The 115343-nt window shown below is 47.4% G+C and carries 72 protein-coding genes and 2 pseudogenes (1 of these 74 running past the window's edge); 53 read left to right on the forward strand and 21 right to left on the reverse strand.

The features are described 5' to 3' along the window. The 4 genes from BC792_RS18440 to BC792_RS00015 all read left to right on the forward strand — a co-directional run. The coding region (locus BC792_RS18440; RefSeq protein WP_211357423.1) for a hypothetical protein at positions 1-203 on the forward strand (203 nt) is incomplete at its 5' end. A 212-nt stretch (positions 204-415) separates the two neighbouring features. Beyond that, the gene (gene dnaG, locus BC792_RS00005; RefSeq protein WP_148906937.1) at positions 416-2407 is read left to right on the forward strand and encodes a DNA primase; all 1992 of its coding nucleotides are present in this window, start codon (positions 416-418) and stop codon (positions 2405-2407) included. Positions 2408-2411: 4 nt separating this feature from the next. After that, the gene (locus BC792_RS00010; protein WP_148906938.1) at positions 2412-2765 is read left to right on the forward strand and encodes a YraN family protein; all 354 of its coding nucleotides are present in this window, start codon (positions 2412-2414) and stop codon (positions 2763-2765) included. A 7-nt stretch (positions 2766-2772) separates the two neighbouring features. After that, on the forward strand, positions 2773-3834 hold the full coding sequence (locus BC792_RS00015; protein WP_148906939.1) for a glutaminyl-peptide cyclotransferase: 1062 nt from the start codon (positions 2773-2775) through the stop codon (positions 3832-3834). Between the two features lie 133 nt (positions 3835-3967). Here BC792_RS00015 and def read toward each other — a convergent pair whose 3' ends face one another. Beyond that, positions 3968-5194 carry a peptide deformylase gene (gene def, locus BC792_RS00020; protein ID WP_148906940.1) on the reverse strand — a complete coding sequence of 409 codons (1227 nt, stop codon included), beginning with the start codon at positions 5192-5194 and terminating at the stop codon, positions 3968-3970. A gap of 184 nt (positions 5195-5378) precedes the next feature. Here def and ruvX point away from each other — a divergent pair, with 184 nt between their 5' ends. From ruvX to BC792_RS00035, 3 genes are all read left to right on the forward strand, one after another. Beyond that, complete coding sequence (gene ruvX / locus BC792_RS00025) at positions 5379-5792, forward strand: Holliday junction resolvase RuvX (RefSeq protein ID WP_148906941.1); 414 nt, start codon at positions 5379-5381, stop codon at positions 5790-5792. A gap of 5 nt (positions 5793-5797) precedes the next feature. Continuing rightward, positions 5798-6232, forward strand: a complete 435-nt coding sequence (gene ybeY / locus BC792_RS00030) for an rRNA maturation RNase YbeY (RefSeq protein ID WP_148906942.1) — start codon at positions 5798-5800, stop codon at positions 6230-6232. Positions 6233-6341: 109 nt separating this feature from the next. After that, a complete protein-coding gene (locus BC792_RS00035; RefSeq protein WP_148906943.1) occupies positions 6342-7016 on the forward strand; it encodes a DUF2490 domain-containing protein in 675 nt (224 codons plus the stop codon). A gap of 48 nt (positions 7017-7064) precedes the next feature. On the opposite strand, the gene BC792_RS00040 is transcribed toward BC792_RS00035, so the two are convergent. Further along, positions 7065-7484 carry a nucleoside-diphosphate kinase gene (locus BC792_RS00040; RefSeq protein WP_148906944.1) on the reverse strand — a complete coding sequence of 140 codons (420 nt, stop codon included), beginning with the start codon at positions 7482-7484 and terminating at the stop codon, positions 7065-7067. Between the two features lie 157 nt (positions 7485-7641). Between BC792_RS00040 and BC792_RS00045 the strand changes: the two genes are divergently transcribed. The 6 genes from BC792_RS00045 (at position 7642) to BC792_RS00070 (ending at position 14659) form a co-directional block, all read left to right on the forward strand. Continuing rightward, on the forward strand, positions 7642-8490 hold the full coding sequence (locus BC792_RS00045; RefSeq protein ID WP_148906945.1) for a 4-hydroxy-3-methylbut-2-enyl diphosphate reductase: 849 nt from the start codon (positions 7642-7644) through the stop codon (positions 8488-8490). 71 nt (positions 8491-8561) lie between these two features. Further along, complete coding sequence (gene hemH / locus BC792_RS00050) at positions 8562-9587, forward strand: ferrochelatase (protein WP_148906946.1); 1026 nt, start codon at positions 8562-8564, stop codon at positions 9585-9587. A gap of 134 nt (positions 9588-9721) precedes the next feature. Beyond that, positions 9722-10996, forward strand: a complete 1275-nt coding sequence (locus BC792_RS00055) for a metallophosphoesterase (RefSeq protein WP_148906947.1) — start codon at positions 9722-9724, stop codon at positions 10994-10996. Positions 10997-11286: 290 nt separating this feature from the next. Continuing rightward, complete coding sequence (locus tag BC792_RS00060) at positions 11287-12333, forward strand: UDP-glucose--hexose-1-phosphate uridylyltransferase (RefSeq protein WP_148906948.1); 1047 nt, start codon at positions 11287-11289, stop codon at positions 12331-12333. After that, entirely contained in the window at positions 12330-13484 is a 1155-nt protein-coding gene (galK, locus tag BC792_RS00065) for a galactokinase (RefSeq protein WP_148906949.1), read from the forward strand. Before BC792_RS00060 ends, galK begins: the two co-directional genes overlap by 4 nt. Before the next feature lie 20 nt (positions 13485-13504). Beyond that, the gene (locus BC792_RS00070) at positions 13505-14659 is read left to right on the forward strand and encodes an aldose epimerase family protein (protein ID WP_148906950.1); all 1155 of its coding nucleotides are present in this window, start codon (positions 13505-13507) and stop codon (positions 14657-14659) included. A gap of 93 nt (positions 14660-14752) precedes the next feature. Here the strand turns inward: BC792_RS00070 and BC792_RS00075 are convergent, their stop codons facing one another. The 3 genes from BC792_RS00075 to BC792_RS00085 form a co-directional block, all read right to left on the reverse strand. Continuing rightward, positions 14753-15940, reverse strand: coding sequence for a trans-sulfuration enzyme family protein (locus BC792_RS00075; protein WP_148906951.1), 1188 nt, complete (start codon positions 15938-15940; stop codon positions 14753-14755). 61 nt (positions 15941-16001) lie between these two features. After that, on the reverse strand, positions 16002-19340 hold the full coding sequence (gene mfd, locus BC792_RS00080) for a transcription-repair coupling factor (protein ID WP_148906952.1): 3339 nt from the start codon (positions 19338-19340) through the stop codon (positions 16002-16004). Positions 19341-19453: 113 nt separating this feature from the next. Next, positions 19454-19999 carry a hypothetical protein gene (locus BC792_RS00085; RefSeq protein ID WP_148906953.1) on the reverse strand — a complete coding sequence of 182 codons (546 nt, stop codon included), beginning with the start codon at positions 19997-19999 and terminating at the stop codon, positions 19454-19456. 100 nt (positions 20000-20099) lie between these two features. On the opposite strand from BC792_RS00085, the gene BC792_RS00090 reads away from it, so the two are divergent. Both BC792_RS00090 and BC792_RS00095 read left to right on the forward strand, forming a co-directional pair. Further along, positions 20100-20963, forward strand: coding sequence for a helix-turn-helix domain-containing protein (locus BC792_RS00090; protein WP_148906954.1), 864 nt, complete (start codon positions 20100-20102; stop codon positions 20961-20963). Next, positions 20953-21381, forward strand: coding sequence for a DUF983 domain-containing protein (locus BC792_RS00095; protein WP_148906955.1), 429 nt, complete (start codon positions 20953-20955; stop codon positions 21379-21381). Before BC792_RS00090 ends, BC792_RS00095 begins: the two co-directional genes overlap by 11 nt. A gap of 47 nt (positions 21382-21428) precedes the next feature. Here BC792_RS00095 and galE read toward each other — a convergent pair whose 3' ends face one another. Together galE and BC792_RS00105 are read right to left on the reverse strand one after the other, a co-directional pair. After that, positions 21429-22457, reverse strand: a complete 1029-nt coding sequence (gene galE, locus BC792_RS00100) for a UDP-glucose 4-epimerase GalE (protein ID WP_148906956.1) — start codon at positions 22455-22457, stop codon at positions 21429-21431. Continuing rightward, positions 22457-23449, reverse strand: coding sequence for a UDP-glucuronic acid decarboxylase family protein (locus tag BC792_RS00105; RefSeq protein ID WP_148906957.1), 993 nt, complete (start codon positions 23447-23449; stop codon positions 22457-22459). Before BC792_RS00105 ends, galE begins: the two co-directional genes overlap by 1 nt. Before the next feature lie 153 nt (positions 23450-23602). Here BC792_RS00105 and BC792_RS00110 point away from each other — a divergent pair, with 153 nt between their 5' ends. Both BC792_RS00110 and BC792_RS00115 read left to right on the forward strand, forming a co-directional pair. Then, positions 23603-24850: a 3-deoxy-D-manno-octulosonic acid transferase gene (locus BC792_RS00110; protein ID WP_148906958.1), complete on the forward strand. Its 1248-nt coding sequence runs from the start codon at positions 23603-23605 to the stop codon at positions 24848-24850. Positions 24851-25351: 501 nt separating this feature from the next. After that, positions 25352-27823 (forward strand): glutaminase family protein, encoded by a 2472-nt coding sequence (locus BC792_RS00115; protein ID WP_211357424.1) that lies wholly within the window; start codon positions 25352-25354, stop codon positions 27821-27823. Positions 27824-27960: 137 nt separating this feature from the next. On the opposite strand, the gene BC792_RS00120 is transcribed toward BC792_RS00115, so the two are convergent. After that, on the reverse strand, positions 27961-29409 hold the full coding sequence (locus tag BC792_RS00120; RefSeq protein ID WP_148906959.1) for a glyceraldehyde-3-phosphate dehydrogenase: 1449 nt from the start codon (positions 29407-29409) through the stop codon (positions 27961-27963). A 399-nt stretch (positions 29410-29808) separates the two neighbouring features. Between BC792_RS00120 and rhaT the strand changes: the two genes are divergently transcribed. The 4 genes from rhaT to BC792_RS00140 all read left to right on the forward strand — a co-directional run bounded on the left by rhaT (position 29809) and on the right by BC792_RS00140 (position 35973). After that, a complete protein-coding gene (gene rhaT / locus BC792_RS00125) occupies positions 29809-30882 on the forward strand; it encodes an L-rhamnose/proton symporter RhaT (protein ID WP_148906960.1) in 1074 nt (357 codons plus the stop codon). Positions 30883-30901: 19 nt separating this feature from the next. Further along, positions 30902-33010 (forward strand): bifunctional aldolase/short-chain dehydrogenase, encoded by a 2109-nt coding sequence (locus BC792_RS00130; RefSeq protein WP_148906961.1) that lies wholly within the window; start codon positions 30902-30904, stop codon positions 33008-33010. A gap of 327 nt (positions 33011-33337) precedes the next feature. Continuing rightward, the gene (locus BC792_RS00135) at positions 33338-34612 is read left to right on the forward strand and encodes a sugar isomerase (RefSeq protein WP_148906962.1); all 1275 of its coding nucleotides are present in this window, start codon (positions 33338-33340) and stop codon (positions 34610-34612) included. A 5-nt stretch (positions 34613-34617) separates the two neighbouring features. After that, positions 34618-35973: an FGGY-family carbohydrate kinase gene (locus BC792_RS00140; RefSeq protein WP_148906963.1), complete on the forward strand. Its 1356-nt coding sequence runs from the start codon at positions 34618-34620 to the stop codon at positions 35971-35973. Positions 35974-36101: 128 nt separating this feature from the next. Here the strand turns inward: BC792_RS00140 and BC792_RS18235 are convergent, their stop codons facing one another. Next, positions 36102-36266 carry a hypothetical protein gene (locus BC792_RS18235; RefSeq protein WP_170249920.1) on the reverse strand — a complete coding sequence of 55 codons (165 nt, stop codon included), beginning with the start codon at positions 36264-36266 and terminating at the stop codon, positions 36102-36104. Positions 36267-36531: 265 nt separating this feature from the next. Here BC792_RS18235 and BC792_RS00145 point away from each other — a divergent pair, with 265 nt between their 5' ends. Beyond that, positions 36532-37848, forward strand: coding sequence for a rhamnogalacturonan acetylesterase (locus BC792_RS00145; RefSeq protein ID WP_148906964.1), 1317 nt, complete (start codon positions 36532-36534; stop codon positions 37846-37848). Here the strand turns inward: BC792_RS00145 and BC792_RS18775 are convergent. After that, positions 37847-37981: pseudogene (locus BC792_RS18775) on the reverse strand (IS982 family transposase); the annotation flags it as partial. The gene BC792_RS00145 and the pseudogene BC792_RS18775 sit on opposite strands and share 2 nt — an antisense overlap. Before the next feature lie 745 nt (positions 37982-38726). On the opposite strand from BC792_RS18775, the gene BC792_RS00155 reads away from it, so the two are divergent. From BC792_RS00155 to BC792_RS00200, 10 genes are all read left to right on the forward strand, one after another. Next, positions 38727-40955, forward strand: a complete 2229-nt coding sequence (locus BC792_RS00155; protein ID WP_148906965.1) for a fasciclin domain-containing protein — start codon at positions 38727-38729, stop codon at positions 40953-40955. 9 nt (positions 40956-40964) lie between these two features. Continuing rightward, positions 40965-44237: a SusC/RagA family TonB-linked outer membrane protein gene (locus BC792_RS00160; protein WP_148906966.1), complete on the forward strand. Its 3273-nt coding sequence runs from the start codon at positions 40965-40967 to the stop codon at positions 44235-44237. A 17-nt stretch (positions 44238-44254) separates the two neighbouring features. Beyond that, positions 44255-45757: a RagB/SusD family nutrient uptake outer membrane protein gene (locus BC792_RS00165; protein WP_148906967.1), complete on the forward strand. Its 1503-nt coding sequence runs from the start codon at positions 44255-44257 to the stop codon at positions 45755-45757. Continuing rightward, positions 45747-47420 carry a fasciclin domain-containing protein gene (locus tag BC792_RS00170; protein WP_148906968.1) on the forward strand — a complete coding sequence of 558 codons (1674 nt, stop codon included), beginning with the start codon at positions 45747-45749 and terminating at the stop codon, positions 47418-47420. The genes BC792_RS00165 and BC792_RS00170 overlap by 11 nt, the downstream gene beginning before the upstream one ends. 19 nt (positions 47421-47439) lie before the next feature. After that, entirely contained in the window at positions 47440-48885 is a 1446-nt protein-coding gene (locus tag BC792_RS00175; protein ID WP_170249921.1) for a fasciclin domain-containing protein, read from the forward strand. Between the two features lie 9 nt (positions 48886-48894). Continuing rightward, entirely contained in the window at positions 48895-52095 is a 3201-nt protein-coding gene (locus BC792_RS00180; RefSeq protein WP_148906970.1) for a SusC/RagA family TonB-linked outer membrane protein, read from the forward strand. Between the two features lie 16 nt (positions 52096-52111). Continuing rightward, positions 52112-53866: a RagB/SusD family nutrient uptake outer membrane protein gene (locus BC792_RS00185; protein ID WP_148906971.1), complete on the forward strand. Its 1755-nt coding sequence runs from the start codon at positions 52112-52114 to the stop codon at positions 53864-53866. Positions 53867-53877: 11 nt separating this feature from the next. Next, on the forward strand, positions 53878-55227 hold the full coding sequence (locus BC792_RS00190; protein ID WP_148906972.1) for a glycoside hydrolase family 88/105 protein: 1350 nt from the start codon (positions 53878-53880) through the stop codon (positions 55225-55227). A 320-nt stretch (positions 55228-55547) separates the two neighbouring features. Further along, on the forward strand, positions 55548-58487 hold the full coding sequence (locus BC792_RS00195) for a M16 family metallopeptidase (RefSeq protein ID WP_148906973.1): 2940 nt from the start codon (positions 55548-55550) through the stop codon (positions 58485-58487). A 340-nt stretch (positions 58488-58827) separates the two neighbouring features. After that, positions 58828-59280 carry a protein-disulfide reductase DsbD domain-containing protein gene (locus BC792_RS00200; RefSeq protein WP_148906974.1) on the forward strand — a complete coding sequence of 151 codons (453 nt, stop codon included), beginning with the start codon at positions 58828-58830 and terminating at the stop codon, positions 59278-59280. 161 nt (positions 59281-59441) lie between these two features. Here BC792_RS00200 and BC792_RS00205 read toward each other — a convergent pair whose 3' ends face one another. From BC792_RS00205 to BC792_RS00215, 4 genes and pseudogenes are all read right to left on the reverse strand, one after another. Continuing rightward, positions 59442-59825, reverse strand: coding sequence for a DUF1634 domain-containing protein (locus BC792_RS00205; protein WP_148906975.1), 384 nt, complete (start codon positions 59823-59825; stop codon positions 59442-59444). Then, positions 59822-60658 (reverse strand): sulfite exporter TauE/SafE family protein, encoded by an 837-nt coding sequence (locus BC792_RS00210; RefSeq protein WP_148906976.1) that lies wholly within the window; start codon positions 60656-60658, stop codon positions 59822-59824. The genes BC792_RS00205 and BC792_RS00210 overlap by 4 nt, the downstream gene beginning before the upstream one ends. A gap of 184 nt (positions 60659-60842) precedes the next feature. Further along, positions 60843-61019 (reverse strand): hypothetical protein, encoded by a 177-nt coding sequence (locus BC792_RS18240; RefSeq protein ID WP_170249922.1) that lies wholly within the window; start codon positions 61017-61019, stop codon positions 60843-60845. Positions 61020-61175: 156 nt separating this feature from the next. Continuing rightward, positions 61176-61964, reverse strand: a pseudogene (locus BC792_RS00215) (undecaprenyl-diphosphate phosphatase). A gap of 300 nt (positions 61965-62264) precedes the next feature. Between BC792_RS00215 and BC792_RS00220 the strand changes: the two are divergent. Next, positions 62265-62639, forward strand: a complete 375-nt coding sequence (locus tag BC792_RS00220) for an SPW repeat domain-containing protein (protein ID WP_211357427.1) — start codon at positions 62265-62267, stop codon at positions 62637-62639. Between the two features lie 36 nt (positions 62640-62675). Here BC792_RS00220 and BC792_RS00225 read toward each other — a convergent pair whose 3' ends face one another. The 7 genes from BC792_RS00225 to BC792_RS00255 form a co-directional block, all read right to left on the reverse strand. Continuing rightward, complete coding sequence (locus BC792_RS00225; protein ID WP_148906977.1) at positions 62676-63284, reverse strand: RNA polymerase sigma factor; 609 nt, start codon at positions 63282-63284, stop codon at positions 62676-62678. A gap of 160 nt (positions 63285-63444) precedes the next feature. Next, positions 63445-64266, reverse strand: coding sequence for a hypothetical protein (locus BC792_RS00230; protein WP_148906978.1), 822 nt, complete (start codon positions 64264-64266; stop codon positions 63445-63447). 92 nt (positions 64267-64358) lie between these two features. After that, the gene (locus BC792_RS00235) at positions 64359-66047 is read right to left on the reverse strand and encodes a RagB/SusD family nutrient uptake outer membrane protein (protein WP_148906979.1); all 1689 of its coding nucleotides are present in this window, start codon (positions 66045-66047) and stop codon (positions 64359-64361) included. Between the two features lie 66 nt (positions 66048-66113). Further along, positions 66114-69521, reverse strand: a complete 3408-nt coding sequence (locus BC792_RS00240; RefSeq protein WP_148906980.1) for a SusC/RagA family TonB-linked outer membrane protein — start codon at positions 69519-69521, stop codon at positions 66114-66116. A gap of 246 nt (positions 69522-69767) precedes the next feature. Further along, the gene (locus BC792_RS00245) at positions 69768-70955 is read right to left on the reverse strand and encodes a FecR family protein (RefSeq protein ID WP_148906981.1); all 1188 of its coding nucleotides are present in this window, start codon (positions 70953-70955) and stop codon (positions 69768-69770) included. Between the two features lie 147 nt (positions 70956-71102). Beyond that, the gene (locus tag BC792_RS00250; RefSeq protein WP_148906982.1) at positions 71103-71897 is read right to left on the reverse strand and encodes a beta propeller repeat protein; all 795 of its coding nucleotides are present in this window, start codon (positions 71895-71897) and stop codon (positions 71103-71105) included. 743 nt (positions 71898-72640) lie between these two features. After that, positions 72641-76324 (reverse strand): hybrid sensor histidine kinase/response regulator transcription factor, encoded by a 3684-nt coding sequence (locus BC792_RS00255; protein ID WP_148906983.1) that lies wholly within the window; start codon positions 76322-76324, stop codon positions 72641-72643. Positions 76325-76766: 442 nt separating this feature from the next. Between BC792_RS00255 and BC792_RS00260 the strand changes: the two genes are divergently transcribed. The 20 genes from BC792_RS00260 to BC792_RS00355 form a co-directional block, all read left to right on the forward strand. Next, the gene (locus tag BC792_RS00260) at positions 76767-77831 is read left to right on the forward strand and encodes a GntR family transcriptional regulator (protein ID WP_148906984.1); all 1065 of its coding nucleotides are present in this window, start codon (positions 76767-76769) and stop codon (positions 77829-77831) included. Between the two features lie 105 nt (positions 77832-77936). Next, a complete protein-coding gene (locus BC792_RS00265) occupies positions 77937-80798 on the forward strand; it encodes a glycoside hydrolase family 2 TIM barrel-domain containing protein (RefSeq protein ID WP_148906985.1) in 2862 nt (953 codons plus the stop codon). A 287-nt stretch (positions 80799-81085) separates the two neighbouring features. Next, positions 81086-82423 carry a rhamnogalacturonidase gene (locus BC792_RS00270; protein WP_246154722.1) on the forward strand — a complete coding sequence of 446 codons (1338 nt, stop codon included), beginning with the start codon at positions 81086-81088 and terminating at the stop codon, positions 82421-82423. 7 nt (positions 82424-82430) lie between these two features. Continuing rightward, on the forward strand, positions 82431-84353 hold the full coding sequence (locus tag BC792_RS00275; protein WP_317131700.1) for a rhamnogalacturonan lyase: 1923 nt from the start codon (positions 82431-82433) through the stop codon (positions 84351-84353). Between the two features lie 18 nt (positions 84354-84371). Further along, positions 84372-85136 (forward strand): rhamnogalacturonan acetylesterase, encoded by a 765-nt coding sequence (locus tag BC792_RS00280; protein WP_148906986.1) that lies wholly within the window; start codon positions 84372-84374, stop codon positions 85134-85136. Between the two features lie 79 nt (positions 85137-85215). Beyond that, positions 85216-86013: a rhamnogalacturonan acetylesterase gene (locus BC792_RS00285; protein WP_148906987.1), complete on the forward strand. Its 798-nt coding sequence runs from the start codon at positions 85216-85218 to the stop codon at positions 86011-86013. Between the two features lie 17 nt (positions 86014-86030). Next, complete coding sequence (locus BC792_RS00290) at positions 86031-87629, forward strand: arylsulfatase (protein WP_148906988.1); 1599 nt, start codon at positions 86031-86033, stop codon at positions 87627-87629. Between the two features lie 292 nt (positions 87630-87921). Beyond that, positions 87922-89070: a glycoside hydrolase family 88/105 protein gene (locus BC792_RS00295; RefSeq protein WP_148906989.1), complete on the forward strand. Its 1149-nt coding sequence runs from the start codon at positions 87922-87924 to the stop codon at positions 89068-89070. Positions 89071-89139: 69 nt separating this feature from the next. Next, positions 89140-92106: a DUF4982 domain-containing protein gene (locus BC792_RS00300; protein WP_148906990.1), complete on the forward strand. Its 2967-nt coding sequence runs from the start codon at positions 89140-89142 to the stop codon at positions 92104-92106. Positions 92107-92132: 26 nt separating this feature from the next. After that, a complete protein-coding gene (rhaM, locus tag BC792_RS00305) occupies positions 92133-92444 on the forward strand; it encodes an L-rhamnose mutarotase (RefSeq protein ID WP_148906991.1) in 312 nt (103 codons plus the stop codon). Positions 92445-92461: 17 nt separating this feature from the next. Further along, the gene (locus BC792_RS00310; protein WP_148906992.1) at positions 92462-95215 is read left to right on the forward strand and encodes a glycosyl hydrolase; all 2754 of its coding nucleotides are present in this window, start codon (positions 92462-92464) and stop codon (positions 95213-95215) included. Between the two features lie 246 nt (positions 95216-95461). Further along, entirely contained in the window at positions 95462-98641 is a 3180-nt protein-coding gene (locus BC792_RS00315; protein WP_148906993.1) for a SusC/RagA family TonB-linked outer membrane protein, read from the forward strand. Between the two features lie 137 nt (positions 98642-98778). Next, the gene (locus BC792_RS00320; RefSeq protein WP_148906994.1) at positions 98779-100287 is read left to right on the forward strand and encodes a RagB/SusD family nutrient uptake outer membrane protein; all 1509 of its coding nucleotides are present in this window, start codon (positions 98779-98781) and stop codon (positions 100285-100287) included. Between the two features lie 252 nt (positions 100288-100539). Continuing rightward, a complete protein-coding gene (locus BC792_RS00325; protein ID WP_148906995.1) occupies positions 100540-101571 on the forward strand; it encodes a GntR family transcriptional regulator in 1032 nt (343 codons plus the stop codon). A 453-nt stretch (positions 101572-102024) separates the two neighbouring features. Continuing rightward, entirely contained in the window at positions 102025-105153 is a 3129-nt protein-coding gene (locus BC792_RS00330; RefSeq protein ID WP_148906996.1) for a SusC/RagA family TonB-linked outer membrane protein, read from the forward strand. Between the two features lie 88 nt (positions 105154-105241). Continuing rightward, positions 105242-107314, forward strand: a complete 2073-nt coding sequence (locus BC792_RS00335) for a RagB/SusD family nutrient uptake outer membrane protein (protein WP_211357428.1) — start codon at positions 105242-105244, stop codon at positions 107312-107314. Between the two features lie 896 nt (positions 107315-108210). Then, a complete protein-coding gene (locus tag BC792_RS00340; RefSeq protein ID WP_246154724.1) occupies positions 108211-109323 on the forward strand; it encodes a glycoside hydrolase family protein in 1113 nt (370 codons plus the stop codon). 25 nt (positions 109324-109348) lie between these two features. Then, on the forward strand, positions 109349-110749 hold the full coding sequence (locus BC792_RS00345) for a glycoside hydrolase family 28 protein (protein WP_148906998.1): 1401 nt from the start codon (positions 109349-109351) through the stop codon (positions 110747-110749). Between the two features lie 2 nt (positions 110750-110751). Next, positions 110752-114351 carry a DUF4450 domain-containing protein gene (locus tag BC792_RS00350; RefSeq protein WP_148906999.1) on the forward strand — a complete coding sequence of 1200 codons (3600 nt, stop codon included), beginning with the start codon at positions 110752-110754 and terminating at the stop codon, positions 114349-114351. Positions 114352-114422: 71 nt separating this feature from the next. Further along, positions 114423-115343 carry the start of a hypothetical protein gene (locus BC792_RS00355; protein WP_148907000.1) on the forward strand. The gene runs 1230 nt beyond the window's last position, so only the first 921 of its 2151 coding nucleotides appear in the window; the start codon lies at positions 114423-114425; its stop codon lies off the right edge, out of view.

Consider the following 115343-nt stretch of genomic DNA (forward strand, 5'->3'; position numbering starts at 1 on the left):
GCCAGAGCCGATGGTATTGCCGTAACAGGTGGGAGAGTAGGTCGGTGCCTAATTTTACAGGAAAGCCCCTTCAGGAAACTGCAAGGGGCTTTTTTATGTTAAGAGATGTGAGATGGGAGACATCAGATGTGGGACCCCTGTCTGATATTCCCAATCCCACTGCTCCATTTGACCGTTCAGCTTATTCCAATCCCGCTACGTGATACCGGCTGCCCTATGGCACTGATAATAAACAGATAACAGACACGGCACCCGCCCGTGGCCGATATCTCCGATCCCAATACTAGCTACTCAATACTATTTCCTATCTTTTGCGATTTCACTCTGGATATTGGATATTATAGTGTATCTGCGTAACTTGGCAGAAATCTCAAGTGTTAAAGGTGACAAAGGCCGGATAGGAAAAAGAGAATATATGATTACGAAGGAAACCATCGAAAAAGTGTTAGATGCTGCCCGGATTGAGGAGGTAGTCGGTGACTTTGTCGACCTAAAAAAGCGCGGTACGTCTTTAATAGGCAATTGTCCTTTTCATAACGAGAAAACTCCATCTTTCCACGTTTCTGTAGCTAAGGGCATATATAAATGTTTTGGTTGCGGAGCGGGGGGGGATTCCCTCAAGTTTGTCATGGAGCTTGAGAAGTATTCTTACCCTGAGGCGATACGATATTTAGCGGATAAATATAGCATACCGATAGAGGAAGTGCAGCGCTCGCCTGCGCAGCTCGCTGCGCAAGATAAGCGGGAGAGTCTGTATGTCTTAAGTAGTTGGGCAGGGAAGTACTTTAAAGATCAGCTGTGGACAACCGAAAACGGGCAAGCTATCGGTCTTTCTTATTTTAAAGAGCGCGGATATCGCGAAGATATTATTAAGAAGTTTGATTTGGGATATTCTCCCGAGCAGTGGACGGCATTGTCGGACGCAGCTATTGGGTACGGATTCCATAAGGACTATCTGAAAGAAATAGGCTTATCTATCGAACGGGACGACGGAAGCGTTTACGATCGTTTTAGGGGACGGGTGATCTTTCCCATCCACAACCTTACCGGCCGGATTATTGGATTTGGCGGGCGTACATTAAAGACGGAGAAGTCGGTACCCAAATACGTTAACTCTCCCGAGAGCGACATTTATCATAAGTCTGATGTTCTATACGGACTGAACTTCGCCAAGAAGTCTATAATGGACCATGACTGCTGTTATCTGGTAGAAGGATACGCAGATGTGTTGTCTATGCACCAGGCGGGCGTCGAAAATGTGGTGTCTTCTTCTGGAACTTCGCTCACCACGGGCCAAATCCGGCTAATCTCCCGTTTTACAAAGAACGTTGTTATCTTATATGACGGCGACGCGGCGGGCATCAAGGCATCTCTTCGAGGGACAGACATGTTGTTAGAAGAGGGGCTTAACGTAAAGGTTTTGCTGTTTCCGGATGGTAACGACCCCGACTCTTATGTACAGACATACGGTGCGACGGCGTTTAAGGAGTATATTGCCCGCCACCAGGAGGATTTTATTTTCTATAAGACCAATATCCTACTTAAAGATACGGGGGGAGACCCCATAAAACGTGCAGAAGTTATCAGAGAGGTGGTGCAAAGCATTTCTTTAATTCCCGATGAGATTAAAGTGTCCGTTTTCATTCAACAATGTTCACAGCTATTGGATATTGAGGAGCGCGTGCTGTTGACAGAGCTAAATAAGATGAGGCTGCAGAAAGGAAAGGCGCAAGAGAAAAAGGACCTTCCGTCAGGATCGAAAGCGAGGTACCCCGCCTCTCCTCCTACGGATATGCCTCCCGCCGACTTCTTTTTGAACGATGAGGAACGGACACAGATCGGATTGCCGACCTTATCCGAAGCTCCTAGGGTAATCACTCCAGAAATTATGCAAGAGCGGGAGATCGTGCGTATCCTTTTAAACTATGGTGCCGAGTTGGCGACATGGGAAGGGGACGGAGACATTCCGGTGGCGCCCCTGCTGTTGAGCGCCTTGGATGATATAACGTTTGAAGATAAAGCTAGTGCTTATATTGTCGATGTCTTCAGGAAGAAAGCCGAAGAATATGAGATTCCGGATACCAGGTTCTTTTTCTCTCACGAGGACAAAGATGTTCAGGATCTAGCCATCACCTGCGTATCAACACCATATGAGCTGAGCCCTAACTGGAACGACGATAAGCGCAAGATCTATGTGAGCCAGGAAAGGGAGCACCTGAAAGAATTAACGATTCAAGCCGTTTATCGCATAAAAAAGAGGAAAATAGAACGGGAGATGATTAAGATACGCGAAGAGCTAAAAGTAAGTTCCGCGGAAGACATGGAAATTCTGTTGGCCAAGTATCAAAAGCTGAAAGAAGCGGAAAAGCTCCTTGGCACATTTTTGGGAAATACGGTAGTCAAATAGTACTATGGCCAGACACCTTGAATCAGGTAAATGGGGCGAACAGCAGGCCCTGCGCTATCTCAAGGAGCAGGGGTATCAAATTATTTCCCTAAATTGGCGTTCGAAACATACTGAAATTGATATCGTAGCTAAAGATGCGGACACACTCGTTTTTGTCGAGGTAAAAGCAAGGAGATCGACGTCGTTCGGAACACCGGAGTCGTTTGTAGATCATAAAAAACAACGTTTCCTGATACAGGCTGCCGACGCGTATCTGGCGCAGTCAGCGCATCGTGGAGAAATCAGATTTGATATCGTTTCGGTTTACCTGCAAACGGGAGAAATAGAATTAATTAAAGATGCTTTTTGGAGTAATTGAAACACGTATGAAACTAAACAAACTGGCTGTTTTTTTAATTAGTATTGCAGCTTTGGCTGTGGCGGGCTGTAAGTCCCAAAAGGGCAAGTTCGAATTTTTGTCTCCAAAATCGGGCGAGACTATTGTCGTCGGTCAACAGGTCGCCATCCGACTGCAGTTCCCCGATACCACTATAGATTCAGTAATTTATTCCGTAGATGGGGAGATTATCGAACGGCGGCAGGATACGGGGACGGTAGCGTTGGATACGGAAGCCATTGGCCTGGGCACACGGAATCTGGTTGCGAAGGTGTACGCCATGGGTAAAGAGGAAGTCGCCTATAGCAGCGTCACCATTGTGCCGGAGTCACCAAAGCAGTACGCTTTCGAAAAGCTGGCCGTTTTTCCACACGACACGCGGGCTTTCACGCAGGGCCTGGCATTTGAAAACGGATTTCTTTACGAATCTACCGGCTCTGGCAATCAGCTGACATCGTCGCTACGTAAGGTCGAGTTGGCTACCGGAAAGGTGTTGCAGAACAAGGAGATTACGGGCAAAAGCGAAAATGGACAAGATTATTTCGGCGAGGGTATGACCATCCTGGGCGATAAGATCATTATGCTAACCTGGCTAAACAACGAAGGATTTGTGTTTCAAAAATCCACTTTTGAGAAGTTGTCTACTTTTAATTACCAAAATAGCAAAGAAGGTTGGGGCATTTGTTTCGACGGAACATCCTTAATCAAGTCGGATGGTTCGAATAAGCTGTATTTCCTGGATCCCATAACCTTTCAGGAGAAGCATGTCATCTCGGTGTATGATAATCAGGGGCCGGTCGATGCATTGAATGAACTGGAGTTTGTGGAGGGGAAGGTCTACGCTAATGTGTATGGAAAAGATATAATTGTGGTGATTAATCCGAAGACGGGCGCTGTTGAGGGACAAATTAACCTGCTTGGCTTGCATGATCATCCTTCCCAGACAGATAAAGAGTTGAACGGAATAGCGTACGATTCTTCTTCTAAGAGACTCTTCGTTACCGGTAAACAGTGGGACAAGTTGTATGAGATTAAGATCGTGGAGCGCTAAAAACCAGTGTAGAATTTAAAGCTGCAAGACGTGTATGGTGCGTGCAAGCCGTTTGTCCGTATAACGGCAACCCGCGCCAGTCGTAGCTCCTGGCAACGGCCGCCAACGACGTGCGTAAGAACAATGAACCTAGTTACGGCAGGACAGTCCCTTTCTTGAGATAAAACTCTAAACGGTCGTTAAGCATGATGATATCGTTTTCGGATTGCTCTTCAAGTCTATCGGGGTATAAAATGCCATAGAGATGGTCGACTTCATGCTGAAAGATCACGGCGGTGAACCCTTCTATCAGCTCTTCCTGGCTCTTTCCAGTTGTTTGGTCCGTGTACTGCAACTTGATGCTATAATTTCTTATCACGTCCTCTTTACGATCGGGAATAGATAGGCATCCTTCGCTCCCCTTACGGAGCAGTTTGGAACGCCAGATAATCCTGGGATTAATGTAAAATTCGAATGGCTGTCCTTCCTTGTCGAATCGCTGTACCCAAATAACGTTCTTATTGATTCCAACCTGGGGGGCAGCTATGCCCACGCCTGGGTGCTCAGGATCGCGCACAGTTGCGAGCATGCGCCCGGATAAGACTTGCAGCAGCGGGTCATTGTGCTTGATATCGTCAGATTGGGTGCGAAGGATAATGGAATCCTCTTCATTTGTGATTTGTAACACATACATCTTCTCCTCGGCATGTCCTGCTAAAATGAGATTTTTCTCTTTTTCTGTGAAATTTTTGGCCATGTTGCTGTCTTGTTCTCGTTGATGTTTTGGTCCGGTATATTTCCGTTCGCCTGCTTCTATAGCGATGTCCAGAAAGTTTTCTTTTGGAGGTTGGGGGCATCTGTACCCGCTACTGTAGGCACAGTAGGGATTGTACGCTTTATTGAAATCGATGGTCACCTTGCCGTGGACAAAATCCTGTCGCCGGATGTCGATGTAGCGACCACTTTCGTAGGTGCTTTCTCCGCTTGTATTATCGAGGAAGGGGAGAAACAGATAGGATGATTGTATCGCGTTTTGAAATAGACTAACGTTCTCATAGACGGGCAGCGTGAACATCTCGCCCTCCAATGTAAAATGTAGCAACGCAAATCGCCGGAATTCCTTGCTTGTACCGTCGGAGGTAGGCATGCGGAACTTGGGCTCATTCTCGAGGAATTCGGCTGTCGCTACCACCCGGAATTTTTCGTTAGGAGGAAAATAGCTTACGAAGCGTAGGTTTTCCGCCAAAATTGGGCCCCCGGCGCTATGTTCCAATGAATGCCGTTGTTTGTCCCTATGTTCGTTAATTTCGCTGACATAGTCCTGCGCGAGTCCTAACCATGGGGAGCCGAGTAATAGGGCGATAAAAACAAGGTATTTCATTTCTGTCCTTTTATGAGTCAAACATAAATAAAGATCAGTGGATATGCAATACGGAAGTTTTGCCGGTGATCAATAGATCCGAAAAAGTGACGAAGTTGCGCTTTTCGCTGCGAAAATATTTAATTTTTTTGATTGCGGTCTTTTGGCGACGATTGGAATCGTATTTTTGTGCAAACAACGTATTATGCGAATCATGGCCTTTGACTACGGGACGAAACGTATCGGCGTAGCGGTAACAGACCCGATGCAGATTATTGCGACGTCGTTAACGACAGTCCACCCGTTAGAGATCTGGGACTTCCTGGCTAAATATACCGCGCGGGAAGATGTGTCGACTTTTGTGGTGGGCAAACCCCTCCAGATGGATGGCACGGCATCGGCTTCTGCTTCGCATGTCATCGGTTTCATCCGCAAGTTAAAACAAGTTTACCCCTCCATTGCGGTAGAAGAGGTAGACGAGCGTTTTACATCGAAGATGGCTTCTCAGGTTATCGCCCAAAGTGGAAAAAAAAAGGGAAAGCGGCAGGAGAAAGGGCTGGTTGATACGGTATCGGCGACCATCATTTTACAAACTTACCTGGATTCTAAAGCGCGTTAGCAGTTATGGCATTAAAAGACATTTTATTTTTTACCGAAGACGTATCGTATTCATTAAAGGAAAAGCAGAAACTACGGGTCTGGATTATGCAAACGATCAAGGCCGAAGGATTTAAACGTATTGGCGAACTGAATTTTATTTTGTGCTCAGATGCTTACCTGTTACAGATCAACAAGCAATACCTAAACCACGACACGTACACGGATATCGTCACGTTCGATTCATCGGAGCGTGAGGATACAATTGCCGGCGATATTTTTATTTCGGTCGAGCGGACGGAGGAAAATGCTGAAAGGTTTGGCGTCAGCGCACGGGACGAGCTTCATCGTGTTATCATTCATGGCGTTTTACATCTTTGCGGCTATCATGATAAGCGCAAGGAAGATAAGTTGCAGATGACCGAGAAGGAAAACGAGTATCTCAACAGACGGGATTTCTAGTACTTTCCTAGGAATTTGTTACATAGGTTACTAGTATATTGTTACACAGAATGATGTAGTCTAGAGCGTGTTATGGCATATATTTGCTTCATCAATTAACGCTAAATCTATGTGGCAGAACTATGTTTTTTTAACGCTGTTGTTTTTAGTAGCATCTCCGTTTATTGTGAGTGCGCAGCATGTACAAGGCTGGGGCATATATTTCGGGAACACTGCCTTGGGGAAGAGTAAGTTCTCCGTTCATCATGAGCTGCAGTTGCGGGACTACAAGATGGTGGGCGATCATCAGCAGACACTGCTGCGGGTAGGCTTGCAATATCAGGCGCTACCATCCACAAGTTTTACGTTCGGGTATGGCTATATATACACTGAGGCGGAAGGCACACCCAATCTCCCTTTTTCGGAAAACAGAATTTATCAGGAGGCCCTGATGAAACATCGGATTGACATCGTGCGTCTACGGCACCGGTTTCGGGCCGAGGAACGGTTTATGCCGCAGGGCAAGTTCCGTGGACGGGGACGTTACTGCCTGTTTATTGATGTCCCTTTCACACAGCGGCAGATGGGAGAGGGAGAAATATATGCAGCGTTCTACGACGAAATCTTTTTGAACGCTTTCGACGATAAACTGGACGTGTTTGATCGAAATCGCCTTTACGGAGGACTCGGATATAAGCTTAAGGATAATCTAGGCTTACAGCTGGGCTATATGAGACAACATGTCGGGAAACTTCCGGGTACTGATCACATTCTGTTCTCTGTGCACCATCAGCTACGGTTTTAGCTTCCCAGGTATAAAAAAAGGCCCAATCGGGCCTTTTTTATGTATACGTTAGAAACGTTCGAATTGGGAGAAAAAGAAGTTTCCTTCGATTTCCGCATTTTCGTCCGAGTCTGATCCGTGAATGGCGTTTGCTTCGATAGACTTCGCATATTTATTACGGATAGTGCCCTCCTCTGCTTTAGAAGGATCGGTAGCACCGATTAATTTACGGAAATCTTCCACGGCATTTTCTTTTTCTAAGATCGCCGCGACGATAGGACCGGAAGTCATAAAGCCAACCAGCTCGCCATAGAATGGTCTTTCTTTATGTACAGCGTAGAAATTTCCAGCAGACTCCTGTGTCAGTTGGATATACTTCATAGCTACAATTTTAAATCCGCCGGCGATAATGTCATTTAAGATCGCTCCGATGTGACCATTTGCTACCGCGTCAGGCTTAATCATTGTAAAGGTTCTATTTGTTGCCATTTTTAATAAAAAGTTTTTGCAAAGTTAATAAATTCATGTCGGTAAGTTGTTATACCGTTCCAGGAAATAATGGACGGTTAGACAGGTGTAGCGGTAAAAAATCGGCGGCAATCGCCTAACATGGTTAAAGTTTGTTTAAAGTTGTTTAACTTTGTATATGGCTAAAAATCTTCAAGTAACGATAGACAAAGATTCAGGGTTTTGTTTTGGCGTAGTCTATGCGATAGATATGGCGGAGGAAATCTTAGAAGAGGACGGTTATCTATATTGCTTAGGAGATATTGTGCATAACGACGAGGAAGTAGCTCGTTTAAAGGCGAAGGGACTGCGCATTATCGGCCATCAAGACCTGGAGGGGTTAAGGAACGAAAAAGTGCTCATCCGTGCTCACGGCGAGGCGCCGGAAACCTATCGTATAGCTTTGGAGAATAATATCACCTTGATAGACGCATCCTGCCCGGTCGTGCTGAAATTACAAAATCGCATCAAAACGTCTTACGACGAAAACGAAAAGATTCTGATTTTCGGAAAGCATGGACATGCAGAAGTAATAGGATTGCAGGGACAAACCAACAACGAAGCGCTTGTCTTCCAGGATCTAGAGGAATTAGATGCTGTCGAGCTTCCGCCTGCTTTCACGCTATACAGCCAAACGACGAAAAGCGTTGATAAATTTTATGCTATTAAAGAGGAGTTGCTCAGGAGGGGATACGAAGTAAAGGCGAACGACACTATTTGCAGGCAGGTATCCAATCGGTATGAAGATCTTGGAGATTTTGCGAGGCAATATGATAAAATTGTTTTTGTCTCGGGCAAGAAGTCTTCTAATGGCAAAGTTTTGTACGACGTCTGCCGGCAAGCAAACGAAAACAGTTATTTTATTTCGGGCGCAGAGGAGCTTGATCCGACTTTGTTCCTTGAGGGCGAAACGGTAGGGATCTGTGGTGCCACTTCGACACCGATGTGGCTTATGAAGGACGTTAAAAGAGCGCTGGAGCAACTTTAAAAAGCGTCATGTCATTCTCATTTTCCGGCAGCCGCCCGATCTTCCTGTAAATTATAGTTATTTTTGTTTCAATGAGTAAGAGTGCGACTAAAGGGGTTTTGCTGGTGCAGCTCGGTACACCGGATACGCCCACTACGGCCGACGTGCGAAAGTATTTGACGGAGTTTTTGATGGATCCCCGGGTGATGGATATCCCTTATTTAGGGCGCACCCTGCTAGTGAAAGGAGCCATCGTACCGAAGAGGGCACCGTTGTCAGCGGCCACTTATAGAACTATCTGGGATGAGAAGACGGGTTCTCCGTTGATGTATTATAGCGAGTTACAGCGAGATCTATTACAAAAAGAGCTGGGAGAAGATTATCATGTGGAGCTGGCCATGCGCTATCAGAATCCATCCATCGCTTCTGCTTTGGCTAAAATGGAACGGATGAAGCTCGACTCTGTTCGTGTGATTTCCCTTTTTCCGCAGTATGCGTCGGCAACCACAGGATCGGTCATCGATAAGGTAATGGAGATCATGCGTTCATGGCAATACTTTCCGCAGATATCTTTCGTTAGTAGTTATTGCGACGATGAGGAGATGTGTGAGGTGTTTGCCGATCACGGTCGGAAATTTGACATCGACACGTACGATCATATCTTGTTTAGCTATCACGGACTGCCGGTCCGTCAGCTGGGAAAAGTGGATCCAACGGGGGAGCTGAAATGTCCCCAGTCGGGTTGCGACTCGTGCCGCATCCAGAAGAATGCCTTTTGTTACCTGTCGCAATGTTATGCGACCTCGCGAGCAATCGCAGCAAAGCTACAGCTGTCGGAGGAGCGTTATACCGTGTGTTTTCAGTCGCGGCTTGGTAAGACGCCGTGGATCCAACCTTATACGTCGGATACACTGCACCAGCTGGCGGAGAAAGGAGTAAAAAGGCTCCTTGTTTTTAGTCCTGCTTTCGTTTCTGACTGTATAGAGACGCTGGACGAGATACAGGTAGAATATGCAAACGAATTTAAGTCGTTAGGCGGAGAGGAAGTGGCTATGGTGGAAAGTTTGAACGACGATCCAAGATGGATCAGTGTGCTCAAGCGTTTAGCTCAAAATTAAGTGGGCGTTGTTCATCATCAAGTGAAGCGACCTGCGTCGTCGCGTTGGCTCTCTGACTATAGTGAGGGCGAGAGCGCGGCTACACCGATGCGGGTCTGAGCGCTTGTAATGGGCACGGAATAAAAAAGAACGTTATGTTATTATTTAATGCGATATTACTTCTGTTATTTGATTTCTATATTTTCTTCGCATTGCGCGCTACGAAAATAAAGATCGTAAATAAGAGGTGGTTCCCGTTTATATGGTGGGGCTATTCTATTGGCCTATTGTTGGGGCTGTACATAGCCGCTAAGTTCAACATCCCGTTGATGTACCGTTCTATTATTTTAGTCGCCTTTTTTATGACTGCGGTAAGCAAATTTATTTTTATCATCATCTTGTTGATAGATGATGTGCGTAGGGGGGGCGTATGGATCGCGCGGCTTTTTTCAAGACGTAAAAAGGAAGAAAGTTTGCCGGAACGGCTGGAGGACCTCTCCGAGCCATTGCCCGAGGAGCCCCGTAACGGTATTACGCGATCGGAGTTCTTGACCAAGTCGGGTATTCTCGTCGCTTCGTTGCCGATCTTTCCGCTGTCGTGGGGGGTAATTTCGGGAGGTTATGACTATAAAGTGCGTAGACAGAAGCTATACTTGCCCAACCTGCCCGCGTCCTTTCACGGTATGCGTATAGCGCAGATCTCCGATGTACACTCTGGATCCTTTTATAACAGAAAAGCGGTACTGGGGGGAGTAGAAATGTTGTTGGGTGAGAAGCCCGACGCTGTATTTTTTACGGGGGATCTCGTAAATAACGTGGCGTCGGAAATGCGCGACTACCAAGATATTTTTACGAAGATAAAAGCAGACCTGGGCGTTTTCTCGGTACTCGGTAACCACGATTACGGAGACTATTATTTCGGTAAAGAAGACTCGCCGGCAAAGCGGAAGAACTTGCAGGATTTGATAGATACGCATCGGGTGATGGGATGGGACTTGCTGATGGATGAAAACCGCAAGCTTCAGGTGAATAATGAGGAAATAGCGATTGTCGGTGTTCAGAATTGGGGAACCGGCCGGTTTCCGAAAAAAGGCGACTTAAAAAAAGCTTTGAACGGTACAGAGGACGCTCCTGTGAAGCTGCTATTGTCTCATGACCCTTCGCATTGGCGTGCACAAGTGCTGGATACTGACGTGGATGTTATGTTTGCAGGACACACCCACGGGATGCAGTTCGGCGTGAGGGGAGAGCACTTTCAGTGGAGCCCGGCGAAGTATATCTATAAAGAATGGGCAGGTCTTTATGAAGAAAAGGACCAGCGTCTATATGTTAATGTGGGGTACGGCTTTTTGGGTTATCCCGGCCGTGTAGGTATCTTACCGGAAATTACGATTTTTGAGTTGATCAAAGGAGAATCCGTGAACTCATAAAATCATGAAGCTGTTGCGCGGTAATGTGGTGGCCCCACAATCCTAACCGCTAACGGTATCTAACCGTTTTAACTTCTTCTTTCCAATCCTTTCTCCCCTTCTTATTCTGCATTGGGGGTCTAAATCCTTCGTCAAGCGGTTGATCTGTAAGGGGCTAGCCTTTAGTTCTACCGGGCTGTTCGAAGTCTCCTCCGCATCACAAATCAGACCACGGGAATCCCAGGTCACCGCGATTCAAAAGTTTTTTTTGAAATTAATCTGAAAAAGATGATATTTATAAAAATCTAGCCATGCTTAATTTTTCAGAACAACCACATAAACGTAAAAACCTATTGACAGGGGAGTATATCTTGGTTTCGCCGCATCGTAGTAAGCGTCCGTGGCAAGGCCAGGTAGAGGATTTAGCGCCGGATGATAGGCCTCAGTATGACCCGAAGTGTTATTTATGTCCGGGGAACGCGCGTGCGGATGGCACGAGAAATCCGGAATATAAAGATAGTTTTGTTTTCATCAATGATTTTTCCGCTCTCCTCGCGGATACGGCTCTTGACTCTTTTGACGAGGAAAATTTACTGATTGCCGAGACCGAGCGAGGTATCTGTAAGGTAATTTCTTTTTCGCCCCGACACGATCTTACGCTGCCTGAAATGGAGGTTGGAGAAATCGCTGCCGTTGTCGATTTATGGCAGCGGGAGTTTGGGGATCTTTCGAAACATGAATGGATAAAATATATTCAGATTTTTGAGAACAAGGGAAGTATTATGGGGTGCAGCAACCCTCACCCCCATGGCCAGATCTGGGCACAAAGCTCCATCCCTGTAGAGATAAATAAAGAAGAGGCACAACAGCTCTCTTATTTTAAGAAGAACAACCGTACCTTGTTGCAGGATTATATTTCGCTCGAGCTAAAAAAGGATGAGCGCATCATTGTCGACAATGCGCATTTTGTTGTTGTGGTCCCTTTCTGGGCAGCGTGGCCATATGAGACAATGATCGTCAGCAAAAGGGCGGTACCTTCTATTCTTGAATTTACCGAAGAAGAAAAAGTAGATCTTGCAAAAACTTTGCAGGAGTTAACCATCCGGTACGACAATATTTTTGCTACCTCTTTTCCCTATTCGGCAGGTATGCATCAGGCCCCCGTCAACAGTGGAGATCAAGCAGGGTGGCACTGGCATATGCATTTTTATCCGCCGTTACTACGTTCGGCCACCGTGAAAAAGTTTATGGTAGGCTATGAAATGTTGGCGAATCCTCAGCGTGATATTACGCCGGAGCAGGCCGCCGCCACGCTAAAGCAGCAAGAAACGGTACATTACAAAAGCAAAAAAAGATGATTTCTAAAGAGCAGGTAGAACACAGATATAAAACCCTTTTCGGAACGGAGCCGTCGCACATTGTCCGCTCTCCGGGCCGGATCAATATTATCGGTGAACATACCGATTATAACGAAGGCTTCGTGCTACCCACGGCTATTGATAAAGCGATCTACGTAGCGGTGGGCAGGCGTGAGGATAACCAGATACGTTTGTATGCGGAAGACTTCCGCGCTTATTTTGATGTTGCTATAGACGATATACAACCGGTAGATTTGGGCTGGCCCAACTATATTCTGGGGGTGGTCCACCAACTTCGGCTCCGCGGAGCCCAATTGGGAGGTTTCAATCTGTATGTTGATGGCGACGTACCGCTCGGTGCGGGACTGTCTTCTTCTGCCGCATTAGAGTGTGCCGCGGGGTATGCCTTGAACGTGCTTTTCGACCTGCAGCTGGGCCGCGTCGACATTGCTAAGATCGGTCAGCTGGCGGAGCACACCTATGCAGGCGTAAACTGCGGTATCATGGATCAGTTTGCATCGGTGATGAGTAAGGCTGGTCATGTGGTGAAGTTGGACTGCAGGGATCTCTCTTTTTCTTACAAGCCGCTGGCACTAGGGGACTACGCCATCCTGCTGTTGAACACCAACGTTAAGCATTCATTAGCTTCGTCTGCATATAACGATAGGCGGGCGGCCTGCGAGGCAGGCGTGAAGCTGGTTCAGCAGCACAATGCTGCAGTAAACAGCCTACGCGACGTCACTGTCGAAATGTTGGACAACTGGGTTAAGCCGATAGATACAGACATCTATACGAAATGCCGGTTCGTGGTCGAGGAAAATGAACGCTTGGACAGAGCTTGTAAAGCCTTGGAGGAGGGAGACCTGGATGAGCTCGGCGAGCAGATGTTCCAGGCACACGAAGGTCTAAGTAAAGCGTATGAGGTAAGCTGTGCTGAACTGGATTTTCTCGTCGACTATGTTAAGCAATTTCCTGAAGTATTGGGCGCGCGGATGATGGGAGGCGGATTCGGCGGCTGTACGATTAATCTCGTGAAGACATCTTTTCAGGATTTACTGATAGAGCGGATAACACCCGTTTATAAAGAGAAGTTTGGTTTAGAACTAACAGCTATTAAGGTAATTCCGTCCGATGGTACGGCGTTGCTGTGATAACAAAATCTATATATGTAATGAAAAAGACGATTTTAATGTTCGGCGTTGCTACGGCGCTCATTTGTTTGTCCTGCCAAAATACGGGACGAAACCGTACGACGGATGCAACCACTAGCGCTGACTCTTCCGCAAACACTTTTGATGGAGAGATCGATGGACACACTATCAAGCTCTATACGTTAACAAACAAGACAGGAGCAAAGGCCACATTCACTAACTTTGGGGCGCGCATTGTTTCATTGTCGGTTCCCGACAAAGCCGGCAAATTGACGGATGTCGTGCTTGGATTTAATAAGGCTTCCGACTACAATAATCCTGAGGAGCCTTATTATGGAACAATTGTGGGGCCTTTCGGTAACCGTATAGCGAATGGAAAGTTTACATTGGACGGTGAAACATATACGCTGCCAACAAATAACGGCCCTAATACGTTGCATGGGGGCTATAAAGGAGTGCACTTTGCTGCTTGGGAAGCACAGACAAATGGAGATAATACGATCACTTTCTCTTATACCCTGCCCGACAAGCATGAAGGGTTTCCTGGCAACATCGCTATGACGGTGACGTACACACTGACCGATGATAATGCCTTGGAAATTGCATACAAAGCAACAACCGATAAGAAAACAGTTGTCAACCTGACGAATCATGCCTACTTCAATCTAAATGGAGAAGGAAGCGGGACTATTTTAGACCACAGATTGCAGATCTTCGCCGACCGATTTACGCCCGTAGATAGCACATTGATTCCAACCGGAGAGTTAACACCGGTCAAAGGAACGCCTTTTGACTTTACTACGGCAAAAGCGATTGGCAGAGATATTGAAGTTGAGGATACCCAACTGGCTTATGGGGAAGGTTACGACCATAATTTTGTGCTTAGCGGCAATAAGGTTGATGGGCTAACACATGCTGCCACCCTTGTAGGAGACAAGTCAGGCATCAAAATGGATATCTATACAGAAGAGCCCGGTCTCCAGTTTTATAGTGGAAACTTCATGTCAGAAAAGGTTACTCTGAAAAACGGAAAGAAAGATAGTTTCCGAACCGGACTTTGTTTAGAAACGCAACATTTTCCGGATTCTCCAAATCAGGCGGCGTTTCCTTCCACCGTATTAGCACCCGGAGAAACTTACCAAACGAAATCAGTGTATAAGTTTACAGTGGAATAAGCAAAATTGATACTGTATTAAAAAGGGAAAGCCATTCAATGTTTAGAATGGCTTTCCCTTTTTAAGAAGAGGCATCCGCGGACCGTTTTCTGTTTAAGTAAGTTGGGCCAGCGCTTGTTCTACATCGGCGATTAAATCATCCACATGTTCGATACCGACAGACAGCCGCAACATACCGCCCGATAGCCCTGATAGCTTTTTCTGTTCTTCGGTGTGGTGCGATCCCCACATACTGGCCGGATGGACAATTAGCGATTCGACGCCGCCAAGGCTTGCGGCGTTGGTAAAGATTTTCAGGTTATTTAGCAGCTGTTGGGCCCTGTGATAGGCTTCATTTCCGTCTTTGCCCTTTATTTCTACGCACAGCATGCCGGTGAAACCGCGCATTTGTTTTTGTATCAATGTCCATTGGGGATGAGAAGGTAAGCCCGCGTAGGCTACCTTTTCTATGAGCGGGTGGCTCTCCAGCCATTGGGCCAATGCCAGCGCGTTTGTGTTGATCTGCCGTACGCGTAGCGCAAGGGTTTTTAGGCCGCGGAGCAATAACCAGGAATCGAAAGGGCTGAGCGAGCAACCTAATACCAGGGAGCGCCTCCACACACGTTCGATATACTCTTTAGTCCCACAGACCACGCCGGCCGTAAGGTCGCTATGTCCGCCCAGGTATTTTGTGGCACTGTGGATTATCACATCTATGCCGAAGTCCGCCGGTGTCTGGTTGATGGGCGAAGCGAAGGTGTTATCAGCCATTGTCCATATCCCGCGCTCCCGGCCCAGCGTGGCTACGAACGCGAGATCGGTCACGTCCAGGTTGGGATTAGATGGCGTTTCTACATAGATGAGCTTCGTGTTCGGCTGTATTGCATCCACAAAGGCGCTATTGTCCGTTTGATCTATGTGTGTAATCTGAACCCCATATTGCGATAGAAATTCTTTGAGAAAAAGGGTGGTGCCCGAATAGTGCGCCTGCTGAGCAACGATATGATCGCCTTGTTGCACAATGGCCAGTATTGCTGTGCTTATAGCAGCCATGCCCGTCGCTAAAACGAGGGCGTCCTCGGTTTTCTCCAGGCCAGCGATGATTTCTGCAACCTGACTGCTTGTCGGGTTGCCATGTCGGTGGTAAAATTCAGGGTACTTCGGAGATGCTGCCGCATGTATATAAGAAGACAGATCTGCATCTGCAAGATATGTAGACGTTTGGTAGATCGGAGAAACCACCGCGTTGGTCGTGTTAAAATGGTCTCCCCGGTGGATTAGTGTGGTTTCGAGCTTTGCCATAAATCATGTTTTCTCAAAGCTACAAAATAATCTACTATTTTAGTAGTGTATGCGCGACCGATTATTCCGTCATTTCTTTCAACAGCGATAATGCGTAGTCGATGCTGGTGACGTTCGTTAACGCAACGCGTAGTTGTCCTTTTATCTCTTTCAGATTGGATGTGGTAGGATGGCGTTGTACGAAGCTGAGTACTTTTCCAAACTGGTCCGATTCAAAATAACTGGATTTCGGGTTGTTGATGAAGTAGCCCTTTAATGTATTTTTTTTAAAGGATATTTTTTCGAACCCAATTTCTTTACCAAACCATTGTAGGCGTAGTGTGTTGAACAACTCGAATACAGGCTGGGGGATGGGGCCAAACCGATCTTCCAATGCCTTTTGGAACGCAGTCAGCTGCTGCTCATTCTCAAGCTTTGCGATTTCGTTGTATAAGTTATAACGTTCACCGATGTTTGTGACATATTCGTCGGGGATCATAACCTCCAGATCCGTGTCGATCTGCGTAAAGTTGACGTATCTTCTATTCTGGTCATCCTTAAAGAGGTCTCCAAACTCGTCCTCTTTGAGTTCCTGTACTGCTTCGTCCAGTATCTTGTTGTACATTTCAAAGCCGATCTCTGCAATAAAGCCTGACTGCTCGGCACCAAGTAAGTTACCGGAGCCCCGGATATCGAGGTCGCGCATAGCTACGTTAAAACCGGAGCCTAATTCGGAGAACTCCTCAAGGGCCGACAGGCGTTTGTATGCTTCGTTGGTAAGGGTGGACAACGGCGGGCTTAAGAGGTAGCAGAAAGCCTTTTTATTTGAGCGCCCTACGCGGCCCCGCATCTGGTGTAAATCGCTCAGACCAAACATGTGCGCATGGTTGATGATGATGGTATTTGCGTTCGGAATGTCTAGCCCCGCTTCGATGATCGTTGTAGCGACAAGCACGTCGAAGTCGTGGTTGATAAACTTTAACATGACGTCTTCCAGGTCATCGCCTTCCAGCTGTCCATGCGCAATTCCTACCCGGGCGTGAGGCACTAACTTTTGGACCATTGCGCCAAGCTGCTTTAGATCTGCAACGCGGTTGTGAATAAAGAAAACCTGTCCACCCCGATCGAGTTCAAAAGACACGGCTTCCTGGATAAGCGTCTCGTTGAATACGTGCAGTTCTGTCTGTACCGGCTGGCGGTTAGGCGGAGGGGTAGAGATGATGCTGAGATCCCGGGCACCCATGAGCGAAAAGTGCAGTGTACGGGGAATCGGAGTTGCCGTAAGCGTAAGTGAGTCCACGTTGGCGCGCATTACTTTAAGTTTCTCTTTGACCGTCACACCGAACTTTTGTTCTTCGTCAATGATCATCAGACCTAAATCCTTAAATTTTACGTCCTTGCTTACCAACCGGTGTGTCCCGATAATGATATCTATTTCTCCTTCTTCTAATTTTCTGAGCGTTTCCTTGATCTGTTTTGACGATTTAAACCGGTTGATGTAGTCAATATTAGCAGGAAAGCCTTTTAGGCGTTCGCTAAATGTGCGGTAATGCTGAAGCGCCAGAATTGTCGTGGGAACAAGTACAGCAACCTGTTTGCTGTCGGCGACAGCCTTAAACGCCGCCCGTATGGCAACCTCAGTTTTTCCGAATCCAACGTCGCCGCAGACAAGCCGATCCATCGGATGGGGCGATTCCATGTCTTTTTTAACATCGTTGGTAGCCTTTTCCTGGTCGGGAGTATCTTCATATAGAAAGGAAGCTTCCAGCTCATTTTGTAAGTATGTATCCGGACTAAAAGCATTTCCTGTCTGTGCCTTCCGCTTCGCATACAGTTTGATCAGGTCGCGGGCGATATCCTTAACTTTCTTCTTGGTGGTCTTCTTAAGTTTCTCCCAGGTATCTGTTCCCAACTTGTTCATTTTGGGGAGCGTACCTTCTTTGCCCGAATATTTGGAGATGCGGTTGAGCGAGTTGATATTGACATACAGCAGATCGTTGTCGGCGTATACCAGCCTGATCATCTCCTGCGTCTTTCCATTTACCTCCACTTTTTCCAGGCCAGCATATTTCCCGACGCCATGGTCGATATGGGTGATGTAATCGCCGGGTTTTAGATCGCGGAGTTCTTTTAGCGTAATGGCCTGCGAGCGCTCATATCCTTTTTTACGTTTGTACTTGTAGTACCGGTCAAAAATCTGATGGTCCGTGTAGCAGGCTAGCTTTAGGGCGTCGTCGCGAAAGCCCTCGCGTAGCGCGCGGTGTACCGGGATGAAGGAGACAGATTTGTCGATGTCTTCCAATATGCTGAAGATACGTTCTATCTGCTTGTTGGAGTCGGAGAAAATGAGGTTTTGTACGGCTTGCCGCTCATTTTCTTTGAAGTTGTGAATAAGGAGGTTAAAGTCTTTGTTGAACGAAGGCTGAGGGTGTATGTCGAACTGAAGGATCTGGTCTGCTTTATAATAAAACTGCTTTCCAAACTCGATATTCGGAAAGTCAAACAGCATTTCGGCAAAAGCGCGGTCGGTGGTAAACGTCACCCTTGGGTCGACCCATTCCGAGTTGGCTTTAATATCCTTTTCAGGAAGCGCTTTCCAGAACTCCGACGCCTGCTTGTAGCCGTCGCGCAATATGTCCAATGTAAACTGTACGTCTTTATGCCAGATTACGCTGTCCCGGCTAACGTATTCCAGTAGAGATATGTGGTTGTTACTCAGGAATTTTGCTTGTACATTCGGCACAATCGTAACGGTATGGATCTTATTGACTGAAAGTTGGGTTTCCGTGTCGAAGGTACGTATGCTTTCAATTTCGTCTCCGAAAAACTCTATGCGGTATGGCAGATCATTGGAGAAGGAAAAGATGTCGACGATACCGCCGCGGATCGCAAACTGCCCCGGTTTGTAAACGAAGTCTACCCGTTCAAAGTCGTATTCGTAAAGAAACTCATTGATAAATTCAATACTTAGCTTGCTATGTTGCGTAATCGGTAAGGTATTCTTATCCAGGTCCTCCCTATTGATTACTTTTTCCGCTATGGCTTCCGGATAGGTGACGACCATTTTGGGAAGTTCCGACGCGTGGTTTAAAGCACTAAGTGTTTCGGCCCGCTGAAGGACATGTGTGGCATCCGTCTGGGTAAATTCAAAAGGTTTCCGAAAAGACGAGGGGAAGAACAGGATCTGTTTGTCGAGCAGGCTTTCTAAATCACTTAAAAAATACGAGGCATCCTCGTGGGTAGGTAAGATGAATACGAACGGGCGTTCCTGCAATTTATATGCGGCAGCTGCGACGACAGCATCCGACGAACCGATGAGCCCTTTTAGTTGGATTTTTGGATTTTTTGGCTGAATGGCTTTAACCAATGAAGCTACATGCCCGCTCTTCGTATATTTTTCTAGAATTTCTTGTATACCCACGTGCCAGTTTATTTTTTGCGAAGTTACTAAAATTATTACAGCGGCCCGACGATGATCTAAAGTTCGCGCATATTCCCCCGACCCAAGCCTCCGAGGTGGAGGGCGGACAGCCGTTACGCCAACTGTTTTTCCTCGGCAAATTCCCGTACGGCGTCTGCTAGCTCGCGGAGGTCAAATTGTAGATCCTCGTGCAGTTTTTCGTATTTGTTGATCGTAGTTTTTACACGTCCTTTTGTGTATTCTTTTAGCTTTTGGGCGCTATACAAAGCTGATCCTTCGAACAGGCGGGGGTACCGCTCGAAGGCCTCTTTCAAAATCAAGAGCCGACACTCCACCTCGCTAAACCGATCCTTCGTGATTTTCTCGTGTTCGTTGATGAGACCGCTCGCTTGCCTGAGCACCGCATGCAATTCTTTGTAGCTGCTAAAAACCGGAAGGTTCTTAACGCGGTTGCGGCTATCGGAAAGCAGGGTGCTCAGCTGTTGCTTAAGCCCCTCTATGCGATCTGCTAGATCCACTTGGTCTTCCAACAGCTGGAAGTGAAGCTGTTTCATAAGCATCTTGTCTTTTCCTATGAGACGCACCAACAGCTTGTCTTTCTCCTTTTGCGGTAGACGGAGTACCGCTTCTTTTAGTTCGGGATGTTTATGTAGTGACATACGGATAAAAATAAAAGGTAAAATTTACTTATCCATAAAAATTACCATGAATGAACGTAATAGTACCACTATTTGTTGATATATCGATGTACCTTTGTATATGGTAGCAAGGGTTCCGATTATCGAACAATGTGCGGTGTCAAGTAGACACGAGGGAGACATTATGGTAGAAGATCTGGCCACATACCTGCAGAGGAATAAAAACCTTGTTTTTCCCCACCGCCATAATTTTTACCATTTTTTATTGTTTACCAAGGGAGGCGGTAAGCACAGTATCGATTTTGAGTCGTATGAGGTTGTGCCGTGGCAGATCTATTTTATGTCGCCTGGTCAGATACATACGTGGTCGTTTGAGGGGGCGATTGAGGGGTTCGTCGTGAATTTTGATAGTGACTTTTTTAAAACATTTCTCCTGCGGCCCGATCACATCCACCAATTCTCCTTTTTTTCGGGCCTCGTACGCGACAGCGTATTTGTCGTAAAGGAGGAACTACGTGAGGCGATTATCGACGTTTTCTCCAGGCTTCAGCAAAATGTTCAGGATTTAGCATTCGTCCGCGTTGCCCTTCTCTATCTTTTTCATCTTTTAGAAGGGAGTCGCGATCACGTGCAGACGTTCGGTCAAAACATATACAACAATACGTTGCTGCGTAATTTTCTGCATTTGATCGAACTGAATTATAAGAAACTCCGTTTGCCGAAGGAATATGCAGCGCTATTATACATCACGCCGAACCATCTTAACGCCCTTTGTAAAGAGACGTTAGGCGTGTCGGCAGGAGAGATGATACGGGGCCGGATATTGTTGGAAGCCAAACGGCTATTGGTTATAAGAGACTACTCGGTAGCGGAGATTGCTTACGCACTGAACTTTAGTGATAACTCATATTTTACAAAGTTTTTCAAAAAGGGAGAAGGTGTTACTCCCGAAGAATTCAGAAAACAAATAAACGATGGAAAATAACGCAACGAACAAAACTGAAAGTGCCGCGCCGGGAGAATTTAAAAGCGCGGTAGATGGAAAATGTCCTAGGTGTAGAACGGGTAACATGTTCGAGGGGCCGCTGCTGAGCTTCAAATCGAAAAAGATGTATACACATTGTCCGCATTGTGGATTGAAATTCGAAAAAGAGCCCGGATATTTTTATGTGGCGATGTATGTCAGTTATGTCTTCGTTGTCGCTGAACTTGTTACGGCCTGTGTGGCGACATACATTTTGACACGCAATATGGAATCACCTTGGTTATACTTGACAGTAGCGATTACGGCTGCAGTTGTCATGGCTCCATTTAACTATCGTTACTCCCGGGTAGTGTTGATGTATTGGTTGACGCCGCAATTCAGATATCGCCCCGACCTATACGGGAAACCAAAAAAGTAGGTGTTACGCACACCTACTTTTTTGCCTTGTCAGCTTTTTTGGATCTTTCAGGAAAGAGGGTGTTCGCTGAGGTACTGTTCCCAAGCCCAGGCAGAGGACATCATTTCGTCTATGCCGAGCTCTGCCTTCCAGCCCAGTTCGGCTGCTGATTTCGTTACGTCCCCCCACACTTTGATAATGTCACCTTCACGGCGGGGGCCGATAACGTAATTCAGTTTTTGTCCAGAGGCTCTTTCAAATGCCGCAATTGCTTCAAGCACGGAGTACCCGTTGCCCGTACCGACGTTAAATACATCGTAGTTTCCACGTGGATTTCCCTTTTCCAGTAGCCGGATGGCAGCGACGTGCGCTTTAGCAAGATCGACGACGTGGATATAGTCTCTAATACAGGAACCGTCCGGTGTGTCATAATCCCCTCCGAATACCGTCAGTTTCTCACGTTTACCGATAGCAGTTTGTGTGATGAACGGTAACAGGTTCTGCGGCACGCCTAACGGAAGCTCGCCGATGAGCGCGCTCTCATGTGCGCCCACGGGATTGAAATACCGGAGGGCGATGACATGATAGTTGCCATGAGCGTTCGCCGTCTCTTCCAGAATTTCTTCCGCAATTTGCTTAGTGTTGCCGTACGGTGATGTTGCTTTTTTGACCGGAGCAGCCTCTGTCACGGGTAGTTCATCGGGCTCTCCATAAACTGTACAGCTAGATGAAAATACAAAATTAATAGGCTTGTCTTGGTAAGCCCGCAAAAGATTAACCAGCGAGAAGAAGTTGTTGTGGTAGTATTTTAATGGCTGCTCAACGGATTCTCCCACAGCTTTCGACGCGGCGAAGTGGATGATCCCGGCGATGTCTGGATGTTGCTGAACAAAAGCAAAGACCTTTGCTTCGTCGCATAAATCAAATTGATGAAACTCCGGCCTTTTTCCGGTAATTTTTTCGAGTTGATCCAGGATCCGGATATTAGAGTTGGACAGATTGTCGACGATGACCGGGGTGTAGCCCGCATTGTAGAGCTCGACCACCGTATGGGATCCGATGTATCCCGTTCCTCCTGTTACTAGTATTTTACTCATTATTGTTGATTATAATATGTGAAATCTCCTTTTTTCAAAGTGTCAGAAGATAGTTGTTTAAAGTAAGAAATGGTTCGTTCGAGTCCTTCTTCACGGCTAATTGTAGGCTGCCAGCCCAGTATCTGCCTGGCTTTGCTTATATCCGGCCGACGCTGTTTGGGATCGTCGACAGGCAACGATTCATAGCGTATGCCAGACTTATTTCCGGTTAAAGTAATAATTTCTTCTGCAATTTGACGAATGGTCAATTCGTCTGGGTTTCCTATATTCATCGGTAGTGTATAGTCGGACAATAACAACCTAAAGATGCCCTCCACCTGGTCGGAAACGTAGCAGAATGAGCGTGTTTGCGAGCCATCGCCGAACACTGTAAGCTCTTCTCCCCGAAGAGCTTGGGCTATGAAGGTGGGGAGTGCGCGTCCGTCGTTTAACCGCATTCGCGGCCCATACGTGTTAAATATGCGGACGATGCGGGTTTCTAATCCATGAAAATTGTGATAGGCCATAGTCATTGCCTCTTGGAATCTTTTGGCTTCGTCATAAACTCCGCGCGGCCCGACGGGATTGACGTTTCCCCAATACTCTTCTGACTGGGGAGATACCAATGGGTCTCCATACACTTCTGAAGTAGACGCTACTAATATGCGCGCTCCTTTGGTTTTCGCGAGGCCGAGCAGATTGTGCGTGCCCAGGGAACCGACTTTGAGTGTCTGTATTGGGATTCGGAGATAGTCTATTGGGCTCGCTGGTGATGCAAAATGTAGAATGTAATCGAGTTTTCCAGGCACATGTACGAATTTTGAAACATCATGTTGATAGAATTCGAAGTTCGGCAACTTGAATAAGTGCTCGATATGCCGAAGATCGCCGGTAATAAGGTTGTCCATACCGATAACGAAAAAGCCTTCCGTGATAAAACGGTCGCAGAGGTGCGATCCCAGGAATCCTGCCGCCCCAGTGATCAAAATTCGTTTCTGCTTTTGTCTACTCACCAGTGTTTTTTCTATTGAACAATTTACCGCATTTCCCCTCTACATAACGTACGGTGGGGGGGAAAGCTACATGCGCATTCTATGTGTACCGCATTATGTTGCACATAAAAATGAATTTATGTAGGTTTGACGAATATAAGGATATTTTTCAACATGCGGCTTCTCTACGACTTAGGAATTAGCGCTTACACCCTGTTATTACGGGGGGTATCTCCCTGTCATGTCAAAGCAAAGAAATGGGTCGACGGGCGTAGGCATCTATTTTCTGAGATCGAGCGGGCAGTGGGGAAAGGCATGCGTCCTATATGGTTTCACTTTGCTTCATTAGGCGAGTTTGAGCAGGGTAGGTCGGTGATGGAAGCCATTAAGAGGAAATATCCCCATGAAAAGATTCTTATCACATTCTTTTCGCCTTCGGGCTATGAGATCCGAAAGAACACGCCCCTGGCTGACTACGTGTTTTACCTGCCTACGGATACAGGGCAGCATGCGCGCCGGTTTTTAGATCTGGTTGATCCGAAGCTTGCCATTTTTACCAAGTACGAGTATTGGTACCATTACTTTCGCGAGTTACGGCGGAGAAAGATACGGCTCCTGATGATCTCTGCCATCTTTCGCGAGGAGCAGATTTTTTTCAAATGGTACGGTGGATTTTTCCGGAAGATCCTCCGGCAGGTCTCTTTCTTTTTTACACAAAACATAGATTCGGTATATTGGCTGAAATCCATCCACATTACGCAGGCTGGGCTCGCAGGCGATACGCGTTTCGACCGCGTAGTCGATATTCCGAAGCATGGAAAGCCTGTCCCGGAGGTTGAGCGATTTATAACGGGTGCGGCGCACGTTGTTGTTGCAGGAAGTACCTGGCCGCAGGACGAAGTTCTGCTGGAGGCTCTACTGTCGGAAAGGCAGACGTGGAAAGCAGTTGTCGCCCCGCATGAGGTCGATGAGGCCCATATCCGACAGATAAAGGAACGGTTCCCCACAGCGTTATTGTTTTCTCAGTTCCGGCATTACACTCCAGATGATATTTCCGAAGCTCAGGTTTTGATCATCGATAATATTGGCATGCTTTCCTCCTTGTACGGCTATGGGAGTGTCGCTTACATCGGTGGTGGATTTGGGGCGGGAATCCACAACACCTTAGAGGCGGCCACATATGGCATTCCCGTGGTTTTCGGTCCTAAATACGGGAAGTTTCAAGAGGCGGTAGACCTTATTGAACATGGAGCAGCCTTTTGCATTCAAAACAGGAAAGAGTTAAACGACATATTTTCAGCCTTGGAAAATCCGGAGCAAAGAAACGTCGCAGGTACCAGAGCGAGGGGCTACGTCGAAGAAAAGGCGGGTGCTACACCGATCATCATGAAATATCTGGAAACCGAACGGTTGCTGTCCTGACGAGTCCCCGTCACGTTTCTCTGTTTGTCTTCCGGCGGGGGGACTCGTCTGATCTCTTTTCAAAACCTCGGTCCTCGGAATGTCCGGATTACAAAGTTATGGAATAACCGATATTTTTGCTAACTTGCTAATTCGTATTAGCTAATTGTAAAAACTAATCAAAGTGTGGCAAATTCTGTTCAAAATGAACGTTTTGCGGTACACGGGGACGTAATATATATAAGGAAATTCTACTTTTATATGAAATCTTCACCGTGCTACGCCCAACGGAGTGAGCTCATGAATGCCATTGAAGATAGACACGAATAGATTAGTTGGATATCAATCAATATGAACCGCCTCCCCACGCCGTGGAGGAAAAACCGGTGGACGTGTGAACGGGGGGCGACCTTTCGCTATACGTTAAGAAGCTTATGGGGCCAGCATCCATTGATGGAATGTATGCCGTATTGCTTAGGCCGGTTGTATAATAATAAAATTAACGCATCAATTAATAAACATATGGAAATCAAAAAAATGAAGGGTATTTTACTTTTACTGGGACTGGCTGTCGCGGGCCTGTCGTCATCCTTTGCACAAGGGACGCAGAATGGGCTAAGGGCGCCTGCGTATCCCTTGATTACTATCGACCCGAACATGAGCGCATGGTCGCCGGTGGACAATTTGTATGAAGGAGCTGTAACACATTGGTCGGATAACCGCCCGCTGCCGCTGATTGGCGTCATTAAGGTCGGTAAAACCTACTATCGTTTCCTTGGAACGGAAGAAACGGAGTTGTTATCGCTTGTTTCTAATGGGGAAGACAAACCTTGGGCCGCGAAATATACAACAAAGCAACCAGGAGGCGACTGGACCGCACCTAATTATGACGACAAAAATTGGCTGGCCGGAGAGGGGGCTTTCGGCACCTTCGAGAATGAACCGTTAAGTAAAACCAATTGGACGACAGACAGAATATGGGTGAGAAGAGAAATTGTCCTTAACGAGCAGGTAGCAAACAGAGACGTGTTCCTGGAGTATGCGCACGATGATGATGCAGAGTTTTATGTTAACGGCGTAAAGGTTGTTTCAACGGGACAGGCGACCGGTAAGAATAGAAAGATTAAACTAAACGAACGTGCTTTAAAGTCGTTGAAGAAAGGAAAAAACGTGCTCGCGGCCTATTGCCATAACGGCGGAGGTAACGGCTTTCTTGATATGGGGCTGCAGATTGAACGCGCTGACAAAAAATATTTTATGACAGAGGCAAAGCAACTGTCGGCCGATGTTCAGCCCATGCGGACTAACTACCTGTTTCAGTGTGGCGATGCTCAGCTGAAGGTGAGTTTTACAGCTCCGTTGTTTCTGGACGACTTGATGCTGTTGGCACGCCCAATCAACTATTTAAGCTATGAAGTTACTTCTCCGAAGACTCAGGACGTTGAGCTGTATTTCGAGGCGGCACCAAATTGGGCGTTGAATCTGCCTTCTCAGGAATCTGTTAGCGAACATTTTGAGAGTAACGGGCTTGTTTACGTAAAGACGGGAAGCGTTGCGCAAAAGCTGTTGGGCAGAAAAGGGGATCATGTCCGTAATGACTGGGGATATTTTTATATGGCTGGAGAAAAGTCTGCTACCCAGGCTTTGGTGGGGAGTCCCAGCGCAATCCGGGCGTCTTTTACGGGCGGAAAGGCGCAGGACAATGCCAGCGGAAGACAGCTGGCGCTGATTCAAAAGGGCCGTGTGTCCGGGAAGCTCTCGGGAAAAATTGCCATCGGATATGATGACATTTACGCTATTCAATACTTCGGACAGAACCTAAGACCATATTGGAATAAGACGGGACAAGAAAATATCGAAGGACAATTCGAGCGCGCTTTTGAAGAATATGGAGCCATTATGAAAAGGGTAGACGAATTCGATACCGGGTTTATGCAGAAGTATGCTCGCTTTGGCCGGGAATATGCGGAGCTGTGTGCGCTAGCCTACCGTCAGTCAATTGCAGCGCACAAGCTCGTTGAAGCACCGAACGGCGATCTGCTCCTGCTTTCCAAAGAAAACGACAGTAACGGTTCTATCGGTACCGTCGATGTTACATATCCGTCGGCGCCACTATTCCTTTACTATAACCCCGAGTTAGCAAAAGGGCTACTCAACTTTATTTTTTACTACTCCGAATCCGGTAAATGGCAGAAGCCATTTGCGGCGCATGATGTCGGTACATATCCGATAGCCAATGGTCAGACATATGGCGGCGACATGCCGGTAGAGGAAAGCGGAAACATGCTGATTTTGACATACGCCATAGCGCGGGCTGAAGGTGACGCGGCCTATGCGCAGCAGCATTGGAACGTGCTGACGACGTGGGCAGATTACCTTGTGGAAAAAGGTTTGGATCCTGAAAATCAGCTGTGTACAGATGATTTTGCGGGTCACTTCGCTCATAATGCCAACCTTTCTATAAAAGCGATTCTCGGCATTGCCTCTTATGGCTATTTAGCCAAAATGCTGGGGCGGGACCAGGTCGCTGACCGCTACCTGGCTATTGCCAAAGAAATGGGGCAGCAGTGGGAAAAGATGGCAAACGATGGGGATCATTATCGTTTGACCTTTGATAAACCGGGGACATGGAGTCAAAAATATAATCTGGTCTGGGACAAACTTTTAGGAATGAATGTGTTCGATGATCAGATCCGGAAAAAGGAAGTGGCCTACTACCTGACCAAGCAAAATAAGTACGGACTGCCACTGGACAGCCGGGAAACCTATACAAAAAGCGACTGGGTGTTATGGACAGCTGTTTTAGCGGACGACTTACCGTCCTTCCAGTCGTTCGTTAAACCTATTCATGCCTTCATGGACGAGACGGTACATCGCGTGCCTATGTCGGATTGGATATTCACGGATAAACCTGACCGAAGAGGCTTTAAGGCCCGTTCGGTAGTTGGAGGGTATTTCATGAAAATGCTGGAGGAAAAATATGGCAGTCAATAGGCCATGCATGCCATGCTCTGCCCGATAGCGCGTGGCTATCTCCTAAATGGTAATCTTGCCGTGCTTCGACTACACTTAGTAATCGACGCACGGCAAAAAAGTGAAATCGGTCTTCTGTTGCTCCTTCCTGAAAGTTGTTAGTAGTAGGTGAACCGCTTGATGCCGGATAAATAATTGGCGAGCCGGAGTACCTGATGTGTATATCCGTACTCGTTGTCGTACCAGACATATAAAATAATGTTTTTGCCATCTGATGAGACGATCGTCGCCGATATGTCCACAACTGATGCGGCAGTCGTCCCCACAATATCGGAGGAGACCAGTTCGACGTTGTTTTCATATTTTATCTGTTCAACAAGGTGTCCCGTTAATGCGGCGCTTTTTAGTGTGCTAAGGAGGTTGGACATTTCGGTTGGCTTCTGTATCGCTAACTGCAGTATAGCTAAAGACCCGTTTGGGACGGGTACACGGATGGCATTTGACGTAAGCCTGCCGGCTAAGGAGGGTAGGATCTTTGCGACGGCTTCGCCGGCGCCCGTTTCCGTGATGACCATGTTTAACGCTGCTGCCCGGCCTCTTCTGTTTTTCTTGTGCATGTTGTCTACCAGGTTCTGATCGTTGGTATAGGCGTGTACCGTCTCTATATGTCCTTTGACGATTCCATACTCCCGTTCGATCACCGCCAGCACCGGACAGATGGCGTTCGTTGTACAGGATGCAGCAGAACACAGCTGTGTTGCCGCGGGTGCAACCTGACCTTCGTTTACTCCAAATACCACGTTGGGGATGTCCTTTCCCGGAGCGGTAAGCAGCACCTGACCGACACCTTTCGACTGCAGGTGGCGGGCGAGCTCTTGCTCGTTCCGATAGGCGCCAGTGTTGTCTATGATGAGCGCACCCCTGATTCCGTACCGCGTATAATCGAGCCCCTCGGGCGTCTGGGTCGACAGTACGTATACCGTTGCGCCGTTGATGATGAGTGCCTGTTTTTCTACATCAACGTCTATCGTTCCTTCAAAGTCGCCGTGAATAGAGTCTTTTCGCAGCAACCCTGCCCGCTTTTCCAGTGTTTTCTTATCCACCCGGTCGCGGGTCACGATGGCACGTAAACATAGTCCTTTCCCGCTGCCGGCCTTGTTAGCGAGTTCCCGTGCAAGGAGCCGTCCAATCCTGCCGAATCCGTAGAGCACGACATCCTTTGCTTCCGATGTTGCATGGCGTACTACGGGTGCCATGCGCCGCTTTACGAAGAAACTTAAGGATTGCTCATCCATCACGGATTCTCTGGCTTCAATTGCCAATGTGCCGATGTCAATGCGCGATGGCGGAAGGTGAAGCTCCCGGATGATCTCCGCAATCCTGACCGTTTCAAAAATCGTTAAACTGTGATCTGCTAAGGCTGACGTGTGCTGGTGGAGCTGAAGGATCGAGCTCACACGTCGGTCAATAAGTTGGTTGCGGAGCAACACCAGCTCAACCTCTTGATTAAACCAAAGATCGCTCACAATTTCGACTAGTCTGACTGCAGCATTTTGTTTGATGGTGTGATGTCTAACTTCTTCCTCGAAAGTAGATGTGTGGGTCATAATTTATTATAAATGATTATCGGTACAAACATATCGAATTAGGCGATGAAAAATGGGTGTTTTTGAAAAATTGATAATATATTGATGCTTAAACGTTTTCCAGTTTTTGTTTTAATAAAAAAACACAGGGTTTTTTATTTTTTTTAAAAACACGTTCCGCATAAATATAGTGTGTTGTTACGGCGGGCAGATTCGAAGTGGTAAAATCGTCAAATAAGCCAACCCGTAAATTGTGGACCCGAAGCACGCGATTCGTGAACGTATTTTCCGTGATGCGAGGTAGCGCGCGGAACGCCGGGAATGTCGGTCTGCACTGCCATGACAGTCCATAACAGTTTTTATCATTTTTCGCTTTATCTTGGAGCCTGATTATGAATCTAGTTATCTAAAGTAAATTTTATGAACGCATTAGCAGGGGTTATATTTCACTTCATAGGAGGATTTGCATCGGGGAGCTTCTATGTGCCCTATAAAAAAGTGAAAGGATGGTCGTGGGAAGCTATGTGGATTTTGGGCGGTTTATTTTCTTGGATCATCGTTCCCCCTATAGCTGCATGGATCACCATTCCGAACTTTGGAGATATTATCCGTGAAACGGGGACATCTACAGTAGGATATACCTATTTGTTTGGCTTATTATGGGGGATTGGGGGCCTGACCTATGGGTTGGGGGTTCGCTATCTGGGCGTTTCGTTAGGGAGCAGTGTGATTTTAGGATTAAGTATGGTATTCGGCTCCTTGATGCCTGCCATTTATTATTTTTTCAACCAAGCACCAGGTAAGCACGGAATAGACTATTTTTTTACGACGAACGCGGGGATCTGTGTCATGATCGGACTGTTGGTGTGCATACTTGGAATCTACCTATGTGGCCGGGCGGGAATGCTTAAGGAAAGAAGCTTGTCGACCTTGTCGGCGGAGACCAAGTCTGATTACAACTTCGGGCTCGGAATTGTTGTTGCAATAGTCTCCGGTGTGCTAAGCGCCTGTTTCAATTTTGGGATAGAGGCCGGAAAGCCCATGGCGGATGTAGCCAATGGACTTTGGAAAGCGGCGAATCCCAATCAAGGAGAGTTTCTTTATCAGAACAACGTAACTTATGTTGTCATTTTGTGGGGAGGCTTTACAACCAACGTTGTTTGGTGCATATATCTACTGACGAAGAATAAGACGTTTACTGATTATGGAAAAGTTTCCGCGCCACTTGGAAAGAACCTTTTACTATGTGCCTTAGGCGGCACTACCTGGTATCTTCAGTTCTTTTTCTATGGCATGGGGGAAAGCCGTTTGGGAAATGGAGCAAGCTCATGGATTTTACATATGGCTTTTATCATTTTGATCTCCAACGCGTGGGGCGTCATCCTTAAAGAATGGAAGGGTGTAAACCGGCCGACATATCGTGCTATCATCGGTGGGATCGTCATTATCATTCTGTCAATCTGCATTGTGGGATTTGCGAAAACTTTAGAATAATAACATAAATTTTATAGCCGTGAAAGTATATAAACACGTTAACTACTTATGGGACGATGCAAAAGCAAAATCGCTGGAGGGCGATGAAGTTGCTTTACTGTTGTATCGTTCTAACTTATTAGGATCAGACTTGAGGATCACGAACTATGGTGGAGGAAATACATCGTGTAAATTAATAGATAAAGATCCCCTGACAGGAGAACCGGTCGAAGTGATGTGGATCAAGGGGTCAGGCGGAGATATTGGCACCCTGAAAAAGTCAGGTCTGGCAGCTCTATACGTCGAGCGGTTGCGTAACCTTGAAAAGGTTTATCGGGGTATCGCGCATGAGGATGAGATGGTAGAACTGTTTAACCATTGTATTTTTGACTTAAATTCGAAAGCGCCTTCCATCGACACGCCGTTGCATGGTTTCCTTCCTTTTAAACATATAGACCATTTGCACCCGGACGCGGCGATCGCGATTGCGGCGGCTAAAGATGGGAAAAAGATTACGGAGGAGCTATTTAACGGGAGCATCGGCTGGGTAGACTGGCAAAAGCCGGGCTTTGATCTGGGTTTGCAGCTGCGGGCATGTTTGGAAGAAAATCCCGGAATACGCGGGATCATGCTGGGCTCGCACGGATTATTCACCTGGGGAGATACGGCATACGAAAGTTATGTAAATTCGCTCGATGTTATCGAAACGTGTGCAGCGTATCTTGCTCAAAACTACGGAAAAGCGAGGCCTGTATTTGGCGGACACAAGATAACGAGCCTCGACGCTGAAGCACGTAAGGAGCAAGCTGCCAAACTGGCCCCTATTTTAAGGGGATTTTGTTCCAGCGAGCGCCATATGATCGGCCATTTTACGGACGACGAGAAGGTGCTGGAGTATATCAATTCCAATGACCTGGAGCGTTTAGCTCCTTTGGGAACCAGTTGTCCGGATCACTTTCTGCGTACAAAGATTCAACCGCTGATCTTGAATCTGGATAAAGAAGCCGACCTAAACAACGTGGAAGAAGTGAAAGCGCAGCTGCAGCCATTGTTCGAGGAGTATAGAGCGATGTATACAGACTACTATGAGACCTGTAAGCACGCCAATAGTCCGGCAATTAGAGATAGAAATCCTGTCATTATTCTATATCCGGGTGTTGGGATGTTTGCGTTTGCGAAAGACAAACAGACGGCTCGGGTGGCCGCAGAATTCTACATCAATGCGATCAATGTGATGAAAGGTTCCGAAGCGGTGAGCGAATACACGTCATTACCGCGTCAGGAGGCGTTTAATATTGAGTACTGGTTGTTGGAAGAAGCCAAGCTGCAACGTATGCCCAAGCCTAAGGCTCTGTCTGGAAAAATAGCTTTAGTAACCGGAAGTGCGGGAGGCATCGGCAAGGCGATAGCCAAGAAGTTTGCCAACGAAGGGGCGGTCGTCGTCCTGAACGACGTGAATGCTGAACGTCTGGCGGGCGCTGAAGAGGAGTTTGTAGGCTTATTCGGAAAAGATGCAGTGGCGACAGCTATCCTGGATGTAACAAATCAAGAGCAGATAGAGATAGCGTTGAAAGAAGCGGCGTTGGCATTCGGCGGAATAGACATTGTCGTGAATAATGCCGGGCTGTCCATTTCCAAAACGATAGAAGATCACACACAAAAGGACTGGAATCTACTATATGACGTACTAGTAAAAGGACAATTCCTCGTGACACAGGCGGCAACCAAGGTCTTAAAAGCGCAGGATATCGGTGGCGACATCGTTAATATTGTCAGCAAAAACGCGTTGGTAAGCGGGCCCAACAATGCCGGATATGGCAGTGCTAAGGCTGCACAGCTCCACCTGAGCCGCCTGAACGCGGCCGAACTCGGAGCCGCAAAAATCCGCGTGAACGTAGTGAATCCGGATGCAGTAATATCGGATAGCAACATCTGGGCCGGAGGATGGGCCGAAGGAAGAGCTAAAGCTTACGGAATAACTGTAGAGGAGTTGCCCGCATACTATGCTAAACGTACATTGCTCAACGAGATCATCCTGCCGGACGATATAGCCAACGCGTGTTTTACTTTTGTCGGAGGAAACCTCAATAAATCGACGGGAAATGTTCTCAATGTTGACGGTGGGGTGGCCATGGCCTTCGTAAGATAGCCCGAGAGGGGATCCGCCGGACGGCGGATCTGCTTTTCAATTAACCGGTATTTTCTCTTTAAAATAGTTCTTCGGGCAGAGGACATCGAAATAACTTGGTTTTATACGCGGATACCATTATTTTGTACATATAAGTGAATTTATTTAGGTTTTATTATTTTAAATGCAATAGCTATACCAGTCAAGACAGTTTGTGAACTTCTTTGGACCGCGTAAAACCTGCTGATTAATTGCAGTGCTTCGGACAAGTAGGTAAGCCGCTATCCATGAGAGAAACAGCAGCAATATGATCTTGATATTATAGCCTTTAAAAAAACGCAAATACATATGAAATTAGATAAACAATCGCTAGAACAGCATAACGAGAAACTTGCAGCAAAACATCGGCGTGCACTGACGTATGTTGCCGAAGATATCGCGCATGCAGAGGACGTTATTAGCAAACTGGAGCGGTTCCAGATTGCGATTCCAAGCTGGGCGCTCGGTACGGGGGGGACCCGCTTTGGCCGCTTCTCGGGAAAGGGCGAGCCGGGCAGCCTGGAACAAAAAATTGAAGATGTTGGCTTGCTCCATGCGCTTAACCGCTCCAGCGGAGCAATTTCTTTACATATTCCATGGGACATCCCGCAGGATGCAGCGAAAATTAAAACATTGGCGGCGTCCTATGGCCTTGTTTTCGACGCTGTCAATTCGAATACATTTCAAGATCAGCCGGGACAGGCGCATAGTTACAAGTTCGGATCGCTACACCACGTCGATCCTAATGTACGGCGGCAGGCGGTGGCCCATAATATCGAGGTGATCAACCACGGGGTGGCTTTAGGCTCGAAGGCCCTTACGGTATGGTTGGCAGACGGGTCTTCTTTTCCGGGACAGCTTAACTTCCGCGAGGCCTTTCAGAATACATTGGAAAGTCTGAAAGAAATTTATGCGCACTTACCGGAGGACTGGAAACTCTTTGTAGAGTACAAAGCATTCGAACCGTTCTTCTATTCGACAACGATTGGAGACTGGGGGCAGTCGCTGCTGCTGGCCAATAAGCTTGGCCCCCAGGCGTACACGTTGGTAGATCTGGGGCATCATCTGCCTAATGCAAATATCGAGCAGATTGTTTCGCTGCTGCTGATGGAAGGCAAGCTCGGCGGCTTTCATTTTAACGACAGTAAGTACGCCGATGATGATCTGACTGCCGGTAGTATCAAGCCATATCAGTTGTTTCTGATTTTTAACGAACTGGTTGAAGGAATGGATGCCCGGGGTCTGGACCATGCAACGGGTTTGGGTTGGATGATTGACGCTTCGCACAACTTAAAAGATCCCTTGGTAGATCTTTTACAGTCTGTCGAGGCAATAAAAATAGCATATGCCCAGGCGCTGTTGGTCGACAGGGTAGCACTGAAAGAAGCGCAGCGGAACAACGATGTGGTGCGGGCGCAGGAGATTCTACAGCACGCGTTCCGTACAGATGTCCGTCCTTTGGTTGCGGAAGCACGTTTGCGCCAGGGGGCAGCGTTGGATCCTGTAGGTTTGTTTCGTGCGTTGGATATGAGGGCTAAATTGATAGACGAGCGGGGCAGCGCATCGGTAGCAACAGGATTATAGCATTTATGGGGAAGTCACGTATACCGGTTGTTGCTGTATTCGATGTGGGGAAGACGAACAAAAAGCTATTTTTGTTTGACGAACGCTACCAGATCGTGTTTGAGCGGTCAGCACGGTTTCTTGAAACAGAAGACGAAGATGGAGACCCTTGTGAAAACCTGGAAAGTCTGCGCCTTTCTGTTTTCGATTCACTGCATGAGGTGTTCCGGCGCGATGAGTTTGATATCAAAGCGATCAACTTTACCTCCTATGGTGCCAGCTTTGTCTATCTAACGGATAGTGGCCGGCCGCTCACGCCGCTATACAATTATCTGAAGGCGTATCCGGAAGAGCTACAGGAGCGCCTGTATCAGCGGTATGGCGGTGTGGAGCAGTTTTCGCTGGATACCGCTTCGCCGGCACTAGGCAGCTTGAACGCGGGACTACAGGTGTTCCGTATCAAAGAACAAAAACCCGATATATTTGAACATGTCAAATATGCGGTCCACCTGCCACAATACCTTAGCTTTTTGGTATCGGGACAGATGTACTCCGATATGACTAGTATTGGTTGTCACACCGCCTTATGGGATTTCGGGAAAAAGGACTACCATCAATGGGTGAAAGACGCGGGGATTGATAAAAAGCTGGCCCCAATTGTCGGGGGGGATGAAGTGTTCTCCGCGGCATTTCCGGGCAGCACGTATAAGGTAGGTGTCGGATTACACGATAGTTCGTCGGCACTAATACCCTACCTTATTAATTTCCATGAACCGTTTATTCTCATCTCGACAGGCACATGGTGTATTTCTTTGAACCCTTTTAACGAAGAGGGCCTGACGAAAGAGCAATTGGAAAAAGACTGTTTGTTCTATATGACTTACGCCGGGACGCCTGTGAAAGCTTCCCGCTTATTTGCGGGGTATGAGCATGAATTGCAGGCCAAACGTATCGCTGACCACTTTCAGGTGACCACAGCGCGGTTTAAGCACGTACAGATCGACTGGGCCATTATTGAGAAACTGACCAAGGGCCGGATTATCCCGGAAAGCCTCGATGCTTTTAGCAAGGTAGACTTAAGCGGGTTTGACAATTTTGAAGAGGCGTACCATGCGCTGATTATCTACTTGGTACAGGCTCAGGTCGCGTCGACAAATCTGGTTTTTTCCGGACGAAGGATAAAGCGGATTTTCGTTGATGGAGGTTTTAGTAAGAATAGCATCTTTATGAATCTATTGGCCAAAGCCTTCGGCGATATCGAAATATATGCGGCGTCGATGGCACAAGCAACCGCAATTGGCGCAGCACTGGTTATCCACGACCATTGGAACAGCCTGCCTATTCCCAATAATATCATTGAACTCAGGTATTATAGGGCGTAGGATGTTCTCTGTTTTGAACATGGTGTTTAGCAGAAGGACCTATTCAGCCAACGGAGCCGGCTATACGTTACCGTAGCCGGCCCTTCCTTACTGTGGGTTTTCAGGAATTACAGAAATCTTCACCAGCATTATTTTTTTGCAACGACTTTATTGGTCAACCATATGGTGATTGCTGAACCGACGAGGGAAACGAGCGCTATACGGCTAATTCCGTAGCTTGAATCCAAAAAGTACAGCAGGCCTGCCGTCGTAATAAAGCATATAATAAGTGCCGCGATATTTGGAAACTTCATAATTCTATATTCATGTTCTTGATGTAACTGCTGTAACTAACTAAAGTTAATATAATTTATACAGAAGTTACAACCTTTTGCACCTTTAATTGCGAGATATGTACTTACTTTGCCTGGTAGCCTAGGATCAAACGTCTGATTGCAGCAGATGCGGAATAACACGCGAAGACCCTACATCCCGAAACTGGAGCAGGTGACGTCAGGTTGCCGGACCGATACCAAAAGCCTATCTTCGATAAGCCACGTATAGATCTATTTTTTACATATGGGTAAGTACCGCTTTATTGTTGTTATCGTCCTATGGTTAAGCAACCATTCCTTCCTTTTCGCGGCACAAATTAGTATGGAGTTCGTATTCGGTAATACAGGGAAAGAAGGGGCGATTGTGCTGGATAAATTGCCCTCGTACACAGAAAACGAACAGTTCGGTTTTGAGTTCGGGAGCGAGCACAACGTCGAGATATCAAGGTCCGAAAACAAACACCTCTTGTCGGCCAATCTTCCATTTTATTTTTCGGTTAAAGTTCCTGAAGGGAATTACCGTATTACAATTGGCTATCAGGGGCTCACGGACAGCGTGTACCATAGTACAGTTCGTTCGGAGTCTAGGCGTTTGCAGATCGAGCAGCTGCGCATTCCACCGGGACAGTTTGTTGAAAGAAGTTTCGTAGTACATTTAAAAAGTCCTAGGATAGGTGAAAACGTGCGGGTAAAGCTAAAAGGACCTAGAGAGGAAGGCAAGCTCGACTGGGATGATAAGCTTACATTGGAATTCCTGCAGACGAACCATATTGCTTACATCCGTATACAGCAGGTGGACAATATACGAACGCTCTTTTTGGCGGGAAACTCCACGGTCGTGAACCAGGAAGATGAGCCGTGGGCTTCTTGGGGGCAGATGATACCGCGTTTCTTTGATGAGCACGTGGTTGTTGCTAACCACGCAGAATCGGGGCTATCGTTGCGGTCTTTTCTGTCGTCCAATAGACTGTTAAAAATACTAAATTTAGTGAAGCCGGGCGACTATCTGTTTATTGAATTCGGGCACAACGATCAAAAAGAGATGGGGGCGGACGCTGGAGCATTCAATGGGTACACAAAACGCCTGCGTTTCTTTGTGCGGGAATTCCGTGCTAAAGGTGGTATACCTGTTATTGTTACATCCACCGCACGTCGGGCATTTGGGAGAGACGGACAGTTGCTGTATACGTTGGGCGATTATCCGGGAGCGGCGCGTAGGGTTGCTAAGGAACTTCGTGTTCCGCTGATTGATCTAAATAAAATGACGCGAATGTTCTATGAAACGCTGGGGGTCGAAAGGTCTAAGAAGGCTTTTGTGCACTATCCGGCAGGTACATTCCCTGATCAGCACCAGCCACTAGAGGACAATACACATTTTAACACATATGGAGCGTATCAAATCGCTAAGATGGTATTGCAGGGGATTAAAGGGTGTCGGCTTGAGATCGAAGAACATGTTATCGATCTACAGGCCTATCGTGCCGACTTTCCTGATTCCCCAGACACATGGTATTGGCCCTCCAGTATCAGAACTAGCTTACATCAACCTGAAGGAAACTAAGGTTACTCCGCTTGATTTTTTTGTTGTTGCATACTTTTATCGGTGTGGAGCCGACGAAAGATATTCCGCAGCAGCGGCCCAGACGGCATGTTTTTAGAAAGATTGTTATGGGCATCACGACTTTTTGATTAAGCTAAATGCAAAACAGTTTGTGCCATTTGAAAAACAGTTTGTCCTATCTGTATATACGTTTGTTGCAAACGAATGAACGTTTGCGACAAACGTGCTGCAGTTTGCCCCAAATGTAGGGCTGTTGGTCGCAATCTCTTATGACTTTATCACGAACAGATGATAGTATACGGTAAAGGCGTAGGTAAATGCTATATCCGCACATGTGTTTATGCTATATGCACATGCGTTTGTCGCCTACGTGTATTCAGTTGTTCCGAACGGAAAGCTATTTGCTTTAAAAGTATACCAATTCGGAGCAAACGCATAGCTGTTTAACCTCGTTTTTCTTTGTGCTTTATAAAAAAAGGATGTTGGACCCTCGCAGAGGTCTCATATTTATAGCAAGCATATATTTCTATAACGGTGTAAACCCTTTGGGTTTATCTTTCGTATAACGATTATGTACCTGTCGGATCATAGTTGAATTCTCCCACACTGTCCGTAGAGACGCTCCGCCTCACACGAAGGATAGGGTTGTTTCGAAGCTCATAAAGAATAGTCGAACGCAGGTAATAGTTGGCAGGATGCCACAGGTTGCAAACCGTCGACTTCCCAGATATATTTGATGTACAATTATAAGAACCGAAACGCCGGAGAAGGAAATAGATCTGTTTGATACAGATTTTTAAAATAAAAAGGGCTACTAACCTTTGTTAAAGATAAACTTAAGTAAGATTACATTTTTATAAACCTATTAAAACGAATATATGCGTATTTACAAGCTAACCTTTCACTGGGTGGTGTTCGCCGTTTTATGTATAAGCTGTCGGAAGGAAGCTTTCGATGACTACTACAGCCGCCCGGACGATCTGGAATCGCCGATATATACCCGGCTAGAGGAAGAAGGGAGATTTTCCCATTTTCGTCGGTTAATCGAAAAAGCGGGCTATATGCAGACGCTCAACCAAGCCGGATATTGGACATTGTTTGCGCCAAACGACGATGCGGTCCACCGCTTTCTGCAAGAGCACAACTATGCAACAGTAGAAGAAGTACCGGATGCTGTTGCCGAACAAATCGTCCGATACGCTTTAGTTTATAATGCTTTTCAGACCAACCGTATTGCTGATTACCAGTCCAATTTGGGATGGCAAGAGGGGATGGGATTCCGGAGGCGTACAGCTTATTATGATGGTTTCCGAAAAGAGAAAGTGAAGATTAATGGAACGGAAAGAGAAATCATTGTGGGAGCGTCGAATCGAAATAATGTGACAGTGAACTTCGGAACACCTTACTATGTAGATGGTGACAATAACAATAAATATGTAACCTATTTCCACGAAAAGTATAGACAGTTTAATAGTCTCTCTGCCGATGATTATAGTTTTTTTCATCCATCCATATCAACTTCAAATTTTCACTTCATGGGCGGTTCCGTCGCTAAAGCCGATATTATTGCGGAAAACGGGGTAATACATGAAGTGGATGTAGTGACCTTGCCCCGTCCGAGTTTAGATCAGTATCTGCGCGAAAATGAGGAATATAGCTTTTTCCGCGATTCAGTTTTAAACCAGTTTTTCGTAACATACGAATACAGCCCTACAGCGAGTAAAACCTACGAATATCGGACCGGACAGGTGGCGGAGGTATACATCAAAGTGTATGACCCACTGTTGGCCTTTTCGCCTAACAATGAGAACTTCCTCAAGGAGGAGGATAATGATGGACAGCGGGACGGGTATAGCATGTTTATTCCAACAAATGATGTTATAGTGCCTTGGATACGAAATGTATTTTTGGAGCATTACAAAACGCTGAACCGGGTTCCGAAAGGAGTTTTGGCAGACTTTGTCAACACGATGTTATGGCAGAGCGCTGTATGGCCCAGCCAGTTCTCCACAAAAACCAATCTACACGAAGAACCCGCCCGTTTTACCAAAGCAGATATCATTGATAAGCAAATTGTAAGCAACGGATTCTTTTATGGAACCAACAAGATACAGGAATCTGATTTGTTCAATACGGTCTATAGACATGTGATTTTGGATCCCGAATATTCGCTCATGCTAATGCTGTTGGAGCGCGAGCACAAACGGCTTGTTATCAATCCAGGAACGAAATTTACACTGTTTTTATTTTCCAATAGTCTACTGAATAGATTAGGTTATTCCTACAACGAACGGTTGAACGAGTGGTCGTGGATCGACCGTAATGGGAATACCATGGGACATGGGCAGACACAGACCCGTCTGGCGCGCTTGCTATATTCACATATCATCGAAACTCCAAATGATGAACTGGCAAATATCAATAATACACAAGGCTTTATCCAAACGGGGGATCGGGCATTGCCAGGAGAATTTATCAAATGGAAAAACGGCAATATTTATGCAGCAGGCAACGAACGTTTACAGGAGCCGGTACGCATTATCGGAACAGCGAAGTTTGGGAACAACGGACGTGTTTATTATGTAGACAATCTTTTGGAATTCTCGAATGAAACGGCCGGGGAAGCAATGGCGCGTATAGCGGCAGAAAACCCGAATGTTAGCCGATTCTGGGAATATGTTTCCAAATCGCCGCTCTACGTAGCAAACGACCGGGTGATTACCGGGGTGGCGGGCGGGAGCTTATATACCCTACTCATGCCAAATAACGAAGCTGTGCAACAGGCTATAGATGATGGTGTCTTACCTCCAGACCCAGCGACGGGAGATATCGTCGGTAAATTCCAGATAGAGAGCTTTATTAGATACCATATCCTGACGAATGTCAATGTTGCGCCTGATGGTAATCAGGATATCCTATCCGCCGTTACTTTAGCAAAAAATGTCGACGATGAATCGTTGACAGTGAATGTTTCCAACGCCGTCGGGAACCTACGCTTTGTAGATAGAAAGGGGAGAACGGTGTCGACCGTTTATACGCCCGATCTATACCTGAGCGATCGCATCGTGTTACATGAGCTGAACGGATACTTAAACTACAACAATTAAATCCAAATTATGAGACAATTAACATATAGTTTTTCGCTTTTGTTGTTTTGGATATGCTGTGTAGGGCAGACAGCGGTCGCGCAACACATTGTGCGCGGCAAGGTAATTGATGCCACATCCAAACAGCCCTTGGCGGGGGTTACAGTTTCCGAACTGAGTGCCGACAATCGAACGGTGGCTGCAACAACTACGGATATAGAAGGTAATTATGCCTTAGCAGTCACTACGGCATTGAACCGGTTGAACTTTTCATTTATCAGTTACAACGCACAAGTGGTGCGCATCAATAGCAGAAACCAGATCAACCTGGAACTGCGCTCCAGTGATAGCCAAATTGAAGAAATCGTCGTTACGGGTGCCGGCGGAGCCAAGCCTAATACTGGGTTATTGAATATTTCCGCCCGGGATTTAACGACGGCTACGGCAACTATTAATGCGAGTGTATTACAGGATATGCAATCGGCGTCTATTGACGAGGCCCTGCAGGGGCGCTTGCCAGGCGTTGATATAGCCGCCAACTCCGGTGATCCGGGTTCGGGGATGTCGATTCGTATACGAGGTACCTCGTCCTTAAGTGGTAGCGCGGAACCCCTGATTGTAGTTGACGGCATGCCTTACGAAACGGAGATTCCGGGCGACTTTAACTTCGGAGCAGCCGACGAAGATGCCTATGCCCAGTTACTGAATGTGGCTCCGGCAGATATAGAGACGATTTCTGTTTTAAAAGATGCTGCAGCGACGGCCATGTGGGGGGCAAGAGGTTCCAACGGCGTCCTGTTGATTACAACAAAGCGCGGAACGATGTCAAAGCCTCGGGTGGGATATTCCTTCCGCGGAGCGCTTTCCACTGTGCCAAGTGCTATTCCGTTGCTCAGCGGCGACCAATACTCTTCGCTGATTCCGGAAATGTATATGAACCGCACTGGCCAGCCTTTGAATACGCTGACCAGTAAAGAATTTCAATACGATCCGGGGGATGTATACTATTACCATAATTATAGCCAAAATACGGATTGGATTAAGGCGATTAACCAAACGGGTCTGTCCAACGACCATACCTTTTCGATACAAGGTGGTGGAGAAAAAGCAAGGTATTACTCTTCGGTTAGCTATCTGGGACAGCGCGGCGTAACGGTTGGAACGGGTTTAAACCGGATTGCCGCACGATTAAATTTAGATTACGACATATCAGAACGCATTAAATTCCGTACGGATATTGCCTATACCCATACGGTGACCGATCGAAATTACGTCAATTCCGGAGATAATCAGGATAACATCCGTGGAGCGGCGTACATTAAGATGCCAAATATGAGCTTGTATGAATACGATCCCTACGGAAACTTGATGCCGGTTTATTTCTCGCCGGGTCAAAACATTCAAGGGGCCTATCCTCGTACGTATAATCCGGCGGCAATGGCCGAATATGCCTACAATAAGCACATGGGCGAACGGATTACACCGACTTTTAATTTACGTTATGAACTGATTAAGGGAATACTGTTTTCGGATTTTAGTGTGATGTTCGATATGAACAACACGCGGGTGAATAATTTCTTACCACAGTTAGCAACGGGTAGGCCGTATACGGAGACGGTCGTGAACCGTGCGGGGGAATCCGATCGCGATGATTTTAGAATTCAGACAAAGTCCAACCTGATTTATACGCCGAATCTCGGCGATAAGATGAAGCATGATCTGCAGATGCTGTTTTCTTGGCAGACCGATGATTTTCGCGGGTTGAGTTATGAATCAATGATATCGAATACAGCCTCTACCTTATTGACCGACCCATCCAATCCAGGCCGGACACAGAACAACGAACTAGCATTGCGGGGCGGAGAAGGACAATCGCGATCAATTGGCGGTGTGTTTAGTACCCAATATAAATTCTTGGACCGCTATATCGTGAATGTGGGTGTCCGTGGCGATGGAAACTCCAAATTCGGAGCGAATTATCGTTACGGCTATTTTCCTTCTATTTCTACCCGCTGGCGTGTCTCGGGTGAACGCTTCATGGAGGACCTGTCGTTTATTGACGAGCTGAGTTTCCGTGCAAGTTACGGGCATTCTGGGAAAGCACCTCGTTACGATTACCTCTTTTACAGCAACATCGTGAGCTACGAGCAGACGTATCTGGGTGAAGCAGGAACAGTCCCGGCGAATATGGCGTATAGAAATCTCAAATTCGAACGGGTGAAAGGGGCCAATGTAGGATTGAATCTGGAAATGTGGAAACGACGTTTCCGTTTGGATTTAGAGTTGTATCGCAATCGTACCACCGACATGCTGTTCGATGACTTAGGTGTACCCAATACCTCGGGATTCGAAAGCATCTGGCTGAACTACGGTGTGATGGACAACCAAGGATGGGAATTGAATCTTCATGCGACCCCGTACCGTTCGAAAAACTTAATGATCGATTTTGCCTTTAATATTGCGCGGAACCTGAACGTGGTGCGCGACGTACCGGAGTTCTTTGTAAACGAATCGGGAACCGGAACGGTCAATGGCGATTATAAACGATTCCTACAGATTAATAACCCCATTGGTTCCTTCTTTGGTTACCGTTACGAGGGCGTGTACTCGACCCTCGAAGAGACGATCGCGAAAGATATCAATGGTCAGCCAATTTATGGCCCGGACGGCGAGCCCGTGTATATGCGGTTTAACTACCCCTATACCGATTACGTGTTTCAGCCAGGAGACGCAAAATATGCGGATATCAACAACGATGGCAGTATAGACGAGCGGGACATCGTATATCTCGGCAATTCTAATCCGAGGTTTACGGGGGGATTCGGACCATCGATTACGATTAAGAATAGTTTGCGGATAAACCTGTTTTTCAATTTCCGGTTAGGATATGAAGTCATTAACGATGCATTGATGCATACCACAAAGATGACCAACTATGATAACCAGTCGACTGCCGTATTACGCCGCTGGAGGAAAGAGGGCGACGTGACCGACATGCCGCGGGCACTGATGGGTATGGGGTATAACTGGTTGGGGTCCGATCGTTATGTGCAGGATGCATCGTTTCTTCGTTTCCGTTCGGCGACGGTCAGTTATACCTTTAATCGAGGCAGTATGATTGATCGTATAGGCATGAGTAATCTGCGCTTGTACGTAACGGGCGAAAATTTCTATACCTGGACGAGGTATCTGGGGCAGGATCCGGAAGTCAACATGCAGAGCGGCATTTTCGGTTTGGCACGGGACAATTCGCGCACACCACCAACGATGCGCTTTACATTCGGTTTATCGACAAATTTTTAACCTAGAAGGAGATAGTGATGATACATATATTCAAAAAATCAATTCCCGTCCTTGCAATTGTGTTGCTAAGTTTCAGTTCCTGTAATAAATGGTTGGAGCTCAAACCACAGGAAGGGGTAGTTGCCGAGGATTATTGGAAAACGAAGGAGCAGGTGCGGGCCGCAGTCAATGGGCTGTACATATCCTTGATAACACCGATCTATGGCAACCGGCACCTGAGTCAGGAGCTTTTTATGCATGCTGAGATCCGTACCGATATGGTCGATATCAGTACATTCGCTCCACAGACGTATACCGAATACCGTTTTGCCGATATGCTGCCGACCAATTTGTTCAGCGATTGGGGCATGTTCTATAAGATTATTAATTACTGCAATAACGTTATCGACAATGCGCCGGCCGTCCGAGAACTTGATCCGACGTTTACACAAGCAGATCTAGATGCCTATGTAGGCGAGGCCTTGGCAATTCGGGCCTGGATGTATCTTAATCTAGCGCGTATTTGGGGTGATGTGCCAATTAAATTAACATATACCGCTTCAGACGAGGATTTAGTGTCCATCGCGAAATCACCGCAGGCAACAGTGCTGCAGGCAGTAGTAGACGATCTGCTCCGTGCCGAGCCGATGGTACGTGAAACGTTTGGGAGCACGGCTGCAGATAAAGGCAAAATTACGCGCTATACCGTAAACGCCATGCTGGCAGACGCCTATCTCTGGCAAAACGACTTTCAAAAAGCCGCAGATGCCTGTGATGAAATTATCAATGCCGGCATATTTGAACTGGTACCGGGAGATCCATCCACTTGGTTGAACCAGCTTTTCGGACAGGGGAATTCTGTCGAAGGCATTTTTGAATTGCAGTATGACCGGCAACAACTGAATCCTTTTTATGCTTTGTTTCGGCAGAATGCCCTTTATACAGCCGGACAGCATGTATATGAAGATTTATTTCAATTTGACGCTATGGATCCAGAAAACTTTGACGTACGTGGCGATCGGGGTGCATTGTCGACTGCGACCAACATGATTTACAAGTACCATGGCCTAAACCGGACGCAGACCAAGTCGCTGGAAGAATCCTATACACATTGGATGGTTTACCGCTACGCGGATGTACTCCTGATGAAAGCCGAGGCGCTAAATGGTCTGAACCGTGGACAGGAGGCTCTCGATTTACTTTACACGATTCGGGAGCGTGGAAATGCCATGCAAGGTACTGATTTAGATCCTGCACCGGATGACCAGCAGGGCATCACCACGTTTATTGTCGAGGAACGTGCCCGGGAATTTGCGTACGAAGGAAAGCGTTGGTTTGATGTGTTGCGCAATGCCCGCCGGAACAATTACCAACGGATCGATTTGATTACCAATATGGTCGTAAACTATGCGCCGGCGGATCGGCAGCAAGCCATGCTCGGCAAATACCGCGATGTAAACAGCCATTACCTTCCGATTTATTTTATCGAGATCCAACGTAGCGGAGGTGTATTGCAACAAAATCCTTTTTATGGAAACTAAAGATATAACAGTGATGAAAGCGAAAAAGATATACCACATGACAGGTCTGCTGTTACTGGCAGCGGTACTCTGGTTGCCATTTTCCTGCACAAAAGAGAATTTTACGGAAACAACGGATACCCGTCCGAATATCAACCGCTTTCTAGCGGAACATGAAGATTATAGCCTTTTCGCCGAAGCCATTAAGCTGGCGGGTGCATCTTCGTATTTAGATGCTTGGGGGGCGTATACGGTGTTTGCACCCAATAACAGTGCCATGCAGACCTTTCTGCAAAGTGAAGGTAAAAGCAGCATAAGCGATCTCGCCGAGGCGGATGTGAAAGACTTGGTCAACCTTCATATTGTACAGGATACGGTTTCTACGGGGCAGTTTCGGGATGGCAAGATCCAGCGTAACTCGGTTTTCGGAATGTTTATCACGACTGCTGTACAAAATATAGAGGGGGAGTCGTATTTCGTCTTAAACAAAGAATCGAAGATTATTATGCCGAATATCCGGACGGGAAACGGGTTGATCCATGGGATCGATAAGGTATTTACGAAGGTGACGAATACGGTGATGCAGGAAATTGAAGCCGACCCAAATTTAAGTCTATTTGCCGAGGCCTTGCAACTAACCGGTTTGGATGCGGTGCTCAATCAACGGGTAGCCGAACAGTATTTCTCCGTGCTTGCGGTGAGCAATGCGACTTTTGCCCAACGAGGGTTCAACACGATACAGGATTTAGTAGAAAAGTACAATCATACCGGAAACCCAAAAAATCCAGAAGATAGCTTGTATATGCATATAGCCTACCACATTTTACCAGACTTGAAATATGTCTCCGATCTGGCCTTTTCCAGTTCGCACACCACGAAAGTACCACGTGAGGTACTTTTGGTCAAGGTGGATCGGGAGCGGATCTTGCTGAATGAAGAAGTCTGGCTTGGCGAACTGGAAGAAGGTGCCGAAGTAGATCGCCAGGCCAGCGATAATACGACGGTTAATGGTGTCTTGCACTATATTAAAGACGACATCTACATTAAACAACGGCAACCTTTCCGCGTGGATTGGGATCCGGCGGATCAACCGGAACTGCGTGTGGCGGGGGTGTACCGAAGAGGAACTTTAAGTATTCCAAAAGGTTATTTCCGAGATATGTCGTGGGGAGGCGGGGACGGCGAGCAATTGTGGTATAATGGCACGGCAAGCGGAAATATGGCGGGAGCTGCTTTTGGTGATGTCCTAGAAGTTCGGATGAGGACCGCTTGGATTCCTTGGATTGAGTTTAAGACACCTGTTGTGGTGAGGGGAAGATACAAGGTCTGGGTAGGCTGGCGGACGATCTCTAACAATGGACGGGGGAATACCATTGACACATATATCAATGGAGTGAAACTATCGAGATCCATAGCTAATCAAGAATATAGAATACGAGACTTGCCAGAGCGTGAATTGGAAAGTTTGGGTTATAAAAAACATTTGACACATAACAGTAACAACTATAATTGTAAAATGGTAGGTGTCGTCGATATCGAGATTACCGATCGGCAGACGTTACGTTTTGAAACTAGTACCAATCAGAACGCGAATTTTTTAATTGATTTCATTCAATTTATCCCGATAGACCAAGAACAAATCTATCCGCAGTTCGATACCGAGGGCAATGCTGTTTATCCGTAAACCTTTAAAGATGAATATAATGAAGAAACACCATATACTAACACCCCTGATCGGACTGATCTGTATCCTGTTACTACAAGTCAGTTGCTCCGATCCCTGGGATGAACACGCCCGGGATAATGAAGGGCTGACGAACGAACCTTTGTTGGAGCGGCTCGAAAAAGAACCGGAGTCTAACGAATTTATGAAATTGCTACGTGCCTCGGGCGTAGACAAAGTGTTGGATGGAAACAATGCCTACACCGTCTTTGTCCCCGAGAATAGCCGTATACAGGCTGTAGCCTCTTCACTGCAAAATGATGCGGAAGCGTTGGAACGCTTTGTGAAAAACCACATTGCCGTATCTACCCATCGGCTGAATGCCTCGGCGGATACCGTTCGTCTTACGATGCTCAGCGGTAAAATACTTGACTTCGTTAACAGCGAGATCGATGGCGCTGCCTTTACGAAAACAGACCAAGCGGGCGCCGACGGTATCTATCATATTATTACCGAAGTGCTGGCACCCAGACAAAGTTTATGGGAATATATAAACGAGCATAAAGATGAACAAAACGCTTTTATCCTGAGTTTGAATGATTATAACCTGCATGATACGGCTGTGGTCGAAGATCCCGAAGATTACTACTTAAACAACGAATTTCTGCGGGAAGTAGGCGATGTGCGGGACGAGACCAGGCGGTTTACCTATTTTGTGCTGAACGACGCGGATTTTATAGCGGAAGCACAACAGTTCCTACCCTACGTAAATTATCGCAACCATGCAGATTCCTCGTATGCTATCAGTCAGTATCATATCGTAAAAGATATGCTATTTGATCAGATGTATGATAAAGAAAATTTACCAGCTATGCTGCTCAGCAGATCCAATGTGCCGTTTCCGGTAGATAAATCAGCCATTAGCCGTTCCGTGCGCTTGAGTAATGGTTGGATTCATTTCTTGGATAGACCGACTTTGCCTATACCGAATAAACTCGTGGATGTTTATGTCGAAGGAGAGCAGCCCTGGGGCTTTTCAGCCTCGGTCGCGGAAAGAACGTTCCACCGGGTTCGCAAAGATCCGTTTGGCGAACTTTTTACCGATATCATGGTCCAAAACCATGGGGTTTCCAGTCTGCAGGTGTTATACCAGACCCCTCGGATGTATAGCACAGCTTATGATGTATACTGGCGAGCACTGAATGATGTACAGACGAACGTATTCCAGCAGCAGGTCGGGATTTTTGAGTTTGATACGCGTCCGAGCGAAGAAGATCCTGAGCAGGAAGTCAGAGATCGCATTTATGTATTTCCGTATACCAATGTAGAGCAAAATAATTATAGCGAGGTCTATTTGGGGGAATTTACTTTGGCAGACTATAGCCGGATTGTACCTGTATTGCAAGGAGCAGCGACTACAGCAAATGGAAATAACACGTTGGTACTGGATTACTTACGCTTTGTGCCGAAACTAAAAACCAACTAAACCAATTAGATGATGCAATTGCTATATAAACTATGTATTGGAGGTGCTGCGTTAGCCACTTGCCTATCGAGCGGGTCATTGCAGGCACGATCGGTAGCACCGTCCATAAAACTGGAAATAACAAGGGAGTACGTGCAGGAACTAACGGTCTCTGGAACGGTTCGGGCAGCAGATAGTGGCGCCCCGGTTATCGGCGCCAGTGTGCAGGTGGTCGGATTCTCGGCAGCCATTACCGAAGATGATGGTACGTTTTCCCTTAAGCTACCCTCGGCGACGGCAAAGATAACCATCAATGCACCCGGTTATCAGGAGAAAATCGTGTTTGCGAAGACTGGAGAATCTCGTTTGGAGGTCTGGTTGTATGAGGAGGGCTATAATCCCATCCGCCAGGAAGCGATCTTGTTTAACGAAAAACAAAGTGTCCTCTCACAAGCCGCTGCGGTGCAGACTGTGGATCTTGGAAAATACCTGTGGAGAACAACCTCAAACGATAATACAGCACAGTTCTTACAGGGGAAAATAGCAGGACTGGATGTGGTGCGTAATTCAGGGACAACCAATACAGGCGCAAATCTGACCCTTCGGGGTATCAATTCGTTCTACGGCACCTCCAAACCGCTTTTGGTCGTGGACGGTGTCCTGTATGACGACGAGGACTATAGTGCGGAGTTACTCGCCAATTACCGCGAGTCGGGCCTAGCGAACATCGATGTAAAAGATATCGATAACATATCCGTATTAAAGGATGGATCGGCACTGTATGGCACCAAGGGTAGTAATGGGGTTATCTTTATTACGACCGCCCGCGCGAAAGAGCTGGCTACACGGATTGATTTTTTAGCAACAACCGGATTCAATAACAAGCCGAAAAGCCTGCCGATGATGGACAGTAGGGGCTATAGGAGTTACTTGTCGGAATTGTTGAGTACGCAGGGTTTAGGAGCGGACTCTATAGCGCGGTTGCCGTACTACAGGCTGGATGCCGACAATACGGAACGATTTGGCTATTTAAACGAAACGGATTGGCAATCAGAAGTGATGGATCACAGCATCAACCAAAACTACTACCTGAAAGTAGCAGGGGGCGATAACATTGCACAGTATGCCCTGTCGGCGGGTTATACCAATGATCGGGGCGTGTTAAAATACGATAACCTGACCCGATACAACATGCGTTTAAATGGCGATCTCACCTTATCGGAGAAATTTACGGTGCAGAGTAACCTTTCTTTTTTCTACAATCGCCATGATATTCGAAACCAAGGCGTGGATTCGCATTCCAGTCCATTATACCAAGCGTTGATTAAGTCCCCCTTTTTGGCGCCGTATGGTTTTGACGGGCAAGGTAACATGTCGCCGGTATTTGCAGATGTCGATGTTTTTAATCAGAGTAATCCTGCGGTGTTGGTCAGCGAGAATGCCATAGGGCAGAACCAAAGCTACCGCTTCGTCGGAAATCTGCATTTCAATTATCAGTTCAGCGACCGTTATGCCTTGCGTACTGTAGCGGGGTTGGTATACGATAAAGGCCGGGAGAACTTTTTCTTGCCCGAACTGGGGGTGTTTTCCGAAGATCAGCCTACGGCAGATATACGAAATGAAGCGGGCATCCAGAACCGGAAACTCTTTGCGTTGTTTAACGACACGTACTTTACGGCCAACAATACGTTCGGAACGGATCACCGTTTAAGCAACCGGATCGGCTTTCGTGTACAGCAGCGCAAGGCAGAATACGATTATGGCCTGGCTTTTAACACGGCCAACGATAATTACGTAAATGTAACGGGCGGTAGTAACCTGTTGCGCCAGATCCGCGGTGGCTTTGGAAATGCCAACTGGATGAATGCTTATATGTCGCATGATTATGCGTATAAAGAACGCTACCTATTGCGTTGGGATGCCGCACTGGATGGTTCCTCACGGTTTGGCCCTGATGCGCGGCATGGTGCGCTAAAGCTAGGAAAAGATGCCTTTGCACTTAACACGGCATTCCATGTAGCTTGGATAGTTTCTGCTGAAGACTTCTTCCGTGCGGACGCTATCAACCTCTTTAAAGTGCGCGCTTCCTATGGCGTATCGGGGAACGACGATATCGGTGACTATGCAGCCCGTACCTATTATATTTCTCAGAATTTTCTAGGCATACAGGGACTTATCCGGGGGAATATCGGAAACCCGGCGTTGCAATGGGAACGTGCTTTCAAAGCCAATTTGGGACTGGATCTATCGTTAGCCAAAGAACGGATAAATATATCGGTCGATTTATACAACCATCGGTTTAAGGATATGATTACCTATCAAGCTCTATCGGCAGAGACAGGGATGGATCTGGCGTTTACCAATGGTGCATCGATGCAAAACAACGGTTTGGATTTGAACATCACAGGACGGCTGATTAACAAACTAGATATGAAGTGGGATATGGGGCTACAACTGGCGACCTATCGGAACAAAGTGTTGACGCTGCCGGGTGGTGCGTTTGAGACGACGTATTATGGTGCCAGCATGATTACCGAAGAGGGTGGCGCGGCCAACGAGTTTTACGGTCTGCAGACCTATGGTGTCTTTGCCACGGCGCGTGATGCGGCGAATACGGGTTTGAGTAGACGCTTAACAGATGGTAGTTTGTTACCTTTTGAAGCGGGAGATGTACATTTCGTGGATCAAAATGGCGATAATATCATTGACCAAAAGGATAGAGTGGTCATTGGTAATCCCAATCCAGACTGGTTTGGCTCGTTGCATACGACATTCCGCTATAAGCGGTTTTCGATGCACGCGCTGTTTACTTATTCGTTGGGTAACGATGTTTACAACGCCACACGCCACCGTCTAGAAAATGTATCCTCCTACCATAACCAGAGTATCGCCGCGAATTACCGCTGGAAAGAGGAAGGACAACAGACGAATATGCCGAGAGCCAACTGGGGTGACCCGCTCAACAATGCTGAATTTTCCGATCGCTGGATAGAAGATGGTTCTTACCTACGACTACGTACGATTAATTTTGGATACCATGTGCCGGTCAATCACGATATCCTGAAATCTTTTGATGTCTTTCTAACGGTCAACAACCTGTTTACGGTATCTAAATATTTGGGTTACGACCCTGAATTTAGCGCCAACAGCTCGATCTATAGCCAAGGGATCGATATCGGCATGACGCCACAGTTCAGGACAATACAGGTGGGAATTAAGGCTGGGTTTTAATATAAAAATGAAGATAATGAAGAAGAACTTTATATATGGTCTTTCAGTTGCATTGGTCTGCCTCGTAGGCTCTTCCTGCAGCAAGTTCTTGGATGTAGAACCGGAAGAGGTGTTGGTAAAAGAACAGATGTACCGAAATATATACGACGCAGATGCCGCCGTTATTGGGGTTTACGGAAAGTTGCTATCGTTAGCTGAGCAGCACGTTCTATGGAATGAACTGCGTGCCGACCTACTCACGGTAACCAACCGGGCGAACCCTTACTTGCGGGAAGTCAGCACGAACGATGTGGGAGCCATCAGCGCCGACAATCCGTATGTCAATCCGCGTAAATTCTACGAGGTTATCCTCAACTGCAATGACGTGCTGGCCAATTTTCAGATCATGCGGGAAGAGAATAAGTTTACGCCGGAGGAGTACAACCAACGCTACTCCGATATCATGGCTGTGCGGACCTGGGTGTACCTGCAATTAGGAATACATTTTGGAAGGGTGCCCTATGTGACCGATCCGTTGGAAGATACGGATGCAGTGCTGGACAGGGACAAATATCCGTTGTTGGAATTTGAACAGTTGCTAGCACAACTCATCACCGATATGGAGGCCATTCCGTATAAGCTGCTTTATGCGAGTACGGAATCACTGATGTATGCCGTAGATGGCTATGATATGGAACGCTTTTATATCAATAAACAGGCATTATTGGGCGATTTGCATTTGTGGAACAACGATTATCAGAAAGCAGCGGAATACTACAAGCTGGTCATGACCAGTTATGACAACTTAGGGAATGATAACTTTCGTTATGACAGATACAAGATTAAATGGGCGGAGATTTCCACTAATAACGATATTGCAGTAGGGTATCTACGCTACCGGGAGCAAGATGTACGCACCTTGATCAATAGCAAAACGCAGGGCTGGCGCTCGATGTTTTCGCGAACGCAGGATGTCTTGTGGAACACCGAATGGGTTTGGGCATTGCCGTTCAACAGTAATTTTAGTCCGCAGAACCCATTCATCAGTCTATTCGCTGCTAATGGGGGCGATCACCTATTAAAACCAAGCTTGGAATCATTTGATTTATGGAATAGTCAGACGCAGCGGAATGGGCTGCCTTACGACGCACGACGGGATTTATCCGTATCGATGATCGGACAGGAGGGGGTTGTTACGAAGTATACCGATGAGTTTTCGGACATCGCGACAATGTTGCCGATTGACAAATTTCAGCGTAACGGCAAATGGCATCTATACCGGGCGGCGAAGCTGCATCTGCGCTTTGCCGAGGCGGCCAACCGGGACGGGCACCATAGGCTGGCGGTAGGATTATTGAATAACGGGGTTGGACGGATTTACGATGATCCCGATCAGACAGACAAAACAGATATACAGCAAACACATCTACCTTTCCCGTATGACTTCGATGCCCGAAATGGAAATAACCCGCATTACCGGGCCACTTGGCACCGAAACGATGGCCTCCGGGGCAGAGCTTATGTCACCTTTCGGGAAATCAACCCGACCGATAGCCTGACCCAGGTTGAAAATTACCTGATTGAAGAGGCGGCTTTGGAAATGGCGTTCGAAGGAAGTCGCTGGGAAGATCTGCTGCGCATCGCCATGCGTCGGAACGACCCATCCTTCTTAGCCGATAAAATTTACGAAAAATTAAACAAGGAAGGCTATCCACATGCAGATGCTGTCCGCAACAAACTGATGAGCCGCGAGAATTGGTATTTGCCGTTTACCTGGGATGTAGCAGACTAATTTTAAACCATATGAAAACAATTTACTTTTTCTCGGTCACCGTCCTGATTTGGTATGGATGCCAGACCAGTGGGCCAGCCTCGCAGGCAGAAACCAATGATGCCAATACACCTTTGCATCTGTTGAAGCCCGACTATCCCGTGGCGTATGGTGAAACGACGGTAGATAGTATCGAGGCCGATCTTGATAAGATTTACGCGTATCTGGAAAGTGCGACGCCTGCGGTGCTCGAGCATGGGACAACGCACACCGAGTTGGACGGTGTCGGCGAAGTGGATACCAATACGATATTTAGAAAAGGAGATTTCCGTTTGATAAGCTATGAATGGGGGGTGACATACGGCGCCATGTTGCGGGCAACGGAAGCCACGGGCGACGAGAAATATGCACAGTATACCTACGATAGGCTTGATTTTTTAAGTAAGGTTCTGCCGGCATTCCGGTCGTTGGAAGAACGGTATGCCAATTACCGGTCACCGATGCACTCGGTGATAAATCCACAGGCCTTGGATGATGCCGGAGCGATGTGTGCTGCCATGATCAAGGCGCAGCTGTCGGGAGGGTTGGAACAGGACATCCGGCCCATAGCGGATCATTATGTCGATTATATCATGAACGGTGAGTTCCGTTTAAAAGACGGCACTTTGGCACGTAACCGCCCCCAGCCCAATACGCTGTGGCTAGACGATTTGTATATGAGTTTGCCCGCCTTGGCACAGATGGGAAAGATCACCGGAAATTCGAAATACACCGATGAAGCTATCCGACAGTTCTGGTTGTTCGCAGATCGGATGTTCGTGACCGATAAAAACCTGTATATGCACGGCTGGGTGGAGGGTATGGAACCCCACCCGGTATTTCATTGGGGGCGTGCCAATGGTTGGGCGTTATTAACGAAAGTGGAGCTCTTGAATGCTCTTCCTGATCAGCATCCTGCGAGAGAGGGCCTATTAGCGCAGTTCCAAAAGCATGTTTCCGGGCTGGCTCCATTGCAGCACGGCACGGGGTTCTGGCACCAGTTGTTGAACAAAAACGATTCGTACCTGGAAACATCGGCCACGGCTATTTTCGCGTACTGTATGGCCCGCGGAATTAATGCCGGTTGGCTAGATGCAAAAGCGTATGGCCCGGCGGTGCTTCAGGCATGGAACGCCATCCATACCAAAATTAACGCTCAAGGTCAGGTGGAAGGAACGTGTGTGGGTACCGGGATGGGCTTTGATCCTGCGTTTTATTACTATCGTCCTGTCAATAAATTTGCAGCACACGGTTACGGGCCCGTTATCATGGCAGGTGCTGAGGTATACGAGCTTATTGCAACACGTAAGTATGTCATTAACGACAGTGCCGTGCAGTTTTAGTATAGTTCCTATTAGCGGTCCCGCTCCCGGGACCGCTTTTTAAATTGATGATCGACGTCCGTTGAAAGGAATATTGGTTTGAAAAATCCGTAAAAAATCTCATCTTTATAGTCGAAAGCCAAAACATTAAAGAAAAAGGTCGCTCCGCGATTGACAAATAGCAACCGTTAAACGCGCGCCGCTGTAAAATTTGTTGGATAAGCTATGATTATCAAAATAATTTCCTGTTTTGATGCCTAATGTTTGTTTTTATTCCAACACATTATGAAATTAGCCCTTGGGTTTTTTTTGCCCAGTACTGTCTATAACCAACAACAAATATGAAAAGAATCTTTAGAACGACTACGGCCATTTTCCTGCTGTTTATCTCGTTGGGGGCTGCTGCCCAGCAACGGACGTTTGTATGGAAAGAGGCTGAGGCCAATGGATACCGCTACCGGTATGTGGAGAACGATCCAATGGAGGCCCGCTTTTACAAGTTAAGTAACGGACTGACGGTCATCTTAAGTCCTAATCCGAAACAGCCGCGTATTCAAACATATATTGCAACGAAGGCCGGCAGCAAGACAGATCCGAAAGACCACACGGGACTAGCGCATTATTTGGAGCATATGTTATTCAAAGGCACTGACAAGTTTGGCTCCTTAGACTGGGCGAAGGAAAAACCTTTGCTGGATACGATTGATGCGCTATACGAAAAATACAACGCAACAACGGACGACGCCGAACGAAAAGCTATTTATAAGGAAATTGACCGTGTGTCGGGTGAAGCGGCAAAGTATGCTATTCCCAATGAGTACGACAAGCTCATGAGCAATATGGGGTCTGAAGGTACCAATGCGTTTACCTCATTTGAACAGACCGTATATATGGAGGATATTCCCAATAATGTGGTGAACAAGTATCTTACGGTGCAGGCAGAACGATTTAGAAATCCTATTCTGCGGCTGTTCCACACGGAGCTTGAAGCGGTTTATGAAGAAAAGAATATGGGGTTGGACAACGACGGCCGTAAGGCTGTGGAAGCGATGTTCGAGGCTATGTTTCCCAATAACAACTACGGAAAGCAGACCGTTATCGGGACGGTGGAACATCTAAAGAACCCGTCGTTAAAGGCAATACGTGCATATTATAGTACGTATTACGTGCCAAATAATATGGGCGTCATTATGTCTGGCGATTTTAATCCAGACGAGATGATCAAAAAGATCGATGCGGCCTTCGCCTTTATGCGCCCAAAGGAGGTTCCTTCGTATGAGTTCGACCGCGAGCAGCCGATACAACAACCTATCGTCCGCGAGGTCAAAGGCCCAAACGCAGAATTTCTTTTTTTAGGGTATAGATTTCCAGGAGCGGGCAGCGAGGATGCACAGATGCTAAACTTGATGGCGAATATTCTGACGAATGGTTCCGCGGGGCTAATTGACTTAAACCTCGTCAAGTCACAGAAGCTGCTGGGAGCAGGTGCTTTTCCCTATGTGTTAAAAGACTACTCCTTATTGATTTTACAGGGAAACCCCTCACAGGGGCAATCGCTCGAAGATGTTCAAGCCCTTTTGCTCGCCGAAATTGAAAAGCTTCGGAAGGGTGAATTCTCTGACGACCTGATAACGTCTATTATCAATAACGAACGCAAATACCGGATATCAGGCATAAACAGCTATAAAAATCGGGCGCAGGAGCTTATGTCTGCTTTTACGTCGGAGATCGATTGGGCAGATGAAGTCGGCTATACCGATCGGCTGGCACATATCACCAAGCAGGACGTCGTTGATTTTGCCAACAAATATCTTAATGACAGAAACTATGTGGTCGTTTATAAAAGACAAGGGGTAGATGAAAACGTGGTCAAAGTTGAAAAACCGGCTATTACGCCGATAACGGTAAACCGTAATGATCAGTCGGACTTTCTGAAAACCGTTAACGCTATGCCAGAGGAAGCTATTCAGCCCGTTTGGGTAGATTATGAGCGCGAAGTTCAGAAAGGAAAATTGGGCGATTTGGATATTGTTGCCGTGCAAAATAAAGAGAACGCGCTGTTCAGTTTGTCGTATCAGTACCCTATCGGCAAATGGGACAATAAATTGTTGCCATTGGCTGTCGGCTATCTGGAGTTCCTGGGGACGAAAGAAAAGAGCAGTGAGGACTTCAGTAGAGCGTTTTACAAACTCGCTTCTGATTTCTCGGTTTCTGCGGGAAATGAAGAGACGCGTATATCTATCTCGGGGCTGGGAGAAAATTTTGATCAAACGGTTCTCCTGATTCAGGATCTCCTACGGAATTGCGTTGTCGATGAAGCTGCTTTCCAGGCGTATATTTCGCGTTACAAAAAAGCACGGGCAAATGCGAAAGAGAATAAAGGCAGTATTATGGAGGGATTGCGGGCCTATGCGAAATATGGCGCACAGAATCCGTTTAACTATACATTTTCTGACCAAGAACTCGATCAGGTCAAGGCTGAAGATCTTGTAACTCTTCTGCACGGTCTGGTGCGTACGAAGCACACTATCCTTTACTATGGACCGGAGGACGTCCGTAGCCTGGCGACGAAGCTGCCTTTGCTTAAGAGCGACAACAAACCCTATCTAACCATACAGAAAGGGCCTGGGTTTAAAGAGCTTCCCACACAGAAAAATCAGGTTCTATTCGCGCATTATAACATGAAACAGGCTGAAGTTTTCTGGTTGAGAAATTCAGGGGTTTATGATCGCGCAAACACGCCAATCGTTTCATTGTTTAACAACTATTTCGGGGGCGGTATGGGAAGTATCGTATTTCAGACGATAAGGGAATCCAAGGCACTTGCATATTCTACGTATGCGTATTTTGCCCCGCCTCAAAAGAAAGAGAACCATTATATGGTGGGGGCTTATGTTGGCACTCAGGCGGACAAGTTTAACGAGGCAATTATCGGAATGAACGATTTGCTGAACGAGCTGCCGGAGTCGGCGGTCGCATTGGAAACTGCGAAGGCAAGCTTACGGAAGTCGCTAGCTAGTGAACGTATTGTCGATGCAGGAATTTTAAATAGTTACATAGCGGCACAACGTTTAGGTAACGACACCGACATACGAAAAGCGGTGTACGAACAGATCCCGCAGCTAGACTATCAGGATTTGAGGGACTTCCATGCGCGGGAAATAAGCCAAAAACCTTACGTATACTGCGTGGTCGCTAATGAGGAAAACATTACCGATGCTGATCTGGAAAAGCTAGGTGAGGTGAAAAAGCTGACACTTCAGGAAATCTTTGGTTATTAACGAGCGGTTCAATGAACCAACACAAAAAGGGTGCCCAGGCGCCCTTTTTTGTGTAAAAACTAGCTGCGACAGCGCTGAAGATACCCAAAGCAAATGGGGAGACCGAGATCAATACCTTTGAAAAATTAACGGGCGTCCTCTTCTATATATCTTTGTGGATGATGTTTTTCTTGTTTGAGAAGCTGATTGTTGTATTTTTTTCGGATTATTTGGCTTGGCATTGTACAATTTACCTTTTATGCTAAAATTTGCAATAAGACGTTGCTTTGCGTCTCGGATACGTAGCATAGAGTAGGAGCTCATGTTATGCCAATGTAAACGCTAGTAAAACAATTTGCAGATGAAAAAAATAGGTTTTTTGATTTTGGTAATGACGGTAACTATGCTGAAATGTAGCATAGCACAGATCTACAATCCGGTGAAATGGTCGGTTGCGGCTAAAAAATTGAACAGCAAGGAAGCAGTGGTATTTGTTAAGGCGGTTATTCAAGACGGATGGCACATCTACGGACTCGATGTCCCCGAAGGAGGTCCGTTGTCAACTAAGCTTAGCTTCAGTACTTCTCCTGCATACGCGCTGAACGGAAAGGTGGCCGCGCCTGCGCCTAAAAGTAAATATGAGAAGGACTTCAAAATGGATGTTCCGTACTATCCGAAAGAGGTTGTTTTCCAACAGCGGGTAAAATTAATTAAAGGCGAGGCTATGGTTAAGGGAACAGTAGAGTTTATGGCATGCGACAAGACGCAGTGTCTTCCTCCTGATGAATATAATTTCAGTGTAGCGATTAAATAGGCGTGCTAAGAAAATTACCGAATAGGTATGTTGTTTAGTTGATAAGGCCAGCCCGTCGGGGCAGGCCTTTTTTATGATGACACGTCGCCTGATGTGACTATTTCTAGCCAATATCCGATCCTTCCAAAGAGTTTTAGGACGACTTGGCTACATGAAATGCATCAGTGAGCGAAGCCGGAGTAAACGCTAAGACATATAATCAGGAGGACAAGTATGGTTATTGCGATGTACAGGCTGTCCTTTTCCAGAATAAAGCTGATCAAAGATAAAAGCAATCGCAGCAACGGTGTAAAAAATAGGATCAGAATAGCCAAATAGATGATCGATCGGCCATCCAGATCTCCAACGCCAATAAAAATCTGATCGACCACCGTGAAGATGTGTTGATCCTTCTCCACGAAATTGCTATAGTCTACTGTCTCATTGGCGTGTTCAATCAAAAAGATGACCCCGCCTAGTATGCCCACAGACAACACGGTGCGCACTCCGTATCTCAATACGTTGCCGACTATCTTCTGCATCATTCTATCGGTCAGTTGCATCATATATTACCTTTTATACCGTTATAGATCATGTTTGCTGCCAGAAAGAAAATAATAAAAGCAAAGAGTACGCGCAGCTTTTTGGGGTCGGTGGCTATTAGTATTTTCGAACCGATCATGGCGCCGACTAGTACACCGATCATCACCGGCAGGCAGATATCGGGGACGATGTAGCCCTTCTGGACGTATATGACGCAGCTTGCCAATGCGGTGACGCCCATCATGAAGTTACTGGTCGTCGTAGAGACCTTGAAGGGAATTTTCATGATGGTGTCCATTGCTATCACTTTAAAGGCTCCGGAACCGATGCCAAGCATTCCAGAAAGCATTCCCGCTAGTCCCATCATGGAAAAGCCGCCGATGACGTTCTTCGTGCCGTACGATATTTCTTTGTCTTTAGTAAGCGGGTAATGAGAAGGTAATTTCAGCTTCTTGGCCAATGTGCTGGAATCTGTCACGACCTTTTCCTCTTTTTTACGCAGCGAGTTACCCGCCGAAAATATCAAAGCGCACCCAAACAGAACGGCTATGGAGCTACTGGGCGCCGATGTAGAAATTAACGCTCCCGCGACGGCTCCGGCTGTGGTAGCTATTTCCAGGAACATACCTAACCGCATATTCGTTATCCCCTCTTTCACGTAAGCGGCGGCCGAGCCCGAAGAGGTGGCGATGACCGAAACCAATGCCGCTCCGATCGCATAATGGATATCGACCCCTAGCACAATCGTCAGCAGGGGGATAACTACGATGCCACCGCCCAGCCCTGACAAGGAGCCAATAATGCCGGCGCAGATGGCGCCAAGTAGTACGATTGAAACAAAAACTAAAACAGTCATATAAAAAGGAATATTTACTTGCCCCTCACCTGTTATGAGATGGACAAAGTTAGAAAACAAATCGGGGTAAAACGGATTAAGGGGTATGTTAATCTGGAAGTGCTCGCTTTTCATATCTCCGCATCTGGTGGCAGCGTAGCAAAAAACCGGCGTGCCACAGCTCGTGTATACCCGCCCTCTAGCGTTACATAGTGTAGAGCCGCTCCTGAATGAAGCGCCATTCCTGATATTCTTTTTCATTCCAGCTGTCGCGCTGTTTGTTCAGTAAATAGATTGCACGTTGAATAAGAACATCCTTAGTATGGTTGTTCAGTGCGCCTGTCTCTACCCGTTTTTTTTCGCTCACACGCTCTGTTGCCATTGGTCTATGTCGTTCTCCGCCGACAAAAATAGCTCCGCAATATTAGAGAGAGGTGTAACGTGCATTAGAAATCTATTAAAAGCGTGGTAAAAGATCTGGGAAGTTGTTGCACCAGGTGTGTGTTGTAGGGATCTGCCGCCAATTTATACACACAAGCTATAAACTGTTACACCGATTCCAACTGAAACAGTAGGCCGAAAAAAAGAAGAGTTTTGTCCGTTTGACGAGTGCTATCATCATTCGGCAGGCCACGATTCCGGAGATAGGAGAAGCCGTGAAGGCGACGAACAGTATCAGCGGATCGTGCTGTACAGCTATTTCACCTGGTTTCGGCAGTTTCAGTAATATCCTTGCACTTGATCCAAGAATGAGTGGCAATACCATCAGAAAAGAAAAACTTGCGGCTTTTTCTCTATTAATCCCTAAGGCTAAAGATGTGGCGATGGTAGATCCAGAACGGGAAAGGCCGGGTAGAAGTGCGGCGCATGACTGAATCACGCCAATGACGAAGGACTTCTTGAAGGTTAGTTCCTCGGAAGTTTCTTTTTTTAAGTCGGCGAACAATAGCATACTGGAAGTGATCACGAGAGATGACCCCACGACAATTAAATTGGAAAGTATTTCACTGGCAAGATCTTCGAGAAAAAGACCCACAAAGGCAGCTGGGATCATGGAAAGTACTATCTTCGCGGAGAGTATGGTTTCTTGGTTCCACTTGAGCTGCGCCAAGCCTTGTAAAATGCGCATTATAGTATTTCGAAAAACTACGATCGTGCTTAGTGCCGTTCCCAAATGCAGTATTACAGCCATCTACAGGCTGCTTACCGCAATATATTCCACGTTGAGCAATTTTTCCGCAATGACAATATGCCCGCTGGATGAAGCCGGTAGAAATTCGGTGAATCCTTGAACAACACCAAGGACTAGTGCTTTTATATATTCCATAACGCATTAAGTTTGCGCCAAAATTAGACACTCATCGGGTGGATCACGCGAAAAGAGGGTTAGAATTGGATTAGATTTTAACAGAAGAAGTTTGTATCATTTATGTGTCGGTGGAAGTCGTGTAATCGGTTCGCTAAATTGTTCAATTTGCGTCCGTACTAAGACCGACCAGCGTCTATTATACGCGTTGGGTTTCTGCAAATACCTGTTTTCAGCGCTATGGAAAACTTTCGCCGCTGTTGAAGCTTCTGTTGGAAAGGAGAATCGTAATGAAACCCTCAATGAATAAATTTTAAACGGATGAAAAAGATTATAACGACGAATGCGCATGCGCCGATGGATTACGGAGCTGCTCTAATTTTACTTGCCGGACCGTGGATTCTTCAATTTGCCCACATCCCGGAAGCCAAGATGACATTTGTTTTTGCGGGAGCACTGGTTCTCGTCATGTCTCTCTTTACCCGTTATGAAGGTGGGTTGGTTCGGGTGCTACCTATGAAATTTCATCTGGCAATGGACGTGCTTCTCGGGATTTTTTTAGCGGCGTCGCCTTGGATATTCGGCTTTTTTGCGGAAACTTGGCTGTGGCACGTTCTAATGGGCGTATTTAGTGTGTTCGCAGGGCTTTGTACACGGACTAACGTGCCCGAATTCCTCTCGCTGAAAGGAATGTAGCATTAATAGGAGTGGTGTCTCTCCCCTACGAAGGCTTCACATATTATCGAAAAATATGGTGGCATCAAGTTGGAGAGATAACAGGGCGGAAAAGTGGTACAGCGAAATCTTCTTGTCACTAAAAACTTTCTTCAAAGTAGCGACGGCTTTCGACCTGGCGAAGTAAACCGTGCTGGGCGTTGTTCCGAGCTCGTCGCATATTTCAGTCGTGTTTTTTCCTTCCACTACTGACAGCTGGAATATATGGGCTTGCTGTCTCGGGAGTTTTTCAATCTCTTGTACCACTAAGGCAATGAGTTCAGTGTAAATCATTTTTGTAAGTATGTCCTGATCGTCGGAATGTAGTTCTGCCAGTAGCTGGTCGTCGTGACTATATTTGTTTCTGCTATGTTTAAGATGATCCAAACAGCTGTTTCGCACGACCACATAAAGGAAAGACTTAAGTGGCTCGGCTGAATCAAACTGTAACCTACGTTCCCAAAGTTTTACGAATGCATCCGACACAATTTCTGTAGCTACCGGTTTATCTTTTATAAGCTTGTAAGCAAAAAAACGTAAGGGCTGTGCGTACTGATCCATAAAAAAACGTAATGCGGTTTCTTTACCGGTCTTCAAATCAGAAATCTGTTTGTCGAACGTCTCCATGTGCCGAAATTAGGTCTATATGTGGGTACACAAACTTAAAGCAAATTGCTTGAAATAAAAAATACTTTCCGCGTTTTATAGGGCCGTATGTTTATTTAAAAAGAGACTGCCTCAAACAGGGGACAGTCTCTTCGAAAAGTTTAGGCGTTAGAGAGTCGAATTACTCGGCTTTGAACATCCAGAACCAAGCGTTGTTCGTACCAGGCTCGCGGTAAGAAAGGGCCATCTTTTCATTATTAACAACAAGTATATCGTACTCGTAAATTGGGGCGCCACCTTCGTTTGGAGACTTACCACACAGTACGGTAACACCTTTTGTCGTTAATTTTCCCTGTGCCCACACGGTTCCGTTTTCCGTGGTGATTTTCTTACCCATATCGAAGGCAAATGTTCCAGTTTCTGTCTGGCCATTAGACTTGATCTTCGCTAATTTGGCACCGCGCAATGAGAATACCATTTTGGCCCCAGTCCCTTCTCCAGGCGCCTGTCCGTCGATGTCTGCCTCCGTCAACACCCACCATGCAGGGGCGTTGTTTGTTAGGTATCCGCCGTTGCCCCAAACATGAGGCAGCGTGGTATCCCACACCCAATTTTTTTCCCCGCCGTCGGTGAGGAAGCCCCACTCCAACGGAACCTCGAAGGTCAGCTCATCGACGGTTACGGTTAGTGTTTTTTGGATTTTGCTACCATCTGCGTTTAGGCCTGTAAAAATGATTTCGTTTTCTCCGGTCGTGACTAGTAGTACGGTGTCTGTCTTCTTTTGTGTCAGACCGGTGCCATAGTCCCAGGAAGATAGCACACGGCTTTGGTTGTTGAGTACAATTTTATTGCTTCTTTTGCCATTCACCATTACTGGATCGGCGGAAATTTCCAGTTGTTCGGCAGTGATGGAGGAGCCCAGTTCGAGTCTGTTCTCTATAGGTTCGCATCCGGCCGATAAAAATGTCGCTATGACGGACAGTATATAACATAAATTTTTCATACCTCTTCGTTAGTGTTTTTTTGGTCACCTGAAATATCTGGATATCCTATTTGTTCTATCAAACTCACATTTCAAACATCAACAATCTGTTGTTACCAGCCCGGGAATTCCTGTGCTGCACCGCCCCAGCCTTTGTTTTGCGTAAGTACGCCGTCCGATAGGGCGATTTGTGACGTCGGAATAGGCCAAAAGCCACCAGTCTCTTCATATCGTGCTCGATATCCTCCTCCGAAAGCACGCATTTGCGTATCGATCCCTTTATTTTTGATGCTGACGCCTTCCTGCCGTGCCAGTGCCTCTGGAGCATCATGCCACCGCATCAAATCGAAATAGCGCAGCCCTTCGAATGCGAGCTCCCACCGACGTTCGCGCTTTAACGCAGTGAGCGAATAGGGAACGGGACTCAGATTTGCGCGTGCGCGAACGCGGTTTAAGTTGGTGTTTGTTTCCGTAAGTTCGGCATGCATAAGCAACACGTCGGCAAACCGGATAAGCACCATGTCCTGCGTGTGGGCCAGTTGGTATTCGGCGGGTGCAGCATCCGCTAATATCGCGTAGGAAGGAATGAGTGCACTATCTTGATATGCTGTTATTGCGATGTATTTCTTTTGCCAGAGCCCCGTTTCCTCCATTTGGTTGTCAGCTCCATAGATATAATTTTCCACGTCTGTTTCGACATTAATGATCGATCCGGTTCTACGAATGTCATTTGGCTCCGCCAACCGCCACTCGTTCCATAACGTCGTGTTGACCGGCCCGGCGCCCCACCCTTGACCAAATGGGAAGGTACCGGCCTGCCCGTTGTTTGAGCGGAGCCCAAAATGCAGGTTTAACTGGTTGGAATAGCCTAATATATATTGATCGCCCCAGTCTACCAGTGTTCCAAACTTTACGGCGAAGACAGTTTCCTTATTCCCGTCTCCAGCGTAGCGTAAATTATTATCCTGTGCATATTTATAGTCTTTCTTTGTAAATTCGTTGGCATATGGCCATAGATTTCGGAAATCGTCCACCAGATCATGTCCGCTGTTGGCTATACACTCCTCCAGCCATTCTACAACAGCCGTCTTTGTGATGGAGCCGCCTGATGCCAGGGGCAGGTCGGGCTTGTTATAATAGCCAGTATAGAATAAGAATACCCGGGCTAGCAGCGCCTGCGCTGCCCACTTTGTGGCGTGTCCCGAGGCGACGCTGCTATAGGGCGCGGCGGGCATGAGTTCGATAGCAGTTTTTAAATCTTCTGCAATAACAGCATAGGTCTCCTCCGCGGCAGACTTTGGAATATTAGACACGTCGGTAGAGGTTACCAAGGGTACCTCACCAAACATCTGTGAGAGTTCAAAATAATAAAGAGCTCGCAGAAAATGAACCTCGCCTAGTACTTGGTTATGTTGGGACTCGTCAGCCCATCCATCCACTTGATGCAGTGTTTCCAGTGCTGTATTAGCACGGAATATACCTTGGAACCGGGCAGTCCAGAAGGGGAGAAAACGATCCGGTTGAGTATTCATAAAATGATCTAGGCCCTGCATATCTCTGTCGTTTTCACCGCCTCCTCCGAAACGATCGTCTGCCGCTAGTTCTGCCATATAAAAATGAGAATGCTGGATGTTCGACACAGCAATATTGAGGCTCGCGTATATTCCAGTGAGCATTGCGTTTGCGTCGGCAACGGTGACTGGAAAGTTACCGGTATTCTTTTTGTCATAGCTTTCCGAATCCAGGAATTTCTCACAGGAAGTCAACAAACAAGCTATTAAGGGGATAATTATCTTTTTCATCTGATTAAATTATCTAGTGTTAATCATCAATAGTATAGATGAGCTCGTTGCGCTCGGTTTATTCTTTTAAAATTTAAGGTTCAAACCAAACATAACCGTTCTTGGTTGCGGATAGAAGCCCAGATCTATCCCTGTTACCCAGGATTCGTCGTAACCATAGCCTATCTCCGGATCCATCCCGCTATAACCGGTCAGGGTCAGTAGATTCTGTACGGTGGCATACATACGTAACTGGCTGAATGGTGATTTATTCCACAGCTTTCGAAAGTCATATCCCAGCGTGATGTTCTGTATTTTGACGAAGTCGCCGTTTTCAATGTATATATCGGATATATACTGATTGTTGGTGTGGCTGCCGCTCGTAAGCCGGGGTAGTTTGTTCGAGGTACCTTCGCCATGCCAGCGCTCAAATATTTCAGTCGTATAATTTTGCAACGGGCTGTCGGCAAACGAACGATATGACTTCGCAATTTGGTGCCCGAAGGAACCGATTGCGGTTAGAGAAAGGTCGAAACCTCTGTAACCGAAGTTGAGGTTTAGGCCACCGCTGAAATCGGGATGCGGGTTCCCGATCATCACTTTGTCGTCGTCCGTAATTGCGCCATCTCGATTACTGTCTACGAAGATCACATCGCCGGGCTGCGCATTTGGAAGGACGCCTAACCCGGTAGCTCTTAGCGCATCAATTTGTTCTTGCGTTTGAAAAATGCCATCGGTCTGGAATCCATAAAAATATCCAATGGGATAACCCACTTGGGCACGGTACATCTCTTTTGTACCTTGGCTAAGGACATCTGGCTGTCCGTGGATGATTCCCTCCAAGTTAGCGATGCGTAACACTTTATTTTTATTATACGCTCCATTGATACCGATGCCATATCGAAAGTCGCCGCTAGTTTCTGTCCAGTTAAGTCCAAATTCTATCCCCTTGTTTTCAACATCTCCGCCGTTGATAAAAGGGGCTGATGTTCCGTAAATAGCTAGTACCGGCGCCTGAACAAGCCAGTCCTTTGTGGTCTTTTTATACCAGTCAAAAACAACCGATAGTTTGTTATTGAGGAACCGTGAATCGAAGCCGATATTCAGTTGTTCCGAGGTCTCCCAGCTAATATCGGGGTTTGCCAGTATGTCGGGGTAAGCCCCTCGATTTAACGTACTCTTGTTGTTGCCAAAATAGTAGCCGTTTTTCGCGTCAATAGCAATAGTTGCTAAATATTGGAATGGCGCAATATTCGCGTTTCCGTTTTGACCCCAGCTTGCTCTCAATTTCATGAAGTCCATCCAACCATTATCCCTCAGAAACTCCTCGTTGGTTATTACCCATCCTGCTGAGGCGGAAGGGAAATATCCCCAGCGGTTTCCTTTAGCAAAGTTAGACGAACCGTCTGCGCGTAGCGTGAAGGACGCCATATAAGTTTCTTTTATATTATAGTTTGCGCGCCCAAAGAAGGAAGCGATGGATCCTTCGGGCCAGTGCACGCCGCCGACAGTAGGTATAAAGCCTGCGTAACCTTGAGCGTTGCTGACCCATGCCTTGTTCCACTGTCCTGGAAACGACGAGTTTGCGGTTACGACGCTTAAATCTTCACCGAGTCCGGTTTTTTCAACCGATTGCCCGATGACCAGGTCTAATTGATGGTCCTCTCTGGGATCCATGCGGTACCTTAATGTGTTTTCAAGCAGCAGATTGTAGCCGAGCCCTTGGTTCTGAGATATATCATCTACAGCGTTGGTGAGCGTAGTCGAAAGAGCGTACGTCGGTGTGTATTGCCTATAGGAGGACGCATTAAGCCGGTAACCGAAATTAGATCTGAAAACCAGATTTTTGATCGGTTGAATCTCCAGATACGCGTTTACGGACAGGTTGTGGCTCTTACTTAGGTTGTGTCCGCGGCGATAGTACATTTCGGCAACAGGGTTTGCGGTGGCTCCATCAAACACCCATCCATCGGCCTCTTTGCTCGCGAGGTCATAATATCCGCCATTGTCGTTTAGGAGCGGCAACAGTGGATTTCCTACGAGCATATTATGTATATCGTTCCAATAGATGTTACCGATTCCGATACCCGACCGCTTGCTGAAGCCGTAATTGACATTTTCACCGAAGGTGATGATATTGAACTCATCATTCTTGAGTAAGATATGCTCGGAATTAATGCGGGCCGTGTGACGTTGAAAGTGGGGTTCAACCGGCACCCCCATGATTCCTTCCCGGTTTGTGATCGAATAGCCTAACGAGAATCTGGATTGGTCTGATCCGCCCAACATGTTTACCGATGAGTTTTGAAGCACAGCGTTATCATTGTGTATTTCTTTCAGCCAGTTTGTACCGTTCCAGGTGCCGCGCATTATTTGTTCGTATTGCTTGGGAATAAGTTCGGCCCAGTTATAGGGCTCTGCTCCTTCATTGAAACGTCGCTCATCCTGGATGGCCATATACTCTTTGGCCGTTAAGAGGGATGGTAGCTTGTAGGCGTTTTGAAGGCCAACATAGTTGTCGATATGGACGGTCATTTTTCCTTCCTTCCCTTGTTTGGTGGTTACGAGCACCACCCCGTTTGCCGCTCGCGAGCCATAGATTGCTGCCGATGCGGCGTCCTTCAGCACGTCAATACTTTCGATATCAGAAGGGTTAAGCATATTGATGTCGCCTCCCGGAACCCCGTCGATTACATACAAAGGAGAGGAGTTCCCTATCGTTCCCAAACCGCGGATGGTGACTTTAAAACTTTCTCCCGGCATGCCGGAGTTTTGGGTAATCTGTACTCCTGGAGATTGACTCTGCAGGGCCTCGAGGATATTCGGAGTGCTTAACCTTTGGAGATCTTCGCCCTTCACCTGAACCGTCGCTCCAGTTGTCAGTTTTTTCTTCTGTGTCCCATATCCAACCACTACCACTTCGTCAAGATCATCAAAACTGGCTTTTAAGGTGATGTGTACGACCTGTCGATCACCCACGGCAGTTTCTGACCGTTGGAAGCCGACATAAGTGGTTTGAAGGACGTTGTTGTCGGCGTTTACAGAAATGGTAAAATTTCCGTTTTCATCGGTCGTGGTTCCAGTGGATGTGCCTAATATCTGTACCGAAGCTCCTTGGATAGGCTGGCCTTGTTCGTCGGTCACCTTACCGCGCACGATGCGCTCCTGCGGGAGGCTGCGGGAGGCCGCTTCACCAAGGGGCCTTGCTGTGCGCTTCAGAATAATGGTGCCGTCGGAGATTTCCCATGCGATTGGCCTGTCTTTAAAGAGAAGGGTCAACGTCTTCTCAAGAGATTGATGTTGGATATCCGCCGTGATACGTGTGGAGGCTATGTCTTTCCCATTGAGAAGAAAAGGCATACCGCTTTGTTTTTGAACGGAGCGCATGACGTTTATCAAAGGCGAATTAACCGCTTTGAGGGAGATATTCTGCGCGAATCCGCTTGCGGAAAGTTTAAAGATGCTCAGGATAGTAAGTAAGATGGTTAGTTTCATGTTGCGTATCCCACGTTTTATTTCGGATCTGGCAAGGCACCTCCTGCCATAATCGTTCTGTTGTATAAAAAGCATATTTTTGTACACTAGATTTGTTGTGAATTAAGTGTTTACTGATCGTAGCACACAATAAGTCTCTTCGGACCGGATAGGGTGTGCGAGACCCTGTTCGGTTCTCTATTTACGTAAAGGTTACGTAGGATAGGCGATGTTTGTAAAGTCCATAGGTTTTTTGTTTAGTGTTTATTATTGGATAACTATTAATTGCTGATATGTCCCCCGTGACTTGAGCTTGAATTTCACGCCACTTTTTTCGAGGATTCTTAGTACCTCAGCTAAGTTTTTTTCACGGCCGATTTCTCCGTAAAAATATGTCGGTGGTATTACTCCCTGATATGCCACGTCTATATTATACCAACGGCTGATACTCTTCATCAAATCGCGTAGTTCCGTTTCATAAAATAGGAATTTGTTTTCCTTCCAGGCGATGAAGCTTTCGACGTCTACATTTTTTAACTTAAGCCCGTCCGAAGAATAGACTGCCTGCTCGTTGGGGGATAGACGAACCCGATGATGGCCGGCGCTTACTGTTACTGCTCCTTCGACCAGCGTCGTAGTCGTGTTTGTGTCGTCGGGATAAGCAGAGATATTAAATGAGGTCCCTGTCACTTCTACTGTCTGATGTTCGCTGTGAACTTCGAATGGTACGCGGCTATTGTTGTGTTCGAATTTCGCTACCTGAAAGTATGCCTCGCCTTTTAGACGGACAAGACGTTTCTGCTGATCGAAGACGAGCGGATATTCAAGCTCAGACCCTGCATTTAGCCAAATCCGGCTACCATCGGCAAGGGTAATATTGTATTTTCCGCCCTTTGGGACTTTTATCGTAGCGGTGATGTTGGCAGACTTCGCTTTATCTAAGGATAGCAGCGGCGTGCCGTCGCTGTAAGCAAGCTGCCCCTGAAGGGTGATGCCGTCTTTATCACTACGTAAATTGATTTTCTGGCCGTTGGAAAGCACTAGTTCAGCCTTGTTAGAACCGCCTTGAATGGCAGATAGTGTCATTTCAGCTTTTTTATCAGATAGGTTTTCCCACTGAAGAAAGCTAAATGCACCGATTATGAGCAGTACCGCTGCTGCTACGTATATGGCCACGGTCGTTTTTTGCTGTCGGTAGAGAGTAGAGGGCGTTGGTTGGATCTTTTGTAAGACGTCGGCTTTTAACTGTTCTGTCCACTCTTGTTGATTCTCCTGATTCAATTCCATCCAAAGCATGACGTCTTCGAAGAGCGCTGACCCGTCTAGGATTTTCTCGAATAGCGCCTCATGTTCAGGTGCATCGGACCGCCACTGATTTAATATTATTGTTTCTTCGTCGCTTATTGCGCCTTCAAGATATCGTTTTATAATTCTCGCTATAGCCGTAGAATCCATAGATGTTTATATCGGTTATACGCATACAACGAACAGAGCGACGAAATCTTAGCAGATTTTTAAAAAAAGACAACAGCAGAATTATTAAACAGCAGAGCACAGCGAGGAAGGAGAGTAAAACGCGCCGCGCAAGGCTCTCCGCGATCTTTACCAGCTGAGTAGGGGTGAGCGGCTAATATATAAGAGTGCAGAGTCGGTGCTGGTGGGATAAACCTTGCTGCTTCCTTTTGTCGACCATTCAAAGCGGGTGCCTTCAGCACCTACGTAGAGACGCTTTTGTTCATCGAGATAAAGACAGTTAACCCGCCGCGAAAAGGGGAAATATACAGGGGTACTGATGTCGTTCCTAACGAGCTGCAAAGTATCGGGCTGAGGTAGGAGCCCTTTCCGCTGATCTTCCACGGTATATATATTTGGTGCAATTTCAAAGTAGGTACTATCGTCGACGGCGGCGCGGTTACGTAACACGAAAATGTCTGTATAGACGCTGTAGTCGTATTTCCCCTCCCGTTTCCATGTATTGCCAAAGTCTTGAGAAAATAGAAAAGGATGGTGTCCGGTACTACTGCCTGCTTGATCGATAAAGCTTCCCAGGGCACACAGCTCTCCGTTATACATATACAGGCCCGAAATACCCAGTTCTCCCTCGTAGATGCGCTGCCATGTCAATCCGCGGTCTGTGGTCCGATAAAGGTGATATAGAGAGGCCACGACCAGTGTGTCGTCAATATTGCCGTAGATTGCGCTGATACCGCGGAGCTGCCCTGGTATACTCAGTTTCATCCACCGTGTGTCGAGCGTTTCTGGATCCATGTCCAGTTCGCTATCCTTTTTACAGGCGCTGAAAAATAGGGAAAACAAAAGCATGCTCACGACGAACCGTACTTTTAGCAGCCGTCCTGCACAAAGTAATAAGGGGTTTGCGGATGCTGTAGATCTCATAATTTAAGCCGCTGTAGTTTCGACTAATTTAATAATTATCATTCATATTACCATATTATTTTTTCTGTATAAGAATAGATGGGTTTATGAATTATGTGGCCACCTTTATGTACGTCGTCTGCTTAGACGGGTACAATTGGCCGTGCTTGTTGTCGTTAATGGAACAGCGTTCTTCCGGCGGCAGAAGTTTTTGTTTATTCCGCTTGCATTGATAAGTTGTCTGTGTGAAGAAAAGCGTCAGCAGAAAGCTAGGCTGATTCTAAAAGAGAGGAGCGGAGCGTAAAAAGAGCAGCCTCCCGGAAGAGAGGCTGAACCTTGACTAACCTATATGAAAAAAACTTCAACGTAGCACGTCTATGGCGATTTTCCCCGTCTGTTGCATCGTTCCGGAAGTCCAGATTGGCAGACGACAAATCGATGAGCAATAATAGTGTTTGTTTTGCATGTAGGCAACCTGCTCCGTCCTGTCGCTCGCGTTCTACAAGTCGGCCTAGGTAGAACTTCCGGACGGAACAACAAAACAAACAGCCCTCGCATCGGGGCTGTTGTCGCACTAAATTGTATGTGAAATGAAAGGCGTATGGCACGGAAAGGGCAAGCTTGCCGCACCATCCGATCCGCCGCTGTCTATGTAAATTAACGTAGAGAACTTTACTTACACAGGGCGGATCCGGTTGTTATTACAAGAATACGCACATTACTTCGATCCGGCAACCCGAACTGTCCTGCTTGCGTGGTTATCCTTATTGCTTCGCGTACTCGCTGGGCGAGTAGCCGTACCTACCTTTAAAGCTTTTTCTAAAATATTCAGGATCATTGAAGCCCACCATATAGGCCACTTCACTAATCAGGAACTTCTTGTCACGTAATAGCTGTTGAGCCCGTTTGAGTCGCACCTCCTTGATAAGGTCAGCCATACTATAACCTGTCAGCGCTTTCATCTTTCGGTAGAGCTGCGCGCGGCTTAGTCCTATAGACTGGCATATTTTATCAATCTTTAGATCAGAATCGGCGATATGCTCTTCTACGTAGGCCAGTACTTTCTGGAGCAGCTGCTCATCGGGAGAACGTATGGACATTTCGAGCGGTTCTACTGAGATCTTCCGCTTAAATTTCTCCTGAAGACTAAAACGGGATAGAAGCAAATTTCTGACTTTCAGCGATAAAATAGGGAGGTGGAACGGTTTAACCACGTAGTCGTCCGCACCCGTTTCCAGCCCCTCCACCTCATAGGCAAGCAACGTACGGGCGGTAAGCAATATAACCGGAATGTGGCATAAGAGGATATCCGACTTTACCATCCGTGTAAACGAAATCCCATCCGTTTTGGGCATCATTACATCGCTTATGATGATGTCGGGCATGTGTTTTTTTGCCATGGTAATCCCTATGTCGCCGTTGGGTGCCTCGAAGACCGTGTACGTGTCGGCAAAAAATGAAGCTAAGTAATGTCGCATGTCTTCATTGTCCTCCACGAGCAACAACGAGCACTTGCGCGGTAGCGTAAAGGCAGGCTGTGGGAAAGAAGAAGGGGGGAACCGGCTGACAAAACTCTCGTTGGCAGCCTTGTGGACGTGCGTAGCTTCACGCCCCATATCTGAGAAGTTGGTAGGCAACGTTATACGGAAGCGGGTCAGGTGGAACTGGGTTGCATGCGACCGGCTTTGGGCAGTTAATGTGCCGTTATGTAACTCTATCAGTGATTTGCTATAAGTTAGCCCCAGTCCAGTGCCTCCTGAGACCGTTGTTTTCCCCTGTAGGAAGGGCCTAAAAATCCGTTCCAGATCTTCTGGAGGTATGCTCGATCCGTTATCGAGTACGTCTATGATCACGTCGTTGTCCGGACGGCTGATGCGGATTTTGATGATGCCTTCGGGAGGCGTAAACTTGATTGCGTTCGATAAAAGATTATAAAGGACCTTTTCTATTTTGTCTGCATCCACTGCGAGAAGGACTGTCGGAGCAAAAGAAGCAATCTTCAGGTTTACAGCCTTTCGTTTGGCTTCCTGCAAAAACGCGCTGCAGGCTTTGTCAACCAAAGATACGAGATCTATTTCAGTCCGTTCGAGCGTCTCATGGCCGGTCTCAAGGCGCCGTATATCCAATAGCTGGTTAACGGTCCGCAGTAGCCTATTACCGTTATTTTCCATGGTTTGGAGCTGATCCTGCATGCGCATATCATCCCTGTTCCAGTTTTTTAGCTGCTGTATGGGCGAGAGAATTAGGGAAAGCGGGGTCTTTATTTCGTGGGAGATGTTCGTGAAAAACTGAAGTTTACTTTCGTGTAATTCTCGTTCTTTTTCATGAAGAATAGCTTCGTAGGCTAACTCGGACTTGAGTCGCGTGTACCGGTTGATGTAGTAATAAAAAGCGTAAAGAAGTCCTGCAAATACCAATGCATAGATGACGTAGGCACCAGCGCTCGCCCACGGAGCGGGAGCTACAGCGATCTGTAGCGCGGTCGGTGTGGTTGTCCATACGCCGTCGCTATTGGAAGCTCTGACTTTAAACGTGTAATCTCCCGGCGCTAAGTTTGAGTATGTGGCTATACGTTTGCTGGCGTCGGTGTATACCCAGTCCTTATCGAAGCCTTCTAGCATGTAGGCATATTTATTTCCTGCGGGGTTCGCAAAGTGCAACGCTGCAAACGTTATGCTGATGCTTTTGTCCTCATGGGTGAGACGGAGGGAAGGGGTAAGGTAGAGTGGTCGGCGAAGGATAACCCTGCCGTTCACCTCCTGATTTACGGCCACCTGCTCATTGAAGACGCGAAGTTCGGTGAACACCACGCGCGGCGCCACAGGATTTGTACGTATGCTATCTGGAGAGAAGTAACTCACCCCCCGATTTCCGCCAAAGTAAAGGCGGTGGGTCAGCCTACTTCGGTAGACAGCCCCGTCTGCAAACTCGTTGCTCTGTAGCCCGTCTTGTTTTGAAAAAGTACGTATAGCGAGCGTACGCTTCGTTATACGGGATATGCCCTGTTTGTGGCTTACCCAGATGAAGCCATTGCGATCCTGTGTGACACCGGCGATGGTTCCTTTGGGCCATAAGCTCGATCGTTGGGACAGGGGGATAACCTTTGTGGTCATCGGATCGTAGAGGTCGAGACCGTTTCCCGTGCCAATCCAGAAATGGTGTTCGTCGTCTTCAAAAATGCTATAAATCCGATTGTCGCTCAGGGCGTTGTCGGTAGCAGATTCATGTTGTAGCCTCCGCACGAGTTTTAGACCACCTTTCTCGTCTTCTTTGAAAATGGAGATCCCTCCTCCTTCCGTTCCCGCCCAGATCTGTCCTTTGGTGTCTACAAGAATGCTCCATACATGGGGCTCAGGCAGCGCTTTGCCGAGATCAAACGATTTTATCTGACCTGTACGGCGGTCGTACTTCAAGATGCCGTTCCATGTCGCAAGCCATAAGTTGGTTTTTGCATCTTCCGCGATACCAAAGACGCCGGTTCCAATTAAAAGGGGCGAGTTGATGCGCCGGACGCGTTCTGTGCGCGCACTTACAAAATCAAGCCCGCTTTGAGAGCCGATCCATATATGTCCTTTTGAGTCGCAAAAGACCTTTTTAATATAGTCGCTTTGAATAGAATGATCGCTCTCCGGATTGTGTCGATAGTGGTTATACGTGCCATCTTGCTTAATCAGGGTGATACCTTTGCTCCGCGTGCCCACCCATAAATTGCCCTGCAGATCTTCGGAAATGGATCGGATAATATTCTCGGACAGCGAGTTCCTGCGGTCGGCGTAGTGGTATAAATAATGAAAAGGAGTAGCCTCTAAGTAACTTCGGTTAATACCGTTACTATACGTGCCCAGCCAAAGGACTTGCTGATCGTCAAGAAAGACATCGCTGACATATGCATCGTTGATAGACCAAGGATTGGATGAATCTACGGTATATGTTTTCCTTTTTCCTGACAGCAGATTGGTCTCGACCAACGCCGTGCTCAGGTTGTCGAGATGCCACCGCGTGTTTTTATAGGTGAAATTAACTTGCAGGCGATGGTCGCGGCGGTTAATCTTTCCCCGCAGTTCCGGTGGACATTGATCTAGCGGCAGACGATCAAAATCGTCGGTTTCATAGCGATACCGGCAGAGATATTCCTCGTTAAACGTCGATATCCAGATGTCGCCACGCCCATCTAGCAAGACGTTGTGTATACGGTTGTTGACAATGCTGTGCGGATCGTTGGCGTCGTAGCGGTAAACGCGGATGTCGTACCCGTCGTATCGGCATAAGCCTGACCATGTACCGAACCACATGAACCCATGTTTATCCTTGGCTATGCCGTGGATAGTGCTGTGGGGCAAGCCGTTTTCAGAGGTGATGTGATCAAATTTGAGTTGTAGAAATTGCGCCCTACACGATAACGTACAAGCCAATAGACAGAGCCACGTGATAAGCTTTACTACATGCATAATTTTTGTTTCGGTTAGCGTTTTGAAAATCTTCCAGATCGATGAGCCCGTTTAAGATGGCTAATTGTTTTGACGTTTCTTATTTGGATACGGCTTCCTGCATCCTTAAAAAGTGTACTCCATTTTTTCGGAAACCTTTCTCTCTCGTACCCTCCGAAAAGAGCTACAAGTTTTGATGATCCAAATCTAAACAAGCTCTAAATTATAAAAAAAACGTGTAAAAGCTATCATGACCTGTCATGCCGAAAACGTTGGTTATGGGAAGGAGGTGTACAGGACAAAATGAGTGAGAGGGGCCGAGACAGGACAAATGAATCATTTTTACGGGAATTATGAGCTGTTTTTACGGGGGTGACAGGGCGTCGCGGCTTAACTTTGACTCATACGGCACGCTGTGGCCTATACGCTAATCATCATTTCATTTAAAACCTAAGTATCACGCATGGAAACACTAATCATTTCATCGAATGCGCGCACTGTTATAAACGCGGAGCTGATTAAGTCGATAGCCATCAATGACTTCTCCGCTACGCCGAAATATGTACAGCTGGCGGACGCCATCGTCGGAGCAATTAAGAACGGAATTGTTCAGGTAGGAGATCCTTTGCCTTCGATTAACGACCTCAGTTATTATCTGCAGATTGCGCGGGATACTGTTGAAAAAGGATATCGTAAGCTTCGTACCGAGGAGATTATAGCTTCTTCGCCCGGCAAGGGATATTTTGTGGCGAGCGTGCAGTCGTTCCGGCTGCGTGTGGCCGTCTTCTTGAATAAGCTCAGCGCCCACAAGAAGATTGTCTATGACGCCTTTGCTCAAGAGATAGGAGGGGAAGCTTCTATCGATCTATTTGTTTACAATAGTGATATCACACAGTTGCGAACGTTACTGCAAGGACTGTCGAAACCTTATGATCACTATGTCGTCTTTCCCTACTTTAAGGAAGGGAGGGATAAGGCGGCGGAAGTACTTTCCGTTATACCTCCAGATAAGCTACTTCTGCTGGGACGCGAGATAGAAGGGCTGAAGGGAGACTTTCCGATTGTCTGCGAAAACTATGAAAAGGACATTTATGAAGCGCTGGAGAGCATCCGTGACCCGCTATCTAAATACGGTATGCTTAAGTTGGTTTTTCCTGACAACAGCGACTACCCCAAAGCTATTATCAAGGGATTCTACAAGTTCTGTCAGGATTACGCTTTTGACCACGTTCTCGTCGATAACCTACGCCGCGAACATATTAAAACGGGAACCTGTTACATCAATCTGGCAGAAGATGATCTCGTGCATCTGCTGGATAAGGTACGCGTAAAAAATCTGTCCGTAGGGCAGGATGTTGGCGTCATCTCCTACAACGAGACACCGTTAAAAAAGTTTATCCTCAATGGCATCACAACGGTATCTACAGATTTTAAACTTATGGGGGAATATGCAGGAGCGTGTATTTTAAACAATTTAAAAAGTAGGCTGGAAGTGCCTTTCTACACGGTACTCCGCGCTTCTGTATGAAGGAGGGGAACGTCGTAGGGCACGCGGAAACAGGACGGCTCAGGTTGCGACTGTTGTGGTCTATACCTAGCTTAGTCCTCATTATAAATCAAAAGGTCTGAACAAATGATTCCGGTAAAGTATATCCTTTTCTGTTTTTTTATTGTTTTTTGGAGCGTGGGAAGCGAGGCGCAGTCGCGGAAGGAGATACAATATCTTTCTGGGGTTGACAACGAAAATACCGTCGACTGGGCGTTTTGGGCGACGGCCGGTAGGCGGGCCGGTAAATGGGAGAAAATCGCTGTTCCAAGCCATTGGGAACAACAGGGATTTGGCGCGTACAATTACGGCCGCGACTATGTTACCTATGGCAAGAACTTTCGGTTTAACGAAGAAAAAGGAATATACCGACACCAATTCTCTGTGCCGGCCCATTGGAAAGGAAGGAAGATCTCCATCGTATTCGAAGGATCGATGACCGATACGGAGGTAAAAATCAACGGGAAACAGGCCGGAGATAAACATCAGGGTTCTTTCTATCGGTTTAAATATGATATCACGGATAAACTGATATTTGGCGAGGTCAATCAGCTCGAGGTAACGGTTGCCAAGATGTCCGACGACATGTCTGTAAATAACGCGGAGCGATTAGCCGACTACTGGATCTTTGGGGGAATTTACAGACCCGTTTATCTCGAAGCTACACCGACCACACACATTACATGGACGGCCATAGATGCAAAAGCCGACGGTACATTCCGCGCAAAGGTGCATATGGAAGGAATAACGGCAAAGACACCTTTACGTGTAGAAATTAAGGACAACGACGGCACGGTGGTGGGAGCGTCGTGGGTTGATGTAAACCACGACGACTCCACAGCTATGCTGCACGTCCGTATAAAAGATCCAAAGCGTTGGACGGCGGAAACGCCTAACCTATACCGCGCCACCTTCACGCTCGGGCCGGAGGGAAAAGAGATATACCGTACACAGGAACGTTTTGGCTTCAGAACGGTGGAGGTTAGGCATGGCGATGGTATTTATGTGAACGGCGTGAAAGTGAAGATGAAAGGAGTAAATCGTCATGTTTGGTGGCCGGAAACAGGGCGATCCGTGAATAGAAGAATCGATCTTGAAGATGTTAAGCTTATCAAGCAGATGAACATGAATGCGGTGCGCTGTTCCCACTATCCGCCCGACAAATCGTTTTTGGAATTTTGCGACTCCTTAGGACTATATGTGCTGGACGAGTTGGCGGGCTGGCAGAAAGCGTATGGGACACCCGTAGGAAAACGGCTGGTAAAAGAGATGGTGATAAGAGATGTTAATCACCCCTCTATTATCTTGTGGAGCAATGGAAACGAAGGAGGACATAACAAAGACCTTATTGAAGAGTATCATCGGTACGATCTGTCGCGCCGGACGGTGATACACGCCCACCACCGGCCGGGGAACGAGATAAACGGCATCGATTGTAATCACTATGAGGACTATTACTCTACCCAAAAGATTTTAGAAGGACCGAACATCTATATGCCGACAGAATTCTTGCATGCGCAGGACGATGGCGGCGCGGCAGCGGGGCTGGCCGACATTTGGGAGCTGCACTGGCGCGCGAAGCTGGGCGCCGGCGGATTTATCTGGAACCTGGCAGATGAAGGGCTTGTCCGCACCGATTTCCATGGCGCCATTGATGTCAACAAAGTGAACGCTCCCGACGGCATCCTCGGGCCGCATCGCGAGAAAGAAGGGAGTTTCTATGCTATCCGCGAAATTTTTTCTCCCGTACATATTAAAGTGAAAACACTTCCTCAAAATTTTTCCGGAGAAATAGCGGTGGAAAATCGTTTTCATCACACCGACCTGCGGCAGTGCCGCTTCCAATATAAACTTGTTAGTTTCCGGAAGCCTTATGATGAGCAGGCAGGTTTGGACACTTTACTGGTTAAGGATGTGCCGTCTCCCGCTATTGCGCCTGGACAGCAAGGCAGATTAAAGCTTCCGCTTTCCGCCGGCTGGAAAACAGCTGATGCTATATGGCTCACCGCCGTGGATCCGTACGGTGAGGAAATATATACCTGGTCCTGGCGGATCAAGAATAATGCTGCTATTGCTAAGGAAATTTTGCCGCTTAAAACAAAGTCTGCTGTAAGCCTTTCCGAAGATTCCGCCAACTACACGTTAAAGGCAAATGGAATTACCGTCGTAATGGCCAAGCAAACCGGTCAGCTGGTAGACCTGGCGAACGACTATAGTATGAAACTATCGTTTACGGATGGACCCGTGTTAGTCGGTGGACAGTATACGTTGACCGCGGCTAGAACGTTTATGGACGGTGACAGCCAGGGACTGGAATTCGCATATGATGGCGATCTGAAGAACATCCGTTGGACTATGTATCCAAGCGGTTGGCTAAAGCTCGATTATACGTATCAGGTCAATAAGCCCGTTCCCTACGCCGGTGTGACTTTTAGCTATCCCGAAAACTATATTATCAGCGCCAAGTGGTTAGGAAACGGACCGTACCGCGTCTGGAAGAACCGGCAGCAAGGTGTGACCTTGAACACGTGGGAGAATATGTATAATGACGCCAAAGCTGGTATTGGGCCGTGGATCTTTCCCGAGTTTAAAGGATATTTTTCTGACGTTAGCTGGATGCAATTCAATACCACACAGGGAAAATTTTTAGTTGTGACAGAAGAGGATAATATGTATGTCCGCCTATTTGATTTCTATGGCATTTCGGGGCCCAAGGGATACCCCGCGCTGCCGGAAGGAGATATCTCTTTCCTGGATGCTATTCCTGCCGTCGGCACGAAACTGGCAATGGGCATCAACAACAGGGCTGAAGTCAATGGTCCGGCGGGCGAGCTAAACAGCCTTACAGGGCCTATAACACGTACGCTTCACTTTTACTTTGGACTGCCGAAAGGTGAGGAGGAGAACATGCAGTTTGTTATGCCTAAAGAGAATATCCTCACGGATTAAGATGATCGGGTCATAGTAGTGGATCTTGCGCATTGCCGGGCCGGCGGTCCGACAAGCACACATCACAAATATTTTACAAAGCAAAAGAAGTGAACAAATACGCGGCCGCCCGCCCGATAGTAGTGACGAAACCAGCTTGTCGGAGGCGCCAAACAGGACACTACAGGTTGCCCCTCAGTGTATTAGTTGATAGTTTAGGATTGTTGAAGGTTGTCGATTGCCGACACCAGACATGCTGACCGGAAAAGACACGATGTTTTTTCTTTATAAACGAACTACATAACGACATGATGAAGAATAAACCCTTACCACTCCTTCTCGCTTTTCTAACGTTTTTTTTAGGAACGACGGTTTTAGCGCAAAACCGCTTTCCGGACGGAACCCCTATTCCAGCGTGGTTTGATAACGTAGAACCTACCGACATCGCTTCTTTGGGCAAGGCATACCGTATCACCGATTTTGGAATCGTCCAAGATAGCACGCTTATACAGACAGAAAAAATACAGGCCGTTATTGATCGCGCTCACCGGGAGGGCGGAGGCGTTGTCATCATACCGAAGGGTACCTACCTCAGCGGCTCTTTGTTTTTCAAGCCGAAGACACATCTGCATCTAGAGGACGGAGCGGTGTTGAAGGGGAGCGACGATATCAGCAACTTTACGTTGCTCACCACGCGAATGGAAGGACAGACCGTAAAGTATTTTGCCGCCTTAGTCAATGCGGATAAGGTGGATGGCTTTACGGTGTCCGGGAGTGGAACGCTCGACGGTAATGGCTTACGCTATTGGAAATCTTTCTGGTTGCGCCGCGGATTCAACCCTAACTGTACCAATATGGATGAGATGCGTCCCAGGATATTGTACGTGTCCAACAGCAAGGATGTGCAGGTGTCTGGCATCCGTATGAAGAATTCACCATTCTGGACATCGCATTACTATCGCTGTGAAAGGGTCAAGTTAATCGGCCTCCACATCACAGCTCCCGAGAAGCCGGTAAAAGCCCCCAGTTCGGATGCTATTGATCTAGACGCTTGTCATCAGGTACTGATTAAAGATTGTTATTTATCGGTGAACGACGACGCCATAGCGTTAAAGGGCGGAAAGGGGCCGAACGCTGATAAAGATCCCGACAATGGAGCGAACTACAATATTATCATTGAGAATTCGACCTTCGGTTTTTGTCACAGCGCGCTGACATGCGGAAGCGAGTCCATTCATAGCTATAACGTTATTTTCCGTAACAATACGCTGGACAGGGCGAAGAAGCTGCTGCAGCTTAAGATGCGTCCCGATACGCCGCAGGAGTACGAACATATCTTGATTGAAAATGTGAAAGGCAACGCGGGAAGCTTACTCTTTATCAAACCGTGGACACAGTTTTTCGATCTGAAGGGAGAGAAGGATATCAAGCTGTCTTATGCACGCCATATCGTACTACGCAACGTAACACTTGATGTCGACATCCTATTCGACGTGCATAATTCGGAGCAGTATAAATTGTCCGATTTTACGTTTGAAAACATGACTGTCAACGCAGCTAAACGTCCGTATATACACCAGGAATATATTCAGAATTTCACGCTGCGGAATGTTGTCGTCAATGGTAAGAACGTGGTCCAAAAATAAGCGGAGAATGAACAGTCTAGGCACGCAGACAAGGGTGATTCTTGTTCAGATATGGTCGATTTCTGCCTTCGTCCTAATGGTAGGCGTTGCGTGGGCGCAACCCCATATGGAGTATCTGGATAGAGGATTGGTGGCGATCAAGACAACCGGGAATAGCGTTTTTCTGAGCTGGCGGCTGGTGGCCACAGACGATTATGATAAAGCATTCCATCTTTATCGTCAGTATACCGGGAAGAAAAAAGTACGCATTACGGAAAAGGCTATAACAGCAGGTACCAATTATGTCGACAGCACGGTAGATGCCAGCAGAGATGTCGCGTATACGCTTGTGAGCACATCTGGGGAGCACGAGCGATTGGAGGGCCAGCTGACCCTTCATGGAAAGGACGCTGTGCAGCCCTATCTTGAAATTCCACTGCGGACACCGAAAGGATATACGCCCGGCGACGTCTCGGTAGGCGATCTGGACGGCGATGGGTCCTACGAGCTGATCATCCACCAAACCGGCAAGGCCCACGATAACGCACATAACGGGCTCACGGACGATCCTGTTTTTCAGGCATATAAGCTGGACGGCACCCTTATGTGGGAGATCAATCTGGGGAAAAATATCCGAGAGGGAGCCCATTACACGCAGTTTTTGGTTTACGATTTTGACGGCGATGGACGGGCTGAATTTGTGTGCAAAACCGCAGATGGAACCCTGGACGGACAAGGAACGGTTATCGGCGACGCAAAGGCGGATTGGCGCGATACGGTGCGTACCTCGCCAACCTATGGCAGAATACTCAAGGGGCCCGAGTTTCTGACGGTATTCGATGGCTTGACCGGCGCGGCCCTGTGTACGGTAGATTACCTCCCGGAACGGGGAGATTTGCAGCGATGGGGCGACACAAAGGCGAACCGGTCTGACCGGTTTTTGGCCTGTGTAGCTTACCTTGACGGCGAGCATCCCAGCCTGGTGATGACGAGAGGATACTATGAGCGGACGGCGCTCGTAGCATGGGATTTTAAAGATAAGATGTTGAAGCAAAGATGGGTGTTTGATACACAGACAGCCAGGCACCCCTATTCGGGCCAAGGCTATCACAGCTTGTCGGTTGCGGACGTAGATGGTGACGGTAAAGATGAGATTGTTTTCGGAGCGATGGTTGTTGATGACAACGGTAAAGGGCTATACAGTACAGGACTGGGACACGGTGATGCGCTACATGTTGGAGATCTCGACCCTGACCGGCCGGGCTTGGAGGTGTTCGGTATTCACGAACTAAAAGGAGGGCGTAAGGGCGTAGGCGTAGCGTTGCGCGATGCAAAAACAGGCGAGATTATTTTTAAGGGGGCGATAGATCAGGATGTCCCAAGAGGGGTAGCCGCTAACATTGATCCGGCGCGCCGTGGCGCCTATATGTGGTGGCTGGGATCGCCCACGCTGTACAATATGAAAGGCGATGAAGTCGGCGCAGCGCCGAAATCGGCTAATTTTTTAATCTGGTGGGACGGCGATCTGAGTCGCGAATTGCTGAACAGCAATTATATCGAGAAATATGAGGAAGGCATCATATTCCGTGCATCCGGAGCGCTGTCCATCAACGGAACGAAGAGTACGCCTAACCTAAGCGCCGATATCCTCGGCGACTGGAGGGAAGAGCTCATTTTGCGGTCCGAGGATAACCAGTCGCTGCGTATCTACACATCGACAGTTCCGACGCGCCATCGGCTGTATACGTTGATGCATGATCCTCAATATCGGTTAAGCATAGCCTGGCAAAATGTAGGATATAACCAACCTCCGCACACAAGCTATTACCTGGGAACGGGAATGGACAGGCCTCAAAAACCACACGTCCAGCTTGTTCGGTATAGCAACGGCCCCACAGCGACGGCGTCACCGGGGGCTCGTTCGAAGGGAAACAGCTGGAAGACACCGTAATAGAAAGAACGTATACACATGTTAAAAATACAGGTCATATTGTTACTGGGCGTTTTACTATGGTCGTTTGGCCAGCAGCGAAAACCTACTATCTATATTATTGGCGACTCTACCGTGCGCAATACTGATCAGGAGTACTGGGGATGGGGATCGCTTCTCCCGGAATTTTTAGATACAGCTCAGATTACTATTGCCAACCACGCAATGGCTGGACGTAGTACACGGACATTTCAAAAAGAAGGACGATGGGATAAGGTTGACTCGCTGCTTAAACCGGGTGATTACCTATTGATCCAGTTTGGACATAATGAGGGAAGCCGGCCCGATACCACGAAACAAGGATATAGAGGGGTGCTACGCGGAATTGGGAAGGATTCCGTTGTGCTGGACTGGGGCAACGGGAGGACCGAAACGGTCTATACATATGGGGAGAACTTAAGGCGTTTTGTACGTCAGGCCCGACGTAAAGGGGCGATGCCTATCATCTTGTCTATGATTCCGCGAAACCAATGGAACCAGGAGGGACGGGTTAAAAGAGCGGATAGGGACTTTGGGCTATGGGCAAGGCAGATCGCCGACGAGGAAGGTGTTCCGTTCGTAGACTTGAACGAGATCACTGCCGCAAAATATGAACAATTGGGGCCGGATGCGGTTAAGGAGAAATACTTCCCGGGCGATCATACACATACAAACAAAGCGGGGGCGTGGGTGAATGCAGCTTCCGTTGTCGAAGGTCTACAGGCTATCCAACATCCGTTGGCGAAATACAGGAAACGTCCATGACTCCCAACAAGGTTGTGATACTGGAAGATGCTGACAGCGTTATGTCGAAATATGTCAAAAGGAACAAAAACGAAGTAAAATGATGATGCGTTTATTCTATGTGGGGCTGCTGATTTGTCTAGCTACGCTCGTTACGGCGTTTATCGCCAAGAACGATAAACCCACTTTGTACATTATAGGAGATTCCACGGTAAAGAACGGTCGTGGCGACGGATCCAATGGCCAGTGGGGGTGGGGGAGTTTCCTTCACCTGCATATGGATACGGCTAAAATCAACGTCAGAAACAAAGCTCTAGGAGGAACGAGCTCACGCACGTTTTATAATGACCCTAAGCTTTGGCAGCCTGTTTTGGACAGCATTCGCGCTGGAGATTTTGTGATTATGCAGTTCGGGCACAACGATGCGAGTCCTATTGTCGATACATTACGGGCAAGGGGAAGCATCCGGGGAAATGGCGATGAGTTTAATGAGGTGGACAACCCCCTGCTGAAGCAACGGGAAATTGTATATAGTTACGGTTTCTACCTTAGGCGCTTCGTAAAAAACATACAGGACAAAGGAGCCTATGCCATTATCTGTTCGCCGATACCCCGTAATGCATGGGAAGGAAATAAGGTGCGGAGGTCGGATTATAGTACGTGGGCGGAAGAAGCAGCCAAACAGTCCGGCGCCTTTTTTATTCCACTGCAGGATATGATCATTGCCGCCTACGAGGAACGGGGAAAGAATTTTGTGAACGACCGTTTTTTTGAGGCAAAAGACAATACGCACACCACCCGTGAAGGGGCCGGGTTGAATGCCTCTTTAGTTGCCCGCTTTTTGGCAGGCAACCCGGAATCGGGTCTCAGGCGGTTTTGTACAACGGGCATTCGATGAAGTTTAATATGTGTTCTATGAAGTTTATCTGTGTTTTCCTGCTGCAGATTACGGTGTGGACTGTTTGCGCGCAGACGAACCGGCGGCCGAATATCATTGTCGTTTTAGCGGACGATATGGGGTATGCTGATTTAGGATGTTTTGGTTCTGAGATCCAGACGCCCAATTTAGACAGCATGGCCCGGGAAGGCGTTATGATGACAAACTTTTATAATGCATCCCGCTGTTGTCCATCCAGAGCGTCGTTGCTGACCGGTGTCTACCCGCATCAGGCGGGTATTGGCGACATGATGAATAAGCGGCCGTATCCGGCCTATCAAGGATATCTGAATCGCAGTTCGGTGACGTTGGCGGAGGTTCTTCGGCAGGCCGGGTACGGAACATATATGGCCGGGAAATGGCATGTGGGGCAAGAGCGCGACAATTGGCCCCTCCAACGTGGGTTTGACCGTTACTATGGGTTGATCGACGGAGCCAACAGCTACTTCGAAAACCGGCCATATCGCCCGTCCCAACAGCTTACTATCGCGCTGGATAATGATGCGGTTTCTACTCCGGCAGACTATTACAGTACCGATGCCTATACCGACCATGCGATAACTTTTATCAGACAACATCTAAATACCCGTAGGCAGGATCCTTTTTTTGTTTACCTGGCCTTCCAGGCACCGCATTGGCCCCTGCATGCCAAACCGCAGGATATTGCCAAATACAAGGGCGCTTATATGGACGGCTGGGGTAAAATTAGAGAACGCCGGTTCGAACGGCAAAAGTTGCTCGGGCTTTTTCCGTCGTCGACCAAGCTTCCTCCTCACGACGCCACGATTGTCGACTGGGCATCCTGTACCGATGATCAAAAAACACAATGGGACGAGCGTATGGCCGTGTATGCTGCGATGGTGGATGCAATAGACCAGAATGTCGGACGCTTAGTGAAATGCCTCCAACAGGAGGGGGCATGGGAAAATACGATTTTTCTTTTCCTGTCTGACAACGGCGCGAGCCACGAAACGATCACCGGTACCGGCTTTACCGACGAAATTTTAGCGGCCAATGATCTGCCGGCGGGCAACCCACGGTCGTTCACATCCTACGGTAAGGAAGGAGCAGCCGTCAGTAATACGCCGTTCCGGAAGTATAAGCACTGGGCGTTTGAGGGCGGTAATGCCACGCCTTTTATTGCCTATGGGCCCAGTTTTATACCCAGCAGGCGGCAGGTTCACACCCCTGCCCATCTCATTGACCTTATGCCTTCCTTAGTGCAATGGGCAGGCGCCATCTATCCGAAAGATTACGGCGGGCAGCCTATCCAACCTATGGAAGGTATACCGCTACAGTACATTTGGCAGGACCATCACGCCGTTGAGGAACGTGCAATCTGTTTTGAACACGAGGGGAATAGGGCCGTCCGCAAGGGGCGGTGGAAGCTAGTCTCCGAATATCCCGTTAACCGATGGTGTTTATTCGACCTCTTGACCGACCGGGCGGAGTCACACGACATCAGTGCGACGTATCCGGAGATCGTCGAAGAGCTGTCTGCTATTTATGCGTCGTGGGCAGCGCGTGTCGGTGTCATTCCCTATGAAGTGCTTGATAAGAAGCGATCGAAATTGTAACAGTAACGTTATAGCGAAGAACAGGCCTTGGGTACTCTCTGGGCGGCGATATTGCCGCATCACAGGATACTACAGGTTGCCGGCCTACCCCATATATGCTATTATCGCAGATGAACCTTATAAACCGGATAGCGTCGATAGATGATCCGTGAATGTGTCAAAAAGCAGGTTGAGTGTCAGGGCGATGATGGACCGACACGGTGCCGTTTATCGTATAGAAGTGCTTGCGCGATAAGGCGATGCGAAGACATCGGCGTAGGTGGACAACAGGTTACCAAAAGTGATAGCGAATATGATTAGAATTAAAAATAAAATCTTCTTTTTAGTGTTGACACTGGCGCTGGGAGCCTGTGTATCGCAGCGAGCGTCTTATAAAGCAACGAAAACGACGCCTGAACAGGTGCTAACCGTACTACGTAGTACCAATGCTTATTTTATGCAGAAGTGGCCGGACACAGGGAAGCCGATTTACACGAACAGGTGGCGGCCAAGCAATATATGGACGCGTGCCGTATATTACGAAGGATTGATGGCTTTATACCAGATTGATCCCGACAAGCGGTATTACGATTACGCAGTCGATTGGGGCACGCAACATAAATGGAGTATGCGTAATGGAGTGGAAACGCGAAATGCAGACGACCAGGCATGCGGTCAGATTTACCTTGATCTTTACGAGATGGATCCCCAGCCGGAGCGCATGGCGGCTATTAAGCAGAATATAGATTATATCATCCGTTCAGGTAAAGTAGACGACTGGACATGGATTGACGCCATCCAGATGGCTATGCCGGTGTTCGCAAAATTAGGTGTGATGTTGAACGACGAAAGGTATTTCGATTATATGTATAAAATGTATACACATACTAAAGCAGTTGAAGGCGGAGGCCTTTATAATCCGGAGGATAAACTTTGGTGGCGCGATAAAGACTTCGTGCCTCCATATAAAGAGCCAAACGGGGAGGATTGCTATTGGTCGCGCGGAAATGGATGGGTAGTAGCCGCGCTGGTACGTGTTCTTGACATTCTGCCGGAAACCGAGAAACACCGGACGGAATACTTAGAGGACTACAAAAATCTGATGGAAGGCGTCCTTGCCGTACAGCGCTCTGACGGTTTCTGGAATGTGAGCCTGCATGACCCCGGACATTTCGGTGGGCGCGAGACCTCTGGAACGGCATTGTTTGCCTATGGCATGGCCTGGGGTATCAATAAGGGTATATTGGACGCCACAATCTATAGGCCGGCTGTAGACAAGGCTTGGTCGGCAATGGTCAACGAAGCAGTACATCCATCGGGCTTTTTGGGCTACATGCAGGGGACAGGTAAAGAACCTAAAGATGGGCAGCCGGTGCGTTTTGCCAGTGTGCCTGATTTTGAGGATTACGGTTTGGGATGTTTCCTGCTGGCCGGAAGCGAATACTATAAGCTGCTGAAGTAGGCTCTTCCACAGCATTTAATGTTGAACGTAACGACACCTGGGACAGTGATTGTAGTAAATTATTAACGCATGAAAAAGAAAGTTCTATCCATCGTATTGTTTTCGTTGTGGTGTTGTCTAGGAACGGCGCAACCGCGGCAGACTTTTAGTTTCAACGCGGAGTGGCGCTATCATATTGGAGATCTGCCGGGAGCGGAACAGGCTAACTTCGATGATACGGCCTGGAGAAACACAACGTTGCCGCGGGCGTGGAACGAAGACGAAGCGTTTGCAAAACCCATTCACGAACATAGCACAGCCATCGTATGGTACCGTAAGAAGTTTTCGGTACCGAAGGATGTGCCGTCCGATAAGGTATTCCTTGAATTTGAAGGGGTACGGATGGGCGCAGAATTTTATGTCAATGGAAAGTTGGTCGGCAGGCACGAAAATGGGGTTATGGCCGTGGGACTTGATATTTCTGATGTCGTGCTCCGCTCTGGGGAAAACACTATAGCTGTCCGCACAGACAACAGTTGGACATACCGGGAGAAAGTGAGCAACAGCACTTTCCAGTGGAATGATAAAAATTTTAATGCGAATTACGGCGGTATCCCAAAGAACGTATGGATACACTTTACAGGAAAGCTTTATCAGACGCTTCCGTTATATTCGAACTTAGGGACTACGGGAACCTATGTTTATGCGAAAAAGATAGATGTCGCGGGGAAGCGCCTGGAGCTGCATGTCGAGTCAGAAATAAGAAATGAAACAGACGAAGCAAAGGACGGAACGTTCCTTGTCGACGTAAGGGATATGTCCGGCCGGCAGGTCAGGTCGTTTGCTGTACCTTTTTCGATTGAGGCCGGCGGACGTAAAATACTGTCCGCTCAATCGCCGCTTACTGGGGTAAACTTCTGGAACTGGGGCTACGGCTACTTGTATACGGTTACATCGACATTACGGGTAAGCGGGGCCGATGTAGACGTTGTCCACACCAAAACCGGCTTTCGGAAGACAGCATTTAAGCAGGGAATGGTTTTCCTGAATGATCAGGTATTGATGATGAAAGGGTATGCACAGCGCACCAGCAACGAGTGGCCTGCTGTAGGGCTGTCTGTACCGCCTTGGTTGAGCGACTTCAGTAACCGCATGATGGTGGAGAGCAATGCCAATCTCGTGCGGTGGATGCACGTCACGCCTTGGCGCCAGGATGTAGAGTCCTGTGACCGGGTGGGATTGCTGCAGATGCTTCCCGCGGGAGATGCCGAGAAAGATGTCGAAGGGCGCCGATGGGAGCAGCGGAAAGAGCTGATGCGAGATGCGATCATCTATTATCGGAATAGTCCAAGCGTCTTATTTTATGAAAGTGGAAACGAATCCATCTCGGAAGAGCATATGGCCGAGATGAAAGCTATCAGAGATCGATTCGATCCGCACGGCGGACGTGCTATCGGGTCGCGGGAGATGCTGGATAGTAAGCTGGCGGAGTATGGTGGGGAGATGTTATATATTAACAAGAGTGCTAAGCATCCCATGATAGCAACGGAGTATATGCGGGACGAAGGTCTGCGAAAGTATTGGGACGAGTTTACCTACCCATTTCATAGAGAAGGAGAAGGGCCGCCTTACAAAGGTAACGACGCCAGCGACTACAATAGGAATCAGGATCAACATGCTTTAGAGGCTGTCAGACGGTGGTGGGAGTATTGGAAAGTGAGACCTGGAACGGGACGGCGGGTCAGCTCGGGAGGTGTCAACATTATCTTTTCTGACTCCAACACGCATTACCGGGGAAAGGAAAACTACCGCAGGAGCGGAGAGGTAGATGCAATGCGGATTCCGAAAGATGCCTATTTCGCCCATCAGGTCATGTGGGACGGGTGGGTTGACGCGGATCCAAAAGGCCTTCACATTGTTGGCCACTGGAACTATAACGACGGATTGCAAAAAGATGTATACGTAATAAGCGGCGGTGAGCGGGTCGAGCTATTCGTGAACGGACGAAGTCAGGGTTTCGGGCAGCGCTCTTATCAATTTCTATTCACATTTCCTCAGGTATTGTTCGAAAAAGGCGAAATTGTTGCCCGATCCTACAATGCGGAAGGTGAACTGCTGAACGAGAAAAAAATGCAGACGACCGGCGAACCTTATCAGTTGAAATTGAAGGCTGTGCACGGTGAAAATGGGATTTTTGCTGATGGCAACGATATGGTGCTTGTCGAGGTGGAAGTACAGGATAAAGAGGGCCGCCGGTGCCCGACGGCGACCAACATGGTCGATTTTGCTTGGGAGGGGCCCATGGACTGGCGTGGAGGAATTGCACAGGGGCCCAATAACTATATTCTTGCCGAGTCGCTTCCGGTAGAGGGCGGGGTGAACCGCGTACTGTTGCGCACGCAATACGGCCGCGGCGGCCACGTTGTGGTGAGGGCGCAGGCGAACGGGCTGCTTGGGGATAGCTTATCCTTCGGGGTCAGTCCGGTGGACGACAAATCGGGGCTCTTTATCAAACATGCAGCCGCTGGTTTGCCATCCAATATGCAACGGGGAGAAGGGATAAATAAGCGTCCTTTACAATGGACCCGACGAAGTCTCCTCATTGCAGGGGCGCGTGCAGGTGCCAACGAACACCGGGCTTCCGCCTCGTTTGATGATAATGAACTGTCAGACTGGGTGAACGACGGACGTCGATCAACGGCGTGGATTGAATATACGTTAGAAAAGGTATCGGATATCGATGAGATTGACGTTAAGTTGAATAACTTTAGGTCGAGAGCATATCCACTCCAGATCTTTATCGATGATAAGCTGGTTTTTGACGGCGAGACGGAGACGACGTTAGGATACTACACGATAACTGTGCCGCGTACACGGGGACGTCGCGTAAAAGTACAGTTGAAAGATTCTTCCTATGTCGCCGCAGAAAACCTGCATGCAGAGATTGGAGGGAAGAAACTGGATGACGGCGTCGCCCGCGACGATGCGAATGCACGGGGAACATTGAGTATCATAGAAATTGACATCCATTCAAGACTGCATCCTAAGGAGGAGTAACGGTCTGGAAATAAAAAAACAATAACATGCAGAAGATTGCTTTTAAAATGAAATTGAAGCCGGGTATGAAAGCCGAGTACGAAAGACGGCACCAGGCTATTTGGCCTGAGCTTGTTGCACTGTTAAAGGAGAGCGGTATCTCCGATTATACGATATTTTTGGATGGGGAATCTGATACGCTATTTGCGGTGCAACGACTTACCGACAGCTCTTCCCAAGAGCTCGGTAAAACGGAAGTCGTCCAGCGGTGGTGGAAATATATGGCTGATATTATGGAAACAAATCCTGATTATTCACCTGTTTCGACTCCGTTGACGCAGGTATTTCACTTAGACTAATTGACCGGGGGACAGATATGAAGAATATTTTAAAGAGAAGATATTGGATTACTTTGTGTTGTCTGTTGATCCAGACCTCCCTGTGGGCGCAGGGACCTTGGCCGGAAGTAACCAAAGAAATGAAGCCTTGGACGCGATGGTGGTGGCTAGGCTCGGCAGTAGACAAAGCAAACATACAACGCGAACTTACATTGTTTGAGTCGGCCGGTTTCGGCGGTGTCGAGATAACGCCGATTTATGGAGCCAAAGGATATGAACACCGGTATATTTCGTTTCTGTCGCCTGAGTGGATGGATATGCTTTCGTTCACCGTCGAGCGGGCCAATGGATTAGGGATGGGGGTCGATATGAACTTAGGGACCGGCTGGCCATTTGGAGGTCCTCAGGTGGACGAGGAATACGCAGCGACAAAATTTTTCCTGGACGAGATTCTACTGCGGAAGGGGGAGGTGCTCGGTTTTCCGTTAACGGTTAGCGATGCGAAACAAAGCTACAGCAAACTGCAGGCGCTACGCGCTTTCAAAGCAAACGGAGAAGAAATTGATCTGGACAGCTACCTGGATGCGCCCCGCGGCACGTCGTGGACGGCCCCCGAAGAGGTACGTGTCGTGGCGCTTTTTACGGGGCGGACGCGACAGAAGGTTAAAAGAGCAGCTCCCGGCGGAGAGGGATTCACGTTGGATCACCTCGGTGCACGTTCCGTACAGCATTACCTTTCCCGGTTTCAGCATGCGTTTCAAGGGAGGTCTGTCCAGATCCGTTCGTTCTTTAACGACAGCTATGAGGTCTACGGCGCAAATTGGACGGACGACTTCTTAACAATATTTGAACGTAAGAAAGGATATAGACTACAAGACCACCTCCTGGACTTTGCGGGCAAAAGCGGTAATAAAGATAAAGAGTCCCGTATTAAATCAGACTATAGAGAAGTAGTAAGCGCGGTTCTGCAACAAAACTTTCTTCGCCCATTTACCGGGTTCGCACGTAAGTATGGGGCCATGTCTCGAAATCAGGCTCATGGGTCGCCAGGCAATCTCATTGATTTATACGCGAGTACAGATATTGCAGAGTGTGAAACGTTTGGATCCAGCTTGTTTGGTATTCCAAACCTGCGCAGAGATAGCGCGGATGTGCGCAATGTGGATCCCGATCCGATGATGTTTAAATTCGCTTCATCCGCCACACATACCAGTGGGAAGAAATACACGTCGTCCGAAACGTTTACCTGGCTGACGGAACATTTTAAAACATCTTTATCGCAGGCAAAGCCTGAGGTAGAACAACTGTTCCTGGCGGGCGTGAACCATGTATTTTATCATGGAACTACCTATTCTCCTGCAGATGTACCGTACCCCGGGTGGTTGTTTTATGCATCTGTCAATTTCACGACCAACAATTCATTCTGGCCCCATCTCTCAGGGCTGAACAATTATGTTACACGGGTGCAGTCTATTTTGCAGACGGCAGGGCCTGATAATGAACTGCTGGTTTATTGGCCGATTTACGATATATGGCACGATACCGATGGGGCATTTAAGCAACTGAGTGTACATCATGTCGATAAATGGCTTCATCCGACGGCGTTTTATAAACAGAGTGTTTATTTACAGCGCGCAGGTTATAGCTTTGATTTTGTGACAGACGCCATCCTGAGCGGTACAGGGGTAAGGGACGGCCAGCTAGTGACTTCAGCGCATGCCGCCCCGTATAGAGCCTTGTATGTACCTGCTTGTAGGTACTTTTCGGAAAAGACGCTGTCCCATCTATTGCAGTTGGTGGAAGAAGGAGCAACTGTGTTTTGGGAGGCAATACCTGAGGATGTGCCCGGCATGGTAGACGTGAGCGGCCGGCGTGAACTGCTGCGGAACCTGTTTGAAAAGGCCGGCTTGAAAAGTGATGACAATAACCAATATGTCCGTTACGGGAAGGGTAAAATGTATTTGACAGCCGATATCTTGTCGGCACTGGAGACAGAGCAGATTCTTGCGGAGCGTTTAGTACGGGCGGGGCTGAAATTCAACCGGCGGAAGGCCGGCGATGCCACCTACTATTACCTTGTCAACCATACTGCTGAAATCATCGATGAGAAGGTGTGGTTGAATGCTTCGGGACACACGTATACGCTGCTGGATCCACAGACCGGCCAGACATTCGGACTACAGAGCGACAGCGGTTCCGTGCGGATCCAAATACCAGCCGGCTACGCGTGGATCATTAAAGTTGCGCGTGGGCAGCAGTCGGCACTGCCTTATCGCTACGTAGACAGCCTTCAGGAGGGCCAAATGCTTGCGGGCCCTTGGCGGGTAAGCTTCCCAGCGGGGGGACCTCGTTTACCGCGCTCCCGCTTACTTGATAAGCCTGACTTCTGGACAGCTTGGAACGATCCAGTTGCTGATATATTCTCCGGAACCGGTATTTACGAGACGACTGTGCGGATCGCCAAGGACGACACGAAGGCATACCTTTTACAATTGGGAGCTGTAGCAGAAAGTGCCTGCGTATATGTGAATGGCCAACGGGCAGGTATTGTCTGGGCAAACCCCTTTCAACTGGAGATAGGAGGATGGTTAAAAGATGGCGACAACGAGATACGGATTGAAGTTGCCAATCTAATGGCGAACCGAATCCGCGATCTGGACCGCAGAAAAGTGCCTTGGCGTAACTACCACGAAATCAACTTTGTTAATATCGACTACAAAGACTTTGATGCCAGCGGGTGGGCAATCATGGACAGTGGGCTGAAGGGACCGGTCCGGCTGCTTTCGTATTAAAGAGGAGATAACTAGGGGCTGGAAAACCAAAAATATTCTCGCCGTAAACCGAAAACGACCGTCTTTCTTAGTCGGTCGTTTTTATATGGTTTTGTTACACAAAATAGTCGACGGAGAGCGTAAAATCCCGAGGTTGTGGCGTTAGACCGCTGTGCATGAAAGCGCATGACAGTTGTTTTGCTTTCAGTAATTACATTCGTTGCCAATAGCCCTATAAATCTAATTGAGTAACTAATTTATAAATCTATGAGAACAAAAATCTGGTTAAATTGCCTATTAGCCTGTTTGTTTGCTTTCGGCTCGTCGGCATTCGGACAGCAGTCTATTAAAGGAAAAGTACAGGATGAATCTCAAAAGCCTGTTGCAGGTGTCTCTATTAAAGTGGAAGGCGACGGGCAACGGTCAGCTTCCTCGGATATGAATGGAGAGTTTTCTTTGCCGGTGAGCATCGGCGAAACCTTATTAATTTCCTCTGTGGAATATGAACCCCAACGGATAACCCTGAATAGCTTACAGCCCCTCGTGGTCACGCTACGGGGAAAAGACGAGCTATTAGACGAGGTGGTCGTGATAGGATATGGTTCCCAGCGCCGTTCAAATTTGATAGCGCCTGTTTCCAAGTTTAATGCCGAGGGATTGGAAGAGCGGCCGATGGCCAGGGTAGACCAAGCGTTAGTCGGACAGATGTCGGGCGTTCGCGTGAAGCAAACGACCGGAGTTCCAGGAAAAGGGCTTAGTGTACAGGTGCGAGGTTCCGGCTCTATAACTGCTGGCAGCGAGCCGCTGTATGTTATCGATGGCTTTCCGTTAGCAACAGCAGCGCCAAATGGGTCCGGTAATTATGCTTCCGGAAACCCTTTGGATAATATCAATCCGAATGATATTGAATCTATCGAAGTGCTGAAAGATGCCTCGGCGGCGGCTATCTATGGTTCCCGTGCCGCCAATGGTGTGGTATTGATCACGACGAAGCGCGGAAAGTCTGGCCAACCGAAAATTTCCTTCAATACCTATCTAGGGGCCTCGGAAGCTTACAAAAAACTGGATATGCTGGATGGACACGAATGGATTGATCGGGCAGTAGAAATGATCGATGCGCAATGGGAGGCTTCTGGTTCGGGAAGATCCGCCTCCCAGAGTATGGAGGAGCGCCGGACGATTCTTGGCCTGTCGCCGGGAACCTACAATACGTCCTACATGTATGACGAGCGCTGGTTGCAGGATGGCCAGCCCGGGCTACACCTTATCAATTGGCAGGACGAAGCATATCGCAGGGGGCTTGTTCAAAATTACCAACTGGCGGCATCAGGTGGTACCGACTTTGTTAATTATTATATCTCGGGCAACTACATGGATCAGAAGGGGATTGTGAAAGGACTCGATTATAAGAACTATGCATTACGGGCGAATGTTGATGTAAAGGCGAGTAAAAAAGTTTCATTGGGTATGAATCTGGCTCCGACGTATTCTATCATGAACGACCCCGGAGTGGAAGGGAAGGATAATATCATGCATCAGATCTACTCAATGACGCCTGTTCAGGATCGTGCTCCGGGAATGGTTAATGTTTTTGAGAACGAACGATACCCATGGAGCACCTCGACCAATGATCCGATAGCGAAGCTAACCAATTATGTTGGGGAGAATAAAATCGCGCGGGTATTGGCAACCATGTATGGACAATACAACATCTTAGATAACTTGATCTTTAAAACCACTGTCAACTTCGATCATGCCGATCGTCAAGGTTTCAGCTTTATCCCATATACCGTTGCCGGTACGTTGGCGAACCGTGTCAATAACCCTAACCAAGCTACCTATGGAGCAAATAACACGTATAGAAAGCAGACTTTTGTGAATGAGAACACATTAAACTATAACTTAGAATTAGCGAAACACAGCGTACAGGCATTGTTGGGGCACGCTTATAACTACGACAGGTTGGAAACCACATCCATGAACTCCCAGGGAGGATACACCAACAGCACAATAAAGACGCTGAATGCAGCGGTCGCCACTATATCATCGACGAACGCTACAAAAAATCTGATGCTGTCTTATTTCGGTCGGGTTCAGTACGCTTACGATAATCGATATTTGCTCTCGGCTAGCTTACGGCGCGATGGCTCTTCCCGTTTCGGTACGAACACGAAATGGGGATGGTTCCCTTCATTATCGCTAGGTTGGCGCTTATCCGAAGAGTCCTTCCTCCAAGGGTCGGATGTGATCCAAGACCTGAAGATTCGGGGAAGCTACGGAGAGTCTGGAAACAACAATATCGGCGATTATAGCGGAATAGCAACCTTGGGCTTTTATAATTATTCTTGGAATGGGGCGTCAGCGCCAGGGCAAGCTCCAAGTAATATTATTAACCCGGATATAACCTGGGAAAAATCGAGAACATACGACCTGGGGCTGGACTTTGCATTCTTTGGTGCCAGGCTATCAGGGTCATTTGACTGGTACACCAGAACAAGCAGTAACCTGTTGTTGAATGTTCCGGCGATGTATGCTACCGGTTTTTCCTCTTTTTTAGATAACGCTGGAGAGGTCAAGAGTCGTGGCTGGGATTTTGAATTGACATCAAGAAACATACAGCGGGGAGACTTTACCTGGTCTACGTCGCTGAATATCAGTCATAATACAAATAGGGTGACAAAACTGGTCGGCGATCAGCAACAGCTGCTGATTCCGTCCTCGTTTGATATTGAGCACAGTATCCTCCGCGTGGGCGAACCGATGTATAGCATCTTTGTGGTGCGACAGGACGGAATACTCAGCCAACAGGATATTGACAATGGCGCTCCACTGTACGGCAGCCAGCGGGCGGGAGACCCGCGTTATGTTGATGCCAATGGAGATGGCGTTATAGACGGTGACGACCGAGTCATTGTCGGTCACCCTAATCCGAATTACGTTTGGGGTATCACCAATGATGTTCGATATAAGAACTTTGACATTAGTTTTCTATTTCAAGGGCAACAAGGCGGACAGCTATATTCTTTATTAGGGAGGGCATTAGGAAGGACCGGACAAGGGTCTAGCGACAACGCGCTGGGCTTCTATCGCGATCGTTGGCGGTCGGCGGAGGATCCAGGCGACGGCCGCGTGGGAAAAGCTTACTCTACATTTGGACGCATAAAAAATACAGATTGGCTCTATTCTTCCGACTATTGGCGCTTGCGTAATGTTACGTTAGGGTACAACTTTAAAGATCTTCGGCTCGGCGGAACATCCCGTCTCAATACTGGCCGTGTTTATATGACGCTGGAAAATTTCTGGGGCCATGACAAGTACGATGGCGGGCTGAATCCTGAATCGGCGAATACCAACCTCAGCGGCAGCAATACTTATCCGGAAGCGGGCGACTACGGTGGATTAGCCCTGCCGAAAACGATCACTTTCGGTATCAACCTGACGTTTTAGAACCTATGAACGAGGGAATCCGCAGACTTCTACAGCCGAAGGTGGCATGACCGGGAAACATGAGCTCATGAATACCATAGAAATACAAACGCAAATGAGTAATGTCTTTGAAAATAAGACACTAATGAATAAATAAGATGAAAAGGATAATCTATATAATATTTAGCATAGGGCTGTTTACGGCCTGCGACATGGACCTGAATCAGCAACCCATTTCGAGTGCAACGTCTGAGACGTACTTTCAGACCGTAAACGATTTTACACAGGGGCTAAACGCTGTCTATAGCGCAGCGCGGGCTTACCCAGATCGTTTACTTAACCTGTCAGAGACGCGCTCCGATAACCTATATGCCGTCTCGGACGGAGGGGTCCGGGATTGGGAAGGAATAAACAGTTTTCATAAAACCATCGACGCCAACCCCTATGTGATCGAAGCATGGCAGAGCAACTTTACAGGTATTTTTCGAGCCAATAATTATTTGGATCAGCTCGCGAGTAAAGGAGAGTCTGTCATTAGTGACCCAAACCTACGACGGCATCTGGAAGGACAAGTCCGCTTTTTACGAGCGTTCTTTTATTTTGATTTACTACGTTACTTCGGTAAAGTGCCAATAATCGATCGCGTCGTTTCTGCTAGCGAAGCTAAGACGATTCCCCGTAGCTCCGTAATCGATGTTTATAATTTCATTATTCAGGATCTCACGACGGCAATTGACTATTTGCCAGCTCCCAGCGAATATGCTCCGGCCGACAGGGGACGGGCAAATGTGTACGCAGCAAAGATGTTACTAGGACTGGTCTATATGACCCGTTCTGGACCAGACTTGAACGTGGATGGTGCTGGGTTGAATAGCAATGAGTGGAATTTAGCTGTTGAGCAGTTTAATGATATCATTGCAAGCAATGCATTTGAGTTTTTGCCCACCTATAGTTCAATCTTCGATTACAATAACGAACGCAATAAAGAAGTTATTTTTAATATAGAATACTCCAGTGGATCCAATCCGGTGGTGGGAGCGACGTTTCCATGGGTACTCGTTCCTGATACGTGGTTCCAATCATTGGGATTTGCCACACAAGGAGGGCTGACGATACGGCCGGTTTCCAGTGACCTGCTTGAGAAGTACGCAGACATCGATGTCCGTAAGTCATTCAGCATCCAGCGTGGATATACGTACGGCAACGTCGTGGAAAACCGCGCTTTTATTAAAAAGTTTGTGGACTTGACTAAGGTGCCTACGACCAGTAGGATGGACTGGCCAATTAATTTTATCGTTTTCCGGTATACTGATTTGCTGATGCTCAAAGCGGAATGTGTGCTGAAGGGAGCGGCCGGGAACACGGCAACAGATGTCGATGCCGTGGTAAATAAGATTCGTGCACGGGCGGGATTAACGGAACCACTGACGGGGGTCACGTTGTTACAGTTGTTGGAGGAGCGACGTAGGGAGCTTATTGGTGAAGGCTCGCGATGGTTCGACCTTATCCGTTCAGGTTTGGTCGAGTCAACAATGAAGTCTTGGATCAGTAGGGAAGACGAAGGGGGGCAGATGGAGGATTTTCGCATAGAATATGTCCTTTATCCCGTGCCACAATCGGAATTGAATACCGCCCCGGGGCTATACGAGCAGAATGACGGGTATTGATGGTTTGGAATACTTAAAATAATCGGCTCTCTGAAGAGATTTGTCATGCTGGGCATGTTTCGCATAGTGTTCAGCATGACAACAATCTGATCTTCGACTACGCTAGAACGGTTCACAGCTCCTATGTTGTAACGACTCCTGACTTTCACGGCTCACCAAGCATAAATGAATATCGAATAGAATTTACTGGCTTCAAAACATTGTATTTTTTAAAAAAAAGCGTTTCCTTAGCGCTATCTATGTGGGGGAAACATGAACAATTCTGATTTTATCAAAAGCATCCAAATAAGTGATTTTTCATCAACGCCGAAATATTTACAGCTGGCTGATGCCGTTATTGAAGGTGTTCGGGATAATCGGCTAAAGCTAGGAGATATCCTGCCTTCTATTAATGAGCTGAGCGTTTATTTGGATATATCGCGTGACACGGTCGAAAAAGGGTACAAGCACCTTAAAAATTTGGATATTATTTCCTCGACGCCCGGAAAAGGATACTTCGTGGCTAAATCTGATGTTGTCAATAAACAAAAGATTGCCCTGTTTTTAAATAAGCTCAGCGCACATAAGAAGATCGTATACGATGCATTCGCCCGTGAATTAGGAGACGAAGCTTCTCTCGACCTGTTTGTGTACAACAGCGATATATCGCACCTACGGAGTCTATTGCTCAACCTCACCAAACAATACGACCGGTACGTCGTCTTCCCCCATTTTAAAGAGGGACGGGATCAGGCTCCTGAAGTGTTGGCATTGATACCCGCGGATAAATTAATGCTTCTGGGCAGAATGATAGAAGGAGTAAAAGGCACCTTCGACGCTGTCTATGAAAATTATGAAAAGGACATCTACGAGGCATTAGAAAAAGCACTTGAGCCGCTTGCCCGCTATAGGACATTAAAGCTCATTTTCCCCGATAACAGCGATTACCCAAAGGCTATTATCAAGGGGTTCTATAAGTTTTGCCAACAATACGCTTTTGACCACATTTTGGTGGGCGATTTATCGAAAGAATCGATAAGAAAAGGAGAATGTTACATCAACCTTGCGGAAGATGATCTGGTACTTCTCCTCGAGAAGTGTATTGCCAAAGAATTTGTTGTTGGACAGGACGTGGGCATCATTTCCTATAATGAGACGCCCTTAAAAAAGTTTATTCTTAATGGGATAACGACCATTTCTACCGATTTCGAACTCATGGGCAAGTATGCTGCGCAAATTATAAAAGGCAACGGGCAGAAGCAGGTCGAAGTTCCTTTTTACATCAATATTCGCTCCTCGATCTAATCTCATCCTGCTTTGTCGCAAGCGGCTCCCTCTGTAAATCGTGCAGAAGCAACCATAGACTGACCGGAATCCCATTTCGCTTACATTTTTTCTCTGTTGGGGGCAGGATACGGCAGGTTGCCGGCATTTCGTCGTTTATCTACCTTGCCTTTGTGTTTGGAGGAAATAACTGTTTTTAAAGTACAGGCAAGAAGATAAACCGCACCATCTCATTTCTGTTCCAGTCTACTTGTTAGGCCGATCACACGGGTACGTGCGGGGGGGGGGGGAATGCGGCTGTAGCCTTAATATAGGCCGATCGTGTACCGGGGCTTTGGCGCTGCTAACCAATGAAAACTTTTCCGATGAACACGTACGATTATAAACTAAGATGACAGCTGAACGGCAAACGATAACCATAAAGAATGGTTGTGCACAGCAACCTTCGATAACGATCATAAAAACACAAACCAAATGAGAACAATGAAAGAAGCAAGCTTTATGCATGTGCTAGGAAAGCACGTTTTATTGGTATGCTTGTCCTGTTTGCTGGCCTTCACGGTGCGGGCGCAAACAACAGTTACAGGAACGGTCAGTGATACCGAGGGTCGCCCTTTGGCAGGAGTTACGGTACAAGTTAAAGGTTCCACGGTGGCGTCGACGACGACGGTTGCGGGAACCTTCTCGATTCGGGCGCAGGGGGATGCCACGCTAGTATTCACGATGGTGGGATTCAAGCCTGTTGAAAGATCCGTGGCTGGGCAGTCGAGAATAAACGTGACGCTGGAATCTACCGCGGAAGAAGTGGAGGAAGTCGTCGTCGTAGGTTACAATGTCGTAAAAAGGTCGGATGTAACCGGGGCCGTCTCCAGTATAGGTACAAAAGAACTAAAAGCAATGCCAGTAAAGGACGCATTACAAGCTATGCAGGGAAAGGCTGCCGGGGTGGATATCACGTCTAATCAACGTCCCGGTACAACGGGAGATATCCGTGTCAGGGGTGTTCGATCGCTTAACGCTGACCAAGGGCCTTTGTATGTCGTCGACGGCATGATTTTACAGACAGGAGGTATAGAGAATATCAATCCAACGGATATTGAATCCATTGATATTTTAAAAGATGCTTCTGCAACGGCGATTTATGGATCTCGTGGCGCAAATGGTGTAATTCTTGTATCAACAAAAAGGGGTAAAAGTGGCCGCTTGACCTTGGAGTACGCCGGAACGGCAACGTTAGAAAGGATGTATGACGTCACTAAATATATGGACGCGGCGGAATGGCTGGACTATGCCCGTTTAGCTAAGACAGGATCAACTACGCCAACGTATGAATCAGATTTCAGCCGTTGGGGTTCAGTTCCAGCTTCCTGGGCTAACATCGCAAAAGGTTGGACACAGAACAATACGGTGTGGGATCCTACGCTGGTTGGCAACTACGATTGGGGCGCTCATGGGCGGGAGGATGCATTGTCTACGGAGCAGACGCTAAGCGTGTCGGGAGGCGGCGAGCATTCGCAAGGATACGGCTCCTTCGGCTACCTAAAACAAGATGCAACACAGCCGGGGCAGTTGTTCGAGCGTTTTTCGACGAAGATAACTTTTGAGGCGGCTCCCGTAAAATGGTTCAGGATGGGAACCTCGATAAATGTAGCCTATACCGATCAAGATTACGGATATAGTTTTACAAAATCCGTAACGGGTGCAGGTGACTACTATAATGCTTTACGAAGTATGTTGCCATGGACCGTACCGTATGACGATAACGGGAATTATATTCGAAATCCGGCTGCAGGAGATATCAATATTATCAATCCTATCCGTGAACTAGACTACAATACTAATCAACGACAGACCTTTGTAGCAAATGGAAGCTTCTTTGGCCAATTGGACTTCGGAGAGATTTTTGATTTTCTTAAAGGCTTCCGCTACCGGATGCAATTCGGTCCGGAGTTCAAACATTATCGCTTGGGTATAGCCAATGCTGCTGAGGGTATAAATGGAGACGGTAATAACGCTGTGAGATACAGCCCTGAAAGGCGGCTGGCGTGGACGTTGGACAACCTGATATATTACGATCGCGATTTTGGCAAAGACCATCATATAGGCCTCACGTTACTTCAATCAGCTTCCGCATATCACTACGAGAACGCCGACCTCAGAGCTACCGATGTGGTCAGTTCCGAGGAACTATGGTACAATATTTCATCGGGCGGATTTGTCGGAAGTTACGCTACAGGTTTGGTGGAGAATCAGATGGAGTCATATATGGCGCGCATAAACTATAGTTTTAAAGATCGCTATTTATTGACCGCTTCTATGCGTTGGGATGGAGCATCACAGCTGGCTCCTGGACATCAATGGGCCTCGTTCCCCTCGGCAGCTCTAGCTTGGAGAATAGATCGTGAAGAGTTTATGAAAAATGTCGATGGCGTGAGCAACTTGAAAATAAGACTAGGAGCAGGGGTAACAGGAAATGCGGCTATCGGTGCGTACGCCACAAAAGGAGGCTTAACACAGGTATTCTATAACTGGAGTTCGACAACTTCGTCTCCTGGCTACGTTGCATCTGATCCGTCGGCCGCAAACCCACAAAGGATGGCCAATCCCCGTTTAGGATGGGAGAGAACAACCCAATACAATTTCGGAATAGATTATGGATTTTTCCACAACAGAATTAACGGAGCGGTAGACCTATATACTACAAGGACAAACGATCTTTTGATGTCGATGATGCTTCCGTCCGTATTAGGGTTTACGTCAACCTATGCCAATGTCGGTAAGACTAAAGGATGGGGTATTGATCTTCAGCTGAATACCTTGAATATAGACAGGCAAGACTTCCAGTGGGCGACGACATTTACCTGGTCGAAAGACAAGAGCGAAATCGTGGAGCTATCTAATGGACGTACGGAAGACGTGAATAACAGATGGTTTGTCGGAGAGGAGATCTTAGTGCCTTACGACTTTGTATATGACGGGGTCTGGAAAACTTCGGAAGCTGAGGAGGCTGCTAAATTTGGCCGCAACCCCGGACAAATCCGGGTGCGAGATTTGAGCGGCCCGAATGGCGTTCCAGATGGCGTAATCGACGGAAGCCATGATAGGCAGATAGTAGGTTCTTACCGTCCCAAATGGTCGGGAGGTATAAGTAATACGTTCAATTACAAGAACTTTGAATTGTCTTTTTTTATTTACTCTCGCTGGGGATTTACGGTCAACGCGGGTGCCGCGACGTTAGACGGACGCTATATGCAACGTAAATTGGATTATTTTATCCCGGGCGTGAATGAGGACGCCGAATATTACCAACCGGGGTCAAACGGAGAAGCTGCTGACACATATGCATCGTCAATGAACTACCAGGACGGTTCATTTATCAAATTGAGAAATGTAAGTTTTGGATACAATTTTCCGCAGCCGAAAATCCAACGACTGGGTGTCAGCAATCTTAAAATCTATGGTCAGTTGATGAATCCCGCTATGCTGTATAGTAAGGTAGATTTCCTCGATACGGATCTGTCAAATTATGATAACAACCGAACTTCGGCAGGGTCGCCGACAACGATTAGGGGGGTGGTAGTAGGACTCAGCGTAGGATTTTAACATGAGCCGTTGAGGCTCTACGAATAAATGGGCATCGGAATAATATAATACACAATTAAGCTCTTAAAAGCATAAAAAAATAATGGAAATGAAAACGATATATCACAACATATCAGTAGCGTTAGTGTTAGGAGGGCTGGTAGGGATGACCTCATGTGGCAAGGATTTTCTGAAAGAAGATCAAATTACAATACCGGACACAGAGCATTTTAAAACCCAGCAAGGTATAGATGATCTAGCTACCGGTACTTATGCTAAACTCAAGTTTAAGTTTAACTATACTTGGGGAATGGCATTGTTTAATTTGGGAGTAGACGAATTTACGGATGCGAATAATCCTTCGCCAAGTTTCAATAGCTATAGTACCGATTTGAATGCCTCTGAAACCACTTATGGCGGTAATAATATAGCTCCTTTTTGGGACAACATGTATAGCGGGATAGAGTCGGCCAACACGCTAATACAAAACGTACCATTATACTACGACCAGTCGAGTGTTAATTACAATACGCGTCTGGGGGAGGGGCACTTTATGAGAGGTTACTTTTACCTACAATTGATCGCGCAATTTGGCGGTGTACCCTTAAAGTTGACACCTTCGACAGGTGTAGAAACCTATTTTACCAGAGCTACTGAAGAGGAGGTTTTCGCCCAGGTGATTGCCGATCTGGAAAAGGCATATGATCTATTGCCCCCTACCGTGTCAGAATTCGGACGTGTCACCAAATGGGCCGCTGCGCATTATTTGGCTAAAGCCCATCTGACACGTGCAAGCGAATTATACAGCTCGTGGAACACAAACTATATCAGCGGAGATCTTGATTCCGTAATCAGATATGGTACTGAGGTTGTGAATGCCCATCCCTTGGTAGACGATTTTATCAAGTTGTGGGATTACCAAGTCGCTAACGGAGCCAACGAGAAGGTATCGGAAGTTGTGCTTTCAGCCCAGTTTTCCGATGATCAGGCTACGTGGGGGAGATACGGCAACCAAATTCATTTATATTATCCCTCTGTTTATCAGGATCTCGCAGGTACGAGCCGCGATATATCAGGTGGAAGAGAGTTTTCTTATGCACGCGCTACAAACTATACAATGGATGTCTTTGATCGTGTCAACGATTCGCGCTTTTGGAAATCGTTTATAACAATGTACGGATGTAATAATACAAATGGAGCGCCCGTCTGGACGGAGACGAATGCTCCATTGGGGCCTGTTGGAACTGTTGCTGGAACGAAGAGATTTAGGGGAGGAGAATTGGCCATTAAGTATATAGTCAATAACGCTGGAGACAGCAGGTATACGAAAGTGCCCAATGACAACACAGGTGTCCTGAAGGATGGAGTTATGCAAAATACGCATACTTTTGTACGTTATTTTAATGGGGAGGCTCAGGCATGGGTAGGTCAACATGGGAATAACGGCTATTTTGGTGTGCAATCTAGATCCGTCGCTCTATCTAAGTTCCGAGACGGATACCGTGTGAGTATTGCATCTCAGTTTGGTACAAGGGATGCTATAATGGCCCGTTCCGCCGAGGATGTGCTAATGGTGGCAGAAGCGTATATACGTAAGGGCGAAGCGGGATATCCGGATGCCATTTTGTGGATTAATAAACTGCGCGAACGTGCCGGCTATAAATCAGGAGAAGACCGCTCAAAGCATGTTGACGGGGGGCAGGCTTATAAAAATAATTCGTACGCTGTCGGAAAAGGGGGAGGATATTCAGCCGATGGAGCGGTATATTGGGAGCGGAACTCGTATTACGAGTCAAACAACGACATGGAACAAACGACGGCGCCGACGTCCATTATTTTAACTTCGGTGAATGACATTTATAACTCCCCTGTCGATAAACCAATCTATGAAAAGTTGGGGGCAACGACCAACGCTCAGAAAATGATGTGTTTTTTATTAAATGAGCGGACCCGTGAACTTTGCGGCGAGCTTCATCGTTGGGAAGATTTAGCCCGCACAAGAACCTTAGAAGCTCGGTGGAAGGCTTTCAATGACGGCTACACGCGGGGAAATACGGTATTCAGCGCGAATACACATTATTACAGGCCAATACCTCAGTCGTTCCTGGATGCGATTACCAACCAAAGTGGGAGTACATTGAGTCCGTCGGAAAAGCAGGCCATGCAAAACCCCGGCTATTAGTTTCGCTACTATATCTTTAACAAAAGCAGGCTACCAAAAGACTAGCCTGCTTTTGTTTTTTCGGGAAGTTAGCTCCTTTATCAAATTCCAACACTATCCTTAGTGTGAAGCGGAGCGTCACTAAGGATCTTAGGATAAAAGGGAGTCTGAGACTCCTGTTTATGGCCGGTCCGTAGAGACCGCTTCGCTAACTCTACCGACAGTGTGGAGCTACCTTTGGAATTTATATTGAGACTCTTCGGAAGCTGTCCCGAATAGGAGTCGAAGCAGTCTCGAAGCGTACCCGAACAGCACAACAGAAAATTATAATTTCTGCTCCGCAGAGCTCATATACCTTCAGTAGGTTTTAAGTACTCCTTAAGTACTGATGAAGTACTATTTACGCAACTGTTGCGTAAGCGAAAATAGTATGATTAGCATACGGAAAAGGTATTACGAACGTATGAGCCCGTGGAAGGAGAGAACATGTCGCTTTTTGATAATCAATACTATCCTTAGTGTGAAGATGAGTGTCACTAAGGATCTTAGGATAAAAGGGAATCTGAAACTCCTGTTTACGGTCCGGTCCGTGGAGACCGCTTCGCTAACTCTACCGACAGTGTGTTTTTTTTCGGGAGCATACCAGTCATCAGAAATGCTATTAACCTCAGTTCGATTAAAAACGACCTCGTAGAGGTCAAATGTTTATAAACTATACGTGTTGTGGCCAACATCTGGATAGCGGTTGAGTTCGGGCTATTTGTAAAAAAGCTGTTAATCATGGCTGGCAGAGCTTTGTTGTGCGCTTTCTGCGCTCTTAACCTGCAGATTTTCAGGACAGCGCAGGATACCTTTCGATTCTGTTTTTAATATCTTGGCGAGGTAAACCTAGAATGCTAACACGACAAATGTAAACCATGATGCGGATCGAGGAACAAGAAGATCGTTATTCACGTAGATATTTTATTCAGTCGGGTGTGCTGCTGCTTGCCGGTATATTACAGGGAAATAACCTGAAGGCGTGGAATACGCATTCCGTACCGGCACCGTCCCCAGCTTTTACATTGAAGCCTATCGGACGGACGCTACAGCTTGACGAGTTTTATATTTGGTGTTCTTCCCCCATTTGGGGGGAGGATGGCAGGGTACACCTTTTTTATTCGCGGTGGAAAAAGGAAAAGGGTATGAGTGGCTGGATCCGCGGATCCGAGATCGCGCATGCTATTGCCGACACACCTTATTCCTCGTTTAAACATCATTCGGTAGTTCTTCAACCCCGGCCTGGTCATTGGGATAGTACCACATGCCATAACCCGTTGATAAAAAAAATTGATGGTAAGTACTATCTTTTTTACATGGGGAACTCCAACGGTAAAACTGATACGAAACGTATTGGCGTTGCCTACGCTGAGCGTCTTGAAGGGCCATGGCATAGACCCGACCAGCCCTGTCTGTTGCCCGGAGCTACAGGATCATGGGATGACCATTGTACTACAAATCCGGCTTTGCTGCGTGGGCACGATGGCAAGTATTGGATGTTTTACAAATCGTGGAATACGTCTGAGTATCAACAAGCCACCGGCGCCGTACGGGGAAATCGGAAATACGGGTTAGCAAAGGCGGACCATCCGCTTGGTCCTTACGAAAAGGTATCGGACAATGCGGTCATCGATTTTTCGGACAGACCGAATAATGCGCAGCTTGAAGATGCGTTCGTCTGGGAAGAAGATGGGACCTACTTTATGGTGGCGCGGGACATGGGCTTCTACAACCACGAATTTGGATTACTCCTGTCTTCCAAGGATGGTATAAATTGGTCGGAACCCAAAGTGGCTTACCTGGATATGAAGTCCTACGTGTCGGAAGGGAAGCCGGCGCCGCACCTGAAAAGATTTGGTAGGCTAGAACGGCCCATGTTCCTGCTAGACGAGGTAACCGGTAGGCCCCGATTCCTCTTCGGCGCGACGCAGGGGGGCGATTACGCTACGTCGACGGCTTTTGTCTTCGAAATCCTCTCTTATAAACTTTAATGATTGATAACCAAACGATGCTATAATGAAGAAGTTGACTATTTATTTGTTGCTCTATTGTATGTGTTTTGCAAGCCAAGGGCAGGAAAAGCGCTGGGTATCCGCGGAGCAGCCGCTTGCGGAGATCGAAAACCTCAAAAAGCAGATTGTTGCTCCAACCTTCCGAAAGAAAGACTATATCATTACAGCCTATGGTGCTAAGGGTGATGGTGTCACGAAGAATACCGAAGCGATTGAAAAGGCTATAACCCGGTGCAGTGAAGAAGGCGGCGGACGCGTCGTGGTGCCCCCAGGCGTGTTTCTAACAGGAGCCATCTATCTGAAAAGTGATGTCAATCTCCATGTGAGTGAAGGAGCTACCTTGCTGTTCAGTCGTGACAGTTCGGATTATCCAATTGTGTTTACACGATGGGAGGGCATGGAATGTATGAATTACTCGCCGTTTATCTATGCCTACGGCGAAAAGAACATTGCCATTACCGGAAACGGTCTGCTCGATGGAAATGCAGACGACGATCACTGGTGGTACTGGTGCGGAGCCCGAAAATATGGTTGGAATGAGTCCCGCCCGGGAGAACAGAAGCCGGCACGGGCGCTTTTACATCAGCAGATGGCTGACGAAGTCGACCCTAAGACCCGGATATATGGTGATGGACATTTTCTCCGGCCGAACTTTGTACAGCCTTACCGTTGTACAAACGTGTGGATAGCCGACGTGAAGTTAATAAACGCTCCCATGTGGAACCTCAATCCCGTTCTTTGCGAGAATGTGCTTATCGAGCGGGTGAAAGTGGTAAGCCATGGGCCTAACAATGATGGATGCGACCCGGAAGCAAGCAAGAACGTGTGGATCCGCGATTGTTACTTCGATACCGGCGACGACTGTATCGCCATTAAATCCGGAAGGGACGAAGACGGGCGGAATATCGGAAGGCCTGCTGAAAACCATATCATCGAGAACTGCATGATGAAAGATGGGCATGGTGGCGTAGTCATAGGCAGCGAAATTGCCGGCGGTGCGAGAAATATTTACGCATTAAACAATACGATGGACAGCCCGAACCTTGATCGCGCATTACGTATCAAAACGAGCTCCAGCAGGGGAGGCGTGATAGAGAACGTGTTTTTTTATAATACGGAAGTCGGGCAATACAAGGAGGCTGCGGTACGGTTTAACATGTTTTATGAAAAGCCCGGAAAGCATATCCCAACCATACGGAATATCTGGGTAGAAAATCTGCGCGTAAAGGGCGGAGGAAAATACGCCGTATTATCGAACGCTTATGAATCATCACCCGTCACGGACTTTACGATGGTCAATTGTCAAATAGATGGAGTAGAAGAGCCGTACAAAGTGAATTTTTTAAAGAACGTAACGCTGAAGAACGTGATCATTAATGGCCAGCCGATTACCTCATTCGATTAATTATGTGGCGGATACTTCTATGCAGCTTTTCCCTTTTGGCCACTTGCTTATGTGAGCTCGTGGCCCAATCCAGGCATTGGCAGCAACAGAAACGATCGCTGCATTATACGGAGGATAACGGCGATTTCTTGCTGGTAAACGGAAAATACCGGTTCAACAGAGCGTTATACGGCGACAACCGTGCTTCCCGGGTGGAGGCCGGCGACCTGCCGGAGTTCGCTTTATACCTGCCCGGTATGGGCGGCAATTTGCAGTTCGTCATCCGCCGTGGCAACCAGTATAAAAAACTGATCGATGCCGCTAAGATCGAGACCCGCTATCGGGTAGGGTCAATGCGTTACACTATTTCGGATCCGCTGCTGGGGAAAGGGAGCCTGCTCATCACCGTCTTGGCGCAGCATGGCGCAGAGGGGATGGTGCTCAAAATTGAAGGGCAACAGATTTCCGGAGATAGTCAGCTTTACGCCATTTATGGCGGCGCCAGCGGCAAAACGTTTAGCCGGAACGGTGATATCGGGGCGGATCCTGAATCTGGGTTTTACCTGTTGCCAACCTATGCCGCGCATAATCAGTTTGTGGTATCCGGCAAGGCTTTCGCGTTACGTTATCGGGGTAAACGTGAGGAAGAGCAACACGTACATGGCGCTTTTTCCGGAAACGCGAAGTTACATATCACGGACGCTACGGTATTAGAGCGCCTACACGACATAGAGCGCGTGCAAGGAGCACAGGCTCCTGTGCTCGCTGCAAAGTATGAGCGGATAGACGGCCCTATATACATCCAAGTGAGCAAGGGAAAGCCGGGGGCGGGCCTATCGGACGAAAATCTCAAGCTTCTTTTCGAAGGAGCAGAATCTAAAAGACAATCGCTGGCAGATCGGATACGATTACGCACGCCTGATCGCTTTATAAATAACTTTGGGCCCGCGCTTGCCGTTGCTGCCGACGCCATTTGGGAAAGCCCTACTTTTCTCCATGGCGCGGTGGCCTGGCGCATGCGTTTAAATGCTTGGCGCGGTGCCTATGCGGCAGACGTGCTGGGATGGCATGACCGTGCGAAAGAGCATTTTTCCAGCTATGTTAATTCTCAGGTGATCTCGCCTGCGGAAGGGCCTGTCGTCATGGATACTGCCCTGCATCTCGCCCGGCATGCGGAGACGATGGGGACCGCTGTCTTCACAAGTGGCTATATTTCGAGGAACCCAAACAACAATACGGTTCCCCACCACTATGACATGAATCTCGTGTTTTTTGATCAGCTGCTTTCTCACTTTAACTATACGGGGGATCTTGAATACGCGCGGGAAATGTGGCCGGCGATCGTCCGTCACTTAGCATGGGAAAAGCGAAATTTTGATCGGGACGACGATGGATTGTACGACGCGTACTGTGCCATCTGGGCCAGCGACGGACTACAGTACGCAGGAGGAGCGGTAACCCATACTTCAGCGTACAACTACCGGGCAAACCGTGCCGCTGCTAAGCTGGCAACGTTAATCGGTGAGAATCCCAAACCCTATAACGACGAAGCAAATAAAATTGAAAGGGCGCTGCGGGAGCGCCTTTGGCTACCCCATAAAGGGCATTTTGCGGAATTCCAGGACCTTTTAGGCAATCGCCTGCTACATGAAAAGCCCGGCGTCTGGACAATTTACCATGCCGCTGACGCCTGCTTGCTGAACGATTTTGAGCACTATCAGAACACGCAGTATGTGTTAAACCATACGCCAAAGATTCCTATCCGCGTCGATGGACAGGCAGAACATAATCTATATACGTTGGCGACAACAGATTGGCAGCCCTACACTTGGTCAGTAAACAACGTAGCGTTGGCTGAAAACCTACAGACGGCGTTGGCTTTTTGGCAGGCCGGACGGAATGAGGACGCTTTTTTATTGTGGAAAAGCAATATTGTAGAAAGTATGTTCAACGGCATCAGTCCCGGAAATTTTCAACAACTTTCCCACTACGACGCATTTCGAGGAGAGCTTTATAGAGACTTCGCAGATCCCATTGGTGTGGCTGCACGTACGTTGGCAGAAGGCCTTTTTGGAGTACGTCCGAAGCTGATAGACAATGTTGTCGAGATCCGTCCCGGCTTCCCTTCGTCCTGGGACTTTGCAGAGTTGGATATGCCCGCATGGCAATATAGCTATCGGAAAGCGAACGGAAACATACAGTTTGATATACATACCCGGTATCAAAGACAGGTACGCCTACAGATGGAAGTTCCTGTAAGTTCTGCGCGGATCTCGGCAGTCCATGTAAACGGTGAGCCTGTAAGCTGGACGATAAAAAAGTCCGCTATCCAAAGGCCGGTTCTGGTATTCGAAACATCTCCTTCGGTAGATTTTCATGTAGAGATCCTCGGCGAGGGGCAGCTACCGTCGGTAGGCGGGGAGAAGGTGATCCACCCGTATACCGACACGTTTAGTTGTCCTTTGCCTCCTGACGTGGCAATCGGCGAAGTCTACGACCCGCAGAGGCTTCTTGCCGCTCATCAGGAGGACAGATTCGTCTTTATTCCCGGCCGTCGCACAGGAACGTTTTTTATCCAACTCTTAACGGGTGGCCTGTCATGGTGGCACCCTGTGAATATAGAGCTTGTTGAACCAGTGTCCCACCACTTTAAGTCGCAGGGCAATAGACATGTTTTACAATTAAAAAATAACGGTGACAGAGCGATTTCGTTGGCCGTTCAGGGAGAAAACTTTTCCCGCAAATTAACGCTGGGCGGTGGCGAAGAGGCCGACATGGAGATTCCCATCACGTCCCTTTCAAGAGGTACAAACCGCTTCCGTCTAGAAACGGGAAATGCCGCGTGGGAGGTGCAGCACACCGCATGGGAGGTACAGCGGGCTGAAAGCTATGTTACGACCGACTTATCTGGCCATTACAACGCAAGCTTGACCGATATCTTTGAGCAGAAATACCTAGCACCGCGTCCTGAAGGACCTACATTACAGTTGCCGTGGCAAGGTATAGGAAACTGGTGTTATCCGTTAACGACAGCTGTAATCGACGATATGGGGTTGATGAACGCGAGAAAAGATGATGTCGTACACTATCTCGACATTCCTTTTCTGATAAAAGGACAACAGCGTAATGTGTTATATACCAGCACATGGGACAACTACCCGACTAAAGCCAGCATCCCGTTGCGGGGAAAAGCACGCAAAATATATCTTCTGATGGCGGGATCGACCAATCCGATGCAGTCGCAGCTCATCAATGCGAAGGTCTTGGTGACCTACAGCAACGGAGAGGCTGATACATTGATGCTTAAAAATCCGGTCAACTGGTGGCCTATCGAACAGGATTATCTGGACGATAATTACGCGTTCGAGATTGCCGATGACCTAATCCCCTATCGGATCAAGCTCAAGACAGGCGAGCTATATAGAGGAGGGGCTCTCAAGCAATACAGCGAAATCAAAGGGTTTTCAACCCGGGCTGTCGATGGAGGAGCCGCCACGTTGGTAGATCTGCCGTTGGACGGGACTAAGGAGCTCAGCTCGCTCACCGTGTTGGCAGAGGCTAACGATGTAGTTGTCGGTCTTATCGCGGCAACGCTATTAAGGTCTTCTGACAATACCAACTAGAGATCAACTGGAGATAATTGGAGTAAAATGGCTCATTTCACGATGAGCATGTGTAAATAACCACAGACAAAATGAAAAGAACCAACAATTTGCTAGTGTTTGCTCTTATTCTGTTGCTTGTATCGTGTCAGGCACAGCAGACGGGCAAAATAAACAGAAAAGAAGTCGTAACAAGGCACAACGTCGTCAACGAATCCATGGATACGCTGGCGTCGCTGACCGTGGGTAATGGTACGTTCGCCTATACGGTAGATGCAACGGGAATGCAGTCTTTCCCTGAATACTATAAGAACGGCGTTTCCCTTGGTACGCAGTCGGAATGGGGATGGAATAGCTTTCCCAATACGGATCAGTACCGATTCGAAGAAACCTTAAAGTCTTACGACTTTAACAACGAAGGACGGGACGCGAAATATAGTATACAACATAAAGAAGCCGGCCGATCGAAAGAAGCTACAGAATATTATCGCGTTAATCCGCATCGGATACAGCTTGGCAACGTAGGCCTCCAGTTTTATCTGGAAGATGGCAGCAAGGCTTCCGCCGCTGATATTACGGCGATAAAGCAGACGCTCGATCTGTGGTCAGGCACCATCTATAGCCGTTTTACAGTCGGGGGGGAGACGGTGGAGGTCTGGACGGCGTCGGCGCAGCAAGACGACCGGATCGGGGTGAAGGTCTCGTCGGCTTTAATTGAGCAAGGACGCATGGAAGCTTTTGTCCGCTATCCTTATCCAACGGGCAAGTTTCTGGATGAGGCAGCGTATTATGGCGAAGAAGACAAGCATCAAACGACATTTGTATCCCGATCGGATAAGGCTGCGGTCATCGCCCATACATTACCTGGAACACGTTATTTTACACAGCTGCAGTACACTAACGGACAGATCGAAGAGCGGGAAGGACACTATTTCGTTTATAAACCGAACGTCGACCTGACAACATTCGAATTTTCCTTTGCTTTTTCGCCTGAAAACGATTTTTCAGACAGT

The organism is Sphingobacterium allocomposti (assembly GCF_008124885.1).
Classification (GTDB): Bacteria; Bacteroidota; Bacteroidia; order Sphingobacteriales; family Sphingobacteriaceae; genus Sphingobacterium; species Sphingobacterium allocomposti.

Coding starts and splice junctions, on each gene's coding strand:
- dnaG (WP_148906937.1), top strand. CDS start 416: ATGATTACGAAGGAAACCATCGAAAAAGTGTTAGATGCTGCCCGGATT.
- BC792_RS00010 (WP_148906938.1), top strand. CDS start 2,412: ATGGCCAGACACCTTGAATCAGGTAAATGGGGCGAACAGCAGGCCCTG.
- BC792_RS00015 (WP_148906939.1), top strand. CDS start 2,773: ATGAAACTAAACAAACTGGCTGTTTTTTTAATTAGTATTGCAGCTTTG.
- def (WP_148906940.1), bottom strand. CDS start 5,194: ATGAAATACCTTGTTTTTATCGCCCTATTACTCGGCTCCCCATGGTTA.
- ruvX (WP_148906941.1), top strand. CDS start 5,379: ATGCGAATCATGGCCTTTGACTACGGGACGAAACGTATCGGCGTAGCG.
- ybeY (WP_148906942.1), top strand. CDS start 5,798: ATGGCATTAAAAGACATTTTATTTTTTACCGAAGACGTATCGTATTCA.
- BC792_RS00035 (WP_148906943.1), top strand. CDS start 6,342: ATGTGGCAGAACTATGTTTTTTTAACGCTGTTGTTTTTAGTAGCATCT.
- BC792_RS00040 (WP_148906944.1), bottom strand. CDS start 7,484: ATGGCAACAAATAGAACCTTTACAATGATTAAGCCTGACGCGGTAGCA.
- BC792_RS00045 (WP_148906945.1), top strand. CDS start 7,642: ATGGCTAAAAATCTTCAAGTAACGATAGACAAAGATTCAGGGTTTTGT.
- hemH (WP_148906946.1), top strand. CDS start 8,562: ATGAGTAAGAGTGCGACTAAAGGGGTTTTGCTGGTGCAGCTCGGTACA.
- BC792_RS00055 (WP_148906947.1), top strand. CDS start 9,722: ATGTTATTATTTAATGCGATATTACTTCTGTTATTTGATTTCTATATT.
- BC792_RS00060 (WP_148906948.1), top strand. CDS start 11,287: ATGCTTAATTTTTCAGAACAACCACATAAACGTAAAAACCTATTGACA.
- galK (WP_148906949.1), top strand. CDS start 12,330: ATGATTTCTAAAGAGCAGGTAGAACACAGATATAAAACCCTTTTCGGA.
- BC792_RS00070 (WP_148906950.1), top strand. CDS start 13,505: ATGAAAAAGACGATTTTAATGTTCGGCGTTGCTACGGCGCTCATTTGT.
- BC792_RS00075 (WP_148906951.1), bottom strand. CDS start 15,940: ATGGCAAAGCTCGAAACCACACTAATCCACCGGGGAGACCATTTTAAC.
- BC792_RS00085 (WP_148906953.1), bottom strand. CDS start 19,999: ATGTCACTACATAAACATCCCGAACTAAAAGAAGCGGTACTCCGTCTA.
- BC792_RS00090 (WP_148906954.1), top strand. CDS start 20,100: ATGGTAGCAAGGGTTCCGATTATCGAACAATGTGCGGTGTCAAGTAGA.
- BC792_RS00095 (WP_148906955.1), top strand. CDS start 20,953: ATGGAAAATAACGCAACGAACAAAACTGAAAGTGCCGCGCCGGGAGAA.
- galE (WP_148906956.1), bottom strand. CDS start 22,457: ATGAGTAAAATACTAGTAACAGGAGGAACGGGATACATCGGATCCCAT.
- BC792_RS00110 (WP_148906958.1), top strand. CDS start 23,603: ATGCGGCTTCTCTACGACTTAGGAATTAGCGCTTACACCCTGTTATTA.
- BC792_RS00115 (WP_211357424.1), top strand. CDS start 25,352: ATGGAAATCAAAAAAATGAAGGGTATTTTACTTTTACTGGGACTGGCT.
- BC792_RS00120 (WP_148906959.1), bottom strand. CDS start 29,409: ATGACCCACACATCTACTTTCGAGGAAGAAGTTAGACATCACACCATC.
- rhaT (WP_148906960.1), top strand. CDS start 29,809: ATGAACGCATTAGCAGGGGTTATATTTCACTTCATAGGAGGATTTGCA.
- BC792_RS00135 (WP_148906962.1), top strand. CDS start 33,338: ATGAAATTAGATAAACAATCGCTAGAACAGCATAACGAGAAACTTGCA.
- BC792_RS00140 (WP_148906963.1), top strand. CDS start 34,618: ATGGGGAAGTCACGTATACCGGTTGTTGCTGTATTCGATGTGGGGAAG.
- BC792_RS18235 (WP_170249920.1), bottom strand. CDS start 36,266: ATGAAGTTTCCAAATATCGCGGCACTTATTATATGCTTTATTACGACG.
- BC792_RS00145 (WP_148906964.1), top strand. CDS start 36,532: ATGGGTAAGTACCGCTTTATTGTTGTTATCGTCCTATGGTTAAGCAAC.
- BC792_RS00155 (WP_148906965.1), top strand. CDS start 38,727: ATGCGTATTTACAAGCTAACCTTTCACTGGGTGGTGTTCGCCGTTTTA.
- BC792_RS00160 (WP_148906966.1), top strand. CDS start 40,965: ATGAGACAATTAACATATAGTTTTTCGCTTTTGTTGTTTTGGATATGC.
- BC792_RS00165 (WP_148906967.1), top strand. CDS start 44,255: ATGATACATATATTCAAAAAATCAATTCCCGTCCTTGCAATTGTGTTG.
- BC792_RS00170 (WP_148906968.1), top strand. CDS start 45,747: ATGGAAACTAAAGATATAACAGTGATGAAAGCGAAAAAGATATACCAC.
- BC792_RS00175 (WP_170249921.1), top strand. CDS start 47,440: ATGAAGAAACACCATATACTAACACCCCTGATCGGACTGATCTGTATC.
- BC792_RS00180 (WP_148906970.1), top strand. CDS start 48,895: ATGATGCAATTGCTATATAAACTATGTATTGGAGGTGCTGCGTTAGCC.
- BC792_RS00185 (WP_148906971.1), top strand. CDS start 52,112: ATGAAGAAGAACTTTATATATGGTCTTTCAGTTGCATTGGTCTGCCTC.
- BC792_RS00190 (WP_148906972.1), top strand. CDS start 53,878: ATGAAAACAATTTACTTTTTCTCGGTCACCGTCCTGATTTGGTATGGA.
- BC792_RS00195 (WP_148906973.1), top strand. CDS start 55,548: ATGAAAAGAATCTTTAGAACGACTACGGCCATTTTCCTGCTGTTTATC.
- BC792_RS00200 (WP_148906974.1), top strand. CDS start 58,828: ATGAAAAAAATAGGTTTTTTGATTTTGGTAATGACGGTAACTATGCTG.
- BC792_RS00205 (WP_148906975.1), bottom strand. CDS start 59,825: ATGATGCAACTGACCGATAGAATGATGCAGAAGATAGTCGGCAACGTA.
- BC792_RS00210 (WP_148906976.1), bottom strand. CDS start 60,658: ATGACTGTTTTAGTTTTTGTTTCAATCGTACTACTTGGCGCCATCTGC.
- BC792_RS18240 (WP_170249922.1), bottom strand. CDS start 61,019: ATGGCAACAGAGCGTGTGAGCGAAAAAAAACGGGTAGAGACAGGCGCA.
- BC792_RS00220 (WP_211357427.1), top strand. CDS start 62,265: ATGAAAAAGATTATAACGACGAATGCGCATGCGCCGATGGATTACGGA.
- BC792_RS00225 (WP_148906977.1), bottom strand. CDS start 63,284: ATGGAGACGTTCGACAAACAGATTTCTGATTTGAAGACCGGTAAAGAA.
- BC792_RS00230 (WP_148906978.1), bottom strand. CDS start 64,266: ATGAAAAATTTATGTTATATACTGTCCGTCATAGCGACATTTTTATCG.
- BC792_RS00235 (WP_148906979.1), bottom strand. CDS start 66,047: ATGAAAAAGATAATTATCCCCTTAATAGCTTGTTTGTTGACTTCCTGT.
- BC792_RS00240 (WP_148906980.1), bottom strand. CDS start 69,521: ATGAAACTAACCATCTTACTTACTATCCTGAGCATCTTTAAACTTTCC.
- BC792_RS00245 (WP_148906981.1), bottom strand. CDS start 70,955: ATGGATTCTACGGCTATAGCGAGAATTATAAAACGATATCTTGAAGGC.
- BC792_RS00250 (WP_148906982.1), bottom strand. CDS start 71,897: ATGAGATCTACAGCATCCGCAAACCCCTTATTACTTTGTGCAGGACGG.
- BC792_RS00255 (WP_148906983.1), bottom strand. CDS start 76,324: ATGCATGTAGTAAAGCTTATCACGTGGCTCTGTCTATTGGCTTGTACG.
- BC792_RS00260 (WP_148906984.1), top strand. CDS start 76,767: ATGGAAACACTAATCATTTCATCGAATGCGCGCACTGTTATAAACGCG.
- BC792_RS00265 (WP_148906985.1), top strand. CDS start 77,937: ATGATTCCGGTAAAGTATATCCTTTTCTGTTTTTTTATTGTTTTTTGG.
- BC792_RS00270 (WP_246154722.1), top strand. CDS start 81,086: ATGATGAAGAATAAACCCTTACCACTCCTTCTCGCTTTTCTAACGTTT.
- BC792_RS00275 (WP_317131700.1), top strand. CDS start 82,431: ATGAACAGTCTAGGCACGCAGACAAGGGTGATTCTTGTTCAGATATGG.
- BC792_RS00280 (WP_148906986.1), top strand. CDS start 84,372: ATGTTAAAAATACAGGTCATATTGTTACTGGGCGTTTTACTATGGTCG.
- BC792_RS00285 (WP_148906987.1), top strand. CDS start 85,216: ATGATGATGCGTTTATTCTATGTGGGGCTGCTGATTTGTCTAGCTACG.
- BC792_RS00290 (WP_148906988.1), top strand. CDS start 86,031: ATGAAGTTTATCTGTGTTTTCCTGCTGCAGATTACGGTGTGGACTGTT.
- BC792_RS00295 (WP_148906989.1), top strand. CDS start 87,922: ATGATTAGAATTAAAAATAAAATCTTCTTTTTAGTGTTGACACTGGCG.
- BC792_RS00300 (WP_148906990.1), top strand. CDS start 89,140: ATGAAAAAGAAAGTTCTATCCATCGTATTGTTTTCGTTGTGGTGTTGT.
- rhaM (WP_148906991.1), top strand. CDS start 92,133: ATGCAGAAGATTGCTTTTAAAATGAAATTGAAGCCGGGTATGAAAGCC.
- BC792_RS00310 (WP_148906992.1), top strand. CDS start 92,462: ATGAAGAATATTTTAAAGAGAAGATATTGGATTACTTTGTGTTGTCTG.
- BC792_RS00315 (WP_148906993.1), top strand. CDS start 95,462: ATGAGAACAAAAATCTGGTTAAATTGCCTATTAGCCTGTTTGTTTGCT.
- BC792_RS00320 (WP_148906994.1), top strand. CDS start 98,779: ATGAAAAGGATAATCTATATAATATTTAGCATAGGGCTGTTTACGGCC.
- BC792_RS00325 (WP_148906995.1), top strand. CDS start 100,540: ATGAACAATTCTGATTTTATCAAAAGCATCCAAATAAGTGATTTTTCA.
- BC792_RS00330 (WP_148906996.1), top strand. CDS start 102,025: ATGAGAACAATGAAAGAAGCAAGCTTTATGCATGTGCTAGGAAAGCAC.
- BC792_RS00335 (WP_211357428.1), top strand. CDS start 105,242: ATGAAAACGATATATCACAACATATCAGTAGCGTTAGTGTTAGGAGGG.
- BC792_RS00340 (WP_246154724.1), top strand. CDS start 108,211: ATGATGCGGATCGAGGAACAAGAAGATCGTTATTCACGTAGATATTTT.
- BC792_RS00345 (WP_148906998.1), top strand. CDS start 109,349: ATGAAGAAGTTGACTATTTATTTGTTGCTCTATTGTATGTGTTTTGCA.
- BC792_RS00350 (WP_148906999.1), top strand. CDS start 110,752: ATGTGGCGGATACTTCTATGCAGCTTTTCCCTTTTGGCCACTTGCTTA.